Raw genomic sequence first — 115,343 nt, forward strand, 5'->3', positions numbered from 1 at the left:
GTGGGCTTNTGTCGCGACCCTGACCGGCGAGCCCAGCCACAGCCTGGTGGAGCGGGCGCTCACCGTGCTGCGCAACCTGGAGCACCGCGGGGCCACCGGCTCCGAGCCGGACTCCGGTGACGGCGCGGGCATCCTGCTCCAGATTCCGGACGCCTTCCTGCGTGAAAGCACCGGCTTTGCTCTGCCGGAGCCCGGTGCCTATGCGGTGGGCATCGCCTTCCTCCCGGTCACCGGCACCGAGGAGGCCGTCTCGGCCATCGAGACGATCGCCGCCGAGGAGGGCCTGACCGTCCTGGGCTGGCGGGACGTTCCGGTCGCCCCCGATCTGCTGGGCAGCGCCGCCCGCGCCACCATGCCGGTCTTCCGGCAGCTGTTCGTCGGTGACGGGGAGAGCAGCGGAATCGCCCTGGACCGCAAGGCGTTTGTGCTGCGCAAGCGGGCCGAGCGGGAGGCGGGGGTCTACTTCCCCTCGCTCTCCGCCCGCACCCTGGTCTACAAGGGCATGCTCACCACCGGGCAGTTGGAGCCCTTCTTCCCCGACCTCTCCGACCGCCGCTTCGCCACCGCCATCGCGCTGGTGCACTCCCGCTTCTCCACCAACACCTTCCCCAGCTGGCCGCTGGCCCACCCCTACCGCTTTGTCGCCCACAACGGTGAGATCAACACCGTTGGCGGCAACCGCAATTGGATGCGGGCCCGGGAATCCCAGCTGGCCTCCGGGCTGTTCGGACCGGCGGAGAAGCTGGAGCGGATCTTCCCGGTCTGCACCCCGGACGCCTCCGACTCCGCCTCCTTCGACGAGGTGCTGGAACTCCTCCACCTGGGCGGGCGTTCGCTGCCGCACAGCATCCTGATGATGATCCCCGAGGCCTGGGAGAACCACGCCTCCATGGACCCGGCCCGGCGTGCCTTCTACCAGTACCACTCCACTCTGATGGAGCCCTGGGACGGACCGGCCTGTGTCACCTTCACCGATGGCACCCTGGTCGGCGCCGTTCTCGACCGCAACGGCCTTCGTCCGGGCCGCTACTGGGTCACCGACGACGGCCTGGTGGTGCTCTCCTCCGAGGTCGGCGTGCTGGACATCGACCCGGCCAAGGTCGTCCGCAAGGGCCGGCTCCAGCCCGGCAGGATGTTCCTGGTGGACACCGCCGGGCACCGGATCATCGAGGACGACGAGATCAAGGCGGCCCTGGCCGCCGAACAGCCCTACCAGGAATGGCTGGAGGCCGGGCTGATCGACCTGGCCGACCTGCCCGAGCGCGAACACATCGTGCACACCCATGCCTCGGTCACCCGCCGCCAGCAGACCTTCGGCTACACCGAGGAGGAACTGCGGGTCATCCTGGCCCCGATGGCCAAGTCCGGTGCGGAGCCCATCGGTTCCATGGGCACCGACTCGCCCATCGCCGCCCTCTCCGAGCGCCCCCGGCTGCTCTTCGACTACTTCACCCAGCTCTTCGCCCAGGTCACCAACCCTCCGCTGGACGCCATCCGGGAGGAGCTGGTCACCTCCCTGGTCTCCTCGCTGGGCCCGCAGGGCAATCTGCTCCAGCCCACCGCGGCCTCCTGCCGCAGTGTGACCCTGCCCTTCCCGGTCATCGACAACGATGAACTCGCCAAGCTGATCCATATCAACGCCGACGGCGACCTGCCGGGGCTGAAGGCCGCCACCCTCTCCGGCCTCTACCGGGTCAGCGGCGGCGGCACCGCGCTGGCCGAGCGGCTGGCGGAGATGTGCGCCGAGGCGGACGCGGCCATCGAGGCCGGCGCCCGGCTGATTGTGCTCTCCGACCGGCACTCCGACGCCGAACACGCCCCCATTCCCTCGCTGTTGCTCACCTCCGCCATCCACCACCACCTCATCCGCACCAAGCAGCGCACCCAGGTGGGCCTGCTGGTGGAGGCCGGTGACGTCCGCGAGGTGCACCATGTGGCACTGCTGATCGGCTACGGGGCCGCGGCCGTCAACCCCTACCTGGCCATGGAGTCGGTGGAGGACCTGGTCCGGGCCGGCACCTTCCTGCCGGACATAGAGCCCGAGACCGCCATCCGCAACCTGATCAAGGCGCTGGGCAAGGGCGTGCTCAAGGTGATGTCCAAGATGGGCATCTCCACCGTGGCCTCCTACCGGGGCGCCCAGGTCTTCGAAGCGGTGGGCCTGGACGCCGAGTTCACCGACACCTACTTCCATGGCACCCCCACCAAGATCGGCGGAGTGGGCCTGGAGGTCATCGCCCAGGAGGTCGCCGCCCGGCACGCCAAGGCGTACCCGGCCACCGGCATCCCCGCCAGCCACCGCCGGCTGGAGATCGGCGGCGAGTACCAGTGGCGGCGCGAGGGCGAACCGCACCTGTTCGACCCGGAGACCGTCTTCCGCCTCCAGCACTCCACCCGTGAGCGCCGCTATGACATCTTCCAGCAGTACACGGCGCGGGTGAACGAGCAGTCCGAGCGGCTGATGACGCTGCGCGGCCTGTTCTCGCTGAAGAGCGACCGCACCCCGGTCCCGCTGGAGGAGGTGGAGCCGGTCAGCGAGATCGTCAAGCGGTTCTCCACCGGAGCCATGTCCTATGGCTCCATCTCCCAGGAGGCCCACGAGACCCTGGCCATCGCCATGAACCGGCTGGGCGCCAAGTCCAACACCGGTGAGGGCGGCGAGGATCCCGAGCGCCTCTACGACCCCGCCCGGCGCTCCAGCATCAAGCAGGTGGCCTCCGGACGCTTCGGCGTCACCAGCGAATACCTGGTCAACGCCGATGACATCCAGATCAAGATGGCCCAGGGCGCCAAGCCCGGCGAGGGCGGCCAGCTGCCCGGCCACAAGGTCTACCCCTGGGTGGCGAAGACCCGGCACTCCACCCCCGGCGTGGGCCTGATCTCCCCGCCCCCGCACCATGACATCTACTCCATCGAGGACCTCGCCCAGCTCATCCACGACCTCAAGAACGCCAACCCGGCCGCCCGTATCCATGTCAAGCTGGTCTCCGAGGCCGGTGTGGGCACCGTGGCCGCCGGCGTCTCCAAGGCCCATGCCGATGTGGTGCTGATCTCCGGCCATGACGGAGGCACCGGCGCCTCCCCGCTGACCAGCCTCAAGCACGCCGGTGGCCCCTGGGAGCTGGGCCTGGCCGAGACCCAGCAGACCCTGCTGCTCAACGGCCTGCGCGACCGCATCGTGGTGCAGACCGACGGCCAGCTCAAGACCGGCCGCGATGTGATCGTCGCCGCCCTGCTGGGTGCCGAGGAATTCGGCTTCGCCACCGCCCCCTTGGTGGTCTCCGGCTGTGTGATGATGCGCGTCTGCCATCTGGACACCTGCCCGGTGGGCATCGCCACCCAGAACCCGGTGCTGCGCGAGCGCTTCAGCGGCAAGGCCGAATTCGTGGTGAACTTCTTTGAGTTCATCGCCCAGGAGGTCCGCGAGCTGCTGGCCGAACTCGGCTTCCGCACCCTTGAGGAGGCCGTCGGACACGCCGAACTCCTGGATGTCTCCCGGGCCGTTGACCACTGGAAGGCCCAGGGCCTGGACCTGGCCCCGCTGCTGCACATCCCCGAGCTGCCCGCCGGGGCCGCCCGGCACCGCACCACCGCCCAGGACCACGGCCTGGAAAAGGCCCTGGACAACCAGCTGATCAAGCTGGCCGCCGACGCCCTCAACGCGGTGGGCGCCGAACAGGCCCGCCCGGTCCGCGCCCAGCTGGCCATCCGCAATATCAACCGCACCGTGGGCACCATGCTGGGCCATGAGGTGACCAAGCGGTTCGGTGGCGCCGGACTCCCGGACGACACCATCGACATCACCTTCACCGGCTCGGCCGGCCAGTCCTTCGGCGCCTTCCTGCCCCGCGGCATCACCCTGCGCCTGGAGGGCGACGCCAACGACTATGTGGGCAAGGGCCTTTCCGGCGGACGGATCGTGGTCCGCCCCGACCGGGGCGCCGACCACCTGGCCGAGTACTCCACCATCGCCGGCAACACCCTCGCCTATGGCGCCACCGGCGGCGAACTGTTCCTGCGCGGCAGCGTCGGTGAACGGTTCTGCGTCCGCAACTCCGGCGCCACCGTGGTCTGCGAGGGCGTGGGCGACCACGGCTGTGAGTACATGACCGGCGGCCGGGCGGTCGTCCTCGGCCCCACCGGCCGCAACTTCGCGGCCGGTATGTCCGGCGGCATCGCCTATGTCGCCGACCTCGACCCCCGCAATGTCAACAAGGAACTGGCCGGAGCCGTCGGGGAACTCGACGAGGCCGACCGGCGGTGGCTGCACGGCGTGGTGCGCCGCCACCACGAGGAGACCGCCTCCACCGTCGCGGCCGCCCTCCTCGCGGACTGGGACACCGCCGTGGCCCGCTTCAGCAAGGTCGTTCCCCCCACCTACCGGGCAGTGCTCGCCGCCAAGGACGCCGCCGAGCGAGCCGGTCTCTCCGAGGCCGAGACAGCAGAGAAGATGATGGAGGCGGCGAACCATGGCTGATCCCAAGGGCTTTCTGAGCACCGGGCGCGAGGTCGCCCGCACCCGTCCGGTCGCCGAGCGCGTCCGCGACTGGAACGAGGTCTATGTCCCCGGCTCCCTGCTGCCCATCATCGGCAAGCAGGCCGGCCGCTGTATGGACTGCGGCATCCCCTTCTGCCACAACGGCTGCCCGCTGGGGAACCTGATCCCCGAGTGGAACGACTACGCCTACCGCGACGACTGGCGGGCGGCCAGCGAGCGGCTGCACGCCACCAACAACTTCCCCGAGTTCACCGGGCGGCTGTGCCCCGCGCCCTGTGAGGCCGCCTGCGTCCTGGGCATCAACCAGCAGCCGGTGACCATCAAGAACGTCGAGGTCACCATCATCGACAAGGCCTGGGAGGCCGGCGACGTCACTCCCCAGCCGCCGGAGCGGCTGTCCGGCAAGACGGTGGCCGTCATCGGCTCCGGCCCCGCCGGACTGGCCGCCGCCCAGCAGCTCACCCGGGCCGGGCACACGGTCGCCGTCTATGAACGGGCCGACCGCATCGGCGGTCTGCTGCGCTATGGCATCCCCGAGTTCAAAATGGAGAAGCGCCATATCAACCGGCGTATCGAGCAGATGCGGGCGGAGGGCGTGAAGTTCCGTACCGAGGTGGAGATCGGCCGGGACATCGACGCGGCGAAGCTGCGCGGACGCTATGACGCGGTGGTGATCGCGGCCGGGGCGACCATGTCCCGTGATCTGCCGGTTCCCGGCCGGGAGTTGGCCGGCATCCACTTCGCCATGGAATACCTGCCACTGGCCAACAAGGTGCAGGAGGGCGACTTTGTGGCGCCGCCCCTCACCGCCGAGGGCAAGCATGTGGTGGTGATCGGCGGCGGTGACACCGGCGCGGACTGTGTGGGCACGGCACACCGGCAGGGCGCCGCGTCCGTCACCCAGCTGGAGATCATGCCGCGGCCGGGCGAGGAGCGGTCCGCCGCACAGCCATGGCCGACCTTCCCCATGCTGTACAAGGTCACCTCCGCCCATGAGGAGGGCGGGGAGCGGGTGTACTCCGTCTCCACCACCCGCTTCGAGGGCGACGAGAACGGCAATATCCAGTGGCTCGACCTGGTCGAGGTCGAGTTCCGCGACGGACGCCCCGAGCCGGTGCCGGGCACGGAGCGGCGGCTGCCCGCCCAACTGGTGCTGCTGGCCATGGGCTTCACCGGTACGGACCGTACCAACGGGCTGGTCGAGCAGCTGGGGCTGGAGCTGGACGCCCGCGGAAACATCGCCCGCGACGCGGAGTTCGCCACCAATGTGCCGGGCGTCTTTGTCGCCGGTGACGCGGGACGGGGCCAGTCCCTGATCGTCTGGGCCATCGCGGAGGGGCGCTCGGCGGCGCGTGCGGTTGACCACTATCTGATGGGTTCGAGTGCACTCCCCGCCCCGATCCGGCCGACCGATCGCGCGCTGACCGTCTAGGGACCGGGCGCCCTACAGGGGCGCGGGGAACTGCGCGACCAGCCACGCACGGCCCGCACCCGGCAACGAACGCGGCTTTCGTCGCCGGGTGCGGCCCGGTGGTTGGGCTGTGCCCACCCTCCCCCAGCTACCGCTGGGAGGTGCCCCCATCGCCCTGCGGAACGACTGCCCACAGCAGTGCGAGTGCGCCCCCTCAGGGGCGCGGGGAACTGCGCGACCAGCCACAACCGGCCCGCACCCGACAGGGAACCCCTCAGCCGCCCCCACCGGGGCGAACCGTCAACTGGTCGAAGACCACCCGGGCGTCCTCGGTATAGACGCCCACACTCCCCTCCACATACGGCCGCTCATGATCCTCATAGGCCACCAACCCCCGCCCACCCACACTCACTTCCATCCGCGCCCCCCGCTGCGCGACCCGCACATCGAACCACTGCCCCACCGGGAACGACCCCCCGCCCGTGGCGAGGAACCGCTGCCCGCCCGGGTAGGAAGGATCCCGCTTCCCCAGCTCCCACCCATTCGGCTTGAGCGTGAGGTAGTAGAAGTGCTCGGGATCCGAGTAGCTCCACACCAGCCACCCCACCTCCCAGGGATTGGGCCGGGGCGTGCGCAGTTGGGCGACCGTACGCATCCGGGCCTGGAAGTCCACCCCGGAGTAGCTCTCCGTGGAGACGATCAGGCCCGCATGGGTCTCACCCGGCTTGCGGGACGGCTTGGGGGAGAGGGCCAGCCCGTCCTCGTCCCCGATGTTTGTGCCATGGCCGTTGAACACCGAGCGCCAGGGGCCGTGGACCGATCCCTCGGCCCACGGCCGTTCCGGCCCCCGTTCCCAGAGTGCGCTCACCGCGAAACCGATGCCCACCAGCGCCGCAACGATCAACAGCCCCAGCCCGAGTCGCCGCCGCACTCTCGTCATGCCGTCGAGTATGACTCCGGCTCCTCCGGCAGGCGGGCGATCAGCGAATCATCAGCCATCGGAGCCCCCGCGGTCTCCACCGCACCCGTGACCCCCACCGCACCCGTGACCCCCGGCGCATCCGCCCCGAAGTCCTCCGCAAGCTGGGCGATGATCCGCTCGGTGGCCCGGCCATCGCCGAAGGGATTGCCCGCCGTTGCCATCCGCGCGTACTCACCCGGGTCGTCCAGCAGCCGCTCGGCCGCTTCCAGGATCGCCTCCGGCGCCGTACCCACCAGCCGGGCCGCGCCCGCCTCCACCGCCTCCGGGCGCTCGGTGGTGGTACGCAGCACCAGGGCCGGCTTGCCCAGGCTGGGGGCCTCCTCCTGGATGCCGCCGGAGTCGGTGAGCACCAGGTCACAGGCGGCCAGGGTGGCGGAGAAGTCCAGGTAGCCCAGGGGCTCCACGACCCGGATGGCGGGATGCCCGGTGAGCTCCGGCAGCAGCGCCTCCCGCACCGCCGGGCTCTTGTGCAGCGGCAGCAGCAGCTCCACATCGCCCCGGTCGGCCAGCCGCCGCAGCGCCCGGCCCATGCCGCGCATGGTGTCGCCCTGGTTCTCCCGGCGGTGCAGGGTGAGCAGCACCCGCCGCGCCCCGGTGGTGAAGTGATCGTGCCCGGCGCCCTTGGCCAGCACCCACAGCAGGTTGTCGATCACCGTGTTGCCGGTGACGAACACCTCGGATTCCGGCACTCCTTCGGCCGTCAGATGCCCGGCAGCCCGTGGGGTGGGGGCGAAGTGCCAGCGGGCGATGCGGCCGATGAGCCGGCGATTGAGCTCCTCGGGGAAGGGGTTGTCGGCCACCCCGGTGCGCAGCCCGGCCTCCACATGAGCCACCGGGATGTGCTCGTAGAACGCGGCCAGGGCGCCGGTGAGGGCGGTGGTGGTGTCGCCCTGCACTATGACCACATCCGGCCGCCCGGCGCGGACCACTTCGCCCAGCTGGTCCACCAACCGGGCGGTGAGCGTGGAGAGTTGCTGGCGTTCGCGCATCACATCCAGCTCGGTGTGGGCGGGCACCCGGAGCAGGTCCAGCATCTGGTGCAGCATCTCGCGGTGCTGGCCGGTGGTGACCACCAGTGGTTCGAAGAGCCGGGAGTCGGCCATGGCGCGGGCGACGGGCGCCAGCTTGATGGCCTCCGGGCGGGTGCCGAGTACGAGCATGGCCCGTACCGGCGCGTTGATGAGGTCGGTGGACATGGTTCCCCCTGGGTGTTTCGTCGTTGGGTGGAGCCGGCGGAAGGCCGGTGATGCGGCCGTCCCGCCAGGCCCGGCCGCCCTTGCCGCAGACGCCGGGACGCGAGCCGCGCGGTATTGAGCCCGGTGCGCGCGCCCGGCGCTTGGGCCCGGCGTACGCGCCCGGCCCAAGTCCCGTAAGCCGCACGGCGGAAGCGCTAGGTACGCGCCGTCTTCAGCCAGCCCCGCTGCCCGGTCACCATCCGCCACAGGCCGTACCAGCCGGCGACGAACCAGATGTAGCCGTAGATGACGAAGACATGGGACAGCGCGATGGCGCGCAGCAGGCCGAGGCCCTGTTCGCGGCGGGAGTACACCCAGCCATAGGCATAGGCCGCGGTGAAGGAGAGGACATAGGGCCCGATGAGCCACATCGGGGTGATCAGCGGATGCCCCGCCTCGATGGAGCCGGCCACCGTGCCGCCGACAGCGATCAGGAAGGACACCGGCAGCAGCGAGGTGAGCAGGATCAGCACCGGGCTGGAGAGGTGGTAGAGCAGATCGACCGCGGGCCGTACCGGTACCTCGCGGACGATCAGCGGCACCAGGTTGGCGGACTGCAAGTGCCCCTGGAACCAACGGGACCGCTGCCGCACCAGGCGTTTGACGTCCAGCACCGCCTGCTGGGAGACGGCGGCCGAGGTGCAGTGCTGATTGGTCCAGCCGCGGGCGATCAGCCGTACGCCCAGGTCCAGGTCCTCGGTGAGGGAGTCGCTCCAGGGCCCGCTGCCGTCCTCGCCCATCAGCGACTCCAGCGCGGCCAGCCGCATGAACTGGCCGTTGCCGCCCATGCCCACGCTGCCGATATAGCGGCGGGCGCTTTGGAAGATATCGCCGTAGATGACGAACTCCATGTCCTGGAGCCGGGCCAGCAGGCCCTGGTCGCGGTTGTACATCCGCACCCCGATCTGGGTGCCGCCGGTGCGCGGGTTGTCGAAGTACGGGTCCACGGCCTGCACCACATGGGCGTCCAGCCGGCCGTCCGCGTCCACCACACAGACGATGACGTCATGGGGGTCCCGTCCGTCCAGCAGCCCGGCCTCGCGCAGATAGCGGATGCCCGCGTTGAGCGCGGCGCCCTTGCCCTTGCGGGCGTTGGGCAGTTTGCGCTGCAACAGCCGGACCCGCTCCGGGTCGGCGGCGCGGGCGATTTCCGCCGTGCGGTCGTCGGAGGCGTCGTCGATGACCAGGGCCAGGAAGTTCCCGGCGGGCAGCGAGGTGATCCGGGCCAGGCTTTCGGCCAGCACCTTCTCCTCGTTGAGACAGGCGAGGAGGAAGACATACAGGCGCGGTTCACGCGGGGCACGGCCGCGGCGGAAGCGGCGCCGGGAGAGCAGGAACAGGGAGACGTTGTAGCACCCGGCCAGCACGATGATGGCGATGCTGGACCAGAGCAGGAGTTCGGTGTTCAACGGCTGCCACCGGAATTCCTGATCCGGTACCAGAATTTTGCCGTAATGAGTGCAACCGCCACCGCGCAGTAGAGCAGAAAGCCTGCCCCGGCGGCCTCCTGAAGCCCTCTGGCAAAGGGTATGCCGGGCAGTACCCGGGGTGCGGCCGTCAGTCCGGCCAAGGGCACAACGGTGCCCAGCGCGGGTTTTCCGTACATGGGTTCCCCCCCATTTTTCCGCCTCTCCTGAGGCATGCGGGGGGACCGTACCACCCACCCTGACCATTGACTCATTGGATGAAGGAAGTTGTTGAATCGGAAGCGTCAATTCTTTCTGACGTGAAAGGAAAGCCCCCTGCTGAGACGGATGTTGTGACGGGTGTGGCGTTTGGTCCGCACCAGATTTGACTGTCGGAATTTGCCTGGGCGGGACCGGAGTTGCCGACCCGCATTCCCTTGACAGTGATCCGGCGGGGCATAAGAATCAGCCAACTGCCGGGCCTGTCCCCGGCGTTCCGTCCGGGGGGACGGCAAAGAAATCTCAAGCAGGGGGGAAATGACAGTGAAAAACTCCAGGAGGAGACGACCACATATTTTCCGGATCCCGTTCGTCCTTGCGATAGTCGCCGCCCTGCTGGGCGGCGTCGCGCTTTCCACGGGGTACGGCGCCGAGGGGGCGGTGGCCCCGGGCGGACGGCCGGGCGCCAGGGGCCCCGGGAACACCAAGGCCGCGGACCTGGCCGCCCCGGGCATGTCCGCCTCCGCGCCCCGGGCCAAGGACCTGAAGGCACTGGCCTCGGCGGCCCTGCACAATGACCGGCTGCGCAAGTCCCGCAAGCTGGTCGTCCGGCCCGCCCCGAAGCCGCCGGCCCAGCAGTCCGCCAGGCAGTCCGCCCAGCGGACCGGGGCCGGCGGCCGGGTGACGCCCGCCGTCGCCACCCGCTCAACCCCCGGGCCCGCCAAGGCTGTTACGGTGCGGCCCGCGGCCGCCACGGCCGGGACCTCCGCGCTGGTGCTCTATGACAACACCGGCCCCTACGGGTATCTGGGCGAGCTCTACGCCATGGCCACCGCCAACCTCGCGGGCCACTTCGGCAGCGTCACCGCCAAGCCGGTCTCCCAGTACACCGCCGGAATGACCGAGCAGTACACCGCCACCGTCTATCTGGGCTCCACCTACTACGGCGGTTCCGTCCCCGACGCCATCCCCGCCGCGTTCTACCAGGACGCCCTGACCACCACCCACCCCGTCACCTGGGTCGGGGACAACATCTGGGGGATGGCCAACGCGGTCGGCGTCACCAAGTTCGAGCAGCAGTACGGCTGGGACCCCACCAGCTCCTTCTACGCCAATGCCTCGGGCAGCGTCGGGAACATCAACCAAGTCACCTATAGGGGACAGCAGTTGACCCGCACCATCCCGGCCGGCGCGGACGGCGGCATCCTGCACCCGGACATCCTCACCGGAACCGGCTTCCCGCAGGTAACCCAGCTCGCCCAGGCCACCGACGCCAGTACCGGGACCACCAGCCCCTGGGCCATCCGCTCCGGCAACCTCACCTATGTCGGAGAGATCCCCTTCGAGTATGTCTCCGAGCAGGACCGCATCATCTGCTTCGAGGACCTGCTCTTCGACGGGCTGGCCCCCGGCACCGCCCAGCGGCACCGGGCCTTTGTCCGCCTGGAGGACATCAGCCCCCAGTCGGACCCTGCGCAGCTGCGCACCATGGCCGACTATCTGTACTCCCAGAAGATCCCCTACGGGATCCTGGTCATCCCGGTCTACACCGACCCCAACGGCGTCTACAACAACGGGACTCCACAGACCACCACCCTGGCCCAGGCCCCCCAGGTGGTCTCCGCGATCCAGTACATGCTGTCGCACGGTGCCACCCTGATCAACCACGGGTTCACCCACCAGTACAGCAATGTGAACAACCCCTACAGCGGGGTCACCGGGGACGACTTCGAGTTCTTCCGGGCCCATATCGACTCGGCGAACAACGTGGTCATGGACGGGCCGCCCGCCGAGGACTCCACCGCCTGGGCACAGAGCCGGGTCACCTCGGCGCTGGCCGGTTTCGCCGCCGCCGGGCTGCCCCGGCCGGCGTTCTGGACGACTCCGCACTACGCGGCCTCCGCCGCGGACTATCGTGTCCTCGGCCAGAACTACACCGCGAGACTGGAGCGTTCGTTGTACTTCGCCGGCACGCTCAGTGGCGGAACCGTGGACAACAGCCGCTACATCGGTCAGTTCTTCCCGTACGCGGTCAAGGATGTCTACGGCACCACCGTCCTTCCCGAGGACCTGGGCAACTATGAGCCCCAGCCGTACAACAACCATCCGGCCCGGCTGCCCGCCGACCTGATCGCCGCCGCCAAGGCCAATCTGGCGGTCCGGGACGGGGTGGCCAGCTTCTTCTACCACCCGTACTACGACCTGGCACCGCTGCAGCAGACGATCGACGGCATCCGCGCCCTCGGTTACACCTTCGTCTCCCCAGCGGACCTGGCGCAGTGAACGCGATGAAGAGGGCGGCCGCCGTGCTGGCGGCAGCGGCCGCCCTCTTCCTCGCCGGGTGTTCCGCCGAAAAGTCCCCGCACCACGACGCCACGCCCCCCAGCTCACCGAGCCGGACGGGCACGCCGCGACCCGAGGAGAAGAAGGTGAGCGGAATGCGAGGTTTCACGCTGCCCGCGTGGAACCGGGACGACTACCAAAGCCCCCAGGCCGATACCTACTTGCGGCAGATCGCCGCCACCGGCGCCCGCTGGGTGACCTTCACCCCGACCTGGTACCAGGACAAGCTCACCGACTCCGCAATGCACACCACCGAGGAGACGGCGAGCGACGACAGCCTGCGGCACATCATCTCGCTGGCGCACTCCGCCGGACTGAAGGTGATGCTCAAGCCGCATGTGGACCTGGTCAAGGGCCAGGACCGCGCGGAGATCCGGCCGGACGACCCGGACGCCTGGTTCACCGCCTACGACCAGGTCATCACCCACTACGCCCAGCTGGCCGCGGCCAATGGCGTGGAACAGTTCTCGGTCGGCACCGAACTCGCCGGTCTCTCCGGCGACTTGGACCACTGGCGCCAGGTCATCGCCGATGTGCGCTCGCACTTCCGGGGAACGCTGACCTATGCCGCCAACTACGATGAATACCGCCGGATTCCCTTCTGGCAGGAGCTGGACCTGATCGGCATCGACGCCTACTGGCCGCTGGGTGAGAAGGCCACCACCGATGTGGGCCGGCTGCGCGAGGCCTGGCAGCCGATCGCCGCCCAACTGGCCGACTTCTCGGCCCGGCAGCAGCGCAAGATCCTCTTTACCGAGGCCGGCTATGTCAGCCAGCGCGGCGCCATCACCGAGCCGTACTCCTGGACGGTCAGCAAACGCAACGGCGACGCCGAACAGGCCGCGGCCTACGAGGCGTTGCTGGCGGCCTTCGACGGCAAGCCGTGGTGGGCCGGGGTGTGCTGGTGGATGTGGGACGACTGGCCCGACGCGGGCGAGACCCCCAAGAAGCTGGCCTACACCCCCCACGGCAAGCCGGCCGAACAGGTAGTCCGCCACTGGTGGGCCTCCCACTAGGCGGTGCCTGACGGCTCATGGACCGTGAACAGCGTCACGTGTCACGTGCGGGTCGTCTGTGGCTGGTCGCGCCCACGCGGCGGAGCCGCATATCGCTTGGGCCCCGCGCCCCTGGGCGGCGCCCCTTGCGGGGCTGCCCCCAGGGGCTGTCCTTGGCTGACCGCTGGGGCGCCCCGTCAGGGGCGCGGGGCAGCTACATGTGCGGCTCCGCCGCGTGGGCGCGACCAGCCCAAGACAGCCCGCACCCGAAGCGCAACGGCTAGGTCTCACACTCAAGCACGCTCCCGCACAATCCGCACCGCGCCCTCAGGCGCCCCCGCACCGGCACCCTGATCCGCTGAAAGCAAACCGGGCAGGCAAAGCTGACCCGCAAGGGATCACCCTCGAACGCATAACCCTCCGCCGCCGGGCCGCCCGGCACCCACGAGCCATGCCCGGCGGCGCGCCGGTCGCGCACATAGCGATGGCGCACCAGCCGCCCCGCCCCCACCAGCGGCGGCCTGCGCTCATCACGCCGGGCCAGCCCCGCCCCCTGGGCGTACGCGTCATACGCCCGGGGACTGGTGAACCATGGCGAGGGGTCCTCGCCGAACACCGCCGCCCGCTTGGCCAGCACATAGCCGAACTCCTCCGGCGTGAGATAGCCCAGCTTCTGCGTGGTGAGCGCGTCCTCCCGGTACGCGTCCAACAGCAGCCACCCCGCCCCCAGGTACGCCGCCACCGTATCCGTCAGGATCTCGTTGTCCCGGGTCCCGGGCATCTCCAGCCCCAGCCGGTGCAGATAGACATGCGTCACCTCATGCGCCAACGCGGCCCCGATATCCCGCCGATGGCTCTTGAACCGGGCGTTGAGCTCAATGAAGTACTCGGGCCCTGCGGCGAGTTCGACGCTCCCCGCATGCCGCATCTCCCGGAAGCTGACGATCATCCGCGCGTCCGGCAGCCGCAGATGCCGCACCATCGCCCCGGCCACCCGCTGCACCCCCAGATAGGGGTCCTCGTCCTCGGCGAAGGCCACATCCACCGGCAGCACGCTCAGCGGAAACGTCCGCACCGTGTCCTGCGACAGCCGCCGGTACAGCGCGGTGATGGAATTCCGCACGGTCTCCAGATGCGGAAACCCGTGCTGGACCTGGACGCCGGTCCCCATGCCGCCACCCCCGTCTGCCTGCCGCCGCCGCCTCGCCTCCACTCTACGAGCGGTGACCACGCCGCTACCCCGGCCCGCCCCCGGTAGGACCCGGCGAGCGGCCGTCATCCTTTCGGCGGACCCCGCAATGGTCGGACAGTCGAGGTGTGCGACACGTAAAGGCACGTAACGTGAATCACGTACCTGACCACAGCCACAGCCATAGCCGCACTCCCCGCCAGACCCGAAAGGCCCGCACGTGTCCGCCAAGCCCCGCCCCGCCGCCCTGGCGCTGCTCGCCGCAGTGGTCGCCGCGCTGCTGCCGGTGACCGGCGCCGCCGCGGCCGAGACGGCGGACGGAAACGGGCCGTACCGGCGCCCCTACGCCCACCCGGCCCCGCCCTCCCACCCGGCGCCCGCCGGCCGGGGCGCCCTGCCCGCGGTGCACTCCGCCCACCAGGACAAGGCCCACCGGCACCACTCGCGCCCCGCGCACCGGCCGGGCGCCCGTCCGGCGCCCCGGATCAAGCGCCACCGCGCGGCCAGCAACCCCGTCCAGCGCATCGTCCAGGCCGGGCAGACCATCAAGGGCCGGCCGGACCACGGCAAGGGCGGCCTCGCCCTGGCCGGTGCCCTGGTGGGCCTGGGCGCCGGCGCCTTCGGCGTATCCCGCCTGGTGCGCCGCCGGGCGGCCGGCCGGCCCAGGGGCTGATCACCCGGCCCGGCGGAAACGACTGCTAGCAGGGGAGAGAAGATGGCGGTCACCGTGGTCATCGCGGACGACCAGGAGATGGTCCGCACCGGCTTCCGGATGATCCTGGAGAGCCAGCCGGACATCGAGGTCCTGGCGGACGTGGTGGACGGCGAGGAGGCCCTGGCCGCCGTGGAGCGCTACCAGCCCGATGTCCTGCTGCTGGACATCCGGATGCCCAAGCTGGACGGTCTGGAGGTCACCCGCCGGCTGTCCGAGGAGTCCGCCGCCCACCCGGAACGGGCCGACCGCCCCCGGATCGTCATTGTCACCACCTTCGACCTGGACGAATACGTACACACCGCGCTGCGCAACGGCGCCTCCGGCTTCCTCCTCAAGGACGCCAGCCCCGCCATGCTGGTGGAGGCGGTGCACGCCGCCGCGGTCGGCGACTCCTTGATCTCCCCGGCCATCACCGTCCGGCTGCTGCGCGATATGGCACCCGTGGGCGCGGCCTCCGACGCCGCCCGGCGGCCCATCGAGCCGCTGACCGAGCGGGAGGCGGATGTGGTGCGCTGCCTGGCCCGCGGCGCCACCAACGCCGAGATCGCCGCCGAACTCTTTGTCTCCCTGTCCACGGTCAAGACCCACCTGGCCAATGTGCAGCTCAAGCTGGACGCCCGTAACCGGGTGGAGATCGCCGCCTGGGCCTGGGAGAGCGGGCTGGCCACGGGCGGTCCATGAGCAGATGGGCCGGGTGGAGCGCCCGGCACCCCCATCGGGCGACCGCGGCCAAGATCGTCTTCGCTCTGCTGCTGCTCGCCCTGGTGGTCTTCGAGAGCTCCGTACTGTCCCAGCGGCCCAGCCCCGCCCATGCCATGGTGCTGGCCTCCGGGGTGGCGGTCTGCCTGTGCGCCATCCCCTACCGCTGGATCCCGCTCGAGCTGCGGGCGGGCACCGCCGTCGCCGTCTCCGGGATCACCTCCCTGGTGCTGATGGCCGGTCCCCACCCGGGCGTGGTCTGGGGCATGGGCGAGGACATCGCCCTGCTTGTCCTGCTCACCGCCGTCATCCAGCACTCCCGCCCCCGCACCGCCGCCGTCCTGGGGCCGCTGCTGGCCCTGGCCGCGCTGGCCGCGCCCATGCGCGACCTCAACCCCGGCCGGTTCACCGCCCTGTTCGCCATCATGACCGTGGTGGTGGGCGCCTACTCCCTGCTGCTGCGCGGCCAGACCGCCCAGCGGGTCCGGGACCTGGCGGCCGTCCGCACCGCCGAACGCCTGGAACTCGCCCGCGAACTCCATGACTTGATCGCCCACCATGTCAGCGGCATCGCGGTCCAGGCCCAGGCGGCCCGCTTCACCGAGCTCCAGGGCGAGGCCGCCGCACGGGCCTTCGAACGCATCGAGGGCTCCGCGGGGGAGGCCCTGCGCGCCATGCGCCGCCTGGTGGGCATTCTGCGCGAGGGCAGCGAACCGGAGACCCACCCACTGGCCGGACTGCCCGAAGTCCGCGCTCTGACCGATGACTTCGCCCGCACCGGACCGCCGGTCGCCCTCTATATCGAGCAGGGCATGGAAACCTGGCTGCCCGGTGAGGTGGCCGCCGCGGTGCACCGCGTCATCCGCGAATCCCTCACCAACATCCGCAAACACGCCGCCGATGCCACCGCCGTACGCATCGGCGTCCGAGGCATCCCCGAAGGCGTCGAGGTACGTATCGCCGACGACGGCCGCCACCCCGCCGCCCTGCCCGCCGGAGCGCAAGGCGGCGGCTTCGGCCTGGTCGGCCTCACCGAACGCGCCAAGGCAATGGGCGGCACCCTGCACGCCGGCCCCGCGCCGGAGGGCGGCTGGCTGGTCAGAGCGGTCTTTCCGGTAAACCGGCGGTCCTGACCGGTGGCCTTGCGTTCCGGTGCGGGGTGGTGGCCTTGGGTTTCGGTGGGGACCAGCAGCCCTGAGCTGCGGTGCGGGACGGCGGGCCTGGGCTCCGCCCAGGAACAGCGCTCGCAATGCCCCGCCCCTCGCGCGAACGGTCACCGGCAACGGCCGGGCAGCCGACCACGTTCGCCTGCCGCGCAATCCGCCCACGGCGCAAACTCTTGGGAAGCGGCGCGTCCGATCATTAGCGTCCGTCCCATGGAAACCACCCAACTCACCGCCGATATCTGGATGTTCCGCTTCACCGCCGGGCAGGCATACGCCCTGCGCCTGCCGGAGGGCTGGGCCCTGATCGACACCGGCCTGCCCGGCCACGCCCCCGAAATCCTCGCCGCCCTCGCCGAACTCGGCGCCGCCCCCGCCGACCTCCGGCACATCTTCCTCACCCACTACCACTTCGACCACACCGGCTCCGCCGCCGAACTGGCCGCCGCCACCGGCGCCGAGATACTGGCGGGCGCGGCCGACGCCCCCGTCATCCGGGGCGAGGCCCCCGAGGTCCCGATCGCCTTCGCCGGCGACTGGGAGAGGGAACTCTTCGCCACCGTCCAGGCCCAGCTCACCGAGGTCCCGGCGCCCACCCCCTGCCGGGTGGACCGCGAACTGACCGACGGCGACCTGCTGGACTGGGGCCTGCCCGCCCTGGCCGTCCATGTCCCGGGCCACACCCCGGGCAGCATGGCGCTCCACCTTCCCGACTCCGGTGTGCTGTTCACCGGCGACACCATCGCCAACCACCCCCAGGTGATGCTCGGCGTCTTCAACACCGACCGCGACCAGGCGGTGGCCTCCTTCCACAAACAGGCCCGACTGGACGTCAGCACGGCCCTCTTCGGTCACGGTGAGCCCCTGGTAGGCGGAGCGGGCGAGAAACTCCGGGCAGCGGCAGCGGAGTTGCGCTGAAACCAGGCGAGCGTACGCTCGGCTCATGGGTACACCCTTCGGCCAACGGCTCCGGGACCTGCGCAAGCGCCGGGGCCTGAGCCAGCGCGAACTCGCCGAAGCCTCCGGCGTCTCACTGTCATTGATCCGCAAGCTGGAACAAGGGGACAGAAGCGCCACCCGGCTGGAGACCGCCCGGCGCCTCGCGGTGACGCTCCATGTCCCCACCACATGCCTGGTTACCGACTCACCGGACGAAGACCAGGCGCCCGGCGGCCAATGGGACGCCGTGGGTGACGCAGTGACGGGCGCGTCTCCGCCGCAGGGCGAACCCGACGAGCCGCCACCCACCGTCCCCGGCGCCCGCAATGCGCTGGAGGCTGCCGTTCCGTTGTTCTCCGGCGACCGATACGCCGAACTCACCACCGTCCTCCCGCCCTTGATCCGCGACATCGACACCGTGGCGGCAACCGGCCCCGACGGACGCGCCCTCCGCGCCCGCCTGATGCACCTCACCGGCTGGCTGCTGACTCAGAACCGCCAGTACCAGGCCGCCGAAGCCGCGCTGACCCGCTCCCTCAAGGAAGCCCCGGACCAGCTCCACGCGGCGGCCGTCATCAGCACCAGGTGCTGGCTGCTGCTCCGTCAGGGCAAGCTCGCCGCCGCCCGCCAACTCGCCGCCCACTGGGCCGACACCACCGAACCCCGCCTCTCCCGCGCACGCCCGGCGGAACTGAGCGCCTGGGGCTGGCTCCTGCTCCGCCTGTCCGCGGCCTCGGTACGCGACAACCGGCCCGATGAGGCGGACCAGGCGCTGCGCCTGGCCCAGAGCGCCGCCGTGGCGATGGGCGGCGAGTTCGCCCCCGGCAAGGACTTCCTGCGGGTCTTCGGCCCGGTGACCGTGGCACTCAAACGAGCGGAGAACGCCATGGTCGCCGACCGCCCCGACGCGGTACTCGCCCTGGCCCGGCGCATGCCGACCCATGGTCTGCGCCCCACCTCCAACAACCGCAACCGGCACCTGCTCGATGTGGCCGAGGCACATGTCCGCTCACGGCAGTACACCGAAGCGGTTGACGTTCTGCAGGGCATCCAAGCAGTGGCACCACAGTGGCTGGCCAACCAGCGGTACGCCCGCGACATCCTCGGCCACGTGATCGACAAGCGCCGCACGCTCACCCCGGACATGCGCGTCCTCGCCGACGCCATCGGCGTGCCGCTGTGAGCCCATGTGGCACTTGGCCAGGCCACCCCGGCAAAGTGCCATTGCCCGCGCGGAGCGGCCACACCTAACGTCCTGGCCCATGACCGACAGCATGACCCACGCCAAGCGCACCGCCCCCGTGGACCCTCCGCGCTGCCCAACCTGCGCCCAGATCAAGGCCGCCTACTACCGCTCCGTCCGCGAGGGCAATCGCGAGGCGGCCGTCTCCTGGACGGCGGAGATGGGGCGGCACCTGCGATCGGCGCACGGCTGACGGCCTGCGCCCGCGCAAGTGCCCCGACCCCACGGAAACACTGCTGAGCAACGCCCGAACCCCTGCGCCGCAGGCGAGTCAGCGGTCCCCGCGTCGCTGGAATCCCCGGACTCCACGAGGCGTGCCGAGCCCGGTGGGGCCGTTGTACCGGTGCCCGGGGAGGGCGGTGCACAGATAGCTTCCGCAGGAGCCGTTGGCACCACCGGTGATCTTGTGGAACTCCCGTTGGCGGGCGTACGGATAGGCGTTGGGGTAGTCATGCCGCCCCGGCGGCCGCGCCATCGCGTACATGGCGGCGATCAGCGGAGCCGACAGGCTGGTGCCACCGGCGACCATCCACCCCGGTCCGCCGCGCGAATAGGAGGTGTACACGGCCAGGCCGGTCATCGGGTCGGCCACCGCGGACACATCGGCCACCGTGCGCCGTGGACACAAGGGATCGTGCTGGAATGCAGGCTTCCGTTCAAAGGCGGAACAGCCGGAACCCGCCTCGCTCCAGGCCGTCTCGGCCCACTTGCCGTGCGCCCTGCGCAAGGAAGTGCCGCCGACGGCCGTGACATAGGGCGACGCCGCGGGCCACTGCACGCCATACCCCTCATCGCCGCTGGCGAAGGTGAAGGCCGTTCCGCGATGACCGCGGAAGTGACGGTCGTACCGCACAACCTCCGGACTCTCCGGGGTGGCCCAACTGCCGCTGACCACCCTGGCTCCCAGCCGGACGGCCCGGTCCACCCCGGCGAGCATGTCGGCCGACCGGTCCGAGTCGGCCTCCACGACCAGAATCCGGCAGCCGGGGCAGGCCGCGCTCACCGCCTCCACATCCATGGCCTCCTCGGCGGCCCAGCCCGCGTCGGAACGCGGATACGCCGTGCCGCCACGCTGGTCGGTCACCCGCAGACAGCCACTGGACGGCTTGCAGGGCGGCAGATGGAACTGTGCGCGGTACACGGCGAGGTCGGCCGCCAGCCGGGGGTGGTGATAGGCGACGACGACCGCCACGGTCCGGCCGCGCCGGTGCCCCCGGAGGCCGTACGCATCGCGGATGTCCCGCGGAGTGAGGCCCTGCGGCGAGGACTTGGGGCGGGCCTCGCTGAGCACCGTCAGGTCGGTGCGGATCAGAGCCCCGCAGGACATACGGTCCTGCCCAGCCTGCCGTGAGCAGGCCCGGGCATAGGGCGGAGCCTTTGGATCACCGGCCCTGGACGGCTGCGCGCTCGCCGCGCCGGGCAGCGCGCACAGACTGGACAAGAGCAGCACTCCGGCGACGAGGAGCGGACGATGGTGGAACGGACGCACGAACGGTCTCCTTTGGCAGCCCGGCGGGACGCTGGACCGGCGACCGGGCCGACCGCGCGGAGGAGCACCTCCACAGCGCCCTGAGGGCAGCCGGCGGCCGGCCGTTCCACCGGCGATTCGAAGATCACCATGAAATGGAGATCTCCGGACGGCCACCGGAACGCTGCCAGACGGCCTAACGAGGCGGCCGGTGCGCCCCGGGCACCTCCTTGACGGCAGGCCGCTAACCGGCGGACGCCCAGGTGGCGCACCCGGTTCGGACGTCCTCCGGCTCTGCGCCGTGATCAGCTGCCGGATGCCGCCCCGGTGCCGAAGTCCAGCGCCGTCCCGTAAAGCCGCCGCACCTTCAGGCGGATCACCAGCCGCCGCTCGGCGACGAGTTGCTCCAGGAACGCGTTCTCATCCGCCGGCCTGGCCGCCTCCGGCAGCAGGGCCAGCAGCTCACGCCCGACCGCGTCACCCGGCACCGTGGTGAGCTCCGAGACCTCCGCCTCGCCCTCGGCCACGGCGAAGGACCACACATCGCCGCCCTGGACATGCACCGCGGCCCGGGGGTCCCGGCGCAGGTGCCGGACCTTGACCCGGTCGGCCGTGGTGGCGAAGCGCACGATGCGTTCCTGCGGGTCCCAGTTGTAGACCATGGTGGTCAGACGGTACCGAAACCCTGTCGTCAGGGCGTCAGGACCAGGCGCCCCCGGATGCCGCCCCGGGACAGGCGGGTGTGGGCGAGCACGGCCTGTTCCAGAGGGAGGGTGTCGGCCACGCGCAGGGTCAACTGGCCCTGGGCGGCCAGCGAGGAGAGGTGCGCCAGGCCGGCGGGGTCGGCGGCGACCCATACCTCGGTCACCGTGCTGCCCCGCAGCGGCACGGGTGCGCCGCCGGCCACGACGGAGGCAAAGGAACCGCGGTTGCGGAGGGCACCCTGGACCGCGGTCCCGAGGACGGCCGCGTCCAGTACCGCGTCCACGCCGCCGGGAACCAACTCCCTTACCCGGTCCGCCAGGTCGTCGCCGCGCGGGACGAACCAGTGCGCACCGGCGGCCCGGACGAAGGGCTCGTCCGCCGCTCCGGCGGAGGCCGCTACCCGGATGCCGCGCCGGGCGGCCAGTTCCACCGCGAAGCCGCCCACCGCTCCGGCCGCGCCGGTGACCAGCAGGGTCGCCCCCGGTCCGAGGTCCAGGGCGTCGAGCGCCTGGAGTGCGGTCAGGCCGTTGAGCGGGATGGTGGCGGCCTCGGCGGCGGAGATCCCGGCGGGGGCGGGGGCGACGGCGGTGGCGTCGAGGGTCACATACTCGGCGTAGGTGCCCAGCGGGACATCCAGGCGGTCCCGCAGGCCGATCACCTGGTCCCCGGGGGCGAAGTGGGTCACGCCCGGACCGGCTTCATCGACCGTTCCGGCCACGTCCCAGCCGATGCCGGTCACTTCACGGGCGGGCATCAGCCCGCTTTCGATCAGCAGCCCGGAACGGGTGGCGATATCAACGGGGTTGACCGCAGCGGCCGCCACCCGGATGCGTATCTGCCCGGTGCCGGCCGGGGGGAGGGGGACCTCCACCATCTCCAGAACCTCCGGTCCGCCGGACTTCCGCACCACGATCGCGCGCATCACGCACTCCTTCCATGCCGGTCACTTGCCGATGACCGCCTGGGCGGCCTTTCGGACGACCGTATGGGGAGTTACTCTCCTTTGGGAAGTACGCACTTCGGGGTGCGTGCATCAGGGAGGGAAGAGCCATGAGCCGATCGCCGCGCACTGCGGAACAGGCCGCCTACGACGCCTATCTGGCCGAGTGCCCGGCCCGGCAGCTGCTCTGCCGGATCAGCGACAAATGGGTCAGCCTGACCGTCAACGCCCTTGCCGACGGGCCGCGGCGCTATGGCGACCTGTCCCGCACCCTGGTCGGCGTCAGCCAGAAGATGCTCACCCAGACGCTGCGCAACCTGGAGCGCGACGGCTTCCTCACCAGGACCGTGACGCCCACCGTGCCGGTCAGGGTCGATTACGCCCTCACCCCGCTCGGCGAGCGGCTGCTTCCGCTGATGCGGGCGATCAAAGGGTGGGCAGAGGAGAACATCGGGGAGGTGCTGGCCGCGCGGGCCGCATACGACGATGCCCAGGCCCTGGAGAGCGGACGATAGTCCAATGGCCTACTTCCGTTTGTCCATGGTCACTTGACGGATTCACCCCGCAGAGTGGCGCACACCGCGGAGGGGACCGGCGCCGTCGCGGGGGTACGGCGCCGGTCCGGCCGCCCCGCGGGACCGGAAAGGTTGCGACTTGGGCAGGGTCCGCTTCACGGCCCACGATCTCGGGAAAAGTCCCCCCACAGGACTCGTCCCGCTGGTCGCCGTCATCGGCCGGTGATCAGCGGGACGTGGGGGGAACGAGCCGTGGCGCGTCCTCGCCGGGGCGGTCGAGTTCCAGCAGGAGCAGGGTGTTCTCGCGCGGGGCCTCGCGCAGTACCGGACCGGGGACGTAGAGGGCGCGCTGGGGGCCCCGGTCCCAGTAGCGGCCCAGGCAGAAGCCGTTGACCCAGGCGAACCCCCGGCCCCAGCCGGGGAGTTCGAGCAGCGCGTCCCCGGCGCCCGAGGGGAGAGCGAAGGGCGCACGGTAGGCGCCGGAGGTGTGTGCGCCGGGTGCCGGGCGCCAGGGGAGGGAGTCGAGCGCCTGGGGGGACTCCAGGGCGTCCAGGCGCAGACCGCGCGCCCGCACTCCATGGATGTACTGCAGCTCATGCAGCAGGCCTCCGGTCAGACCCTTGGCCTCGGCCAGCCGGGGGCCGTAGTTGACCCGGCCCAGCGACTCCACCCACAGCTCCACCTCGGCCGGCCCCGGCACCTCGCCGATCAGCGGGGACTCCTCGTCCAGGGCGGCGGGCATCCGCACCCCGTCCACCCAGGCCACCGCCACATCCCGCACCCCGGCCGCGTACAGCGGCAACGCCGGGCGCGGGCCGGGGATATGGAAGCGGTAGCGGACCAGGCCCCGGTCGATGTCCAGGTCCTCGAAGGACGGCGGGTGCGGGGTACTGGTCTCCAGGCCGCCCAGGGCGTCCATGACGAGGGACAGTGGCAAGTGGTGGGAGGGGCGGACGGCCAGGGGCTCGGCCAATGGGGGAGGAGCGGGCGGCGGTTGGGGCGGCGGGGTGCCGGTGAACCGGGTGAGGATTTCCCGGAAGGCCCAGAACTTGGGGGTGGGGCGGCCGAGTTCGTCCACCGGGGCGTCGTAGTCGTAGGAGGTGAGGGTCGGGCGCAGTGGGCCCCGGTGGTCCTCGCCCGAGCGGTTGGCGCCCGCCCAGCCGCCGAAGCTGGTGCCGCCATGGGCCATATAGATGTTCACCGAGGCGCCCTGCTCCAGGATGTCCCGGAGGACGGCCGCGGCCTCGTCCGCCGCCCGCGCGGCGGCCTCGCCGCCCCAGTGGGTGAACCAGCCGCACCAGAACTCCATGCACATCAAAGGGCCCCGCGGCTGATGCCGGCGCAGAACGCCGAACGCTTCCCGGGCGCCCCGGCCGAAGTTGACGGTCGCCAGTGCCCCCGGCACCGTGCCGCCGGAGAGCATATGGTCCTCGGGTCCGTCCGAGGTCACCAGCGGCACCGTCACCCCCAACTCCCGCCAGCGCCGGACCAGATGGGACAGATAGCGGCGGTCGCTGCCGTAGGAGCCGTACTCGTTCTCCACCTGGAGCAGTACCACCGGACCGCCCCGGTCCGCCTGCCGGTCCACCACCTGTCCGGCCACCGCGGCCAGCCAGCCGTCCACCGCCGCCAGATAGGCGGGGTCCGAGGTACGCACCCGGCCCGGCAGCCAGTACGGCAGACCGCCGTTCTCCCACTCCGCGCAGATATACGGGCCGGGGCGGACAATCGCATACAGCCCCGCGTCCTGGGCCGCGTCCAGGAAACGGCCCAGCTCCGACAGCTCCGGGCGGCCCCGGTGCCGCTGGTGCCGGTTCCAGGGGGCGTAAGTCTCCACACAGTTGAGGCCCATTGCGCGCAGCATCCGCAGACGGTGCGCCCACAGCCCGTCATGCACCCGGAAGTAGTGCAGCGCCCCGGACAACAGCCGCACCGGCCGGCCGTCCAGCGCGAAACCGTGCTCGTCCGCCGTGAAGTCCGGCATGCCCGCTCCCTGGCCCGGTGAGTGCGTTCCCGGTTGGTGCGTCCCCGGCGAGTGCGCCCTCGCAAACGGCACCCCCGAGCGCATCCTCGCCCTCTGGCGGGGCAGCAGACCATGGACAAAGATCGGCGCTGCTTGGACGAAAACCGCACGGCGGGAGGCGGCGTGTATCACACCTGGATGCGGTACTTCACCCCTGGCCCGGTCCACCACCGGCTGGGCCTGGTCTGCCTTGGCGTCGGCCTTCAGCATGGCGCGCTGCCCCCGGTCGGGCCCCGCACCCTGGACCACCATGTCGCCGTGGTGATCAGCGCCGGCAGCGGCTGGTACCGCACCCCCGACGGGCGCAGACAGCAGCTCACCGCCCCCGCCCTGCTCTGGCTCACCCCCGGCGTCCCGCACCACTACGGCGCCGCCCCGGGCAATGGCTGGGACGAGAGCTTTGTCGACTTCACCGGCTCCGCCGTCGCCGCCTACACCGAACTCGGCTATATCGAGCCCGACCGGCCCGTGGTGCCGCTCACCGACACCACCGGGCCGCGCGGGATCATCACCCGTATCGCCCGCGCCGCCCGCTGCGGCAACCCCCTGCTGGAAGTGGAGACCTCCGCCGCCGTCCATGAACTGCTGGTCGCCCTGCGCCGCGCCCGGGCCGGCAGCGGCCCGGACACCGACCCGGTGCTCCAGGCGCTGGCCCGCGACGCCTTCCTGCCGCTGTCCGTCGCCCAGCACGCCGCCCGCCACGGCATGACCCCGGCCGCTCTGCGCACCATCGTGCGCCGGGGCGCCGGATGCAGCCCCAAGGACTATCTGCTGGGCATCCGGCTGGGCCGGGCCAAGGAACTGCTCGCCGCCACCGAACTGCCGGTCGCCGCCGTGGCCCGCCGGGTCGGATACGACGATCCGGCCTACTTCAGCCGCCTCTTCGCCCGCCGGGTGGGCACCGCGCCGGTAAGGTTCCGGGAACGGCAGGGGCGGACCGTACCGGGCGGATTCAGCGACCGCATCCCGGACCCCGGTCACCCGCCGGTCATCGGCCCCTGCTCCTCCGCTTAAGCTGGGCCAACATGGACAACCCCACCAGCCCCACCGCCGACGATTCCGCCGCGGTGCAGGCCGAGCTGAACCGGCTGCGCGACAGCATCGACAACATCGACGCGGCCGTCATCCATATGCTCGCCGAGCGCTTCAAGTGCACCCAGCAGGTCGGCCACCTCAAGGCCGCCCACAAGCTGCCCCCGGCCGACCCGGCGCGCGAGGCCCGGCAGATCGCCCGGCTGCGGGCACTGGCGGAGAACGCCAAGCTGGACCCGGCGTTCGCGGAGAAATTCCTCAACTTCATCATCGCCGAGGTCATCCGGCACCACGAGACGATCGCGCGGTCCTAGGACCTGTCCGGTGGCTCCTGGCCGGCCGCCGGGGTGCCCGCAAGGGGCGCGGGGCGGCTGGACCATGCGGCTCCGGCGCGTGGGTGCGACCAGCCACAGACGGCCCGCGCCTGACACATGACCAACGAGGAACGGCCCCCTACCCTCGGCCGCGCGTCAAGTGCAGGGCGTCGGTGGCTGGTCGCGCAGTTCCCCGCGCCCCTTACGGGGCGCGCCAGAGGCACCCCCACCCGCCGGCGGTCAGCCGAGAGAGGAAACGCCCACACCCCCTGGGCCCAGCCGCAGCGCCCCGGCAGGATGAGCCGCATGCCCGCACTCACACACACCGAAGCCGTCGAACGCGCCCAACTCCTGGACGTCCACGGCTATGACGTCCACCTCGACCTCACCACCGGCGAGGAAACCTTCCGCTCCAGCACCACCATCGACTTCACCGCCCGCACCACGGGCGACACCTTTGTCGAGCTCAAACCCCACACTCTCCACCACGCCGAACTCGATGGGCGCCCCCTCGACCCGGCCACCCTGGAGGACAACCGGCTGCCGCTCACCGGCCTCACCCCCGGCCGCCACCGGCTGCACATCGAAGCCGATATGCGCTACTCCCGCACCGGCGAGGGCATGCACCGCTTCACCGACCCCGCCGACGGCGAGAGCTATGTCTACACCCAGCTCTTCCTGGACGAGGTCGAGCGCGTCTTCCCCTCCTTCAACCAGCCCGACCTCAAGGCCGTCTTCAACGCCTCGGTCACCGCCCCCGCCGAATGGACCGTACTCGGCAACGGCATCGCCACCCGCGAGGGCAACCGCTGGACACTCGCCCCCACCCCACCGCTGAGCACCTACTTCGTTGCCTTCGCCGCCGGCCCCTGGCACTCCGTACACACCGAACACGCCGGACTCCCCTTCGGACTGCACTGCCGCCGCTCCCTCGCCCCCCACCTGGACAGCGACGCCGAAGAACTCTTCGGCATCACCCGCGCCTGCTTCGACCGCTTCCACCAGACCTTCGACGAGCCCTACCCCTTCGACTCCTACGACCAGGCATTCGTCCCGGAGTTCAACGCCGGGGCCATGGAAAACCCCGGACTGGTCACCTTCCGCGACGAGTTCCTCTACCGCTCCGCCGTAACCGACACCGAGCGCCAGACCCGCGGCGTGGTCATCGCCCATGAGATGGCCCATATGTGGTTCGGCGACCTGGTCACCCTCAAGTGGTGGGACGACATCTGGCTGAACGAGTCCTTCGCCGAGTACATGGGCTACCAAGTCCTCAGTGAGGCAACCCGGTTCACCGGACCCTGGACCGAATTCGCCATCTCCCGCAAAAGCTGGGGCTATGACGCCGACCAGCGCCCCACCACCCACCCCGTCGCCCCCGACCCCGAGGCCGTCCACGACACCGCCGCCGCCCTGCTCAACTTCGACGGCATCTCCTACTCCAAGGGCGCCGGCGCCCTGCGCCAACTCGTCGCCTGGCTGGGCGAGAAGGACTTCCTCGCCGGCATCAATGACCACTTCGCCCGCCACCGCTTCGGCAACGCCACCCTCGCCGACTTCATCGACTCCCTGGACCGGGTCAGCGACCGCGACGTCCATGACTGGGCCCGGCACTGGCTGCGCACCAGCGGCGTGGACACCCTCACGCCCGAAGTCAGCATGGTGAGCGAGGAGAACGGCGGCTGGCGGCTGGACCTCCACCACCATGGCAGCCGCCCCCACCAACTCCGCATCGCCTGCTACGACCACCAGGAAGACGGCCGGCTCACCGCCCGCGAACCCCTCACCCTCCAGCTCACCGCCGACGGCGGCACCCACACCCACCACTTCACCGGCACCCGCCCCGACCTGCTGCTGCTCAACGACCAGGACCTCACCTACGCCAAGATCCGCCTGGATCCGCACTCCTGGAACACCGCGCTCAACGCCCTCTCCGCCCTCCCCGACCCCCTCAACCGCGCCGTCACCTGGAACGCCGCCCGCGACATGGTGCGCGACGCCCAACTCGCCCCCGCCGCCTACCTTCAGGCCGCCCGCGCCCACCTGCCCCGGGAAACCGACAACGCCATCGCCCGCGGCGTCCTCACCTTCGCCCGCACCCAGCTCACCGACCACTACACCACCGCCCATGACCGGCCCGCCGCCCTGGCCACCCTGGCCGATACCGCCCGCGAACTCCTGGAGCACACCGGCCCCCACGACGCCCTCCGCCTGACCGCCGTACGCGCCCTCATCGACAGCACCACCGAACCCGGCATCCTGCACGACTGGCTGCGCACCGAAACCGTTCCGGGCGGACCCGCCCTCGACCCCGAACTGCGCTGGCGCACCCTGACCCGGCTGGCCGTCCTCGGCGCCCTCACCACCACCGAGATCGACGCCGAACTGCGGCGCGACCCCAGCGCCACCGGCCGCGAAGGCGCCGCCCGCTGCCGCGCAGCACTGCCCGACCCCGCGGCCAAGGAAGCGGCCTGGCAGGCCATGTACGGCGGCGACGAACTCTCCAACTACCTCTTCACCGCCACCGCCCAGGGCTTCTGGCAGGCCGAACAGCTCGACCTGCTACGGCCGTTCGCCGAGCGCTACTTCACCGACGCCGTGGCCCTCGCCGCCCGCCGGGGCCCCGCCCTCGCCATCACCGCCGGCCGGGAGGGCTTCCCCCGGATACTGGTCGAGGACGCCACCCTGCGGCTGACCGAGGACTGCCTCCGCGAAGCCGCCCCTGTCCCCGCCCTGCGCCGCCAGCTCACCGAGCGCCTGGACGACCTACGACGGGCGCTGCGGGTGCGCCGGGCCCCATAAGAGGCGCGGGGCGGCCACATCATGCGGCTCCGCCGCGTGGGCGCGACCAGCCACATACAATCCGCATCCGAAAACCAACGGCTGGACCAACGGCGTCCCGGAACGGCAAAGGGCGCCCAACCCCCAAAGGGTCGGGCGCCCAAAGGCTATTGGCGAGGTCAGCCGCGCTTGTCCTCAACCGCATCCGACGGCTCCGCCGCCTTCAGCTCGGCCATGAAACGGTCCACGATCCCGCTGCGGTCCACAAACTCCCCGACCGACTCACCCACGATCCGCCCGGCCAGCTCCGTGGCCAGCCGGCCGACCTGCTCCCGCAGCTCCGCCTCCGCGACCGCCCGCTCGGCGTCGATCACCGCATGGCCGGCGGAAATGATCTCCTCACGCTGCCGCAGCCCCTCGGCACGCAGCTCCGCGATGATCGCGTTGCCCTGCTCCAGCGACTCCTGGCGCAGCCGGGCCGCCTCATGACGGGCCTCGGCCAGCAGCTCCTGGTACTCGGCGTGCACCCGGGCGGCCTCCGCCCGAGTCTCGTCCGCTTCCTCGATCCGGCCCTCGGTGAGCTGCTCACGCTCGTTGAGCACCTTGTTGATCCTGGGCAGAACCATCTTCGCCATCAGCGCGAAGACAAGGAAGAACAGGACCAGACCCAGCACCAGCGGAGCGAGGTCCGGCTTCAGGGGTCCGATGTCAAGAGCAAGGTTCATCATGGCCATGGTGTGCAGGGTACCGTGACGGCCGCCCGGGCCCGGCATCCGGTGCCGGGCGCCCCCAAGGGGCGCCCACCCACCAACCGGAACCGCATAACCGGCTCGTCCCACCATCGAGCGAACCGATAGACACCACAAGTCACCGGCCATCCACAACGGGTAGCTTGCGCCGCGTCCCGCAAAGCCCCCCGCACCTCGTGGAAGGTCACACCACCGCATGACCACCCCCTCCGCCCCCGGCACCCCCAGCCAGCCCAACGCCCAAGAGCGCCCCCTGGACCTCGCCGGAATCGGGATCGGACCCAGCAACCTCTCGCTCGCCGCCCTCGCCCAGCCCCTCGACGAGCTCCACACCGCCTTCTACGACGAGAACCACACCTTTCACTGGCACCCCGGCATCCTCATCGAAGGCAGTGCCATCCAGGTCCCCTTCCTCGCCGACCTGGTCACCCTCGCCGACCCCGCCAGCCCCTGGACCTTCCTCAACTACCTCAAGAGCCGCGAGCGCCTCTACCCCTTCTACTTCGCCGAGCGCTTCCACATCCAGCGCGCCGAATACGACGCCTACTGCCGCTGGGTCAGCCAGCACCTCCCCGCCCTCCACTTCGGCCACCACATCGACGCCATCCGCTGGAACCCCGAACGCGTCCTGTTCGAGATCGACTACACCCAGCTCGACCCCGACGGCGAAGCCGAAGCCCTCGGCCGTGCCTACGCCCGCAATATCGTCCTCGGCGTCGGCACCACCCCCCATATCCCCGAGCCCCTGCGCCCGCTCGCCGAAGCACACGGCGTACCCGTCATCCACTCCGCCGACTACCTGCGGCACCGCGACCGGCTGCTGGCCGCCGAGCACATCACCGTGGTCGGCTCCGGACAATCCGGCGCCGAGATCTTCCTGGACCTGCTGCGCCACCGCCCGGCCGGCCGGGAACGCCTGCACTGGGTGGCCCGTACCCCCGCCTTCGCCCCCATGGAACGCAGCCGCCTCGGCCTGGAACACTTCACCCCCGACTACACCCACTACTTCCACGCCCTCCCCGAAGGCGTACGCGACCAACTCCTGCCCCGGCAATGGCAACTCCACAAGGGCATGGACCCCGCCACCATCACCGCCATCCATGACGAGCTCTACCGCCGCTCCCTGCACGGCGACTGGCCCGACACCACCCTCATCCCAGGAGTCTTCGTCCGCACCGCCGGACGCGTCGGCACCACCCGCGTGGAACTCCACCTGGAACACGCCGAGCAAGGCACCCGCTCCCGCCTCACCACCGACGCCGTGATCCTCGCCACCGGGTACCGCGAACGCCGGGTGGACACCCTCCTCGCCGCCCTCGACCCCTATATCCGCCGCGACTCCGCCGGCCGCCCCCGAGTGGACGCCCAACAGCGGCTGATCCTCGACCCCTTGGTCAAGGGCGCCATCCACGTCCAGAATGCCCAGACCCACACCCATGGCGTGGGCAGCACCGACCTCGGCCTCACCGCCTGGCGCAGCGCCACCATCCTCAACAGCATCACCGGCACCGAGCACTACCGCCTGCCCCAGCGCACCGCCTTCACCACCTTCGGCCTGGAGCCGCGGCCCACGCCACGGCCCCACGCCTCAACCGCCGCCGGATCAGAACAGCGGCACACCATCCCGCGTCAACTTCCAGTCCACTGAGGCAAACCGGGATACCTCGATCGTCCCCTTCGCCTTCACCCAGGAAATAATGGTGTTCCGGATCTCCTCCGAATTCGCCCACACCTCCGGCGCCTTGCCCACATGCGGGAAACCGCCCCCGCCACTGGCCCGGTAGTTGTTCACCGCGAGGACGAAACGCGCGGAATCATCCAGCGGCTTCCCGTTGAACGACAGCTTCGCGATCCGCGAACCAGGCGCCTTCGCGATGTCGATCTCATACGAGAGGCCGCTCACCGCGTCATAGTTGAAGTCCGGAATCCCCTCCGCATTCGTCAGCTTCGCCGGATCCACCGGCGCCCCGGCCGGCGTACGGACGTAGTAGCGCGCCGAGAACTCCAGATAGTCCCGCACCTGCTTGCCCGTCAGCACCCGTGCCGCCAGGGTGTTCTCAAACGGATACAGCCCCGCCACCTGCCGCACCGACACATTCCCGGCCGGAATCGCCGCACCCCGCGAGAAACACGAAGCCTGCGACAGGACCGGCAACGAGGCGTACTGCGTACCCGCCAGCGCGGCCCGCACCGTCTCGGTCTGCACATGGTTGATGAAATCGATGATGGGGGTGTCCTTGTACGGAGCCTCGGCCGCGCTCATCGCCGCCGTACAGGTACCGATCCGCTCATTGACATAGGCCACCACCTTCCGGTGCTGGCTCCGCACCAGACGGACGATCCGCTCGTCCTCGGGCACCGTATTGGAGTTCAGCACCTTCGCCGACACCGACTCCACCTGCCAGCTGCCCCGGCCCCACACCAGCTCGAAGTCGAACACGGTAAGCCGCTGGCCGAACTTCAGCGGCTCCGACAGCACCACCTGCTTGCCCGACTTCTTGTTGGTCACCCGGTACTCGGGAATCTCCACATGCGCATGACCCACCAGAATCGCGTCAATGCCCGGCACCTTCTCCGCCACCAGAGCCGCCGCGTTCTCCACATACGGCAGCGCGTCACCGTAGGAGGACGTACCACTCGCCCCCGAATGCGCCGCCACAATCACCACATCCGCACCCATCGAACGCAGCTTGGGCACCCACTTGGCGGCCTGCTCCTCCAGACCCGGGAAAACCATCTTCCCCTGGACATTCGCCTTGTCCCAGATCGCGATGCCCGGATTGGTCAACCCCAGGATCGCCACCCGTACATCACGGCCGTGCGGAGTGTGCACCCGCTTGATCACATAGGGCGGGAACGCCGGGCGCAGCGTCCTGGCATCCAGTGCGTTGGCCGCCAGCAACGGGAAGTCACACTGCTTCTCGAACTTCCGCAGCACCGGAATGCCGTAGTTGAACTCATGGTTGCCCACCGCCGCCGCCACATAGCCCATGGCGTTCATCGCCTTGGCCATCGGATGCACCGGACCATGCGCCCCCGTGATCGGCTCCACCCGGGCGTAGTAGTAGGCCAGTTGCGTGCCCTGAATCGTGTCACCGGCATCGATCAGCAGGGTGTTGTGCCGGCCCTTCTCCTTGCGCACCCGGTTCACCAGCGTCGATATCTTCGCCAGGCCCACATCGTTGTGGTCCTTGTCCTTGAACACCGCATCGGTGAAGTAGTCCCAGTTGAAGACATTGCCATGCAGATCCGTGGTCCCCATCACGGTCAGGGCGTAACGGCGCTTACGACGGCCCTGCGCACCGGGCTCGGCCGCCACGGCCGGAGCGGCCCCCACCGCACCGGACAGGGCGACCCCGGCGCCCGTCGCGGCCGTACGGCCCAGGAATTTCCTACGGTTGAACGGCATTTGTCTTCCCATCCCGATAACAACTCGGCCGGGGCCACCACGGCCCCGGCCTGACGCGCGTAGATTCTGGCCCCCACGGCCACCGCAGCAACACCCTCCCAAGGTTGCGATCCGGTGACTTGACGAAAACCCCCGGACCACCACCACGACTGAGACGCTTGCACCATGACCACAACCCAAGCCGGACAGCCCCAGCCCTACGGCACCCCCGACTCCCCGCATATCGCGGTACGCGGCCAGGCCCGCCTGGAAGTCGATCCCGAGATCGCCCGCCTCGGCGTCACCATAGGCACCCGCGGCACCGACCGCCGCAAAGCCCTCGACGACCTCACCCGGCGCAACAACCAGGTCCTCGACCTCATCAAGTCCCATGGCGAAGCAGTCGAACGACTGGAAACCGGCTCCTTCACCATCACCCCCCAACTCAACGAAAAGGGCCGCCACGAGCGCATCCGCTCCTACCGCGGCCATGTCCACCTCACCGCCACCGTCGCCGACTTCACCGTCCTCGGCGAACTCAGCAGCCGCCTCGCCGACCTGGAACTCACCCGCGTAGACGGACCCTGGTGGGCACTGCGCCCCGACTCACCCGCCCACCGCGAGGCCCGCCGCCAAGCCGTCCAGGACGCCGTCCAACGCGCCCGCGAATACGCCGGGGCCCTGGGCGCCGAACTCGTCGCCCTCCTGGAACTCACCGACACCGACACCGAAAGCGGCTACGGCGGCCCCCCGCCCCCGTCCGGGGGCATGATGCGCACCGCAGGCTACGGCGGAGCCGCCCCCGCGCCCGCACTGGACCTCGAACCCCAGCGCCAGACGGTATACGCCCACGTCAACGCCAAGCTCAGCATCACCCGGCCCGCACTCTGAACACCCGTACGAGGGCGCTCCGACCGCTCATCGGAGCGCCCCCATGCACGTTTCATAAGTTGTCAACAACGCTTAACCCAAAGGACGTTGGGCAGTCGTGGCCGTCCAAACCTCTACCCATCAGTAGGCCCTAAGGTCGTGCCATGCGCCGAGCAAAAATCGTCTGCACGCTTGGGCCCGCCACCGACTCGTACGAGCAGATCAAGGCACTCGTCGAAGCCGGCATGGACGTCGCCCGATTCAACCTCAGCCACGGCACCTACGCCGACCACGAGGCGCGCTACCAGCGAGTGCGGAAGGCCGCGGAGGAAACCGGCCGCAGCGTGGGAATCCTCATCGACCTTCAAGGCCCGAAGATCCGCCTGGGCCGCTTCCATGAAGGCCCGGTACTCCTTGAACGCGGCGACACCTTCACCATCACCGTCGAAGACGTCCTGGGCGACCGCCGCCACTGCGGCACCACCTATGGCGGCCTGGCCGCCGACGTCACCCAGGGCGAACGCATCCTGGTTGATGACGGCCGCGTCACCCTGGAAGTCACCGACGTCCAAGGCCCCCATGTCCGCACCAAGGTCATCGAAGGCGGCATGGTCTCCGACCACAAGGGCCTCAACCTGCCCGGCGTCGCCGTCTCCGTCCCCGCCCTCTCCACCAAAGACGTGGACGACCTGCGCTGGGCCATCCGCATCGGCGCCGACATCGTCGCCCTGTCCTTCGTCCGCACCGGCCGCGACATCGAGGACGTCCACCGGGTGATGGCCGAGGAAGGCCGCCGCCTCCCGGTCATCGCCAAAATCGAAAAGCCCCAGGCGGTGGAGAACCTCGACGCCATCGTCGCCGCCTTCGACGGCATCATGGTCGCCCGCGGCGACCTGGGCGTCGAAATGCCACTGGAAACCGTCCCCCTCGTCCAGAAACGGGCAATCAAACTGGCCCGGCGCAACGCCAAGCCGGTCATTGTCGCCACCCAGATGCTGGACTCCATGGTCGATGCCTCCCGCCCCACCCGGGCCGAGGTCTCCGACGTGGCCAATGCCGTGATCGACGGCACCGACGCGGTGATGCTCTCCGGCGAGACCAGCGTGGGCAAATACCCCGTCGAAACCGTCAAGACCATGAGCCGCATTGTCCGGGCCGCCGAGGAAGACGTCCTCGCCAAGGGCCTGCCCCCACTGAACGAACGCACCAAACCACGCACCCAGGGGGGCGCGGTGGCCCGCGCCGCCGCTGAGATGGGTGACTTCCTCGGCGCGAAGTTCCTGGTCGCCTTCACTCAATCCGGCGACACGGTACGGAGGTTGTCGCGCTACCGCTCACCGATCCCACTGCTGGCCTTCACCCCGGAGCCGGCGACCCGCTCACAGCTCAACCTCACCTGGGGAGTTGAGACCTTCCTGGGGCCAATGGTGCAGACGACCGATGAGATGGTCGAGCAGGTGGACGAGTATCTGCTGCGGATCGGCCGTTGCCGCAAGGGCGACATGGTGATCATCACGGCAGGCTCCCCGCCCGGGACACCGGGCTCCACAAATCTGGTGCGGGTGCACCACATTGGAGAGGACGACTCCCCGAAGTGAGGGCGTCCTGCCAGGGGCGCGGGGAACTGCGCGACCGGCCACGGACGGCCCGCAGATGAGACACCACTGGCAACACGCCTAATGCTTGGGGCCGATGTGCGCATCCATCAGCGCTACAGACGCTTTGCGGGCGACGGAGATGTTGAAGGGGTCGCGACCGCGCCGGGTCACCTTCCATTCGACGCCGACCTTGTCGAGCGTGTCGGAGTAGAGCTTGCGGATGTCGTCGGACTTGTTGGTGAAGAAGTAGCGCACATACTCGTAGCGTTTGCGCTCTCCAGCGACCAGGCGAGTGGTCCAGTTGATGATCCGGCAGCCGTCGGAGTGCACCAGTCCACGTATGAACTCCCAGGGGTGCGCGTCCACGATTCGTTGTTGCCAGGGCTCCAGGACGATCGGTCTCTCGTGTTTGTAGCCGGGGCCGTGCTGTGGGAACAGGCACCACAGGTGCTTGGAATAGACCTTCACATTCTGGCAGCCCGTGCTGCGGACCCTGCATACGGAGTTGTCGGGGAAGACGGCCTGCATGGCGGCCTGACAGGCATCCATGAGGCCGGGCCAGACATTGCCACAAGCGATCATGAGGCTGGGCACGCGGTGTTGGGAGTACTGGATGATGTGGCCGTCACCCAGGTACAGCCCCAGCAGGTAGGCGTACGCGGGTTCGTCCAGTGCCCGGCCGTCGCAGCGCGGGCACTTTGGGTTAGGACGGCCCGGGCACTCGCCCCGCTTGGAGCGGTCCACGTGGAGCCAGTAGCTGACCGTGCCCAGCGGGACCTTTAGCCGCCGTGCCACCTCAGCGTTGCTCACTCCGGAGCGCAACAGGTCGATGGCTTTGCGTCTTACTTCGGGGCCATGAAGCTGCATACCCCTACTCTGCGTAATGAAATGTGTTCGCAAAGTGGAGAATCGGAAGGTTCACGCGAAGGGAAAGTTCCGGTTCGCGGGTGATAAGTGCCGGGTGCGGGATTCGAACCCGCAAGCCCTCTCGGGCAGATGTGTTTGAGACATCCGTGTATGCCGTTCCACCAACCCGGCTGGGTACAGCGCCGTCAGCTTACCTTGTGGGGGCGTGCGCCGTCTCGCAGGTAGGCTCGCAAAGCAGCATCGCCCCGAACCAAGGAGCACCGTGACCGCCGCCGAGCCCGAGCCCCAGCAGCCCTTCGACGACGAGACGCAGCCGCACACCCCTCCGAATGTCACCCGTGTGGTCATCGCCGAGGATGAGGCCCTGATCCGTCTGGACCTCAAGGAGATGCTCGAAGAAGAGGGCTACTCCGTGGTCGGCGAGGCGGGCGATGGCGAGACGGCGGTGGCGCTCGCCCGTGAGCACCGGCCGGATCTGGTGATCATGGATGTGAAGATGCCCGTCCTGGACGGCATCTCCGCCGCCGAGCGGATCGCGGCCGAGTCGATCGCGCCTGTCCTGATGCTCACCGCCTTCTCGCAGCGCGACCTCGTGGAGCGGGCCCGGGACGCGGGGGCCATGGCGTATCTGGTGAAGCCCTTCAGCAAGAGCGATGTGGTGCCGGCCATCGAGATGGCCGTCTCCCGGTTCACCGAGCTGAGGGCGCTGGAGAAGGAGGTCGCGGATCTCTCCCAGCGGCTGGAGACGCGCAAGCTGGTGGACCGGGCGAAGAGCATTCTGCAGACGCAGTACGGGCTGACCGAGCCCGCCGCGTTCCGGTGGATCCAGAAGACCTCGATGGACCGGCGGCTGTCGATGCAGCAGGTGGCGGAGGCGGTCATCGAGGACGCGCAGGAGAAGAAGGCGGCGAGGGAGCAGAAGGAACAGTAGTCGGCCATCATCCGAGGGCCCGGTGCATATGCACCGGGCCCTTTTTGTGTTCAGTCCTCGCCGAGGTATGCCTTGCGTACGGACTCGTCGTGGAGCAGCTCGGCCCCCGTCCCGGAGAGGACGATGCGTCCGGTCTCCATGACGTGTCCCTGGTCGGCCAGGGTGAGTGCGGCCTGGGCGTTCTGTTCGACGAGCAGGATGGTGGTGCCGGTGGCCTTGAGTTCGGCGATGGTGGCCATGATCTTCTGCATCATGATCGGCGAGAGGCCCATGGAGGGTTCGTCGAGCATCAGCAGTTTGGGGCGGGACATCAACGCCCGTCCCATGGCGAGCATTTGCTGTTCGCCGCCGGAGAGGGTGCCGGCGGGCTGCTGGGCGCGTTCGCCGAGGATGGGGAAGAGTTCGTAGGCCCGTTCGGTGTCCCGGCGGATGCCGTCGCTGTCCTTGCGGAGGAAGGCGCCGAGTTGGAGGTTTTCGGCGATGGTGAGGCGGGGGAAGATGTGGCGGCCTTCGGGGGAGTGGGCCAGGCCGAGGGCGACGATGCGGTGGGCGGGGATGCCGCGCAGTGAGGTGCCGTTGAAGCGGATGGTGCCGGAGAGTGGGGGGTGGAGGCCGGAGAGGGTGCGCAGGGTGGTGGTTTTTCCGGCGCCGTTGGTGCCGATGAGGGTGACGACCTGGCCGGGGTGGACGGTGAAGGTGATGCCTTTGACGGCTTCGATTTTGCCGTAGGCGATACGGAGGTCGTGGACTTCGAGGAGGGGGGCGGTCATCGCGGCTCGTCCTCCTCGCCGGGCGCGTTATGGGCGTCGTCGGTGCCGTGGGTGCCGTGGGTGCCGTGGGTGCCGTGGGTGCCGTGGGTGCCGTCCGTGCCGGCGGCCGCTGCCGCTTCGGCTGCCGCGACTTCGGCGGCTTCCGCTTGGCCGGGGGCGCCTTCGAAGGGGGTGCCGAGGTAGGCGGCGATGACTCGGGGGTCGCTCTGGACGGTGCCGGAGTCGCCTTCGATGAGTTTTTCGCCTTGGACCAGGACGGCGACATGGTCGCAGAGGTTGAAGATAAAGCGCATGTCGTGCTCGATGACCAGGACGGCTATTCCTTGGTCGCGGATGGCGAAGACGAGTTGTTCGGTGGCGCGGGTTTCATGGGGGTTCATTCCGGCGGTGGGTTCGTCGAGGAGCAGCAGTCCGGGTTCGCTGGCGAGGGCGCGGGCGATTTCCAGTTTGCGTTGTTCGCCGTAGGGGAGGTTGCGGGCGAGGTGGTCGGCTTTGGGGGTGAGACCGGTGAACTCCAGTAGTTCGCGGGCTCGTTGGATGGAGGATGCTTCGGCGCGGTGGTAGGCGGGGGTGCGGAGGAGGGCGGAGAAGAGTCCTTCGTGGGTGCGGGTGTGGCGGCCGACGAGGACGTTTTCCAGGACGGTCATATTGGCGAAGAGGCGGATGTTCTGGAAGGTGCGGGCGATGCCTGCTTTGGTGACCAGGTGGGGTTTGGGGGGCAGGGTTGTGCCTTGGTAGGTGACGGTGCCTTCGGTGGGTACATAGAGGCCGGTGAGGCAGTTGAAGAAGGTGGTTTTTCCGGCTCCGTTGGGGCCGATGAGGCCGACGATCTGGCCGGGGCGGACGGTGAGGTCCATGGAGCGTACGGCGGTGAGTCCGCCGAAGCGCATGGTGACATTGGTGGCGGTGAGCAGGGGGGCGGTGGTCATGGGGTGGCCCCTTCCGCCGGGGCGGGTTCATGGAATTCCAGCTGGCGGCGGCGGTTGGGGATGATTCCTTCGGGGCGCAGGCGCATCAGAAGGATGAGGGCGGCGCCGAAGGCCAGGAGTTGGTAGTCCTGGAGGAATTGGAGTTTGGCGGGGATGAGGTAGAGCAGGGCGGCGCCGAGGAGGGGGCCGGTGATGGTGCCCATGCCGCCGAGGATGACGGCGGCGAGGAGGAAGGCGGAGTTGGGGGGTACGGGTCCGGCGAAGACATAGCTTTCGGGGACGGCGGTGTGGATGACGTGGGCCTGTACGGTGCCGGCGAGTCCGGCGAGGCAGGCGCCGAGGGCGAAGGCCAGGAGTTTGAGGCGGAAGCCGTTGATTCCCATGGCGGTTGCGGCGGTTTCGTCCTCGCGGATGGCGATCCAGGCGCGGCCGATGCGGGAGTTGCTGGCGCGGCTGAAGACCAGGACGACGATGACGGTGAACAGCAGCATCAGCAGGTAGTAGTTGGCGTAGGCGTTGAGGGTGAGGCCGCCGAGGGTGTGGCTGTCGCCGAAGTTGTAGCCGAAGAGGACCAGGTCGGGGATGTTGGGGATGCCGTTGGGTCCGTTGGTGAGTGAGGGTCCGGAGTGGCCGTCGAGATTGTTGACGGTGATGCGGAAGATTTCTCCGAAGCCCAGGGTGACGATGGCCAGGTAGTCGCCGCGTAGTCGCAGGGTGGGGGCGCCGATGATGACGCCGAAGATCAGGGAGGCGGCGGCTCCGGTGAGGGCGGCGGCCCAGAAGGGGAAGTGGATGTGGAAGACGGAGGCGGTGGAGCCGGAGACCAGGGCGGCGGTGTAGGCGCCTACGCCCAGGAAGGCGACATAGCCGAGGTCGAGGAGTCCGGCGAGGCCGACGACCACATTGAGGCCCAGGGCGACGGTGGCGAAGATCAGGATGTTGACGATGATCAGGGTGTATTCGTCGGTGTCCTGGGTGAAGGGGAAGACGGCAGCGGCGATAAAGGCGGTGGCAATGGTGATGTTGCGGTGTTTGGCGGTGAGTTGGGTGAGGCGGGCGGTGAGTCCGGCCTGGTGCAGGGCGGCGGCGGTGAAGCCGGTGAGCAGCAGGAAGCCGGTGAAGAGTTCGCCGTAGGAGGTGCCGATGCCATAGGTGGTGACGCCCAGGGCGAGGGCGAAGACGGCGGCGATGACCAGGATTTCGGCCCAGGGGGGCAGGGGCCGGGCGGGGGGTGGCGGGTGGGGTGTGGTGCCGGGGCGCAGGGTGCGCAGGAGGTTGTGCAGCAGGGTGGGGGTGGCCGGTGTGTCGGTGTCGGGGTGGGAGGTGAGGGTGCGTCGTTCGAGGGGGAGGGCGAGGGCGCTGAGGAGGGTGAGCAGGGAGGTGATGGCGGCGAGGTAGCCGCCGGGTTCCAGGTTGACGATGCCGCCGAGTTGTACGGCGATGGCGATAAGGGTGTACCAGGTGGTGGCCAGGGTGCCGGTGGCGAGCAGGAGGGTGGCCCGGTTTCCGCCGGCGGGGTTGAGCCAGCGCAGTCCGGGGGTGCCCCGGGCGGCCAGGGTGTGCAGCAGGGTGAGCAAGGCGCCGGTGAGGGTGAGGAGTTGGAGGCCGCCGGGGTAGCCGTTGATGGTGAGGTTGCCGGGGAAGGCGGTGGTCCAGGTCCAGGCGGTGAAGGTGCTGAGGGCGGTGAGGGCGGCACAGCCGGTGGTGAGGGCGCGGGCGGTGGTGAGGGGGAAGGGGATGAGGGGGGTGGTTTCGGTGGTGGCGGGCTGGTTGTTGGCCGGCTCTTGGGTCATGGGTTTCACGCCCGATCCGCGACGCGTTCGCCGAGCAGGCCTTGGGGCCTGATCAGGAGGACCAGGATCAGCAGGGCGAAGGCCCAGACGTCCTTCCAGCCGCCGCCGCCGAGTTGTTGCATTCCGGGGATGTCCTGGATGTAGGTGATGGAGGAGGTCTCGGCGATGCCAAGGACGACTCCGCCGAGCATGGCGCCGTAGATGTTGCCGATGCCGCCGAGGACGGCGGCGGTGAAGGCTTTGAGGCCGAGGATGAAGCCCATGTCAAAGCTGATCTGTCCGATGTGCAGTCCTTGGGCGACGGCGGCCACGGCGGCGAAGGCGCCGCCGATGGCGAAGGCCAGCACGATGATGCGGTCGGTGTTGATGCCCATGAGCCGTGCGGTGTCGGGGTCCTGGGCGGTGGCCTGCATGGCGCGGCCGGTGCGGCTTTTGGTGGTGAACAGGCCCAGGGCCAGCATGCACAGGGGGGCGGCCACGAGTATGAAGACGTCGTCGCGCTGGAGGTGGAGATTGTCGGCCAGTTGGAAGGCGTTTCCGTGGAACTGGGGGAAGTCGCGGTTCTTCTTGGCGTTGGGATAGAAGGCCCAGACCAGTTGCTGAAGGGCGATGGACAGGCCGATGGCGGTGATCAGCGGGGCCAGCCGGGGGGCGTTGCGCAGGGGCCGGTAGGCGAAGCGTTCGGCGGCGGTGGCCACGGCCACGGAGATGACCACTCCGCCGAGGATCATCAGGGGCAGGGCGGCGCCCAGGGGGACGCCGGGTAGCCAGAGATGGATGGTGAGGGCGCCGAAGGCGCCCACCATGACGATCTCGCCATGGGCGAAGTTGATGAGCTGGACGATGCCGTAGACCATGGTGTAGCCAATGGCGATCAGTCCGTAGAGGGCCCCGAGGGCGAGTCCGCTGACCAGTGTTTGCGGCAGTTGGTGCACTGCGGCTCAGTCCTTGAAGGTGGAGCTCTTGACGGCTTTCCACTGGTGGTTGACCACTTGGTAGACGGTCAGCTGCTTATTGGTGGTGTCGCCGTACTCGTCGAAGGAGACATGTCCGGTGACTCCGTCGAAGGAGACCTTGCTCATGGCGTCGAGGACTTTTTGCCGGGCGTCGCCGGGGAGTTTGCCGTTGTTGTCCTCGACGGCCTTTTTGACGGCCTGGATGATGGCCCAGGCGGCGTCATAGGAGTAGCCGCCGTAGGCGGCGTAGGGGTCTTTGTAGCCGGTGTCCTTGTAGTTCTGGACGAAGGTCTTGGCGGAGTCGAGCTGTTCGACGGGGTAGCCGACGGAGGTGGCCAGGTCGCCGTCGTCGTCCTTGCCGGCGCCGGAGATGAAGGCGGGGTCGTAGATGCCGTCGCCGCCCATTTCCGGGATGTGGGCGCCGGCTTTTTTGGTCTGGCCGGAGAGCAGGCCGCCTTCGGGGTACTGGCCGCCGAAGTAGACGGCGTCGGCGCCGGAGTTCTTGATTTTATTGGCGATGCCGGAGAAGTCGGTTTCCTTGACAGTGAGATGGTCGGTGCCGACCACCTGGCCGCCGAGGTGCTGGAATTCCTGGGAGAAGATCGCGGCGAGGCCGGCGCCATAGGTCTGTTTGTCGTCCACGACGAAGACCTTCCGCTTTTTGGCCTCGTTGTAGAGGTACTGGGCGGCGAACCGGCCCTGGATGACATCGGTGGTGGCGGTGCGGAAGTAGGTCTTGAAGGGGCGTTTCTTCTGGCCGCTGCTCCAGTTGTCGCCCTGGCTGAGTGCGGGGTTGGTGTTGGCGGGGGAGACCTGGGTGAGGTTGGCCTTGGCGAACACGCCCTGCATGGACTGGGAGACACCGGAGTTGAGCGGTCCGACGACGCCGAGGACGGATTTGTCGGCGACGAGTTTGGCGGCGTTCTGCTGGCCGGTGCCGGGGACGGCCTGGTCGTCGGTGGCCACCAGTTTGAAGGTGACCCCCTTGACTTCGTTGTTCTTGTTGGCGGTGCGGATGGCCAGATCAACGGAGTTCTTGATGCCCAGGCCCAGGGCGGAGAGGGAACCGGTGAAGGGGGAATCGACGCCGATGGCCACCGTGGTTTTGGTGCCGGAGTCGCCCTTGTCCGATCCCTTGTCATCGCGTGATCCGCAGGCGGTCAGTACCAGGGAGCCGGTGGTGAAGGCGGTGATGAGCAGGAGTGACGGACGGTGTCGCACGATGTGTCCTTTCCCCGGCGCGGCGGCCGTGGTTCAGGGTGCCGTATCGCTCGCCGGGCAAGGATGGGGAATTACGGCGGTGCTGATGTGCGAACCGCCCGGCGGGGTGGTGATTGGCCGTGACTCTAAGGGGTCTTCGAGGAGCTGGGGCAGAGGTGGCGGGCAGGCTGTGACTGTCTTGTTATGACGCGGATCACGTGCCCGGAGGGCGGGTCGCCTGCGCCGGGGTGGGGGAGGGGGCGTGTTCGGCGCAGCAGGTGGCGCCGTTCTCGGCGGCGCAGCGGGTCTCTGCCTGACGGACGATCAACTTCCGTGCGGCGTCGGTGCCGTGGCGTTGTTCCTCGTCCCGGGCGGCCCGGACGATGTCGTCGTGGATCTTGGCCTGGGCGGTGGACATGCCTTTCTGGGCCCAGTCCAGTCCGGCCCATTTGCCGTGCAGGAGGGCTTGCTCGGCCCAGTAGCCGACCAGCTTGGCGCAGGTCTGTGCGGGGGTGTCGGGGGTGGCCGCCTTGTGCTCATCGCCGGTGTGCCCGGCGCAGCCGGTGAGCGCGAGCAGCGCGGTGAGCAACAGCCCGGCGAGGAGGGGGCGTTGGGCCTTCATGCCCGAACGGTATGCCGGTGGCCGCCCTTCCGTAAGGGCCGCGCCCCGCAGGGGCGCGGGGCAGTTTTGTCATGCGGCTCCGCCGCGTGGGCGCCGACCAGCCCGCAGCAACCCGCAGTCGAAACGCAACCTCAGTCGCCTCGGCGCTCGTTCTCCCGGATCACACAGGTAAGCCGCGCCGTACAAACCCGCTTCTCCTGGTCATCGGTGATGACGATCTCGTACGTGGCCGTGGTGCGCCCCCGGTGCACCGGCGTCGCCGTGCCGGTGATGAAGCCGGACCGTACGCCGCGGTGGTGGGTGCAGTTGAGGTCCACGCCGACGGCGATCCGCTCGGGCCCGCCGTGCAGCATGGCTCCGATGGAGCCGAGGGTCTCGGCGAGCACGGCGGAGGCGCCGCCGTGCAGCAGCCCATAGGGCTGGGTATTGCCCTCGACCGGCATGGTGCCGGTGATCCGCTCCGGTGCGGCCTCGGTGATGCGCAGGCCCAGGCGCCGGCCGAGGTTTCCGGCGGAGAAGAGGGTGGGGAGGTCGAGGCCGCTGCCGGCCCAGAGGTCGATGACCTCCTGCGGGAAGATGGTGGTGCTCTGTTCGCCCATGGTCGCGCTCCCCTGTCTGGTGGACTCGTCGGCTGCTGCGGCTGGTTGGCCGGTCCGGCGAGGTGATCGTCGAATGGCGTACGTCCTATCAGGTCGCCGTGGCGGCGCCGGAGGCGGGGCGGGCCGCCGGTTCGAGCCGGATCACCAGGGATTTGCTGGCGGGGGTGTTGCTGGTGTCGGCGGTGTGGTCCAGCGGCACCAGGACGTTGGTCTCGGGGTAGTAGGCGGCGGCGCAGCCGGGGGCGGTGGGGTAGTGGACCACCCGGAAGCCGGGTGCGCGGCGTTCGCTGCCGTCGGTCCATTCGCTGACCAGGTCGGCATAGGCGCCGTCGGCGAGATCCAGCCGGCGGGCGTCGGCGGGGTTGACCAGGACGACGCGGCGGCCGTTCTTGATGCCGCGGTAGCGGTCGTCGAGGCCGTAGATGGTGGTGTTGTACTGGTCGTGGGAGCGCAGGGTCTGCAGCAGCAGGCGGCCTTCCGGGACTTCGGGCCAAGTGACCGTGGAGGCGGTGAAGTTGGCCTTGCCGGTGGTGGTGGGGAAGCGGCGGCTGTCGCGGGGGGCGTGGGGCAGGGTGAAGCCGCCGGGTGCGGCGACGCGGTTGTTGAAGTCCTCGAAGCCGGGGACGACGCGGGCGATGCGGTCGCGGATGGTGGCGTAGTCGGCCTCGAACTCCTCCCAGGGGGTGGTGCTTTGTTCGCCCAGTACGCGGCGGGCCAGGCGGCAGACGATGGCCGGTTCGGAGAGCAGGTGGGGGCTCGCCGGGGCGAGGCGGCCGCGGGAGGCGTGGACCATGCCCATGGAGTCCTCGACGGTGACGAACTGTTCGCCGCCGCGCTGCCGGTCGCGCTCGGTGCGGCCGAGGGTGGGCAGGATCAGGGCGTGGGCGCCGGTGATCACATGGGAGCGGTTGAGTTTGGTGGAGACATGGACGGTGAGCCGGGCGCGGCGGATGGCGGCCTCGGTGACGTCGGTGTCGGGGGTGGCGGAGACGAAGTTGCCGCCCATGGCGAAGAAGACCTTGGCCTGGCCGTCGCGCAGGGCGCGGATGGCGCGGACCACGTCCAGTCCGTGGTGGCGGGGCGGGGTGAAGCCGAACTCCTTTTCAAGGGCGTCCAGGAAGGCGGGGGCGGGGCGTTCGAAGATGCCCATGGTGCGGTCGCCCTGGACGTTGCTGTGGCCGCGGACGGGGCAGACGCCCGCTCCGGGGCGGCCGATGTTGCCGCGCAGCAGCAGGAAGTTGACGACTTCCTTGATGGTGTCCACGGCGTGTTTGTGCTGGGTGAGGCCCATGGCCCAGCAGACGATGACGCGTTTGGAGTCCAGGATCATGCGCAGGGCGCGGTGGATCTCGTCCCGGGTGAGGCCGGTGGCGCGCAGGGTCTGGTCCCAGTCGGCGGTGCGGGCGGCGCGTTCGAACTCGGCGAAGCCATGGGTGTGTTCTTCGATGAAGGCGGTGTCGGTGGCGCCTTCGGTTTCCAGGATGAGCCGGTTGAGGAGGCGGAAGAGGGCGTGGTCGCCGCCGAGGCGGATCTGCAGGAAGAGGTCGGTCAGCGGGGTGCCGCCGAGGGCCAGGCCGCGGGCGTTCTGCGGGTTCTTGAACCGCTCCAGGCCGGCTTCGGGCAGGGGGTTGACGGTGATGATGCGGGTGCCGCCGGCCTTGGCCTTTTCCAGGGCGCTGAGCATCCGGGGGTGGTTGGTGCCGGGGTTCTGCCCGGCGACGATGATCAGGTCGGCCCGGTAGAGGTCTTCCAGCAGGACGCTGCCCTTGCCGACGCCCAGGGTGTCGGTGAGGGCCGAACCCGAGGACTCATGGCACATGTTGGAGCAGTCGGGCAGGTTGTTGGTGCCGAATTCGCGGGCGAAGAGCTGGTAGAGGAAGGCCGCTTCGTTGCTGGTGCGGCCGGAGGTGTAGAAGACGGCCTCATCCGGGCTGTCCAGCGCCTTCAGTTCACCGGCGATGATGTCGAAGGCGCGGTCCCAGGAGACCGGCCGGTAGTGCTCCTCGCCCTCGGCCAGGTACATGGGCTGGGTGAGGCGGCCCTGCTGGCCGAGCCAGTAGCCGCTGCGGCCGGCCAGCGAGGGGACGGAGTGGGCGGCGAAGAACTCGGGGGTGACCCGGCGCAGGGTGGCCTCCTCGGCCACCGCCTTGGCGCCGTTCTCGCAGAATTCGGCGGCGTGCCGTTTATCGGGCTCGGGCCAGGCGCAGCCGGGGCAGTCGAAGCCGTCCTTCTGGTTGACCTTGAGGAGGGTGAGGGCGGTGCGCTTGACGCCCATCTGTGCCTGGGCGACGCGCAGGGAGTGGGCGACGGCCGGCAGCCCCGCGGCGGCGTGCGGGGGAGCGGTGACCTCGGGTGCGTCCTGTACCGGATCGCCGGTGGGCGGCTTGCCTGCCATCTCGCTCCCCCTTGAGCGGCTCGGTGGTACGGGCTGTGCGTACGGTGCTGATCCTGCCACGGGGCACTGACAACGGGCCGGGGAGGGTGACCGGGATCCGGGGCGGTCGGGATTGTCGGTGGGCCGTGGCAGGATCGAGGGCGTGGCAGCAAAGGCATCGCAGACAGCATCCGAAGCGAACGAGGCGAACGAGACGGCCGGCACCGGGGCCGTGGAGGGAGGACGCCCCCGTCTGCTCCTGATGGACGGGCATTCCATGGCGTACCGGGCGTTCTTCGCGCTGCCCGCGGAGAACTTCACCACCTCCGGCGGCCAGCCCACCAACGCGGTGTACGGCTTTGCGTCGATGCTGGCCAACACCCTGCGTGATGAGCGGCCCACCCATTTCGCGGTGGCCTTCGACGTCTCCCGCAAGACCTGGCGCTCCGAGGAGTACGCGGAGTACAAGGCGACCCGTTCGCAGACCCCGGACGAGTTCAAGGGCCAGGTGAAGCTGATCGGCGAGCTGCTGGACCATATGCGGGTGCCGCGGTTCGCGGTGGACGGCTATGAGGCCGACGATGTGATCGCCACGCTGGCCACCCAGGCCGAGGCGCAGGGCTTCGAGGTGTCCATCGTCACCGGTGACCGGGACGCCTTCCAGCTGGTCAGCGACGCGGTCACGGTGCTGTATCCGACCAAGGGAGTCTCCGAGCTGACCCGGTTCACCCCGGAGAAGGTCCAGGAGAAGTACGGGCTCTCCCCGGCCCAGTACCCGGACTTCGCCGCGCTGCGCGGCGACCCCTCGGACAATCTGCCGGGCATCCCGGGGGTGGGGGAGAAGACCGCTGCGAAGTGGATCAACCAGTTCGGTTCGTTCGCCGGGCTGGTGGAGCGGGTGGACGAGGTCAAGGGCAAGGCGGGGCAGAACCTGCGGGACCACCTGGAGGCGGTCAAGCTCAACCGCCGGCTGACCGAGATGGTGCGCGATGTGGAGCTCTCGGTGGGCCCGGAGGGCCTGGTCCGGGAGGGCTATGACCTGCCGGGGATGACCGAGCTGCTGGAGCGGCTGGAGATCCGCAACAAGAGCCTGAAGGACCGGCTGTTCGCCACCGACCCGGTGGCCGCGGTGGAGGAGGCCGCCGAGGAGGTGGAGATCGAGCTCGACGGCCGGATGCTCGGCACCGATGAGCTCGCCCCCTGGCTGGCGGAGATCCCGGCGGATGTGGAGACCGCCGTGGTGGCCGGTTACGACTGGAAGCTGGGCAGTGGGGACGTCCATGAGGTCGCCCTGGCGCTGCCGGACGGGCGGGCCTGCTGGTTTGTCCCCCAGGAGCTGTCCGAGGGGGACGACCGGGCGTTCGCCGGCTGGCTGGCCGACTCCGGCCGCCCCAAGGTGCTGCACATGGCCAAGCGGGTGGTGCGGGTCTTCGCCGAGCGCGGCTGGCAGGTGGCCGGAGTGGTGATGGACACCGCCGTGGCCGCCTATCTGGACGAGCCGGGCGCCCGCCCCTTCGAGACCGACCCGCTCAACCGCCACCGCCAGAAGCGCGCCGGAAAGGTGCGGTTCAACAAGAACAAGCGCCAGCTCACCGAGCTGGAGGTGCTGGTGGAGGACAAGCTGGGCCGGGTGCTGCCGCGCGTCGATCCGGACAAGGCCGAGGCCGGCCAGCAGGCCTTCGACTTCGACGGCACCGCCGACAAGGAGGCCGCCGAGAAGCTGATGCTGGAGGGCCGGGCCGTCCTGGACCTGGGCACCTTCTATGAGCGCCGGCTGGCCGGCACCGGCGCCCTGGGGCTGATGCGCGACCTGGAGCTTCCGGTCGGCGATCTGCTGGTGGGCATGGAGCGCGAGGGCATCGCGGTGGACCGGGAGCGGCTGGAGCGGCTCTCCGAGGAGTACCTGGGCGAGATCGAGCAGGCGGTCAAGGAGGCCCATGCGGCGGCCGGGCGGGAGTTCAACCTCTCCTCGCCCAAGCAGCTGCAGGAGGTGCTCTTCGAGGAGCTGGGCCTGCCCAGGACCAAGAAGATCAAGACCGGTTACACCACCGACGCCGACGCCCTGGCCTGGCTCGCCGCCCAGACGGAGAACGAGCTGCCGGTGATCCTGTTGCGCCACCGGGACCGCGCCAAGCTGCGCACCACGGTCGAGGGCCTGATCAACAACCTGGCGGCGGACGGCCGGATCCACACCACCTTCAACCAGATGGTGGCGGCCACCGGACGGCTGTCCTCCACCGACCCCAATCTGCAGAACATCCCGGTGCGCACCGCCGACGGCAGCCGCATCCGGCGCTGCTTTGTGGTGGGCGAGGGCTTTGAGTCGCTGATGACGGCCGACTACAGCCAGATCGAGCTGCGGGTGATGGCTCACCTCTCCAAGGACGAGGGCCTGATCGAGGCCTTCACCTCGGGCGAGGACCTGCACACCACGGTGGCCTCCCAGGTGTTCGGCGTGGCCAAGTCCGAGGTGGACGCCGAGATGCGCCGCAAGATCAAGGCGATGTCCTACGGACTGGCCTACGGTCTGTCGGCGTTCGGCCTGTCCCAGCAGCTGAGCATCTCGCCCGATGAGGCCCGGCGGCTGATGGACACCTACTTCGAGCGGTTCGGCGGCGTACGGGACTATCTGCGGCGGGTGGTGGAGGAGGCCCGGGCCACCGGCTACACCGAGACCATGCTCGGCCGCCGCCGCTATCTGCCCGACCTCAACAGCGACAACCGCCAGCGCCGGGAGATGGCCGAGCGGATGGCGCTCAACGCCCCCATCCAGGGCACCGCGGCGGACATCGTCAAGCTGGCGATGCTGCGGGTGGCCAAGGCGCTGGACGCCGAGGAGCTGTCCTCCCGGATGCTGCTGCAGGTGCACGACGAAGTGGTGCTGGAGATCGCTCCGGGCGAGCGGGAGCAGGTGGAGGAGCTGGTGCGCCGGGAGATGGCCGGGGCGGTCAACCTGCTTGCCCCGCTGGATGTTTCGGTGGGTGTCGGCGGGGACTGGGAGTCCGCCGCGCACTGAGCCGCCGCACGCTGTGCCGCCTTGGGCGGCACAGCGTGTTCTCTTCTGCGCCGGGCGTTGTTACCGTGCCCCCTTACCTTCAAGTCCTGTCGGACAACGGGAGGTTCGGCGTGCGCGCACTGGCCGCCGCGGCCATCGGACTGGCCGCCGCCCTCGCCCTGGTCCTGGCCCTCACCGCCATCGGCCCACCGGACAGCGGCACTTCGCCCAAGCCGCTGCTGTCCTCGATCCCCGCGCACCCCTAGCCGGGACCCGCGGTGCGCCGCCCGGCAAGCCTGGTACTGCTCGCCCTCGCCGTGTTCTGCGCCGCCCTGGCGCCGCTGCTGCGTTACTACGCCTATCCGCGCCTGGCCAAGGTGCCGCCCGGCCAGTACATGGCGACCGTGCTGGAGGCCAGGGACGCCACCCTGATCGACTACGCCACGCTCCAGCCCCGGCAGGTGGCCAAGGTGTCCATGGTCCAGACGGTCAAGGGCGACGCCCGCCAGGCCCGGAAGATCAAGGACGCCACCGGGCGCGATGTGGTGGTCTGGGACACCCTCACCTATGTCGCCGGGCCGGACGGGGCGATGGTCTCGCGCATCCCCGAGCGCTATGTCTTCGACGCCCACAGCCAGCAGCCGGTGCACACCGGCGGCGAACAGATCGACGGCACACCGGTGCGCCACGAGGGCATCGAGTACAAGTGGCCGTTCCAGGTGCGAAAGCACGACTACCAGTACTTCGACCTGATGACCCGGACCGCGGCGCCCATCCACTACGGAGGAACCCGGACCTTCCACGGGTTGCGGGTCTACTACTTCGAGCAGACCGTGCCCTGGACCCGGGTGCCGGTCCCCCGGACGCTGCCACTGGGCGTCACCCCCGAGACGGTCCGGCAGCTGGGGCTGGAGCGCTGGTACACCACCAAACGGATGTTCTGGGTCGATCCCACCACGGGCAGCCCGGTCAATGGCGAGGAGCTGCACCGGGAGGAGATGCGCTGGACCGGCCACCCGGAGAAGAAGCCGATCACCGCCTTCGCCGGGGATGTGAGGATGCGCCCCGACTATGTGGACTCCGTGGTCCACCTGGTGAAGACCCAGCGGCAGCTGTTGCTGCTGCTCACCGACTATGTGCCCGGGGGCTGCACCGGGCTGGGCGCGGCCCTGCTGGCCCTGGCCCTGGTGCTGGATGGCCGGGCCCGCCGAGATCGTTGTGCGTTCGGCCCGGGCGTGGCCCAGGATGGAGAGAACACCCGAATGGGCGACCCCCGGCCACGGGCGTCGCTGAGCGAAGGAGGCTCACCGTGAAGGAGAGTCCCGAGGACGCATCCACCACCTCCCGCCCCGCCCGGCTGTACACCGGCGCGGAGCGGCCCTTCGACCCGGAGGACCTGGTGCTGGCCTCCGGTCACGACCTCACTCCCGAACGGATCGAGGCCGCCCGACGGCACATCGAGGAAAAGGGCGCGGCAGCCCTGGAGCGCTACCTGCCGTAGGGGAGCGCCCCGCCAGGGGCGCGAGGCAGTTTCGTTCTGCGGCTCCGCCGCGCGGGCGCGACCAGCCACAGACGGCCCGCACCCGAATGGCAACGCCCCACTGGGCGGGCCGCCTCGGCACGCCCGTCCGCCCGCCCGACAGCGACCGCCCCGCCAGGGGCGCGGGACAGTTTCGTTGTGCGGCTCCGCCGCTCGGGCGCCCCCAGCCACAGCGCCCCGCACCCGAATGCGGCGTGCGAACGCCCAGCCTCACCGCCGGGCGTTCGTACGCCGAGTCGGCACGGCAGCCGTAGGGTCCTCCGGCCACGGATGCCGGGGATAGCGCCCGCGCAGTTCCGCCCGTACCGCCCGGTACCCGTCCCGCCAGAAGGAGGCCAGGTCGGCCGTGACCGCGGCCGGCCGGCCGGCCGGTGAGAGCAGGTGGACCAGCAGCGGAACCCGGCCGTCCGCGATGCGCGGGGTCTCGCCCAGCCCGAAGAGCTCCTGCAGTTTGACGGCCAGGACCGGCTGCTCACCGGAGTAGTCCAGCCGGATCCGCGACCCGCTGGGCACCTCCACCCGCTCCGGAGCCAGCTCGGCGAGCCGCGCCGCCTCCCCGGTCGCCCAGGGCAGCAGCCGCTCCAGCGCCTTCCCGGCGTCCAGCCGCTCCAGACCGGCCCGCCGCGAGACCCGCTCCGGCTCCCAGCCGAGCCACTCCTCGGCCCGCTCCAGCAGCGCCGCGTCGGTCACCTCCGGCCAGGGTTCGCCCAGTTCCCGGTGGAGAAAGGCCAGCCGCTGCCGCAGCGAGACCGCCTCCGGCGTCCAGCGCAGCAGCCCCAGACCCTCCTCGCGCAGCCCCGTCAGCAGCGCCGCCCGCACCAGGCGCGGATCCGGGGCGGGCAGCGCGCGGGCGGAGAGTTCCACCGCCCCCAGCCGCCGCACGCTCCGGGCCACCACATCGCGCCGCTCGGTGGACCAGTGCACCTCCTCGTCCTCGGCGAGGAACGCGCCGGCCGCCTCCAGGGCCGTCCGCTCGTCGATCACCGCCCCCAGCCGCACCCGCGCGGAGGCCGCCGACACCGGCCGGTCGGCGACGGCCACCGCCAGCCAGGGCGCGCTGCGCAGCCGGGAACCCTCGCCCAGGACGGCTCCGGTACCGGAGACCATCAGAAAGGCGCTCTCATTACGGGCCCGGGCCACCCGCTCCGGGAAGGCCAGGGCCGCGATCAGACCGGCCGCCGCGTCATCGGTGAGCGCGCCGGGGTCCGGTTCCTGGGGCACCGCCCCGGCCAGCCGCCGGACCTCCGCCCGCCAGCGCGCCGCATAGCCGTCCCCGCCGCGCCGGGCCCGGCGCCAGACCTCGGCCAGGTCGTCGCCGTACTCCCGGGGCGGCTCCTCGCTCAGCAGGGCCACCAGTTCGGCCGCCCGGCGGGTGCCCAGCTCCGGGGCGCCGTCCAGCAAGGCGCGGGCCAGGCGCGGATGCACCCCCAGCCGCGCCATGCGCCGGCCGCGCTCCGTGGGGCGCCCGTCCCGCTCCACCGCGCCCGTCGCCTCCAGCACGGCGCGCGCTGCGGCCAGCGCCCCCGCGGGCGGCGGGTCCAGCAGCGCCAGCGAGGCGGCACCGGGGTCGCCCCAGCAGGCGGCCTGCAGGGCGAAGGCGGTCAGATCGGCGACCGTGATCTCCGGGGCGGGGAAGCGCGGCAGCCGGGCGTCCTCGCCCTCGGCCCAGCAGCGGTAGACCGTGCCCGGCGCCTCCCGGCCGGCCCGTCCCGCGCGCTGCCGGGCGGCGGCCCGTGAGGCCCGTACCGTGGTCAGCGCGCTCAGCCCGCGCGCATGGTCCGTCCGCGGCTCCCGCGCCAGCCCCGCGTCCACCACCACCCGCACCCCGGGCACCGTCAGGCTGGACTCGGCCACCGAGGTGGCCAGCACCACCCGCCGCCCCGGGCCGCCGGCCAGCACCGCGTCCTGCACGGCCGCCGGCGCGCGGCCATGCACCTGCAAAACCTCGACCCCCGCCAGACCGCCCAGCAGCCCGGCCACCCGGGCGATCTCCCCGACCCCGGGCAGGAAGCACAGCACATCCCCGGACCGCTCGCCCAGCGCCCGCCGCACCACGGCCGCCACATGTTCCAGCAGTGCCGGGTCCACCCGCATCCCATGCGGCGGCCGCACCGGCCCGGCCGGCGGCGCCCACACCACCTCGACCGGGTGGGACACGCCCTCGGCCATGACCACCGGCGCCCCGCCCAGCAGCTTGGCCCAGCCCTCGGCGTCCGTGGTCGCCGAGGCCGCCAGCAGCCGCAGCCCGGGGCGGAGCGCGGCGCGTACGTCCAGCAGGAAGGCGGCGGCGGTGTCGGCGTCCAGATGCCGTTCATGGCACTCGTCCAGCACCACCAGATCGACCCCGGCCAGCTCCGGGTCCCGTTGCAGCCGTTGCAGCAGCACACCGGTGGTGACCACCTCGACCAGGGTGGACGGGCCCGCCCGCCGCTCCCCGCGCACCGTGAAGCCAACGCTCTCGCCGACCTGCTCGCCCAGCAGCCAGGCCATCCGCCGGGCGGCCGCCCGGGCCGCGATCCGCCGGGGCTCGGCGACCACCACCCGACGCCGTGCGGAGGCATCGTCGCCGGTCAGCCCGGCCAGGGCCAGCGGCACCAGGGTGGTCTTGCCGGTGCCGGGCGGGGCGCAGAGCACCGCCGCGCCATGCCCGTCCAGGGCGGCGGACAGGCCGGGCAGAACGGTGCGTACGGGCAGCGAGGCGAGGGCGTCGGCGTGGATCACGCCGCCCAGTGTCGCCGCAACCCCGGTCGCGGCGGAAAACGGGAGCCGAGCGCTCAGTCCCGGTCGCAGACGAAGATCGCGGTGCCCGGGATCAGATGCCCGCGCAGCGGCGACCAGCCGCCCCACTCCTGGGTGTTCCACTCGGGCCATTCCGGTTCCACGAGATCCACCAGGCGGAAGCCGGCCGCCGCCACCTCGCGTACCCGGTCGCCCAGGGTGCGGTGGTGCTCCACATAGACGGCACGCCCCGTCTCGTCCTGCTCCACATAGGGGGTGCGGTCGAAGTAGGAGGCGGCCACCGACAGGCCCTCGGGCCCCGGCTCGTCGGGGAAGGCCCAGCGGATGGGGTGGGTGACGGAGAAGACCCAGCGCCCGCCGGGCCGCAGCACCCGGTGCACCTCGCGCATCACCCGTACCGGATCGGCGACGAAGGGCAGCGCGCCATAGGCCGAGCAGGCCAGGTCGAAGGAACCGTCCGCGAAGGGCAGCGCGCCCGCGTCGGCCTCCACCAGGGGGAAGTCCGCGCCGATCCGCAGCGCGTGCTGGAGCTGCCGGTGGGAGAGGTCCAGGGCCACCGGACGCGCTCCCCGGGCCTTCAGCCAGCGCGCGCACTGGGCGGCGCCGGCGCCGATCTCCAGTACGTCCAGCCCCTCCGGGGAGCGGCCGAGCAGCCCGGCCTCCGCCTCGTCCAGCCCCTCCGGCCCCCAGATGAACCGGTCGTCGCCCAGGAACGCGCCATGCTCGGTCTGGTACTCATCCGCGTTGCGGTCCCACCAGCCCCGGCTGGCCCGGCTGCTCTCACCGGCACCGGCCTGCCGCCGGGTGGCCTGGGGCTCGTCGTCGTGGATCATCTCGGCGCTCGTGCCCCCGGCAATAGTCTTCAGTAGGCTTTATGGCCTCGCGGAACGCGAGTTGGGCCGGTTGCGGGGTGTTTTGTCCCGGGTGTGCGCCTTCGCGCATTGACCGTCTCCGGCTGCCCCCGTATGCTACAAGTTGCGCTGCGGGCCTGCGCGCCTCGGACCGAGCAGGCCGCTTTCGCACTTGTTGTATGTCCCCTCGGTTGTCGAGGCGCTTCCCAAGTGTCCCAGGACTCTTCGGAAACATCGCGTCTCCAAGGCTGTCCGGCTTCGGCGGTGCGATATACGGGCTCTCGGCGTAGCAGTACCTACGACTTCAATGTCCGTACCGGAGCCCTTTCCCACATGACGAGCAGCACCGAGACCACCGCCACCACCCCGCAGGTTGCGGTCAACGACATCGGTAACGAGGAAGCCTTCCTCGCCGCGATCGACGAGACGATCAAGTACTTCAACGACGGCGACATCGTCGACGGCGTCATCGTGAAGGTCGACCGGGACGAGGTCCTGCTCGACATCGGTTACAAGACCGAGGGTGTCATCCCCTCCCGCGAGCTCTCGATCAAGCACGACGTGGACCCCAATGAGGTCGTCTCCGTCGGTGACCAGGTCGAGGCCCTCGTTCTCCAGAAGGAGGACAAGGAAGGCCGCCTGATCCTGTCCAAGAAGCGCGCTCAGTACGAGCGGGCCTGGGGCACGATCGAGAAGATCAAGGAAGAGGACGGCATCGTCACCGGTACCGTCATCGAGGTCGTCAAGGGTGGTCTCATCCTCGACATCGGCCTCCGTGGCTTCCTGCCGGCCTCCCTGGTCGAGATGCGCCGCGTGCGCGACCTGCAGCCCTACGTGGGCAAGGAGCTCGAGGCCAAGATCATCGAGCTGGACAAGAACCGCAACAACGTGGTCCTGTCCCGCCGTGCCTGGCTGGAGCAGACCCAGAGCGAGGTCCGCCAGACCTTCCTCACCACCCTGCAGAAGGGCCAGGTGCGCTCCGGCGTCGTCTCCTCCATCGTCAACTTCGGTGCCTTTGTGGACCTGGGCGGCGTGGACGGTCTGGTGCACGTCTCCGAGCTGTCCTGGAAGCACATCGACCACCCCTCCGAGGTCGTCGAGGTCGGCCAGGAGGTCACGGTCGAGGTCCTGGACGTGGACATGGACCGCGAGCGCGTCTCCCTGTCGCTCAAGGCCACCCAGGAAGACCCGTGGCAGCAGTTCGCCCGGACCCACCAGATCGGTCAGGTCGTCCCGGGTAAGGTCACCAAGCTCGTTCCCTTCGGCGCGTTCGTCCGCGTTGACGAGGGCATCGAGGGCCTGGTCCACATCTCCGAGCTGGCCGAGCGCCACGTGGAGATCCCGGAGCAGGTCGTCCAGGTCAACGACGAGATCTTCGTCAAGGTCATCGACATCGACCTCGAGCGCCGCCGCATCAGCCTCTCGCTGAAGCAGGCCAACGAGTCCTTCGGTGCCGACCCGTCCGTGGTCGAGTTCGACCCGACCCTGTACGGCATGGCCGCGTCCTACGACGACCAGGGCAACTACATCTACCCCGAGGGCTTCGACCCCGAGGCCAACGACTGGCTGCCGGGTTACGAGAAGCAGCGCGAGGAGTGGGAGCGCCAGTACGCCGAGGCGCAGCAGCGCTTCGAGCAGCACCAGGCGCAGGTCATCAAGTCCCGCGAGGCGGACGCCGAGGCTGCCGCCGCCGGCGACCAGGCCGCCCAGCAGGCCGCTCCGGCCGGTGGCTCGTACTCCTCGGAGTCGGCCGACAACTCCGGCGCCCTGGCGTCGGACGAGGCGCTGGCCGCGCTCCGCGAGAAGCTGGCGGGTGGCCAGAGCTGAAGCTCTGACCGGTCGCTGTAGCTGACAGCAGGCTGAGGGCGAGGCCCGTTCCCCGAAAAGGGGGACGGGCCTCGCCGTCGTTGTGGGCCCCGTCGTTGCCGGACTGGTCGTTATGAGCCTCGTTTGTGGACCTCGCCGTTGTGGGAAGGCCGGCGTCCTCGGGAATGGCGGCGGAGCCCAAGAACGTTCCCCCTGACGGAACATGAGGAGGAACGGGGACCGTGTTGGATCCGCAGGGTTTGTACGAATGGGAGCCCAAGGGGCTCGCCGTGGCCGACCTGGCTCTGGCTCAGGACACCGCCGGCCTGGTCATGCTCTACCACTTCGACGGCTATATCGACGCGGGTGAGACGGGTGACCAGATCGTCCGGCGGCTGCTGGACGGCCAGCCGCACCAGGTCGTGGCACGCTTCGACCATGACCGTCTGATCGACTACCGGGCGCGCCGCCCGCTGCTGACCTTCCAGCGGGACCGCTGGACCGCCTATGAGACGCCGGCGATCGAGCTGCGCCTGGTGCAGGACGCCACCGGGGCGCCCTTCCTGCTGCTGTCCGGTCCGGAGCCGGATGTGGAGTGGGAGCGATTCGCCGTGGCGGTACGGCAGTTGGTGGAGCGGCTGGGGGTGCGGCTGTCGGTGAACTTCCATGGCATTCCCATGGGAGTGCCGCACACCCGCCCGGTGGGCATCACCCCGCATGGCAACCGGTCCGAGCTGGTACGCGGCCACCGGCCCCTGTTCGAGGAGGCCCAAGTGCCCGGCAGCGCCGAGTCGCTGGTGGAGTTCCGGCTGGCCGAGGCGGGGCACGACGTCCTGGGGATCGCCGCGCACGTTCCGCACTATGTGGCCCGTTCGCCCTATCCGGACGCGGCGTTGACCGCGCTGGAGGCGCTGACCTCCGCCACCGGGCTGGTGCTGCCGCACACCGCGCACGCCCTGCGCACCGCGGCGCTGCGCACCCAGGAGGAGATCGAGCGGCAGATCGCCGAGGGCGACGAGGAACTGGTCGGCCTGGTCAGGGGACTTGAGCACCAGTACGACGCGGTGGCCGGCGCGGAGACCCGCGGCAGTCTGGTGGCCGAGCCGGTGGACCTGCCGTCCGCGGATGAACTGGGCGCGGAGTTCGAGCGTTTCCTGGCCGACCGGGAGGGTGACGGCGGGCAGTGAGCGGCCTGCCGATAGCGTGGGGCCCATGGTGAAGGTGGGCCTCACAGGGGGCATCGGTTCGGGCAAGAGCGAAGTGTCGCGGCTGCTGGCCGCCCGGGGCGCGGTGATCGTGGACGCGGACCGGATCGCCCGGGAGGTGGTCGAGCCGGGAACGCCCGGGCTGGCGGCGGTGGTTGCCGAGTTCGGCCCCGAAGTGCTGGCCGCGGACGGCACCCTGGACCGCCCCCGGCTGGGCGCCATCGTCTTCGCCGACGAGGAACGGCTCAGGGCGCTGAACGCCATTGTGCATCCGCTGGTCCGGGCCCGTTCGCTGGAACTGGAGGCCGCGGCCGGCCCGGAGGCGGTGGTGGTGCACGATGTCCCGCTGCTCGCCGAGAACGGACTGGCGCCGCTGTACGACCTGGTGGTGGTCGTGGACGCCACCGAGCGCACCCGGCTGGAGCGGCTGGTGCGGCTGCGGGGGATGACCGAGGACGAGGCGCGGGCCCGGATGGCCGCCCAGGCCACCCGGGAGGAACGGCTGGCGGTGGCCGACCTGGTGATCGACAACAATGGTCCGCTGGCGGCGCTGGAGGACCGAGTCGCCGAGGTGTGGCGCGAGTTGCTGGCGCGCGCCGGGGAATAGGCGCGGGGAATAGACGGCCGCGCCGGGCCGTTACCGGCCGTACCCGGCGCCCTGGCGACGCACCGCAGGAGGAAGGACGATGGCCGTGCCCCAGCCCACACCGGAAACCCATGTCATCGCCTTCCGCACGGCGGAGCGGCTGCTGGACGCCCGGGATCCGCGTGGCGCCGTCCAGCTGCTGGACTCGGTGATCGCGGCCCATCCGGAGAACACCGCGGCCCGTCTGCTGCGGGCCCGCGCCTATTTCGCGGCCGCCCGGCTGGGCGCCGCCGAGCGGGAGTTCCAGGTGGTCATCGAGCGCGAGCCGGACAACGCCTACGCTCACTTCGCCCTGGCCCGCACGCTTCAGCGGGCGGGGCGCGGGGGAGAAGCGGTGCGCTACTTCCGGCTGGCGGCCGCCCTCGACCCGCGGCCGGACTTCCTGGCGGCGGCCCGGTTCGGGCAGTGAGGTGTACGGGCAGTGAGGTGCACGGGCGCGTACAGGGCCTTGTGAAGGCTTAGCGGGGCGCATGGGTGCGGGCAGGGGCGCGGAGGGGCGTGCGTCGAGCAGGATGGGGCGGGCGCTGAGTGCGGTGGGGCGGGACGAGCCCCGTCGTGAGCGTCAGGGTTCGTCCCGCCGCTTGTGGTCGCTGACCGGCTCATAGGGCGGTACGTCCCGGCCGGGCTGGTAGTGCGGGCCCTGCCGGATATGGCGGATGACCATGGAGAGATCGACGATGGTCACCGCCAGCAGCACCCCGAAGACGATCGCCCAGCCGGGATGTCCGGTCAGCGCGAACAGCACCGTACCGGCGACGGCGCAGACCAGTCCCCAGCTCGCCAGCGCGCAGCGCAGCCGCAGCGGGCTGCGCGCGGTCATCGGTTCATTGCCGGTGCGCATCGCCGGTCACCTCCCGCCGGGTGCCTTCCGCTTCCAGGATCCACCCGGTGGCGGGGGTGTGGAAAGCGGCGCCGGGAGCAGTGCCGGAGCGCGGTATTACAGGAGGCCGAAAAGGCCGCCGAGGAAGCCGGAGCGGTCCCGGGCGTCCTCGGCCAGGGCGGCGGCGACCAGGTGCGGGGCGTTGCTGATCACCCGGTCCACGCCCAGATGGGCGAGGGCCACCGCGCGCCGGGGGTCGTCCACCGTCCAGGCGGAGATCTCCAGCCGGCGGCCGTGCGGGCCCTTGACGGCGTGTACGGCCCGTACCCAGGACGCGTTGAGGCGGTTGTGGCCGGGGTTGATCTGGTCGGCGAAGCGGGCGTAGGAGCGCAGCTCGGCGGGGGCGGGAGCGCCCAGGAAGCCGGTGGTGACCTCGGGGCGCAGCCGGTGGAAGGTCTGCACAGAGGCGGCGCTGAAGCTCTGGACGACCAGCCGGCCCTCGGTGTGCCGGCGGTCCAGCCAGCCGCAGCGGCGCAGCTCGGCGGCGATCTGCCGTTCGATGCCGGGGTAGTGCTCGGGGGCCTTGATTTCCAGCAGCAGGCGCTGGTGGTTGTGGTCGAGCCGGTGCAGATAGCGGTCGAGGGTGGGGATGCGCTCGCCGCGGTAGCGGGGGGCGAACCAGCCGCCGGCGTCCAGTCGCTCGATCTCGGCGAGGCTGAAGTCGGCCACCTTCCAGGGGGCGCGGCCGGGGTAGCGCTGCCGGACGTCGGTGGTGCGGGCGAGGGTGGTGTCGTGGACGACCACCAGGGCGCCGTCCCTGGTGCGCTGGACGTCGTTCTCCACCCAGCCGATGCCCAGCCGGGCGGCCTGGTCGATGGAGGCCAGGTGTTCTCGGGGGCCTTCACCGGCACTCCGCGGTGGCCGATGGTGACCGGTGGGCGGGGTGCGGCGGCGTGGGCGGGCCAGGAGTGCAGGGCCAGGACGGCGGTGGCGGCGAGGCACAGGGCGAGCAGGAGGCGGAGGACGGTGCCGGGGGTGCTTCCGGGGCGTCTGGGCATCGGGTCTCCTGCGGGTGGGGCCGGGTGCGTTCTCCGCCGTGCTGCCTGGTCGTTGTGCCGGTGGCAGGCCGTGCCGGTTCTCGGCTGCTGATCCTTCTGATTCTTCGCCTCCCGGGTACCCGCCAATCCTCGCCGGACCCGGTTGTCAGTGGCAGGTCGTACCGTGGTTTCATGCGGCCCGTTACCCAGATCGAACGCAAGATGGCGCCCTTTGAGGTCGTCAGCCCCTACCAGCCCAGCGGCGACCAGCCGACGGCCATCGCCGACCTGGAGCGGCGCATTCGCGCGGGTGAGAAGGATGTCGTCCTGCTCGGTGCGACCGGCACCGGCAAGTCGGCGACCACCGCCTGGATGATCGAGAAGCTGCAGCGGCCGACCCTGGTGATGGCGCCCAACAAGACGCTGGCGGCCCAGCTCGCCAATGAGTTCCGCGAGCTGCTGCCCAATAGCGCCGTCGAATACTTTGTGTCGTACTACGACTACTATCAGCCAGAGGCCTATGTCCCGCAGTCGGACACCTATATCGAGAAGGACTCCTCGATCAACGAGGAGGTGGAGCGGCTGCGTCACTCGGCCACCAACTCGCTGCTCACCCGGCGCGATGTGGTGGTGGTCGCCTCGGTCTCCTGCATCTACGGTCTGGGTACGCCGCAGGAGTACGTGGACCGTATGGTTCCGCTGAAGGTCGGCGAGGAGATCGACCGGGACGAGCTGCTGCGGCGGTTTGTGGAGATCCAGTACACCCGCAATGACCTGGCCTTCACCCGGGGCACCTTCCGGGTGCGCGGGGACACCATCGAGATCTTCCCGGTCTATGAGGAACTGGCCGTCCGTATCGAGATGTTCGGGGATGAGATCGAGGCGCTGTCCACCCTGCACCCGCTCACCGGTGAGGTGATCTCCGACGACCAGGAGCTCTATGTCTTCCCGGCCAGCCACTATGTGGCCGGTCCGGAGCGGATGGAGAAGGCCATCGCGGGCATCGAGGCGGAGCTGGAGCAGCGGCTGGCCCAGTTGGAGAAGCAGGGCAAGCTGCTGGAGGCCCAGCGGCTGCGGATGCGCACCACCTATGACATCGAGATGATGCGGCAGATCGGTTCCTGCTCCGGCATCGAGAACTACTCGCTGCATATGGACGACCGTGAGCCGGGTTCCCCGCCCAACACCCTGCTGGACTTCTTCCCCGAGGACTTCCTGCTGGTCATCGATGAGTCGCATGTCACGGTGCCGCAGATCGGTGCCATGTACGAGGGGGATGCCTCGCGCAAGCGGACGCTGGTGGAGCACGGTTTCCGGCTGCCCTCGGCGCTGGACAACCGCCCGCTGAAATGGGAGGAGTTCACCGAGCGCATTGGGCAGACGGTCTATCTCTCGGCGACTCCCGGGCCCTATGAGCTCTCCCGTTCCGACGGTTTTGTGGAGCAGATCATCCGGCCCACCGGTCTGGTGGACCCGGAGGTGGTGGTCAAGCCGACCGAGGGCCAGATCGACGACCTGGTGCATGAGATCCGCAAGCGCACCGAGAAGGACGAGCGGGTCCTGGTCACCACGCTGACCAAGAAAATGGCCGAGGATCTCACCGACTACTTCCTGGAACTGGGCATCCAGGTGCGGTACTTGCACAGTGATGTGGACACCCTGCGCCGGGTGGAGCTGCTGCGCGAGCTGCGCGCGGGCGAGTACGACGTCCTGGTGGGCATCAACCTGCTGCGGGAGGGCCTGGATCTGCCCGAGGTCTCGCTGGTGGCCATTCTGGACGCCGACAAGGAGGGCTTCCTGCGCTCGGGCACCTCGCTGATCCAGACCATTGGCCGGGCGGCGCGCAATGTGTCCGGCCAGGTCCATATGTACGCGGACAAGATCACCCCGGCGATGGAGAAGGCCATCGATGAGACCAACCGCCGCCGGGAGAAGCAGATCGCCTACAACAAGGAACGGGGCATCGACCCCCAGCCGCTGCGGAAGAAGATCGGCGACATCGTGGCCACGCTGGCCCGCGAGGAGATCGATACCCAGGAGCTGCTGGGCACCGGCTACCGCCAGACCGACAAGGGCAAGGACAAGAGCAAGGCCAAGGCGCCGGTGCCGGCCGCGTCCGGCAAGAAGGGCAAGCGCAAGGAGCCGGTGGCCGCCACCGATCGTCCGGTGGCCGAACTGGCCCAGCAGATCGAGGAGATGACCGACCGGATGCGGGCCGCGGCGGCGGAGCTGCAGTTCGAGGTCGCCGCCCGGCTGCGGGACGAAGTGCATGAACTCAAGAAGGAGCTGCGGCAGATGAAGGAGGCCGGTCTGGCCTGACCTGCCGTCCGGGAGTCAATTGGCAGGTCTTTGCCGAAACTTGCCCCAGGTTATGTTGCAAGATCGCCACAAAAGTCTCCCGGATGGGCGGTCGCCGTACGTCGCTGCATAGGGTCGTACTCGGTTGGCCGTGCGAACCGCACGGCCACGGGGGAAGAGAACGACACCAGAAGGGGCTGTGCGGTGACAGTCAACTTGTCCAAGGGTCAGGGCGTCAGTCTGCAGAAGTCCGACGGGGCGGGACTGACCGCGGTGCGGATGGGACTGGGCTGGCAGGCGGCCGCCCGGCGGGGCCTGTTCAGGTCGCGCACCAAGGAGATCGACCTCGATGCCTCGGCGGTGCTCTTCGCCGGCGGGCAGCCGGTGGATGTGGTCTTCTTCCAGCACCTGGTCAGCGATGACGGCTCGGTGCGGCACACCGGCGACAATCTGGTGGGCGGCGCAGGCCAGGGCGGCGACGACGAGGCGATCCTGGTGGACCTGCAGCGGGTGCCGGCGCATGTCGATGCCATTGTGTTCACCGTCAACTCCTTTACCGGGCAGACCTTCGCCGAGGTGCAGAACGCCTTCTGCCGTCTGGTGGACGAGAACACCGGCCAGGAGCTGGCCCGTTACACCCTGGACGGCGGCGGCCCGTACACCGCGCAGATCATGGCCAAGGTGCACCGGGCGGGCAACGGCTGGCAGATGACAGCCATCGGCGCCCCGGCCAACGGCCGTACCTTCCAGGACCTGATGCCGGTGATCGCCCAGAGCCTGTAGCGCTGGCCTGTCGCGCCAGTCCTTGAGGCGGTTGATCGGCCGCTCGACGGTGTTGCGGTCACGGCAAAGATCGGCATCGACGGTGACGTGGCGTTTGCATGGGTGCGCGCGGTTCGGCGCGGGGTGAGTACGCCTTGTCCGCGGCGACCGCGCCGGGGCGGGTGCGGGGTCGGCCGACCGGCAGACGAGCGCGGATCTTCTTCAGCACGGGGACGAACCGGGGGCTGTCCGCAGCCTGCCCTGCGGTGAGAACGAACAGGGGGCGGGGCTTGCGTGCTGCTCGATTCCGCCTCGTCATCCCTTTTTGCCGGGCCTCTCCTGCTCGGCGGCGGCTCCCCAAGAGCCTGCATGATGCTGTTGCCGGCGATCACCCCGGTGGCGTCATGATGGGCCCGGACGGTTGTGGAGTCCACGCCGGCCAGGGACAAGCCTGTCTTGCCCCGATGGGCGGCTTCGGCGATCAGGCCCTGCGGTAGAGCGGTGAACACACCGGCGTTCCGCGAGACCCGGAAGTGCCTGTAGACGGCCGGGCGGGGCCCGAACTCGCCCGGCAGTGCACGCCACTGCGAGCCCGTCCTGAACCGCCGGATCACCCCTCGAACTGAGCCTGCAGCCGCTCGGGGCACGGATCGTGCTCGCCTGTCGGCAGGAATGGCTCTATCAACTTCCACTGTTCGTCGGTGAGTTGGCAAGTCCGTCGGAATCGAGTCCGAGCCGACGGCCCAGGAGGGCGAGCTGGTCGGCGAAGCGCTCGATGAACTCCGGGGACTGCGGGTCGTCCCCGCATACGCCCGCGATGACATGCGGAAGGGTGACAGGGGCCATCGCCGCCGCCATCAGCATGACCATCAGGCAGGCCGGGTCCATCTCCCGCGGCAGGGCCCCGGCCGCCTGCCGTTCCCGGATGTCGGCCACGGACTCCGCGAGACGCTCCGTGCGGGGCCCCTGGTCCGGGTCCGCTTCGGGGCCGGTGTACTCCAGGCCGCCCCAGGCCAGCAATCGCATGCCGTCCCGGTTCTCCAGCGCCTCCAGCACATAGCGGCGCAGTTGCTCGGACATCGGGGTGCCGGGTTCGACGAGCTTGCTCGCCCGCTCGCCCCAACTGTCCGACATCGCCCGGAACAGGCCCTCCTTGCCGTCGAAATAGTAGGAGATCAACTGCTGGTTGACGCCCGCCCGCTTGGCGATCGCCGCGATACGGGCGCCCGCGTAACCATGCGCGGCGAACTCCGTCATCGCTGCCTCAAGAATCAGCTTGCGCGTGCGCTCCGGATCGCGCTGCCGCTCCGACGGCTTCGGGGACCGGCGGGGCTTGGACACAGTCATGCCCGAACCATACACACAAGTGGCCGAATCAATCGACGATCGAGCTTAATCAAATGAATGGTTGACACAGTAGTGCGGATCATTGATTGTGGGCTGCGGGATTTCCTCTGCTCGACAGAAGGAGTACGTGATGCAAAAGCACCCGCTGCGGTGGTGGGCGCTGGTGGTATGTGTCCTGGCCGTCCTGGTGGACATGATCGACAACCAGATCGTGGCTGTGGCGCTGCCTACCATCCACCGCCACCTCGGCGCCGGAGAGGCTGCGATGCAGTGGATCTCCGCGGGCTACGCCCTAGGATTCGCCCTCACCCTGATCATCGGTGGCCGGCTGGGCGACCGGTACGGCGTCAAGAAGCTGTTCCTGGCCGGTATGGCGGTCTTCACCCTCGCCTCGCTGTCCGCCGGCCTGGCCCCGGAGCCCGGCCTGCTGATCGCCTCCCGGGTGGTGCAGGGCGTCGGTTCGGGGCTGATGGTGCCTCAGGTCCTGACGTTCATCCACACCGAGTTCGACGAGGCCGAGCGCCCCAAGGCCATGGGCCTGTACGCCGGGGCCTTCCCGCTCGGCGGACTCGCCGGGCCCTTGCTGGGCGGTGTGCTGACCGAGGCCGACCTGTTCGGCTCGGGCTGGCGCGCCATCTTCCTGGTCAACATCCCGATCGGCGTGGCGGGACTGGTCGGCGCCCTGGCGACCATCCCGAACCGCCCGGGCTCCCTGCGCCACCCGCTGGACCTCGGCGGTCTGGCACTGCTGACCGCCACCGGGTTCGCGGTGTTCTACCCGCTGGTGCAAGGCCGGGAGAGGGGGTGGCCGCTGTGGTCGATCCTGCTGATGGTCGCGGCGGTGCCGCTGGCCGGCCTCTTCGCGGTGCACCAGCGCCGTCAGGAAAGGCGGGGCGGCGAGCCATTGGTCCCGCCGGCCATGATGCGGGTGCGCAGCCTGTGGTCCAGCCTGACCGTGATGCTCTGCACCCAGATGGCGATCGGCGTGTTCTTTATGCTGACCCTCTACCTGCAGCTCGGGCTCGGATTCTCGCCGGTCCAGGCCTCGCTGACCTTCGCCCCGGGGGTGATCGGCATCGTCGCCGGCAACGCCCTGGCCATGAACCTGGCCACCAGGACCGGACGCTCCTTCCTCACGGTTATGACCGTGGTGCTGGCGGCGAGCCTGGCCTCCATAGCCCTGGTGATCCATGCCGCGGGAGACGAACTGAATGTGTGGGAGATGCTCGGCCCGGTCATCTTCTTCAGCTTTGGCATCGGTGGCCTGCTCAACGCACTGTTCGGCACGGCGATGGGGCAGATCCGGCCGCACCAGGCCGGCGCCGCCTCCGGACTGGTCAATACCACCGCCCAACTCGGCCAGGCCGTGGGGATCGCGCTGTTCGGCACGGTGTTCTTCTCCCTGCTGCCGGGCCACGGCTACCAGTCCGCCACCGTCAGGACGTTCATGGTGAGCATCGGGGTGACGCTCCTGGCCCTGGTGCTCACGGCGGCGCTGCCCAGCCGGCGGCGGGCCGGGGGCAAAACGCTCGCGCCCGATTGCGGGACGACGTCCGCACCGGCGTGACCGCAAGCCGTGGAACGCCGCGGAGGCGCGCCCCGATGCGGGGCAACCGCCTCTGCGGCCACACCGTTCGGCGAATAGCCCTCTGAGCTGGCAACTTGGAAATTACTTTACCATTTCTTGGTTCTTCCTGTACTGTTGGCGCTACGGAGGTGAAGGGCTCGACTGGAAGGCGCCTCCGGCAGCGGCGACGCTGGTAGATGCCGTACGACGTGCCGGAGGGGCCGTGGATGTCTCCCTGACCCTGTGGGTGCTGACCATCCTCGGTCTGTGCGCCCTGATCGCCGCCGATTTCTTCATCGGCGGCCGCAAACCCCATGAGGTCTCCCTCAAGGAGGCCGGGATCTGGACCGCCGTCTGGATGGTGCTGGCGGGGCTGTTCGGGCTGGGGCTGCTGCTCTTCGGCGGCGGGCAGCCGGCCGGTGAGTTCTTCGCCGGGTTCATCACCGAGAAGTCGCTGAGCGTCGACAACCTCTTCGTCTTTGTGCTGATCATGGGCAAGTTCGCGGTGCCGGCCATCTACCAGCAGCGGGTGCTGATGGTGGGGGTGCTGATAGCCCTGGTGCTGAGGGCCGCCTTTATCGCGGCGGGTGCGGCGATCATCGCCAACTTCTCCTGGGTCTTCTACCTCTTCGGCGCCTTCCTGGTGTGGACCGCCTGGAAGCTGATCCAGGAGGCCCGTGCGGGTGAGACGGAGGAGGAGTACGAGGAGAACCGCCTGCTGAAGAAGATCGAGCGGCGCTTCCCCTCCACCGACCGCTACTACGGCACCCGGCTGTTCGTGGTGGAGAACGGCAGACGGCTGATGACGCCGATGCTGGTAGTGATGCTGGCGATAGGCACCACCGATGTGCTGTTCGCCCTGGACTCAATACCGGCGATCTTCGGCCTCACCCAGGATCCGTACATCGTCTTCACCGCCAACGCCTTTGCCCTGATGGGGCTTAGGCAGCTGTACTTCCTGATAGGCGGCCTGCTGCGGAAGCTGGTCCACCTCTCCTACGGGCTGTCGGTGATCCTTGGCTTCATCGGGGTCAAGCTGGTGCTGCATGCCCTGCATGAGAGCGGGGTGGCCGTGCCCGAGATCAGCACCCCCCTCTCGCTGGGCGTCATCTGCGTGGTGCTCCTGGTCACCACCGTCACCAGCCTCAGGGCGGCCCGCAAACAGGAGTCGGCCGAGGCGGCGGGAGGCCGGCAGGACGCCCGGGTGTGACCTGGCGCCGACGGGCGCGGCGGTGGCGGCCATGGAGGCGGGCCGGGTCTCCGGGAGAAGTGCGAAACAGGCCAGGCTGAACAGGGCCACCGCGGTGAGATAGCCGGCGACGCCCCAGGGCGGTCCCTCGCCCCGGGCCAGGGCGGTGGCCACCAGCGGGGTGAGCGCCCCGCCCACCAGCCCGGCCAGGTTGTAGCCGACCGCCGCGCCGGTGCAGCGCACCCGGGGCTCATAGAGCTCGGGAAGATAGGCACCGGTCACGGCGAAGGCCAGGCTGAAGGCCAGCACGGCGCCCAGGAAGCCGGCCGTCATGGCCACCGGCCGCCCGGTGCCCAGCAGGCCCATCAGCGGAAACATCCACAGCGCCACCGCCGCGCAGCCGGCCAGGCACAGCGGGCGGCGGCCCAGGCGGTCGCCGAGCAGGGCGAAAGGGACGGTGACCGCGCCGGAGACGGCGACGGCCAGCATGATGCAGCCGAGCAGCACCGTGCGGTCCACGCCCAGGCGTTCGGTGCCATAGGAGAGGGACCAGGTGGTGATGGTGTAGAAGACGGCGTAGCCGATGGACAGTGCGCCGCCGGTGAGCAGGACCACCCGCCAGTCGCGGCCGGTGAGTTCGGCGATGGGCAGCCGGGCCCGGCGTTCGCCGCGGGCCAGTTCGCGGAAGTCGGGGGTCTCGGAGAGCCGGCTGCGCAGGCCCAGCCCGACGGCGACCAGCACCCCGGCGGCCCAGAAGGGCACCCGCCAACCCCAGGACAAGAACTGGGCGTTGGTGAGGGTGGCGGAGAGGATCAGGGTGATGCCATTGGCGAGGAGGAAGCCCAGCGAGGGGCCGATCTGCGGAAAGCTCGACCAGAGCGCCCGCCGGTGGGCCGGTGCGTGCTCGGCGGTCAGCAGCACCGCGCCTCCCCACTCCCCGCCCAGGCCGAGCCCCTGCAGAAAGCGCAGGACCAGCAGGAGCAGCGGGGCGGCCAGGCCGATCCGGGAGTAGTCGGGGCAGCAGCCGACGCCGACCGTGGCCAGGCCGGTGAGCAGCAGGGAGGCGATCAGTACCGGGCGCCTGCCATGGCGGTCGCCGATGTGTCCGAAGAGCACCGAGCCCAGCGGGCGGGCGATAAAGCCGATGCCAAAGGTGCCGAAGGCGGCCAGGGTGGCGGTCAGTGAGGAGACAAGGGGGAAGAACTGCCGGCCCAGGACCAGGGCGGCGGCGGTGCCATAGGCGAAGAAGTCATAGAACTCGATGGCGGTGCCGACCAGGGAAGCGGCTGCCAGACGGAACATGGCCGGAGAACGGTCACGGTGCATGTACCGTCCAACTTCCCGGGCGTGCCCGGGAAACGGGGCGTGCGGGCGTATGGGGAGGGGCGCGCGGTGACATCCCTCCCGCCCCGGAACGGGATCCGGATGCGCCTCCTCGGCGCGGCGTAGCGAGGGCCGGGGGCCGCCCAAGTGCCGGACGGCCCCGGGTTGTTCACCAGCCGCGCTCGCGCCACTCCGCGAGGTGCGGACGCTCGGTGCCGAGGGTGGTGTCGTTGCCGTGACCGGGATAGACCCAGGTCTCGTCGGGGAGTTGGGCGAAGAGCTTGTGCTCCACGTCGTCGATCAGGCTGGCGAAGGCCTTGGGATCGTTGTGGGTGTTGCCCACGCCCCCCGGGAACAGGCAGTCGCCGGTGAAGAGATGGGGGTGACCGTGCGGGTCGTCGTAGATCAGGGCGATGCTGCCGGGGGTGTGGCCCACCAGGTGGCGGGCGGTCAGCCGGACCCGGCCGACCTGGATGACATCGCCGTCCTCGACCGGTACATCGGTCGGCACCGGGATGCCCTCGGCGTCGTAGCGGCCCGCGTAGGTGCGGGCGCCGGTGGCGTCAACCACCTCGCGCAGGGCGCCCCAGTGGTCGGCGTGGCGGTGGGTGGTGACCACGGAGGCGATGCCGCTGTCGCCGATGAAGGAGAGCAGGGTCTGCGGCTCGGCGGCGGCGTCGATCAGCAGCTGTTCGTCGGTGGCGCGGCAGCGCAGCAGATAGGAGTTGTTGTCCATCGGGCCGACCGCCAGCTTGGAGATCATCAAGTCGGGCAGTTCATGCACGTCGGCAGGGCCGCCGACCTTCACCATTCCCGTGTATGCCATGGAATCAGCCTAGTTCTTCGGGCTAGAGCGGGGGCAGCGCGGGCAGCGGTCCGCCCTCGGTGCGCAGGGCCGAGCCGTCGCGGCGGCCGGCCAGCCAGCCCATCAGGTCCGCCGGAGCGCCGGTGACCCGGACCGGCTCTCCCTCGGTGTGGCCGGTGCGCCACTGGCGGCCGTCCGGTGCCGTCAACAGCGTGGCGGGGACATCGGGGTGGCCGGTAAAGCGGTCGGTGAGGAACTCGGTCTCCCGGGCGGTGAACTCCGCGGGCAGATCCTCCAGCTCATAGCCGATGCCCAGGTCCACATGGTGCAGCTCGACCTCGATCAGCCGCCGGAAGGGCACCCGCGAGGCGCTGTCGGTGACCCCGTTGCGCAGGGTGACGGTGCGCGACCAGTCCGCGGGTGCCGCGGTGGCGTCGGCGAAGCGCCGGCCGGAGGCGCGCAGGTCGGCCAGCTGGGCGGCCAGCGGGCGCGGCGCGTCCCGCTCGATGTCGGCGTCGCGGGCCTCGGCGCTGACATACATGGGGCGGCCGGCCAGCACGTTGACCAGAGCGTCGGCGTTGCGCGCGAGGTGGGCCAGGACATGGCCGCCGGTCCAGCCGGGCAGCCGGGAGGGGGCGGCGACGGCGGCGTCGTCCAGCTTCTCCAGCGCGGTCAGCAGCCGCTCGTCCGCCTGACGGAGCAGGGCCAGGTCATGCGCGTGATCAATCATGCGCCGACCCTAGCGGCGCCACTCGTTCGGGTGAAGGAGGCTGGTTCCTGCCGTAAATCGAATGTGCGTGCTATAGGCTCGGTGTGCGGCATCCTTGGGAGATGTCCGCAGTGCCCTCGTACCCTGGACGGTTCGGGGGCTGCGCTCCGCCGAGCGGAGCAAGGTGCACAGTCAGCACCCCCACCTCTCAAGAAAGGTGCCGACCGGCGTGGCAGACCGTCTCATCGTCCGTGGCGCGCGTGAGCACAACCTCAAGAACGTCTCGCTCGACCTCCCCCGCGACTCGCTCATCGTCTTCACGGGCCTGTCGGGATCGGGCAAGTCGTCGCTCGCCTTCGACACGATCTTCGCCGAGGGGCAGCGTCGCTACGTCGAGTCCCTCTCCTCCTATGCACGGCAGTTCCTCGGGCAGATGGACAAGCCCGATGTGGACTTCATAGAGGGCCTGTCCCCGGCCGTGTCCATCGACCAGAAGTCCACCTCGCGCAACCCGCGCTCGACGGTGGGCACCATCACCGAGGTCTATGACTACCTCCGGCTGCTCTTCGCCCGGATCGGCAAGCCGCACTGCCCCGAGTGCGCCCGGCCGATCTCCCGGCAGTCGCCGCAGGCCATCGTGGACAAGGTGCTGGAGCTGCCGGAGGGCAGCCGCTTCCAGGTGCTCTCGCCGCTGGTGCGGGAGCGCAAGGGCGAGTTCGTCGATCTCTTCTCCGACCTGCAGACCAAGGGCTACAGCCGGGCCCGGGTGGACGGCGAGACCATCCAGCTCTCCGACCCGCCCAAGCTCAAGAAGCAGGAGAAGCACACCATCGAGGTGGTCATCGACCGCCTCACCGTGAAGGGCAGCGCCAAGCGCCGGCTGACCGACTCGGTGGAGACCGCGCTGGGCCTCTCCGGCGGCATGGTGATCCTGGACTTCGTCGATCTGGACGCGGACGACCCCGAGCGTGAGCGGATGTACTCCGAGCACCTCTACTGCCCCTACGACGACCTCTCCTTCGAGGAGCTGGAGCCGCGCTCCTTCTCCTTCAACTCCCCCTTCGGCGCCTGCCCGGACTGCACCGGCATCGGCACCCGGATGGAGGTTGACCCGGAGCTGATCGTTCCGGATGAGGACAAGTCGCTGGACGAGGGCGCCATCAGCCCCTGGTCGCACGGCCACACCAAGGACTACTTCGGCCGCCTGGTCGGCGCGCTGGCCGACGCCCTGGGCTTCCGTACCGACATCCCCTGGGCCGGGCTGCCGCAGCGGGCCAAGAAGGCCCTGCTCAACGGGCACAAGACGCAGATCGAGGTGCGCTACCGCAACCGCTATGGGCGCGAGCGGGCGTACACCACGGCCTTCGAGGGCGCGGTGCCCTATGTCAAGCGGCGGCACTCCGAGGCCGAGAGCGACTCCAGCCGGGAGCGCTTCGAGGGCTATATGCGCGAGGTGCCCTGCCCCACCTGTGAGGGCACCCGGCTGAAGCCGATCGTGCTGGCGGTCACGGTGCAGGGGAAGTCCATCGCCGAGGTCTCCGCGATGTCCATCAGTGAGTGCGCGGACTTCCTGCGCGGAATGACGCTGACCGGCCGCGAGAAGAAGATCGCCGAGCGGGTGCTCAAGGAGGTCAACGAGCGGCTGAAGTTCCTGGTGGACGTCGGCCTGGACTACCTCTCGCTCAACCGCGCCGCCGGGACGCTCTCCGGCGGCGAGGCCCAGCGGATCCGGCTGGCCACCCAGATCGGCTCCGGGCTGGTGGGCGTGCTGTATGTGCTGGACGAGCCCTCCATCGGCCTGCACCAGCGCGACAACCACCGGCTGATCGAAACCCTGGTGCGGCTGCGGGACATGGGCAACACCCTGATCGTGGTGGAGCACGACGAGGACACCATCAAGGTCGCCGACTGGGTGGTGGACATCGGTCCGGGCGCCGGTGAGCACGGCGGCAAGGTGGTGCACAGCGGTCCGCTGGCCGATCTGCTGGCCACCGAGGGGTCGATGACCGGGCAGTATCTGTCCGGCAAGAAGGTCATCGCCATCCCGCCGGTGCGGCGTCCGGTGGACCCCTCGCGGCGGCTGACCGTGCGCGGGGCCCGGGAGAACAACCTGCGGGACATCGATGTGTCCTTCCCGCTGGGAGTGCTCACCGCGGTCACCGGAGTCTCCGGCTCCGGCAAGTCCACGCTGGTCAACGACATCCTCTACACCCACCTGGCGCGCGAGCTCAATGGTGCGCGGGCGGTGCCGGGGCGGCACACCCGGGTGGACGGCGACGATCTGGTGGACAAGGTCGTCCATGTCGATCAGTCGCCGATCGGCCGTACCCCGCGGTCCAACCCGGCCACCTACACCGGGGTCTTCGACCACATCCGCAAGCTGTTCGCGGAGACTATGGAGGCGAAGGTGCGCGGCTATCTGCCGGGCCGCTTCTCCTTCAACGTCAAGGGCGGCCGCTGTGAGAACTGCTCCGGTGACGGCACGATCAAGATCGAGATGAACTTCCTGCCGGACGTCTATGTTCCGTGCGAGGTGTGCCATGGCGCCCGGTACAACCGGGAGACGCTGGAGGTGCACTACAAGGGCAAGTCCATCGCCGAGGTGCTGGATATGCCGATCGAGGAGGCGCTGGAGTTCTTCGAGGCGGTGCCCACCATCGCCCGTCATCTGCGCACCCTGACCGAGGTGGGGCTGGGGTACGTACGGCTGGGGCAGTCCGCGCCCACGCTCTCCGGCGGTGAGGCGCAGCGGGTGAAGCTCGCCAGTGAGCTCCAGAAGCGGTCCACCGGGCGGACGGTGTATGTGCTGGACGAGCCCACCACCGGTCTGCACTTCGAGGACATCAACAAGCTGATCTCGGTGCTGTCGGGGCTGGTGGACAAGGGCAACACGGTGATCGTCATCGAGCACAACCTCGATGTGATCAAGACTGCGGACTGGGTCGTGGACATGGGTCCCGAGGGCGGCAGCGGCGGCGGCCTGGTGGTCGCCGAGGGCACGCCGGAGGAGGTCGCGGCGGTTCCCGCGAGCCACACGGGCAAGTTCTTGAGGGAACTGCTCGGGGAGCGGGTGAGTGATCTGGACTGTCCTGGAGCCAAGTCCTCTTCGCGGGGGGCGGGGAAGAAGGGTCCTGCCGCGAAGAAGACGGTTGCGGCCGGGCGGGCCACGGCGAAGAAGGTTGTTTCCGCGAAGGCGGGGGCTGCGAAGAAGACGGCTTCGCGGGCGCGGCGGGTCTGAGCCCCGCCAGGACCAAGGGTGCGGGTCGCCGGGGCTGAGCCCTGCGACCCGCACCCTTTGCGCTGTCCAGGGCCCGGGGCGAGGGCGCCGTTCTCTTTCCGTCGCGATGGCGGTCACTCGTTGCGGCGCGGCCCGGCGGTGTGGAACCGGGCGTATCGGCGGATGGGCGGCTCCGCGTCTCCGGTGGTGTTCCGGGTGCGGGCCGCCCCTGGCTGGTCGCGCAGTTCCCCGTGCCCCTGGTGGGCGCCGCCCCCTGGTGGGGCGCCCCTTAAAGGTCCGTGGGGAAGGGGGGTTCCGCGCCGGTGCGGGAGCAGGTGAGAGCCGCGGCGTGGGCGGCGAAGGTGAGGAGGGCGCGCCAGTCGTGGGCGTCCAGGGCCGCCAGGCCGGGGCGGGAGAGCGCGTCCGCCTGGGCGAGCCGGTGCAGCAGGGCCGCGTTCACCGTGTCCCCGGCCCCGATGGTGTCGGCCACCCGCACCCGCCCGGCGGGCACGGAGTGCACGGCCCCGCCCGGGGCGTAGACCGTCAGCCCGTCCGCGCCCCGGGTGAGCACCACCGCCTGGGGGCCCTCCTTGAGCCATTCCTCCGGAGTTCCGCCCAGCCACCGGGCGTCCTCCTCGGACAGTTTGAGCAGGCAGACATCGGGCAGCCAGGAGCGGAACCGCGCCCGGTAGCCGTCCGGGTCGGGGATGAGGCCGGGGCGGATATTGGGATCCAGGAGGGTGAAGACGCCCCGGGCCGCCTCCCGGCGCAGCAGGGCGGCATAGGCGTCGGCGCCCGGGTCCAGGACCAGGGAGCAGGTGCCCACGCTCAGGGCGCTGGTGGCGGCCGGCAGCGCGGGCGGGAGTTCGAAGAGCCGGTCGGCCGTGCCCTGCGCATAGAAGCGGTAGCCCGCGCCCCCGTCGGCCGCGAGGTCGGCCACCGCCAGGGTGGTCGGTTCGGGGCCCCGGGCGACCAGCGAGAGGTCCACGCCCGCGGCCCGCAGCCCCGCCAGCAGCGCCTCGCCGAAGCCGTCGGTGGAGACCCGGGAGCAGAAGGCGGTCGGTGTGCCCAGCCGGCCGAGCGCCAGGGCGGTGTTGTACGGGCCGCCGCCGCGCCGCGGCAGCAGCGGGGGCAGCCCGCCCTCCGGCGAGGGGGAGTTGGGCGCGGGCACAAGGTCGATCAGGGCTTCACCGGCTACGACGATCATCTGGCGTCCTTCCGCTGGGCAGGCGGACAGCCTCCCATGGGGCGGGTGGGGAAATCGATGCCGGTAGGGTCGGGACGAACCGTACATCGCACCCGTTGGAGCACTCCTATGACCAGCCAGCCGTCCGCTTCCCGCCGTACCGTGCTGCGCGGCGCCGCCCTGGCCGGTGTCGCCGGAGTGGGGGCGGTGGCCTGTGACGGCGGCGGCAAGCCCGGCGCCGTACCCACCGCGCCGGTGGACCTGGGGGCGCCCGGCGAGGTGCCGGTCGGCGGGGCGCGGCTGTTCCGGGAGCAGAAGCTGGTGGTCTCGCGGACCGCCGAGGGGGAGTACCGGGCCTTTGGCGCGGTGTGCACCCACCGTGGCTGTGTGGTGGACAAGGTGGAGGACGGGCAGATCAGCTGCCCCTGCCATGGCAGCCGCTTTGACGCCGCCACCGGCAAGGTGCTCCAGGGGCCGGCCAGTGAGCCGCTGCCCCCGGTGCCGGTCCGGGTCTCCGGCGGCCGGCTGATCGCGGGCCAGGAGTCCTGATCCGAGGGCCTGGACCCAAAGCTTCAGGACCAGTCCCAGCCGATCCCAAGGATCCCCGGGCGCTCCACCTGTTCCACCAGGTGCACCCCGCGATGGCGCCCGGCCAGGGTCAGTTCCTGCTGTCCGGTGCGCGGCGCGGCGGCCGAGGCCCGGGTGAAGCGCCGGCAGCGCACCGGGAGGGCGGCGGCGTCGAAACGTATCTCCAGGACATACTGGCCGCCCGCGAAGCTGAACCCCCGTACATACTCCCGGCTTTGGCCACCGGTCCCGTCGGTGAAGCCATAGCCCAGCACATAGGTCTCGCCCGCCCGCAGCCGGGTGTCGAAGAGCAGCTCGGCCACCACCACCCCCGAGCCGGCATGTGAACGCACCCTGCCCACCCGGCAGTTCTCCAGAGCCCGTACCGCGACGCGCGCCGGATCGCAGCCCGGGTCACCATGATGAATCGCTATATAGCGGTCAACTCCGTCCCGGTGGGCGCGTACCACATGCCGGGAGTCGCGCTCCCGCAGCCGCCGGTCCGGGCCGATGAAGACCCGTTCCAGATGACAGACGGTGTGCAGTCCGCAGTCCGGCGGGGACTCCAGCTCGCCCAGCAGCCGGTGCACCACATGCGACTCCTCCACCAGGGAGCGCAGCGGGCGGGTGGCGGGCCGGTCGCGGTCCGGGCCGGAGGGCGCCTCCAGCAGCCGGGTCAGGGCGTGTTGGGGCAGGCCGAGGATCTCCTCCAGCACGCCCACCGCCCGCAGCGACTCCGGCCGGCGCGGCCGGCGCGCGCCCTGCTGCCAGTAACTCAGGCTGGTCACCCCCACATTGACGCCGCGCTGGGCGAGCCGGTGCTGCACCCGGTGCAGCGGCAGTCCGCGTGCCTCCAGAGCGGCGCGCAGCGCCAGATGGAACGGTCCGGTGTGCAGTGCCCGGGCCAGCTCGGTCTCGATGCCGCCGGTGGTGGAATGAGCCATTCCGCTTGCCCCTCCTTGTGAATTTTCACGCCGGGTGCGAGGGAACCAAGTCCGCCTGCCACGTGGCATTCCTCCTGGCACGCGCACCGGCCGTTCACATCCGGTTCGCTCCATTCACACCGCCGCCCCATTGTGCATTGAATCCGGTTGACCAGTTCTCGACAACATCCGATGCTCCTCTCCAGCGTCCGGACGCGCTCATCTATGCAATCCCCCACCCGTCACGGGAGGACGCGAATGTCCCGTGCTTCGGCACAGCAGCAGAACACCCCCCGAATACGCGGCAGAGCCCTGTCGGCCGCCGCGGTAGCGGCCGCGGCGCTGGTGGCGATTCCCGCCGCCACCGCCAATGCCGCTCCTCAGGCGCGGACCGTCAACGCCAAGCAGCTGAAGATCAGCATGCAGGCCCAGCAGAAGGACCAGTGGTGCTGGGCGGCCTCCGGTAACACCATCGCCGCCTACTTCCACAAGAAGTACAGCCAGAACCAGTTCTGCAACGCCGCCTGGCATCGCAAGCAGGGCACCAACTGCCCCAACAACCCGGCGTCCCTGGAGAACGACCAGAACGCCTTCAAGTGGATGCACCTGAAGCCGGGCTCGGTGTTCTACGGGTACCTGTACGGCAAGACGATCATCAACGAGATCAATGCCAACCGCCCGATCGAGGCCCGCATCGGATGGAAGTCCGGCGGCGGCCACATGCACGTCATCTACGGCTACGACAGGTCCAAGGGCGCGGTGTACTTCGGCGACCCGTGGCCGTCCAGCAGGCGCTACAACCGGGCCAACTACAACTGGTACGTGAACAACAGCCAGTTCGCCTGGACCCACTCGCTCTACCAGATCGGAAGGTAAGGTCATGACCGAGCGGACCAACTTCCGTAAGAACGCCTCCCGCGCGGCCGCCGCCTCGGCGCTGACCGCCGCCCTGCTGGGCGTGGCCCCGATGGCGCACGCCGCCGACGCGATCCCGGCGCCGCCGAAGCCCACCGGCCTGTCCGCGGCCCATGACGCGGCCAGCGCACCGTCGACCATCAACGACCTGGCCGACTTCTTCGCCCACACTGCCGAGCAGAACGGCCAGGCCGGCGCGGCCGCCCCGGGCAAGCCGCACATCGAGGGCGCCTCGGTGCCGGTCTACACGCTGTCGCCCGACTTCGTGGCCGGCAAGAAGGACGTCCCGGTCGCCGGACTGGACTTCGTGGCGACCAAGGCGGTCTCCGGTGACGGCCAGGCAGCCTCGGTGTGGACCGCGAGCACCGGCGGCAAGTGGGAGGTCGTCAACATCGCCTCCGGCGACGACGAGACCCGCTACGCGGCCGCCGGCAACGGCGGCACCGTGTTCCACGAGCCGCAGGTCAACGCCTGGTACGTGCTGCGCGGCGACCATGTGCAGCCCCTGAACAAGGACGCCGAGAAGGCGATCGGCGCCAAGGGCATCACGGTCAAGGCCTACCAGGAGCGGGTGCACAAGGCCTACGCCGACAAGCTGCCCGGCTCCGACTACGCCAAGAAGGGCAAGGCCGGCGGTTACGCCGAGCCCACCGCCTCGGACAACGGCGGCTCCAGCAGCAGCCTGACGGCCCCCGCGGCCGCGACGGCCGGCGGCATCGCCGTCCTCGGCCTGGGCATGGTGGGCGTGCGCCGGCTCCGCCGCCGCTGATCACCCGCCTGCCGAACAGTACGTCCCCCATGGGACCCGGGGCCCCGGTGGCATTCGCCGCCGGGGCCCCGGCCGTGCGCCGCCTGCTGGACAATGGTGTTGTCAGTGCCCGCAAGTAGGGTGTGTGACATGGCCGACCCCAGCAGCTACCGACCCAAGCCGGGACAGATCCCCGACTCGCCGGGGGTCTACAAGTTCCGGGACGAACACCGCCGGGTGATCTACGTCGGGAAGGCGAAGAGCCTGCGCCAGCGGCTCTCCTCGTACTTCCAGGACCTCGCCGGACTGCACCCGCGCACCCGCACCATGGTCACCACCGCCGCCTCCGTGGAGTGGACCGTGGTCGCCACCGAGGTCGAGGCGCTGCAGCTGGAGTACTCCTGGATCAAGGAGTACGACCCCCGCTTCAACGTCAAGTACCGCGACGACAAGAGCTATCCCTACCTCGCGGTCACCCTGGGCGAGGAGTTCCCCCGGGTCCAGGTGATGCGCGGCGCCAAGAAGAAGGGCGTGCGCTACTTCGGCCCCTACGCCCACGCCTGGGCCATCCGCGAGACCGTCGATCTGATGCTGCGGGTCTTCCCGGTACGCACCTGCTCCGCCGGGGTGTTCAAGCGCTCCCACCAGATCGGCCGCCCCTGTCTGCTGGGCTATATCGGCAAGTGCTCCGCCCCCTGCGTCGGCCGGGTCAGCCCGGAGGAACACCGCGAACTCGCCGAGGAATTCTGCGACTTCATGGCCGGACGCACCGGTGCGTACATCCGCCGGCTGGAACGCGCCATGCAGGATGCCGCCGAGGAGATGGAGTACGAGAAGGCGGCCCGGCTGCGCGACGACATCACGGCGCTCAAGCGCGCCATGGAGAAGAACGCGGTCGTGCTGGCCGACGCCACCGACGCCGACCTGATCGCGGTCGCCGAGGACGAACTCGAAGCCGCCGTGCAGATCTTCCATGTCCGCGGCGGCCGGGTCCGCGGCCAGCGCGGCTGGGTCACCGACAAGGTGGAGGCGGTGGACACCGCCGGCCTGGTGGAACACGCCCTCCAGCAGCTCTATGGCGAGGAGACCGGCGACGCGGTGCCCAAGGAGGTCCTGGTCCCCGCCCTCCCCGACCCGCTGGAGCCGGTCGCCGACTGGCTGGCCGCCCGCCGCGGCTCCCGGGTGGACCTGCGCATCCCCCAGCGCGGCGACAAAAAGGACCTGATGGCCACCGTCCAGCGCAACGCCCAGCAGGCACTGGCGCTGCACAAGACCAAGCGGGCCTCCGACCTGACCACCCGCTCCCGCGCCCTGGAGGAGATCGCCGAGGCCCTGGGCCTGGACTCCGCCCCGCTGCGCATCGAGTGCTTCGACATCTCCCACCTCCAGGGGCAGGATGTGGTCGCCTCCATGGTGGTCTTCGAGGACGGCCTGCCCCGCAAGAGCGAGTACCGCCGCTTCCAGATCAAGACCTTCGAGGGGCAGGACGACGTCCGCTCCATGCACGAGGTGGTCGGCCGTCGCTTCCGCCGCTATCTGCTGGAGAAGCAGAAGACCGGCGAGTGGGACATCGAGGACACCCCGGCCGGGGAGGTCCGTGAGGACGACGCCCGCGACGACAACGGCCGTCCCAGACGCTTCGCCTACCCGCCCCAGCTGGTGGTGGTGGACGGCGGCAAGCCCCAGGTGGCCGCCGCCCGCCGGGCGCTGGACGAGCTGGGCGTGGCCGATGTGGCGGTCTGCGGGCTGGCCAAGCGGCTGGAGGAGGTCTGGCTGCCGGACGAGGACGACCCGGTGGTCCTGCCCCGCACCAGCGAGGGCCTCTATCTGCTCCAGCGGGTCCGCGACGAGGCCCACCGCTTCGCCATCACCTACCAGCGCAGCAAGCGCAGCAAAGCGATCAAGGCCGGCCCGCTGGACGAGGTGCCCGGCCTGGGCGGGGCCCGCAAACAGGCCCTGCTCAAGCACTTCGGCTCGGTCAAGCGGCTGCGGTCGGCCACCGTCGAGCAGATCTGCGAGATCCCCGGCATAGGCCGCAAGACCGCCGAGTCGATCATCGCGACACTTGCCCGGACCGCCCCGCCGGCACCGGCCGTCAACACCGCCACCGGCGAGATCATTGACGAGGGATGATGGTCAGGACCAGAGGAAGACCGCCCCGCCCCGGCGGCGCGGTCCGTGAAACGGGGGAAGACGGATGCACAGCGGCATGAATGACAACGACCGAGACGGAGCAGCGGTGAGTACGGGCACGACGGCGGACGCGACCGGCGAGGCAGTGGGCATCCCCGAGCTGGTGATCATCTCCGGGATGTCGGGCGCGGGCCGCAGCACCGCCGCCAAGTGCCTGGAGGACCTCGGCTGGTTCGTGGTGGACAACCTGCCGCCCGCCCTGATCCCCACCATGGTCGATCTGGGCGCCCGCTCCCAGGGCAATGTGGCCCGGATCGCCGTGGTGGTGGACGTCCGCGGCCGGCGCTTCTTCGACAACCTCCGCGAGTCGCTGGCCGACCTGGCCGCCAAGAAGGTCAAGCGCCGGGTGATCTTCCTGGAGGCGTCCGACGACGCCCTGGTGCGCCGCTTCGAGTCGGTCCGCCGCCCGCACCCCTTGCAGGGCTCCGGCCGGATCGTGGACGGCATCGCCGCCGAACGCGACCTGCTGCGCGAGCTGCGCGGCGACGCCGACCTGGTCATCGACACCTCCAGCCTCAATGTCCATGAGCTGCGCGCCAAGATGGACGCCCAGTTCGCCGGTGAGGAGGAGCCGGAGCTGCGTGCCACGGTGATGTCCTTCGGCTACAAGTACGGCCTGCCGGTGGACGCCGACCTGGTGGTGGACTGCCGCTTCCTGCCCAACCCGCACTGGGTCCCGGAGCTGCGCCCCTTCACCGGCCTCAACGAGGAGGTCTCGGGCTATGTCTTCAACCAGCCCGGCGCCAAGGAGTTCCTGGACCGCTACACCGAGCTGCTCCAGCTGATCGCCGCCGGCTACCGCCGCGAGGGCAAGCGCTATGTGACCATCGCGGTCGGCTGCACCGGCGGCAAGCACCGCTCGGTCGCCATGTCCGAGAAGCTCGCCCACCGTCTGGTCTCCGAGGGCGTGGAGACCGTAGTGGTCCACCGGGACATGGGGCGCGAGTGACCGCCCGCACCCCCCGGCTGCGCCGCGTCCGCCGCCTGGTCCCCGGCCGCGCCCGGGGCACCGAGCGGCGGGTGCGCACCGGCGCCCAGCCCAAGGTCGTCGCCCTGGGCGGCGGCCGCGGGCTGTCCGCCTCGCTGGCCGCGCTGCGCCGGATCACCGGCGACCTCACCGCCGTGGTCACCGTCGCGGACGACGGCGGCTCCAGCGGCCGGCTGCGCGATGAGCTCGGCGTGCTCCCGCCCGGCGATCTGCGCAAGGCGCTGGCCGCGCTGTGCGGCGACGACGACTGGGGCCAGACCTGGGCCCGGGTCATCCAGCACCGCTTCACCAGCGAGGGCGAGATGCATGGCCACGCGGTCGGCAATCTGCTGATCGTGGCCCTCTGGGAGCAGCTTGGCGACCCGGTCCAGGCCCTGGACCTGGTGGGCAAGCTGCTCGGCGCCCATGGCCGGGTGCTGCCCATGTCCGCCGTCCCGCTGGAGCTCCAGGCCCTGGTCCGTGGCCATGACCCGGCCCGGCCGGAGGAGGTCAGCACCGTCCGCGGCCAGGCCACCGTGGCGCTCACCCCCGGTGAGGTGCAGTCGGTGCATGTGGTGCCGGAGGACCCGCCGGCCGTCCCGGAGGCGGTGGAGGCGGTGCTGGACGCGGACTGGGTGGTGCTCGGCCCCGGCTCCTGGTTCTCCTCGGTGATCCCGCATCTGCTGGTGCCCGAGCTGCTGGAGGCCCTGCAGGTCACCAAGGCGCGGCGGGTGCTCTCGCTCAATCTCGCGCCGCAGCCCGGCGAAACCGCCGGGTTCTCCCCGCAGCGTCATTTGGAGGTTTTGGCCCGACACGCCCCTAAACTCGCCCTGGACGTGGTGCTGGCCGACGAGGCCGCCGTGCCCGACCGGGAAAGCCTGTGCGATGCCGCCAAGCGGCTCGGCGGCACGGTCGAGCTGGCGCCGGTCGCCGCGCAGGGGAGTTCCGCGACGCACGACCCGGAGCTGTTGGCCGCCGCGTACGACCGTATTTTTCGGATGCATGGAAGGATCGGCCCATGGCGATGACGGCAGCGGTGAAGGACGAAATCTCCCGGCTCCCCGTCACCCGGACCTGCTGCCGGAAAGCGGAGGTCTCGGCGATCCTGCGGTTCGCGGGCGGACTGCACCTGGTCAGCGGGCGCATTGTGATCGAGGCCGAGCTGGACACCGGGATCGCCGCCCGGCGGCTGCGCAAGGACATCCTGGAAATCTTCGGACACGCCTCCGACCTGGTCGTCATGGCCCCCGGCGGTCTGCGCCGGGGCAGCCGGTATGTGGTGCGGGTGGTGGCGGGCGGTGACCAGCTGGCCCGCCAGACCGGCCTGGTCGATGGCCGCGGCCGGCCGATCCGCGGGCTGCCTCCGCAGGTGGTCTCCGGGGCCACCTGTGATGCCGAGGCCGCCTGGCGGGGAGCGTTCCTCGCCCATGGTTCGCTGACCGAGCCGGGACGGTCCTCCTCGCTGGAGGTCACCTGCCCGGGCCCGGAGGCGGCGCTGGCCCTGGTGGGCGCGGCCCGGCGGCTGCAGATCGCGGCCAAGGCCCGGGAGGTGCGGGGCGTTGACCGGGTGGTGGTGCGGGACGGCGACGCCATCGGGGCGCTGCTGACCCGGCTGGGCGCGCATGAGTCCGTGCTGGCCTGGGAGGAGCGCCGGATGCGGCGCGAGGTAAGGGCCACGGCCAACCGGCTCGCCAACTTCGACGACGCCAATCTGCGCCGGTCGGCGCGGGCGGCGGTGGCGGCCGGCGCCCGGGTGCAGCGGGCGCTGGAGATCCTTGGCGAGGAGGTGCCGGAGCACCTGGCGGCGGCCGGGCGGCTGCGGATGGAGCACAAGCAGGCGTCCCTGGAGGAGCTGGGTGCGCTGGCGGATCCGCCGCTCACCAAGGACGCCGTCGCGGGGCGGATCCGGCGGCTGCTGGCGATGGCGGACAAGCGGGCGCAGGATCTGGGGATCCCGGGTACCGAGTCCAACCTGGCGGAGCTGGCGGATCTGCCGGATGACATGGTGGACGGGATGGTCAAGGGGATGGCGGGCTGAAGCCGCCGCCCTCCCGGGTTCCGGGCTTCGTTTTCGGCTGCGGGCCGGTTGCGGCTGGTCGCGCCCACGCGGCGGAGCTGCGTAAGGCAATCGCCTCAAGCCCCTGACCGGGCGCCCGCCAGGCGGCAGCGGCCTCATGACCCTCGGTCATGTGTCACGTGCGGGCCGTGTGTGGCTGGTCGCGCCCACGCGGCGGAGCCGCATATGAACCCGTCCCGCGCCCCTAATGGGCGCCCGGCTCTCCATAGGCGGTGTTGACATGGCCATGGGCCATCGCCAGCCTGGCGGGCGTCGTATGTCTGACGGGTCAGACAAGCCCAAGGGGGGCTCATGAGACGCAGAGCAAGGGCGGTACTCGCGACCGCGTCCCTGTTGGTCGGCGGCCTGGCGGCCGCACCCACGACGAATGCACAGCCGGCCGGGGACGGCGGTTCCCTCCTCGTCTGGCAGGCGAAAGTCACCCGCGCCCAGATCCCGGTCCTGCTCAAGGCAGGCGTGGACGGCGAGGAGCTGGGCCAACGGCCCGGCGGTGACAGGGCAGTTGACGTCGAGCTCTACCTCACCCAGGCACAGGCCCGGGCGCTGCGCGGCCAGGGTGTCCAGCTGGCCGAGAAGAAAACACCTCAGCGCACCCTGGACCGGCTCAAGGCCCAGGGCGATGGAGTCTTCCGCAAGTACGGCGGGCCGGGCGGGCTCAAGCAGGAGATCGCCGACACCGGCCGGGCGCACCCCTCGCTGACCAAGGTGGTCAGCATCGGCAAGACCCTCAAGGGCCAGGACATCCTCGCCCTCAAGCTCACCAAGAACGCCCGTCACAGCCGTGATGGGTCCAAGCCCTCGGTGCTCTATCTGTCCAACCAGCACGCCCGGGAGTGGATCACGCCGGAGATGACCCGCCGGCTGATGCACTACTACCTGGACCGCTATGGCAAGGACCGGCGGATCACCAGGATCGTGGACTCCACCGAGCTGTGGTTCGTCCTCTCCGCCAACCCCGACGGCTATGACTACACCTTCCAGGGTCCCGGCACCCGGCTGTGGCGCAAGAACCTGCGCGACAACGACGGCGACGGAAAGCTGGGGCCCAACGACGGCGTGGACCTCAACCGCAACTTCCCCTACAAATGGGGCTATGACGACGAGGGTTCGTCCCCGGACCCGTCCGCCGAGACCTACCGTGGCAAGAGCCCCGGCTCCGAGCCGGAGACCCGGGCCATGGACGCCTTTGAAAAGCGCGTCCACTTCACCTATGCCGTCAACTACCATTCCGCCGCCGAGCTGTTGCTCTATGGCGTCGGCTGGCAGGTGGGCACCAGCACCCCGGACGATGTGCTCTACCGGGCCCTGGCCGGCACCCCGCAGAAGTCCGCGATCCCGGGATACCACCCGGAGCTCTCCTCCGAGCTCTACACCACCAATGGCGAGGCGGACGGCCACGCGGCCAATGTCAATGGGACCTTGATGTTCACCCCGGAGATGTCCACCTGCCAGACGGCATCCCGCACCGACACCAGCGGCCACTGGAACCCCGCGGACTGCCCGTCGGTCTTCAGCTTCCCCGACGACGAGAAGCTGATCCAGGCGGAGTTCGCCAAGAACGTCCCCTTCGCTCTCTCGGTCGCCGAGACCGCGCCGCACGCCGACCGCCCGTCCTCCTCGGTCGGCCTGGACGCACCGGACTTCACCCCGGACACCTTCAAGGACTCCTTCGCCCGCGACGGCGATCAGCCGGTGGCCGTCACCGCCCGCAAGAGCCTGCGCGACAAACGCCTCAACTACCGCATAGACGGCGGACATCCGCGGAGCGTTCCGCTCAAACCCTGGAAGGGCGGCAAGCGTTACGGAGGGCGGGACAACCTCCGCTTCGACCAGTACCGCGCCACGGTCAAGGGCGGGCACCAGGGCTCCCGGGTACAGGTGTGGTTCACCGGCCGTACCGCGCAAGGCCGGGCCACCCGGAGCGAGCCCTTCACCTACACCGTCTGGCACCGGCCGCCGGCCGACACCCTGGTGATCGCCGACGAGGGCGGCCCGGCCCGGCAGCTCACCGCCTACACCGAGGCGCTGGCCGCCGCCGGCCGCCGGGCGGTGGTCTGGGACGTCGCCAAGCAGGGCGCCCCCTCCGCGCTGGGGGTGCTGAGCCACTTCCGCACGGCCGTGTGGTACTCCGGCGCCGCCAACCGGCCGGACGGCCAAACCGTGCTGGCGGTAAGGGACTTCCTCAACGAGGGCGGCAAACTGATCACGGCGGGCAAGCGGGCGGGCGGCGACGCCCAGGTGGGCCCGGCGCTCACCGATGACTTCAGCCAGTACTACCTGGGCGCCTACAGCCGGACGGCCCTGGAGCGGCCCCGGCGGTTCGCCGGCAGCGGCGGCCTCGCCGGGGTGACGGCCGACCTGGCCGACGCGCCCGGCAACCCGCTGGATGCGGCGGGCTCCTTCGTCCCCACCTCCGAGGTGCTCAAGCCCGGAGAATTCCCGCAGTTCCGGAGCGCGGCCGCCGGTAGCTACCCCGGGCTGCGCACCCCGCTGGAGCCCTACCGGGGCGAGTGGATGGCCGCCGCCAGACACCGGGACAGCGCCTGGATGCGGCTGTCCCGCACCATCGACCTGACCGGTGCCCGGCCCGGCGACAAGCCCTCCCTGGGATTCCAGCTCAGCTATGGCACCGAGCCGGACTACGACAATGTGGTGGTGGAGGCGCATACGGCGGGCCAGGACGACTGGACCACCCTGCCGGAGGCGGGCGGCGCCACCCGCACCGATGTCCCGGCCGACTGTCCCGCCTACCTCAAGTTGCACCCCTTCCTCAAGCACTATCTGACGGTCAGTGGCGACAAGTGCCTGCCCAAGGGCTCCTCGGGCAGCTGGAACCGGTTCACCGGGCAGTCGGGCGGCTGGCACCCGGTCTCCTTCGACCTCGGCGCCTTCGCGGGCAGGAAGGCCGAGGTCGTGGTCTCGTACATCACCGACCCCGCCGCGGGCGGCCCCGGAGTGCTGATCGACGAGGCGGCCCTGAGCTCGGGCGGCCGTACCGAACCGGCCGAGGGCTTCGAGAGTTCGCTGGGCGCCTGGACGGTGCCGGGAGCGCCGCCAGGCAGCCCCGGGAACACCGGTGACTGGGCCCGTTCCCAGGCGCTGAGCCACTCCTCGGCGGCCGTCACCACCAAGGACACGGTGCTGTTCGGCTTCGGTCTGGAGCAGATCCGCGACCTCCGGCAGCGCGCGGCGGTGCTCCATGCCGCGCTGCGCGCCCTGCACAGCTGATCGCCGCCCCGCTCACCGGTGCATACGCCCTGGTCCGTGCCCACGTCAAGAGGAAGCGGGCCAGAGCAGCCAATGTCACGTCCCCCTCCGGTTGGAGGTAGGGTCGGTGGTGGTCGGGGACATCCCATACAGCCGCCGGTGCGCAAGACCGGCACACCAACGAGGAGATCGGTTCGTGACGATCCGCGTAGGCATCAACGGCTTTGGCCGTATCGGTCGCAACTACTTCCGTGCGCTCCTGGAGCAGGGGGCGGACATCGAGATCGTCGGTGTCAACGACCTGACCGACAACGCCACCCTGGTCCACCTGCTCAAGTACGACACCATCCTGGGCCGGCTGAAGCACGAGGTCAGCCACACCGAGGACACCATCACCGTCGGCAGCCAGACCTTCAAGACCCTGGCCGAGCGTGACCCGGCGAACCTGCCGTGGGCCGAGCTGGGCGCGGACATCGTCATCGAGTCCACCGGCATCTTCACCAAGCGCGAGGACGCCGCCAAGCACCTGGCCGCCGGTGCCAAGAAGGTCCTGATCTCGGCGCCCGCCAAGGCCGAGGACATCACCATTGTGATGGGCGTCAACCAGGACAAGTACGACGCGGATAATCACCACGTCATCTCCAACGCCTCCTGCACCACCAACTGTGTGGCGCCGATGGCCAAGGTCCTCGACGAGAGCTTCGGCATCGTCAAGGGCATGATGACGACCGTCCACGCGTACACCAACGACCAGCGGATCCTGGACTTCCCGCACAGCGACCTGCGCCGGGCCCGCGCCGCCGCGCAGAACATCATCCCGACCTCCACCGGTGCCGCCAAGGCCACCGCCCTGGTGCTGCCGCAGCTCAAGGGCAAGCTGGACGGCATCGCCATGCGCGTCCCGGTCCCCACCGGCTCGGTCACCGACCTGGTCCTGGAGCTGGACCGCGAGGTCACCAAGGAAGAGATCAACGCCGCCTTCCAGAAGGCCGCCGAGGGCGAGCTCAAGGGCATCCTGGAGTACACCGAGGACCCGATCGTCTCCTCCGACATCGTCAACTGGCCGGCCTCCTGCACCTTCGACTCCAAGCTGACCATGGCTCAGGGCAAGCAGGTCAAGGTCGTGGGCTGGTACGACAACGAGTGGGGCTACTCCAACCGCCTGGTGGACCTGACCGTCTTCGTCGGCGGCCAGCTCTGATCTCCCGGCTGTGAAACACGGGGCTCGTGCGACGTCAGGGAACGTCGTCCGGGCCCCGTCGCATGACCCATCGCTACGGATGTCACGGAGTCACTGCATGAAGACGATCGACGAGCTCCTCCAGGAGGGCATCGAGGGCAAGCGGGTGTTCATCCGCGCCGACCTCAATGTGCCGCTGCAGGGCGACACCATCACCGACGACGGCCGCATCCGGGCCGTCGCGCCGACCATCGCCAGGCTCGCCGAGGCGGGCGCCAAGGTGATCGTCGCCTCCCACCTGGGCCGTCCCAAGGGCGCCCCCGACCCCCAGTTCTCGCTGGCCCCGGTCGCCAGGCGGCTCGGCGAGATCCTGGGCAAGAACGTCTCGTTCGCCACCGACACGGTCGGTGACAGCGCGAAGGCCACCGTCGCCGCTCTGGGCGACGGCGAGGTCACGCTGCTGGAGAACCTCCGTTTCAACGCGGGCGAGACCAGCAAGGACGACGCGGAGCGCGGCGCCTTCGCCGACGCGCTCGCGTCGCTGGCCGATGTGTATGTGGGCGACGGCTTCGGCGCCGTGCACCGCAAGCACGCCTCGGTCTTCGACCTCCCGGCCCGGCTGCCGCATGCCGCGGGCCAGCTGATCGCCGCGGAGGTCACGGTCCTGAAGAAGCTCACCGAGGACGTCAAGCGCCCCTATGTGGTGGTCCTCGGCGGTGCCAAGGTCTCCGACAAGCTGGGCGTCATCGACAACCTGCTGGAGAAGGCCGACCGGATCCTCATCGGCGGCGGCATGTCCTACACCTTCCTCAAGGCCAAGGGCCATGAGGTGGGCATCTCGCTGCTGCAGGAGGACCAGATCCCGGTCTGCCTGGAGTACCTGGCCCGGGCCGAGAAGCGCGGCGTGGAGTTCGTCCTCCCCGTGGACGTGCTGGTCTCCGCCGACTTCCCGGACCTGAAGACCAAGGCCCCGGCCAACCCGCAGACGGTCTCCTCGGACGCCATCCCGGCCGACCAGGAGGGCCTGGACATCGGCCCCAAGACCCGTGAGCTCTACGCGGCCAAGCTGGCCGACGCGGGCACCGTGTTCTGGAACGGCCCGATGGGCGTCTTCGAGCACCCCGACTACGCGGGCGGCACCCAGGCCGTCGCCCAGGGCCTGGTGGACAGCCCGGCCTTCACCGTGGTCGGCGGTGGCGACTCGGCCGCGGCCGTTCGCCTGCTGGGCTTCGACGAGAATGCCTTCGGCCATATCTCGACCGGCGGTGGCGCCAGCCTCGAATACCTTGAGGGCAAGACGCTCCCCGGCCTCGCCGCACTGGAGGACTGAACCACCGTGACCAACCGCACGCCCCTGATGGCGGGCAACTGGAAGATGAACCTCAACCACCTCGAGGCCATCGCCCATGTCCAGAAGCTCGCCTTCGCCCTCACGGACAAGGACTTCGACGCCGTCGAGGTCGCCGTGCTTCCCCCGTTCACCGATCTGCGCTCGGTGCAGACCCTGGTGGACGGCGACAAGCTCAAGATCAAGTACGGCGCCCAGGACCTCTCGGCGTACGACTCCGGCGCCTACACCGGCGAGATCTCCGGCGCCATGCTGGCCAAGCTCAACTGCTCCTATGTGGCGGTGGGCCACTCCGAGCGCCGTCAGTACCACAACGAGACGGACGAGCTCTGCAACGCCAAGGTCAAGGCCGCCTTCCGGCACGGCCTGACCCCCATCCTGTGTGTGGGCGAGGGCCTGGAGATCCGCAAGGCGGGCAACCAGGTCGCGCACACCCTGGCCCAGGTGGACGGCGGCCTCAAGGACATCCCGGCCGAGCAGGCCGAGACCATTGTGATCGCCTATGAGCCGGTGTGGGCCATCGGCACCGGCGAGGTTGCCACCCCCGAGGACGCCCAGGAGGTCTGCGGGGCGATCCGCGGCCGGCTGGCCGAGCTCTACGGCCAGGAACTGGCCGACAAGGTCCGCATCCAGTACGGCGGCTCGGTCAAGGCCGGCAATGTGGCGGCGATCATGGCCCAGCCCGATGTGGACGGCGCCCTGGTCGGCGGTGCGGCGCTGGACGCGGAGGAGTTCGTCAAGATCGTCCGGTTCCGCGACCAGTAGCGGTATGACGACGGGCACGGTCCGTCGTACCCTGTCGGGGCCGGGAACGGTGCTGTGCGCCGGACCGGCCCCGCAGCGTTTCACCTGCAGTCAGTCCGATTCAGTCAGTCCGAGAGAGTTGGTCCAGCCGTGGTCATCGGGTTCTCGATCGCCCTCATCATCTTCAGCGCGCTGCTGATGATGCTGGTGCTCATGCACAAGGGGAAGGGCGGCGGTCTGTCCGACATGTTCGGCGGCGGCATGCAGTCCTCCGTCGGCGGTTCCTCGGTCGCCGAGCGCAACCTGGACCGGATCACCGTGGTGGTCGGTCTGCTGTGGTTCGCCTGCATTGTGGTGCTCGGGCTGCTGATGAAGCTCAAGAGCTGACGTACCGTCGCGAACGCGGCCTATGATGGGGGTTCGCGTTCTGCGGCCGGGTGGTAACTCCCGCCACTGGACGCGCGTTGGGCCTTACACAGACTGAGGCGCCCGCAGCGGAGCGGACTGTCCCGCTCCGCGGCACTCATGCAGGGAGTTACGACCGTGGCAAGTGGCAACGCGATCCGAGGAAGCCGGGTCGGGGCGGGGCCGATGGGGGAGGCCGAGCGGGGCGAGTCCGCACCGCGCCTCCGCATCTCCTTCTGGTGCTCCAACGGGCACGAGACACAGCCCAGCTTCGCCAGCGACGCACAGGTGCCGGACACCTGGGACTGCCCGCGCTGCGGCTTCCCGGCCGGCCAGGACCGGGACAACCCCCCGGACCCGCCGCGCACCGAGCCCTACAAGACCCACCTAGCCTATGTGCGGGAGCGGCGCAGCGACGCGGACGGCGAGGCGATCCTCGCCGAGGCACTGGCCAAGCTGCGCGGCGAGATCTGAGCGGAGCCGTCCGGCCCGGCCGGAGGAAACCCTTCCTCCGGCCGGGCCGGACGCTTTTTCGGGCCGGCCGCGCCGGGACGGTCCGGAACCGCACCGGGCCGTCTTCCGCACGGGACCGCGTCCCCGGCCGGGCTCGGCGTTCGCGCGGGCCGCTGATCCTTTAGTTTGGTGGGTGGCGAGGGAGCTACGAGAAGAAGTGGGCTGATGTCCGAGATGAACGCAGAAGGCCGTGGCCGGCTCGACCGCCTGCCGGAGTGGAACGCACTGGCCAAGCACCGCGAGGAGCTGGGGGAGGTGCAGCTGCGGCAGCTGTTCGCCGAGGACCCCCGGCGGGCCGAGAAGTACACGCTCACCGTGGGCGATCTGCACCTGGACTACTCAAAGCATCTGGTCACCGATGAGACCCTGCGGCTGCTGCGCGAGCTCGCCGCGGCCACCGGGGTGGCCGAGCTGCGGGACGCCATGTTCCGCGGCGAGAAGATCAATACCACCGAGAACCGGTCGGTGCTGCACACCGCGCTGCGCGCCCCGGAGTCGGCGGTGGTGCGCAGTGACGGGGAGAATGTCATCCCCGCCGTGCACGCGGTGCTGATGAAGATGCAGGTGTTCACCGACCGGGTGCGCTCCGGCGACTGGCGCGGCCACACCGGCAAGCGGATCAGGAACGTCGTCAACATCGGCATCGGCGGCTCCGATCTGGGCCCCGCGATGGCCTATGAGGCGCTGCGCGCCTACACCGCCCGGGACATGACGTTCCGTTTTGTCTCCAATGTGGACGGGGCGGATCTGCATGAGGCAGTCCGGGACCTGGACCCGGCGGAGACGCTGTTCATCGTCGCCTCCAAGACCTTCACCACCATTGAGACCATCACCAACGCCACCTCGGCGCGGGAGTGGCTGCTGGCCGGGCTGGGCGCCGGTGACGAGGCGGTGGCCAAGCACTTTGTGGCGCTGTCCACAAATGAGCAGAAGGTCGCCGAATTCGGCATCGACACCAACAATATGTTTGAGTTCTGGGACTGGGTCGGCGGCCGCTACTCCTATGACTCGGCCATTGGGCTGTCGCTGATGCTGGCCATCGGGACGGACTGCTTCCGGGAGATGCTGGCCGGCTTCCATCTGATCGATGAGCACTTCCGCTGCGCGCCGCCGGAGGAGAACGCTCCGCTGCTGCTCGGTCTGCTGGGCATCTGGTACGGCAACTTCCATGACGCCCAGTCGCACGCGGTGCTGCCCTACAGCCACTATCTGTCCAAGTTCACCGCCTATCTCCAGCAGTTGGACATGGAGTCCAACGGCAAGTCGGTGGACCGTGACGGCAAGCCGGTCAACTGGCAGACCGGGCCGGTGGTCTGGGGCACCCCGGGCACCAACGGACAGCACGCGTACTACCAGTTGATCCACCAGGGCACCAAGCTGATCCCGGCGGATCTCATCGGCTTCGCCCGGCCGGTGGCCGATCTGGAGCCGGGGCTGGTGGCCCAGCACGACCTGCTGATGGCCAATCTGTTCGCCCAGGGGCAGGCGCTGGCCTTCGGCAAGACGCCGGAGGAGGTGGCGGCGGAGGGGGTGCCGGCGGAGCTGGTCCCGCACAAGACCTTCCGGGGCAACCGGCCCACCACAACGATCCTGGCGAGCGAGCTCACGCCTTCTGTGCTGGGGCAGTTGATCGCGCTGTATGAGCACAAGGTGTTTGTGCAGGGGGCGGTGTGGAACATCGACTCCTTCGACCAGTGGGGGGTCGAGCTGGGGAAGGTGCTGGCGAAGCGGGTCGAGCCGGCGCTGACGGAGGGTGCTGAGGTGCCGGGTCTGGATGCGTCCACGGCTGCGCTGGTCGCGCGGTACCGCGAGTTGCGCGGGCGCGCGTAATGCATGACTGAGCCCCCGGAGGCGCATTGCGCTTCCGGGGGCTCGCATTTCATCGCCGGGTGCGCCCCCTTAGGGGCGCGGGGAACTGCGCGACCGGCCACAGCCGGCCCGCACCCGGCGATGAAACCTTAGGCGCCGCCTGGGGCCCGGGTTTCATCACCAGGTGCGGCCCGGTGGGCGGTTGTGCCCACCCGTTCCGCCCTTGCGGAACGACTGCCCACAACCGCGGCCCCGTCAGGGGCGCGGGGAACTGCGCGACCGGCCACACTCGGCCCGCACCCGGCAGTAAGACCTCAGGGCGAAGCCGGAGGGTACAAATCCCTCGGCAACTGCGCCGCGGCGGCCCGGTCCAGGAGCCACAGGGTGCGGGAGCGGCCGTAGGCGCCCGCCGCCGGGGCCTGGATTTCGCCCGCGCCGCTCAGCGCGAGCGCGACCGCGCCCGCCTTGTCCTCGCCCGCCGCCAGGAGCCACACCTCACGGGCCGCCCGGATCGCGGGCAGGGTCAGCGAGATACGGGTCGGCGGCGGCTTGGGCGCGCCATGCACCCCGACGGCCGTACGCTCGGTCTCCCGTACCGCCGGCAGCTCCGGGAAGAGCGAGGCGATATGGGCGTCCGGGCCGACGCCCAGCAACAGCACGTCGAAGGACGGCACTTGGGCGTGGTCCTCGGGCCGCGCGGCCGCCGCCAGCTCGGCCGCGTACGCCGCGGCGGCGGCGTCCGCGTCATTGCCGTGGGCACCCTGCGCCGGGGGCATCGGGTGCACCCGGGCCGGGTCCAGGTCCACCGCGTCCAGCAGGGCCCGGCACGCCTGGGTGTGGTTGCGCTCCGGGTCGCCGTCCGGCAGGAACCGTTCGTCGCCCCACCACAGATCCAGCCGGGACCAGTCCACCGCGTCCCGGGCGGGCGACTCGGCGAGGGCCGCCAGCAGCCCATTGCCATTGCGGCCGCCCGTGAGGACCACCGAGGCGTGGCCCCGGGCGGCCTGGGCGTCCACGATCTTGGTGATCAGGCGGGCCGCCGCGGCCCGGGCCATCAGCTCCGTGTCCCGGTGCACCACCAGCTGGGGCGTGTTCACTGGGACGCCGCCTTCTTGGCCGACGGGGCCTTCTTCCGAGGCGGTGCCGGAGCCCCTTCGGGCGTGGGCTCGGCCTCCGGCTTGGGCACGTCCAGCGGCTCGTTGCCCAGCCGTTCCACGCCGTACTTCAGCGCGGACTCATAGATGGTGTCCGGGTCCAGCCGGCGCAGCTCCTCCGCCAGCAGCTCGGCGGTGTCGCGCCGCTTGAGCGCCACCGCGCGGTCCGGCTGGCCGCGCATGGCCAGGGTGGCCAGGGTGCCGTTGGGGCGGTCCAGGGTGATGACGCCGGTCTTGGTCTGCAGCCGCACCGAGGTCAGGCCCGGGCCCTCGGAGACGGTGCGCTTGGCGGTCACCCCCAGCCGGTCCGCCAGCCACATGGCCAGCAGTTCGGCGCTGGGGTTGTACGCCTCGCCCTCCACCTCGGCGGCGGTGACCTGGGCGGCGGGCTGCTGGTCCAGGGCGGCCGCCAGCATCGAGCGCCAGGGCGTGGTCCGGGTCCAGGCCAGATCGGTGTCGCCGGGGGTGTAGTTGGCGGCCCGCTCGCTGAGTTCGGCGATCGGGTCCTCGGCCGCGTAGGAGTCGGTGACCCGCCGCTGGCCCAGGGCGCCCAGCGGGTCCTTCTCCGGGTGGGCCGGGGAGCTGACCGGCCACCAGACGACCACCGGGGCGTCCGGCAGCAGCAGCGGCAGCACCACCGACTGGGCGTGGTCTATCACCTCGCCGTAGAGCCGGAGCATCACGGTTTCGCCGGTGCCCGCGTCGGCACCCACCCGGACATCGGCGTCCAGCCGGGCCTGGGCGCGCTCGCGGGGCGAGCGGCTGACCCGCTTGATGACCACCAGCTTGCGCGAGGGGTGCTCGCGGGACGCCTCGTCGGCCGCCTTGAGCGCGTCATAGGCGTGCTCTTCGTCGGTGACGATGACCAGGGTGAGCACCATGCCGATGGCGGGGGCGCCAATGGCCCGGCGCCCTTCCACCAGGGCCTGGTTGATCTTGCTGGCAGTGGTGTCGGTGAGATCGATCTTCATGGCCGGCGCCAGCTCCGTCCCTCTCGTGCGAGCATCTCGTCCGCCTCGACCGGCCCCCAGGTGCCGGCCGGGTACTGCGCGGGCTTGCCGTGCTTGTCCCAGAACTCCTCGATGGGGTCGAGGATCTCCCAGGACAGCTCGACCTCCTTCAGACGCGGGAAGAGGTTGGACTCGCCCAGCAGGACGTCCAGGATCAGCCGCTCGTACGCCTCCGGGCTGGACTCCGTGAAGGATTCGCCATAGGCGAAGTCCATCGAGACGTCCCGGACCTCCATCTGGGTGCCCGGCACCTTGGAGCCGAACCGCATGGTCACGCCCTCGTCCGGCTGCACCCGGATGACCAGGGCGTTCTGCCCCAGCTCCTCGGTGGCGGTGTGGTCGAAGGGGGAGTGCGGGGCCCGCTGGAAGACCACCGCGATCTCGGTGACCCGGCGGCCCAGCCGCTTGCCGGTGCGCAGATAGAAGGGGACGCCCGCCCAGCGGCGGTTGTCGATCTCCAGCTTGACGGCGGCATAGGTGTCGGTCTTGGACTTGGGGTCGATGCCCTCCTCCTGGAGGTAGCCGACCACCTTCTCGCCGCCCTGCCAGCCGGCCGCGTACTGGCCGCGCACCGTCTCCTTGGCCAGGTCCTTGGGCAGCCGGACGGCGCCCAGCACCTTGGTCTTCTCGGCGGCCACCGCGTCCGCGTCGAAGGAGGCGGGCTCCTCCATGGCGGTCAGCGCCATCAGCTGCAGCAGATGGTTCTGGATGACGTCCCGGGCCGCGCCGATGCCGTCGTAGTAGCCGGCCCGGCCGCCGATGCCGATGTCCTCGGCCATGGTGATCTGGACATGGTCCACATAGGACCGGTTCCAGATGGGCTCGAAGAGGGTGTTGGCGAAGCGCAGCGCCAGGATGTTCTGGACCGTCTCCTTGCCCAGGTAGTGGTCGATCCGGAAGACCTCGTTGGCCGGGAAGACCTCATGGACGATCCGGTTGAGCTCCTGGGCGCTCTTCAGGTCGTGGCCGAAGGGCTTCTCGATGACGGCGCGCCGCCAGGAGCCCTCCTTCTGGTCCGCCAGCCCGTGCTTCTTCAGCTGCTGGACCACGGTGGGGAAGAACTTGGGCGGCACCGAGAGGTAGAAGGCGAAGTTGCCGCCGGTGCCCTGGGCCTTGTCCAGCTCATTGATGGTGTTCTTCAGGGTCTCGAACGCGTTGTCGTCGTCGAAGTCACCCTGGACGAACCGGCAGCCCTGCACCAGCTGCTGCCAGACCTCCTCGCGGAAGGGCGTGCGCGCATGCTGCTTGACCGCTTCATAGACGATCTGGGCGAAGTCCTCGCTCTCCCAGTCCCGGCGGGCGAAGCCGATCAGGGAGAAGCCCGGCGGCAGCAGACCCCGGTTGGCGAGGTCATACACCGCCGGCATCAGCTTTTTTCGGGACAAATCGCCCGTAACGCCAAAGATGACCAGGCCGGACGGCCCCGCGATACGCGGGAGCCGCCGGTCCTGAGCGTCACGCAGCGGATTGCTGCTGGTGCTCAATTCACGCCTCCGGTGCGAGGCGCTTGAGCTCCGCCTCCGTCGACTTCAGCAGGTCGTTCCAGGACGCCTCGAACTTCTCGACGCCCTCGTCCTCCAGCAGCTGCACCACGTCGTCGTAGGAGATGCCGATCCGGGCCAGGGCGTCCAGGTCGGCCTTGGCCTGCTGGTAGGTGCCGCGCACGGTGTCACCGCTGATGCTGCCGTGGTCACCGGTGGCCTGGAGGGTGGCCTCCGGCATGGTGTTGACCGTGTTGGGCGCCACCAGCTCGTCCACATACAGGGTGTCCTTGTAGGCCGGGTCCTTGACACCGGTCGAGGCCCACAGCGGACGCTGCTTGTTGGCGCCGTGCTTCTCCAGGGCCAGCCAGCGGTCCGAGGAGAAGACCTCCTCGTACGCCTGGTACGCCAGCCGGGCGTTGGCCAGGGCGGCCTTGCCGCGCAGCGCCTTGGCCTCGTCGGTGCCCAGGGCGTCCAGCCGCTTGTCAATCTCGGTGTCCACCCGGGAGACAAAGAAGGACGCCACCGAGTGGATCAGCGACAGGTCCTGGCCGGCCGCCTTGGCCTTCTCCAGACCGGTCAGGTAGGCGTCCATGACCGCGCGGTAGCGCTCCAGGGAGAAGATCAGCGTGACATTGACGCTGATGCCCAGCCCGATGGTCTCGGCGATGGCCGGCAGACCCGCCTTGGTGGCCGGGATCTTGATCAGGGTGTTGGGCCGGTCCACCAGCCAGGCCAGCTGCTTGGCCTCGGCCACCGTGGCCCGGGTGTCATGGGCCAGCCGCGGGTCCACCTCGATGGAGACCCGGCCGTCCTGGCCGTCGGTGCGGTCGAAGACCGGGCGCAGGATGTCGGCGGCGTCGCGGACGTCCGCCGTGGTGATCATGCGGATGGCTTCCTCGACGGTGACCTTGCGGGCCGCGAGGTCGGCCAGCTGGGGCTGGTAGCCCTCGCCGCTGGAGATCGCCTTCTGGAAGATCGACGGGTTGGTGGTGACACCCACCACATGCATCTCGTCGATCAGCTCGGAGAGATTGCCGGAGGTGATGCGCTTGCGGGACAGGTCGTCCAGCCAGATCGCGACGCCTTCGTCGGACAGCCGCTTGAGTGCGTCAGTCATGGGTTCTGCATCTCCTATTGAGAAATAAGTACGGGCGTCAGCGGCGGCCGGCGTCGGCGATGGACTCGCGGGCGGCCTCGACCACGGCCTCGGTGGTGATGCCGAACTCCTGGTACAGCACCTTGTAGTCGGCGGAGGCGCCGAAGTGCTCCAGCGAGACCACCCGGCCGGCCTCGCCCACATAGCGGTGCCAGGTCAGGCCGATGCCCGCCTCGACCGCCACCCGGGCCTTGACGTCCGGCAGCAGCACGCCGTCGCGGTACGCCTGGTCCTGCTCCTGGAACCACTCCACACACGGCATGGAGACCACCCGGGTCGGGATGCCCTCCGCCTGCAGCCGCTCGCGGGCCTCCACGGCCAGCTCGACCTCGGAACCGGTGGCGATCAGGATCAGCTGCGCCCGGCCGCCCTCGGCCTCCAGCATCACGTAACCACCCTTGGCCGCGCCCTCGTTGGGCTCGTAGGTGGGCACGTTCTGCCGGGTCAGGGCCAGGCCGTGCGGGGCCGGCTTGGTGGCGTGGCGCTTGGTGATCTCGCGCCAGGCGATGGCGGTCTCATTGGCGTCCGCCGGGCGGACCATGTTCAGGCCGGGGATGGCGCGCAGCGCGGCCATGTGCTCCACCGGCTGGTGGGTGGGGCCGTCCTCGCCCAGACCGATGGAGTCATGCGTCCAGACATAGGTGACCGGCAGCTTCATCAGCGCGGCCAGGCGCACCGCCGGGCGCATGTAGTCGGAGAACACCAGGAAGGTGCCGCCGTAGATCCGGGTGTTGCCGTGCAGCGCGATGCCGTTCATGGTCGAGCCCATGGCGTGCTCGCGGATGCCCCAGTGCACGGTGCGGCCGTAGGGGCTCGCCTCCGGCAGCGGGTTGCCCTCCGGGAGGAAGGAGGAGGACGCGTCGATGGTGGTGTTGTTGGAGCCGGCCAGGTCGGCGGAGCCGCCCCACAGCTCGGGCAGCACACCGCCCAGGGCCTTGAGGACCTCACCGGACGCCTTGCGGGTGGCCACGGCCTTGCCGGCCGGGAAGACCGGGAGGACCTTCTCCCAGCCGTCGGGCAGCTCGCCCGCGTTGATGCGGTCGAAGTCGGCGGCCCGCTCCGGGTTGGCGGTGCGCCACTGCTGGATCCGCTTGTCCCACTCGGCGTGCGCCTCGCGGCCGCGGTCCACCACCTTGCGGGCATGCGCCAGCACCTCGTCCTCCACCTGGAAGTGCTGCTTCGGGTCGAAGCCCAGCACCTCCTTGGTGGCGGCGATCTCGGCCTCGCCCAGCGCCGAGCCGTGCGCGGCCTCGGTGTTCTGGGCGTTGGGGGCGGGCCAGGCGATGATGGTGCGCGCGGCGATGAGCGAGGGGCGCTCGGTCTCCTCCTGCGCCGCCTTCAGCGCCGCGAACAGCGCCTGGATGTCGAAGTCGCCGTTGGGGGCCTGCTCAATGCGCTGGACGTGCCAGCCATAGGCCTCGTAGCGCTTGAGGACGTCCTCGGAGAAGGCGGTCTCGGTGTCGCCCTCGATGGAGATGTGGTTGTCGTCGTACAGGGCGACGATGTTGCCCAGCTTCTGATGGCCGGCCAGCGAGGAGGCCTCGGCGGAGATGCCCTCCTCCAGGTCGCCGTCGGAGACGATCGCCCAGATGGTGTGGTCGAAGGGGGACTCGCCCTTGGGGGCCTCGGGGTCGAACAGACCGCGCTCGTAACGGGCGGCCATGGCCATGCCCACCGCGTTGGCGATGCCCTGGCCCAGCGGGCCGGTGGTGGTCTCCACACCTCGGGTGTGGCCGTGCTCCGGGTGGCCCGGGGTCTTGCTGCCCCAGGTGCGGAAGGCCTTCAGGTCCGACAGCTCAAGGCCGTAACCCGACAGGAAGAGCTGGGTGTAGAGGGTCAGGCTGGTGTGCCCGGGGGAGAGGACGAACCGGTCACGGCCGGTCCAGTCGGCGTCGCTGGGGTCATGCCGCATCAGCTTCTGGAAGAGCAGGTAGGCGGCGGGGGCGAGGCTCATGGCCGTGCCGGGGTGGCCGTTGCCGACCTTCTGCACGGCGTCCATGGCCAGAACCCGCGCGGTGTCAACGGCCCGCTGGTCCAGTTCGGTCCACTCGAGGTCTGTGGTGGTCGGCTTGGTGCTCACCCTAAGTCAGGGCTCCTCTCCACATGGTTCTCAGGCCGGGGGCGGTGTTCCGCCACGACTCGGCGAGGTCGAGCCTACCCTCGCCCTGGCGCGCATCTTTTCGACGTGCAGTCGGCTGCTCGGCTCAACGCTCCCGGAAACCGGGACCGGCCGGGAAAGATTCCCGGCCAGGAGCGACCGGCCTTGGCACCAGCGTGCAGTGCGCTCGGCGCGCTCGCCTCCCGGGTGGTCCCGCGGAGTCAGGTTTACCGGGGCGCCCGGGCCCTCAACACGACCCCACCCCGGCGGAGGGCGTGCCATGCCCTGCGTCTAGAGTGGCGTGGTACGCGCAAGTCTTTCCCGGCCGGGCCGGCCGGATGTGCTTGCTGGCCTTATCTCTGTCAGGGGTGTGCGTGACGGCCGTCGAATCCCGTCCTGCGGGGGTGCTCATCGAGCGCCCCAGCCACCGGCCGCTCGGGGCCCGGGTCAAGGCGTTCGTGGCCCTCACCAAGCCGCGCATCATCGAGCTGCTGCTGATGACGACCGTACCGGTGATGTTCCTGGCCGCACAGGGCGTCCCCGATATGTGGCTGGTGCTGGTCACCTGCGTCGGCGGATATCTGTCGGCGGGCGGTGCCAACGCGTTCAATATGCACTACGACCGCGACATCGACGCGCTGATGGACCGTACCTCGCAGCGCCCGCTGGTCACCGGCATGGTCTCGCCCCGGGAGTGCCTGGTCTTCGCCACCGCGCTGACCGTGGGCTCCACCGTGTGGTTCTGGTACCTCGTCAACCCGTTGTCGGCGGTGCTTTCGCTGGGCGCCTCGATGTTCTATGTCGTGGTCTACACGATGTGGCTCAAGCGGCGCACCGCGCAGAACATCGTCTGGGGCGGCATCGCCGGCTGTCTGCCGGTGCTGATCGGCTGGTCGGCGGTCCGCAATGAGGTCTCCTGGGCCGCGGTCATCCTCTTCCTGGTGATGTTCTTCTGGACGCCGCCGCACTACTGGCCGCTGTCGATGAAGGTCAAGGACGACTACGAGCGGGTCGGCGTGCCGATGCTGCCGGTGATCGCGGGCAACAAGGTCGTCGCCCGGCAGATCGTCATCTACAGCTGGGTGATGGTGGGCGTCTCGCTGCTGCTGTGGCCGCTGGGCTACACCGGCTGGTTCTACCCGGTGGCCGCGGTGCTGCTGGGCGCGATGTGGCTCAAGGAGGCGCACGCCCTCCAGGCGCGCGCCAAGGCGGGGGTCACCGGCGCCAAGCTCAAGGAGATGCGCCTGTTCCACTGGTCGATCACCTATGTGTCGCTGCTGTTCACGGCGGTGGCGATCGATCCCTTCCTGCGGTAGCGCGGGCTCTTCGCGACGGGCGGTGCTGGTGGCCAAGGCCACCGGTGCCGCCCGTCGCCATTTCCACTACCCGTCGGTAGCATCCTGGCCATGGCAGACACCAAGCAGGCCGAAGAGGCCGTCCTCGACGCCAGGGCCCAGCGTGAGGCGGCCCGGCTGGCCAAGCAGATCAGCGCGTTCGCGGGCAGCCACGGCGGCGGTGCGGAGGGGCAGCTGGCGCACATAGGGCGCGGCACCACCCGGATCGCGCTGGTGGGCGCGAACGGGGAGTGGGGCAACCTGGTGGCCCGCTCGCACGCGGCCGCCCGCAAGGCCGTGGAGCTCGCCGGGATCGAGCTGCGGGAGGAGTTCGACGGCGAGATGGCGGCCAAGGTGCGCACCGGGCGCTATGAGTGGTCCCGGATGGCCGGCATCCAGCTCGGCGGCCCGGCCAACGACTGAGCACATACGAAAGAGGGGCGCCCCCGGCTCGGGGGCGCCCCATCAGGGGCGCGGGGCTCTGCTGCGTCATGCGGCTCCGCCGCGTGGGCGCGACCAGCCGAAGACGGCCCGCACTCAGCCGACAGCCTCCGGCTCCACGACCTCCTGCTGCTCACCGGACGAAGCCGACCGCGCCGAAACGACCGGCAGCGCCCCACGCTCCCGCAGCGCGAGGAAAACCCGCAGCACGGCGATCCACACCAGGCACGAGCCGAACATATGGACGCCGACAATGACCTCCGGCGAGTCATTGAAGTACTGCACATACCCCACGACCCCCTGAAGCATCAGCACCGCGAACAGCTCCACCACCCGCCGGACCGGACCGGCCGGGGCCTGCACGGCCCGCAGGGTGAACCACAGTGCCACCGTCAGGCCCAGCACGATATAGACGAAGTCCACATGCAGCTGGGTGATCTCGTGCCAGTCCAGCGGGATCCGGCGCACGCCCTTGGAGGCGTCGCCCGCGTGCTTGCCCGCGCCGGTGACCACGGTGCCGATGACGATCAGCAGCAGGGTGGCGCCCACCAGCACCCGGTTCAGCTCACGGACCGGACGGGCCACCAGATCGCGCGGCGCGGCATCGCCCTCCAGGGAGCGGTGCCACATCAGCACGGCGACCGTCAGCAGCGCGGTGGACAGCAGGAAGTGCGCACTGACGATGTAGGGGTTGAGGCCGGTCAGCACGGTCACCCCGCCGACCACGGCGTTGCCCATGACCACCCAGAACTGGGCCCAGCCCAGCCGGGTGAGGTCCCGGCGCACCGGCTGGTGCGCCCGGGCGGCGATGATCGCCAGGCCCACCACGGCGCACAGCACATAGGTGAGCATCCGGTTGGTGAACTCGATGACGCCGTTGATGCCCATCGCGGGCGTCGGGGTCAGGCTGTGCTCGGTGCAGGTCGGCCAGGTCGGGCAGCCGAGCCCGGACTGGGTCAGCCGCACCGCGCCGCCGGTGACCACGATGACCACGGCCATCACGACACAGGCGAACGCGGCCCGCTGGACAAAGCGCGCCGAGGGCTGCCAGCGGTCGGCGATGAGCTGGAGGGGGTTCATCGTTCTGGGCACCCGCTCATCGTAGAACGCCGCTTGTGCACCGATTCACGAGGCCCCCGCCCCGGTGGGAGAACCACTCACTCCCAGCGGAAGAACCGGGCCGCCGCGCCCAGCCCCAGTACCGCCCAGCCGGTCAGGATGCCCAGGTCGCCCCAGGGCACCCCGGCTCCGTCCCGCAGCACCGCGCGCAGCCCGTCGGAGAGCGCCGAGATGGGCAGCAGCTCCAGCACCGAGCGGGCGGCGTCCGGGAACTTCGCCAGCGGCACGATCACCCCGCCGCCGACCAGCAGCAGCAGGAAGACCAGGTTGGCGGCGGCCAGGGTGGCCTCCGCCCTGAGGGTGCCGGCCATCAGCAGGCCCAGGCCGGAGAAAGCGGCGGTGCCCAGGATGATCAGCAGCACCACGGCCAGGGGGTTGCCATGTGGGGACCAGCCGAGCGCGAAGGCGATCACCGTCAGCAGCACGATCTGGAGCACCTCGGTGACCAGCACCGAGCAGGTCTTGGCGGTCATCAGCGCCCAGCGCGGCAGCGGGGAGGCGCCCAGCCGCTTGAGCACGCCATAGCGCCGCTCGAAGCCGGTGGCGATGGCCTGTCCGGTGAAGGCGGTGGACAGCACGGCCAGCGCCAGGACGCCGGGGGCCAGGAAGTCCACCGCCTTGCCCTTGCCGGTGTCCACGATGTCCACGCTGCTGAACAGGGTCAGCAGCAGGGTGGGGATCACCACGGTGAGCAGCAGCTGCTCGCCGTTGCGCAGCAGCATCCTGGTCTCCAGGGCGGCCTGCGCCCGGATCATCCGCGCCACCGGCGCGGCCCCCGGCCTGGGGGCGAAGGCGGCGCTCATGAGCGCAGCTCCCTACCTGTGAGTTCCAGAAAAACGTCCTCCAGCGTGTGCCGCTCGACCACTATCCGGTCCGGCATCACCCCGTGCTGGGCGCACCAGGTGGTGACGGTGGCCAGCAGCTGGGGGCCCACCGCGCCGCTGACCCGGTAGCTGCCCGGGGTCAGCTCGATCGCCGCGCAGTCCGCGGGCAGCGCCTTGACCAGGGCGGAGACATCCAGGCCGGGACGGCCGGAGAAGCGCAGGCTGTTCTCGGCGCCGCCCCGGCACAGCTCCTCGGGGCTGCCCTGGGCTATCACCTTGCCGCCGTCCACGATGGCGACGTCATCCGCGAGCTGCTCGGCCTCCTCCATGTGGTGGGTGGTGAGCACCACGGTGACGCCGTCGGCGCGCAGCTCGCCCACCAGCTCCCAGGTGGCCCGGCGGGCCTGGGGGTCCAGGCCGGCGGTCGGCTCGTCCAGGAAGACCAGTTCGGGGCGGCCCACCACGGCCATGGCCAGCGACAGCCGCTGCTGCTGGCCGCCGGAGAGCCGCCGGTAGGCGGTGCGTCCGCAGCCGCCCAGCCCCAGCCGCTCGATCAGCTGGTCCACATCCAGCGGGTGGGCGTGCAGCGCGGCCATGTGCCGCAGCATCTCCTCGGCGCGGGCGCCGGGGTAGACGCCGCCGCTCTGCAGCATCACACCCACCCGGGGGCGCAGCGCCATGGCGTCGGCCACCGGGTCCAGACCGAGCACGCGGACCGTGCCCGCGTCCGGTCGGCGGTAGCCCTCGCAGGTTTCGATGGTGGTGGTCTTGCCCGCCCCATTGGGGCCGAGCACGGCGGTGAGGGTGCCGGTGGCGACGGACAGGTCGAGCCCGTCCACCGCCGTCTTGTTTCCATACCGCTTGACGAGGCCGTGGACCTCGACCGCGGGGGCCCCGGAAAAGGCGCTGCACATGCGGGGAAGTCTACGAAGCCGCGAGCGCCGGCGGCCCCGCCGGGGGTGTGGCTTAGGTGACCCTAAGTGATCGATGCCACCACCCTCCGGCGCAACGAGGCTTGTCGGCCCTCAGCCAATTACGCAACAATGGCGTTGTGAAATACACGGGCAAGGCTCCGGAGAGCCCCCCGGCCCAGGCGGCCGACGGGGCGCGTACGCCCCTGCCCGATGAGCAGCGCGGCACCCGCAACCGGGTGGCCCGCTCCATCCTCGACCACGGCCCCTCCACCGCCGCCGAGCTGGCCATGCGGCTGAATCTGACCCAGGCCGCGGTCCGCCGCCACCTGGACACCCTGGTTGCCGAGGGCGTGGTGGAGCCCCGGGAGAAGCGGGTCTACGGGGCCCGTACCCGCGGCCGCCCCGCCAAGGTCTTCGCGCTCACCGACTGCGGCCGGGACGCCTTCGACCAGGCCTATGACCAGCTGGCCGGGGACGCCCTGCGCTGGATCGCCGAGAGCGCCGGCGGCGGCGAGGCCGGCGAGGCCGCCATCGCCGCCTTCGCCCGGGCCCGGATGACCGCCCAGGCCGAGGGCTACCGCGAGGCGCTGGACCGGGCCGCGCCCGAGGAGCGGGCGCACGCCCTGGCCAGGGCATTGACCGCGGACGGGTACGCTGCTACGGCGCGCAGCGCACCGGTCGGCGAACAGCTCTGCCAGCACCACTGCCCGGTCGCCCATGTCGCCGAGCAGTTCCCGCAGCTGTGCGAGGCGGAGACCGAGGTCTTCTCCCGCCTGCTCGGGACCCATGTGCAGCGTCTGGCCACCATCGCCCATGGCGACGGGGTGTGCACGACGTTCATTCCGCGCAGCGGAACACCCAAGACCACCACTACCGCATCCACCAGCACGGCCGGGAGGAACCCCGCATGACTCTCCCCACGGAGACTGCCCACCCTGAGCTCGAGGGCCTGGGCACGTACGAATACGGCTGGGCCGACCCCGACGCGGCCGGTGCCGCGGCCAAGCGCGGCCTCTCCGAGGAGGTCGTCCGCGACATCTCGGCGAAGAAGTCCGAGCCGGAGTGGATGCTCAAGCTGCGGCTGAAGGGCCTCAAGCTCTTCGAGAAGAAGCCCATGCCGACCTGGGGCTCGGACCTGAGCGGCATCGACTTCGACAACATCAAGTACTTTGTCCGCTCCACCGAGAAGCAGGCCGCCACCTGGGAGGACCTGCCCGAGGACATCAAGAACACCTACGACAAGCTGGGCATCCCCGAGGCGGAGAAGCAGCGCCTGGTCGCCGGTGTCGCCGCCCAGTACGAGTCCGAGGTCGTCTACCACCAGATCCGCGAGGACCTGGAGCAGCAGGGCGTCATCTTCCTGGACACCGACACCGCGCTCAAGGAGCACCCGGAGCTCTTCCAGGAGTACTTCGGCACCGTCATCCCGGCCGGTGACAACAAGTTCGCCTCGCTGAACACCGCCGTGTGGTCCGGTGGCTCCTTCATCTACGTCCCGCCGGGCGTCCATGTGGACATCCCGCTCCAGGCCTACTTCCGGATCAACACCGAGAACATGGGCCAGTTCGAGCGGACGCTGATCATCGTGGACGAGAACGCCTATGTGCACTACGTAGAGGGCTGCACCGCGCCCATCTACTCCTCGGACTCGCTGCACAGCGCGGTCGTGGAGATCATCGTCAAGAAGGGCGGCCGCTGCCGCTACACGACCATCCAGAACTGGTCGAACAACGTCTACAACCTGGTCACCAAGCGTGCCGTCGCCTACGAGGGCGCCACCATGGAGTGGATCGACGGCAACATCGGTTCCAAGGTGACCATGAAGTACCCGGCCGTCTACCTGATGGGCGAGCACGCCAAGGGCGAGACCCTCTCCATCGCCTTCTCCGGCGAGGGCCAGCACCAGGACGCCGGCGCCAAGATGGTGCACATGGCGCCCAACACCTCCTCCAACATCGTCTCCAAGTCGGTGGCCCGGGGCGGCGGCCGCACCTCCTACCGCGGTCTGATCGAGATCGGCGAGGGCGCCCACGGCTCCAAGTCCAATGTGCTCTGTGACGCGCTGCTGGTGGACACCATCTCCCGCTCGGACACCTACCCCTATGTGGACGTCCGCGAGGACGACGTCTCCATGGGCCATGAGGCGACCGTCTCCAAGGTCAGCGACGACCAGCTCTTCTACCTGATGAGCCGCGGCCTGTCCGAGGACGAGGCGATGGCCATGATCGTGCGTGGCTTTGTGGAGCCGATCGCCCGTGAGCTGCCCATGGAGTACGCCCTGGAGCTCAACCGGCTGATCGAGCTGCAGATGGAAGGCGCGGTCGGCTGACGCCGCCCCCCTCCCACCCCGCAGCGAACCCTTTGTGACAGGAAGAGAGCACAACGACAGCCATGGCTGACAACACCCCCGCCGGCAGCACGACCGACGGCGCCATCCAGGTGGGCGGCCCCCGGCAGCCCATCGACGCGCGGGTCTCCGCGCCCGCCTCGTACGACGTGGCGGACTTCCCCGTGCCGCACGGCCGCGAGGAGGAGTGGCGGTTCACCCCGCTGGCGCGCCTGCGCGGGCTGCACGACGGCACCGCGGTCGCCGACGGGGCCGGCATCAAGGTCGAGGTGAGCGTCCCCGAGGGCGTCACCGTCGAGACCGTCGGCCGCGACGACGCCCGGCTCGGCAAGGCGGGCAAGCCGGTGGACCGGGTCGCCGCCCAGGCGTACACCTCCTTCGAGAAGGCCTCCGTGGTCTCCGTCCCCAAGGAGACGGTGCTCACCGAGCCCATCCGCATCTCGGTGCGCGGCGAGGGCGGGGTCGCCTTCGGCCACCAGGTGGTGGAGGTCGGCGCCTTCGCCGAGGCGGTGGTGGTCCTGGACCACACCGGCGACGCCACCCTGGCCGCCAATGTGGAGTACCTGATCGGCGACGGTGCCAAGCTCACCGTGGTCTCCGTCCAGGACTGGGACCGCACCGCCGTGCACGCCGCCCAGCACACCGCCCTGGTCGGCCGGGACGCCTCCTTCAAGTCCGTGATCGTCACCTTCGGCGGCGACCTGGTCCGTCTGCACCCGCGGGTGGTCTATGGCGCCCCCGGCGGCGAGGCCGAGCTCTACGGTCTGTACTTCACCGACAACGGCCAGCACCAGGAGCACCGTCTCTTCGTCGATCACGACACCCCGCACTGCCGCAGCAATGTCGCCTACAAGGGCGCGCTGCAGGGCCAGGACGCGCATGCAGTGTGGATCGGCGACGTCCTGATCCGCGCCGCCGCCGAGGGCACCGACACCTATGAGCTCAACCGCAACCTCGTCCTCACCGACGGCGCGCGGGTGGACTCGGTCCCCAACCTGGAGATCGAGACCGGTGAGATCGTCGGCGCCGGCCACGCCTCCGCCACCGGCCGCTTCGACGACGAGCAGCTGTTCTACCTGATGGCCCGCGGCATCCCGGCCGACGAGGCCCGCCGCCTGGTGGTCCGCGGCTTCTTCGCCGAGCTGGTCCAGCAGATCGGCATCCCCGAGCTGGAGGAGCGCCTGATCGCCAAGATCGAGGCCGAGCTGGAGGCGTCCGTCGCATGAGCTATGTACGAGTGGCCGCGCTGAGCGAGCTGGCGGAGGACACCCCGAAGCGGGTCGAGATCGAGGGCACCCCGGTCTCGATAGTCCGCACCGAGGGCGAGGTCTTCGCGATCCACGACATCTGCTCGCACGCCAATGTCTCGCTCTCCGAGGGCGAGGTGGAGGACTGCGCCATCGAGTGCTGGCTGCACGGCTCCACCTTCGACCTGCGCACCGGAAAGCCCTCCGGCCTGCCCGCCACGCGCCCCGTCCCCGTTTACCCCGTCAAGATCGAAGGGGACGACGTGCTCGTCTCCCTCACCCAGGAGTCCTGAGTTCCCCATGGCAACGCTTGAGATCCACGACCTGCACGTCTCCGTCGAAGCCGAGAACGGCCCCCGGGAGATCCTGCGCGGCGTCGACCTGACCGTGAAGCAGGGCGAGACCCACGCCATCATGGGCCCCAACGGCTCCGGCAAGTCCACCCTGGCCTACTCGCTGGCCGGCCACCCCAAGTACACGATCACCGGCGGCACCGTCACCCTGGACGGGGAGAACGTCCTGGAGATGTCGGTGGACGAGCGCGCCCGCGCCGGCGTCTTCCTGGCCATGCAGTACCCGGTGGAGGTCCCCGGCGTCTCGGTCTCCAACTTCCTGCGCACCTCCGCCACCGCCGTCCGCGGCGAGGCCCCCAAGCTGCGCACCTGGGTCAAGGAGGTCAAGGAGGCCATGGAGCGCCTCCAGATGGACCCCGCCTTCGCCGAGCGCAATGTCAACGAGGGCTTCTCCGGCGGTGAGAAGAAGCGCCACGAGATCCTCCAGCTGGAGCTGCTCAAGCCGAAGATCGCGATCCTGGACGAGACCGACTCCGGCCTGGACGTGGACGCGCTGCGGATCGTCTCCGAGGGCGTCAACCGGGTCCGTGAGACCGGCGAGGTCGGCACCCTGCTGATCACCCACTACACGCGCATCCTGCGCTACATCAAGCCCGACTTTGTGCATGTCTTCGCCAATGGCCGCATCGCCGAGTCCGGCGGCGCCGAGCTCGCCGACAAGCTGGAGGAAGAGGGCTACGAGGCGTACGTGACGAAGGGCGGCGTAACGGCGTGACACACATCCCCGGCCTCCTCGACACCGACGCGATCCGCAAGGACTTCCCCATCCTGGACCGCGTGGTGCACGACGGGAAGAAGATCGTCTACCTGGACAACGCGGCCACCTCGCAGAAGCCGCGCCAGGTGCTCGAGGTGATCAACGAGTACTACGAGCGGCACAACGCCAATGTCCACCGCGGTGTGCATGTGCTCGCCGAGGAGGCCACGGCGCTGTACGAGGGCGCCCGCGACAAGGTCGCCGCCTTCATCAACGCGCCCAGCCGGGATGAGGTGATCTTCACCAAGAACGCCTCGGAATCCCTCAACCTCGTTGCCAATATGCTCGGTTGGGCCGAGGAGCCCTACCGGGTGGACCGGGACACCGAGATCGTCATCACGGAGATGGAGCACCACTCCAACATCGTTCCCTGGCAGCTGCTCTCGCAGCGCACCGGGGCGAAGCTGAAGTGGTTCGGCCTCACCGACGACGGCCGCCTGGACCTCTCCGCCATCGAAGAGGTCATCACCGAGAAGACCAAGGTCGTCTCCTTCGTTCTGGTCTCCAACATCCTGGGCACCGTCAACCCGGTCGAGGCGATCGTCCGCCGCGCCCAGCAGGTCGGCGCCCTGGTGGTGATCGACGCCTCCCAGGCCGCTCCGCATATGCCGCTGGACGTCCAGTCGCTCGGCGCCGACTTCGTTGCCTTCACCGGCCACAAGATGTGCGGCCCGGACGGCATCGGCGTGCTCTGGGGCCGCCAGGAGCTGCTGGAGGACCTGCCGCCGTTCCTCGGCGGCGGCGAGATGATCGAGACCGTCTCGATGCACTCCTCCACCTACGCCCCTGCCCCGCACAAGTTCGAGGCCGGTACGCCCCCGATCGCCCAGGCCGTCGGCCTCGGCGCCGCGGTGGACTACCTCACCTCGATCGGCATGGAGCGCATCGCCCAGCATGAGCACGCGCTCACCGAGTACGCCATCAAGCGCCTCCAGGAGGTGCCGGACCTCAAGCTGATCGGCCCCGTCACGGCCGAGGACCGCGGTGCGGCCATCTCCTTCACCCTCGGCGACATTCACCCGCACGATGTGGGCCAGGTCCTGGACGAGCAGGGCATAGCGGTCCGGGTCGGCCACCACTGTGCCCGCCCGGTCTGCCTGCGCTACGGAATTCCGGCGACCACCAGGGCGTCGTTCTATCTGTACTCCACGCCCGGCGAGGTGGACGCGCTGATCGAGGGCCTGGAGCACGTCCGGAACTTCTTCGGCTGATGGGCTGCCACTGTGAAGCTTGACTCCATGTACCAGGACGTCATCCTGGACCACTACAAGCACCCGCATGGCCGGGGCCTGCGGGACGGCGACGCCGAGGTACACCACACCAACCCCACCTGCGGTGACGAGATCACGCTGCGGGTGCGGCTGGACGGCGAGAGAATCGAAGACGTCTCCTACGAGGGCCAGGGCTGCTCCATCAGCCAGGCCAGCGCCTCGGTCCTCAATGAGCTGCTGGTGGGCAAGGAGGTCGCCGAGGCGCGGAAGATCCAGGAGACCTTCCTGGAACTGATGCAGTCCAAGGGCCAGATCGAGCCCGACGATGCGATGGAGGAGGTGCTGGAGGACGCGGTCGCGTTCGCCGGCGTCTCCAAGTACCCGGCCCGGGTGAAGTGCGCGCTGCTCAGCTGGATGGCGTGGAAGGACGCGACGGCGCAGGTGCTGTCGGAGAGGAAGACCGCATGAGTGACGAGGTACAGACCACCAAGCCGGCCACCGAGGAGGAGGTCCGCGAGGCCCTGTACGACGTGGTCGACCCCGAGCTGGGCATCGATGTCGTCAACCTCGGCCTGATCTACGGCATTCACATCGACGACGCCAATATCGCCACCCTCGATATGACGCTCACCTCGGCGGCCTGCCCGCTGACCGATGTCATCGAGGACCAGGCCAAGTCGGCCACCGAGGGCATCGTCAACGAGCTGCGGATCAACTGGGTCTGGATGCCGCCGTGGGGCCCCGACAAGATCACCGACGAGGGCCGCGAGCAGCTGCGCGCCCTGGGCTTCAACGTCTGAGCCCGCCCCGTCCGTTGGACGCCGCCGTACCCAACCGGGTACGGCGGCGTCTTTGTTAACGTCTCTTTTCCGGCGTCACGCCATCCAGAAGAAGACCGCCGTCATCCGCTTCTCCTCCAGTGTCCGCCCGTGGTAACCGGTGGCGCTGTGCATCATATTGGCGCTGTAGAGCAGCAGCCGGTTGTACTTGTGCGGCACCCGGACATCCTCGGTGAAGGAGTCCGGCGGGACGAAGCGGGTCCCCAGCGCGTCCACCAGATTGTTGTGCGGCGCGGTCACCATGTTCCCGCCCAGCCGCCCGCCGGGCATGCTCTGCCGGTAGAAGGCGGTGCCGCAGTCCTTGGGCACACCCGGGTTGAGATAGAGCACCGCCGCATAACGGCACAGCGCCCGGGAGTCGGTGTGCGGACGGGGCTCGCTCTCCCCCTCGCCCACCACCTGAACGCAGTTGTGGTTGAAGGTGCCGCCGCCGGTGGCTTCCTCCACCCAGAGCCGGCGGGCTCCCGTGGCCTTGCGCACCAGCCGCTCCACCAGGGCGAGTTCAGCCGGCTCCAGCCCCGGCATGGCACGCATCCCGGGCCAGGGTTCGGGCTTGTGCGGGTAGCCCTGCACCCAGTCCTCGCGCGCCAGATGCCGGGCACGCACCGCGTCCGGATCGGGCAGCACATCGTCCAGGATCCAGTAATCCCGGCCACGGGTGGGCTTGCGGTAGGGAAGGACGGGCAGTTCGGACATGCGGTGACCTTATCTCCGCCAACTCCCTTGGTTTCCCCCGAAATTGGTCAACGCATCGTCAAGGCGGCGCCTCCTGAGGGGCGCGGGGCGCTCGCATCATGCGGCTCCGCCGCGTGGGCGCGACCAGCCACATGCGGCCTGCAAGTACAGGAACGCCGCACCGGCAGTGGCGGCTCCCTCAGCGGCGAAGCCGCTGTCAGACCCCTACGGCACAGTGGAACCATGGCACACCGCACCGACCGCATTCTCGAACCCCGACTGCCCGGACTACGGCTGCCCCCGCTGCGGCCGTACCCCGGCGACCCGCTGGCCGCGGACGCCGAATACGACGAGCTGGAGTTCACCGCCCTGGACCTGACCGGGCAGAACGGCCGCGGTGCCCGCTTCCTGGAGTGCGCGCTCGATCGCTGCACCCTGGACGACACCTCGCTGCGCCGGGCGCGCCTGATCGACTGCGCCCTGACCGGGGTGCGCGGGGTCGGCACCGACCTGGCCGAGTCCTCCCTGCGCGAGGTGGAGCTGACCGACGCCCGGCTGGGCGGCGTCCAGTTGCACGGCTCCACGCTGGACCGGGTGCTGGTGCGCGGCGGCAAGATCGACTACCTCAATCTGCGCCGGGCCGTCCTCAAGGACGTGGTCTTCGAAGGCTGTGTCCTGGTGGAGCCGGACTTCGGCGGGGCCCGGCTGGAACGGGTCGCCTTCCGGGACTGCACAGTCCGCCGGGCCGAGTTCAGCGGGGCCCGGATGACCCAGGTGGACCTCCGGGCCGCCGCCGAGCTGGATATCGCCCGGGGCATCGACTGCCTCTCCGGAGCGATCATCAGCCCCGCCCAACTCCTGGACCTGGCCCCGGTGTTCGCCGCCCAGCTGGGCGTACGGGTGGAGGCCGTGCCCCAGGGCTGAACCGCTTCCGGGGGTTCAGGCGATGGTCAGCCGGATCGCCGCCAGGGTGGCCGACTCGTCCCAGGTCCAGTGACCGCCATTGGCGTCCACCACGGTCAGTTCATGGGTGTCGTCGCAGGGGATCGCGGCATAGAGCGTGGCCGGCTGGTCGGTGAAGTTGTCCACGCTCCTGGCTTCGCCGGGGATGTTGATGCAGGTGCCGCTGGGATCGGTGAGGGAGTCCGGCTGTCCGGTGTCCACCCGGGTGTATTTGAAGGTTCCGCTGGCCATGACGGCCACCCCCTTCGGGCTCTGGGCCGTGAGAACGGCCTGCTGACACGAGGGTGTTGCCGCTCGGCGCCCGCGCAGAAGGGGGGTGCCGCGTTTACCACTCGAATGGAGCAGCGGAAGGTTTTCCGGGTACTTCCGGTGACCTGGCGGTTGTGCTCCGGGTGCGGGCCGCTGTTGGCCGATCTCTTGGCGCGCCCCTGACGGGGTGCCCCCGTGCCCCTAACGGGCCGACCCGAACCAGTGGGTCAGGGCCTCTCGGAGGCCCGTGCCGTCGCCCGGGCCGGCCCAGCAGACATAGCCGTCGGGACGCAGCAGCACCGCTTCGGCGCCCGGGAGTTCCGCGGTGGTGCGGGCGATCCGGTCGGTCCAGGGCTCCGCGAGCGCGGCCGGTCGTCCCCCGGCGCGGGAGCTCAGCAGTACGCCCCGGCCGTCCGGCTGCGCCACCCCCGGCAGCCGGGCACCCAGCAGCGGATGGGCGGGCGCCCCCGGCATGGGATAGCGGATGTCCAGGCCGGAGATCATTCCGGCCAGCCGGCGGTTGGCCTCCGGGACGGCCAGGACCTCGGTGAGGATCTCCCGCAGGGCCCGTACGTCCCCATCGGGCACCAGCAGCACCCCCTGCGCCCGGGTGTTCTGCAGCACCCGGGCCCCCACCGGGTGCCGTTCGCTGTGGTACGTCTCCAGCAGCCCGGCGTCCAGCCGCCCCTGGACCACCGAGGCCAGCTTCCAGCCCAGGTTGAAGGCGTCCTGCAGGCCCAGATTGAGCCCCTGGCCCCCGGCCGGGAAGTGGATATGGGCGGCGTCCCCGGCCAGCAGCACCCGGCCGTCCAGATAGCGCTCGGCCTGCCGGGAGGCGTCGGTGAAGCGGGAGGAGGAGCGGATTTCCCGCAGCCGGGAGCCGTGCACCGGGCCGAGTGCCCGGCGCACCTCGTCCTCGGTGACCGGGGCGTTCCGGTCCATGCCCTCCTGGGCCGGCCCGCCGAAGAGGAAGCGGTGGATGCCATCACCGAGCGGCAGCAGGAAGGGTTCGCCCTCGCCCGGGTCGAAGGAGGGCAGCCGCCACTCCAGGCTCCGGCCCGGCGGCTCGTCCAGCCGGATGTCGGCGATGGCCGCGGCGATCCGCCCGTCCCGGCCGGGGAAGCCCACCCCCAGCAGCTTGCGCACCCGGCTGCGGCCGCCGTCCGCGCCCACCAGATAGCGGGCGCGCAGCCGGTAGGTGCCCTCCGGACCGGAGGCCGTCACCGTGACGCCCGCCGGGTCCTGGGTGAAGCCGGTCAGCTGGTGTCCGCGCCGTACCGCGGTGCCGTACTCGGCGAGGTGGTCCTCCAGGAACTCCTCCACCCGGGCCTGGGGGATGCCCACCTGGTAGGGGAACGGGCTGTCGAAACCCCGGTAGTCCAGCGGCAGTCCGGCGAAGTGGCCGCCGGGCAGAGTGGTCAGGGCCCGTTCCCTGATGGGGGCCAGCCAGCCGCGGGCGTCCAGCAGCTCGGCGCTGCGCGGCTGGAGGTTGAGCGCCCGGGACTGCCCGGTGCGCTCAACGTCCTTCTCCAGCACCAGGGTTGACACCCCGGCCAGCCCCAGTTCATTGGCCAGCAGCAGCCCGGTGGGACCGGCCCCCACCACGATCACATCGGCGTCCATGGGCTCGGTCACACCTCCAGACCGTGCCGCGCAATATAGCGCTTGTGGAAGGCGATCAGCCCGGTCAGCAGCACCACGTACTGGAGGGTGCTCACCAGCGGAACGGAGCCCACCGGCAGGGTGAGGGCCAGCACGACCCGGATGGCCGCGTCCCCGGTCAGCCCCACCGCCCATACCGCGCTGAGCACCCGGACCCGGCGGCGCATTCCGGGCTCGGTGTCCCAGCGGGCCTCGAAGGCGCGCCAGCCCGCCTCGCCCGCCTTGGCGATCACCGCCGGCCGGGCGATGACCATCACGAACGGCCGCCGGGTGGGCAGAGTGCCCAGGGCCCACAGGCCCACCATGCCGAACAGCCAGCTGTCCCGGATCAGCAGCACCCGGGGGCTGCCGGTGACCAGGGTCATCAGCGCGCCGACCACCATCAGGCAGAGGGTGAACAGCGGCATGGCCTCCACCCGGCGGCGCTTGACCATGCCGTGGACCAGCCAGGGCGCGGCCAGCAGGCTGCCCAGCAGCAGTGCGAGCCACTGGCCGACGCCCGCCGCCTGGAGCCCATAGAAACCGCCCAGCGGCAGCGCCAGCTCCAACAGCAGCTGTTTGACCACCAGTTTGCGTACCGCGGCCTGCTTCTCCCGCTTGCTGAGCGGGGGGTGGGCGGTGGTCAGGGTCTCGGTCACGGCGTCCTCCGGGTGGCGCGGTCGAAGAGGTCGGCCAGTTCCCGGCCGTAGGTGGTGGCGTCGAAGCCCGGCAGGCGGCTGGCCTGGGTGACCACGAAGTCGATGGCACCGCGGATGGCGGCCGTCATCACCATCGGATCGAACTCCCGGAAGGCGCCGTCCCGTTGCGCCAGGCGGATCCGCTCGGCCTGTTCGTTCATCGTCGCTTCCATGACGTGGACGAAGTCCTTCACGGTCGGGGTGTCACCGCGTTGGTTGGTCATCACCTCGGCCAGCGCCGGCAGGTGCTTGGGATGCACCTCCAGCAGCGCCACATTGGACTCGATATACGCCCGGAGCCGCCCGGAATAGCTGGATTCAGCCTGAATGCGGGGGAGCATATATGCCTCGGCGACCCGCAGCACCTCGGCCGCCACCTCCCGCATCAGGTCGTCCTTGCCGGAGAAGTGGTACGAGATCATTCCGGTGCTGCTCAGCCCGGCCTGTTTGGCGATCCTGGAGAACGTGGCTTTCGCATAGCCCGCGTCCGCGAGGACCTCGATGGCGGCGCCCACGATCTGCGCCCGCCGGGCCTCCTCGGTGAAGGTCCGCCCCCGGCCCCCCGCCTGCTTGGCTATGCCGTCTTTTGCTTCCATGAGCAAAACCGTACGTGGCTCTTGCTCGACCGAGCAAGAGTAAGTCCGGTCAAGCAATCGTCAAGAGCGGGAGCTCAAAGTCCCCCGGTGTAAAGCAACTTGTTGGGCGTCCCGGCGGCCGCCTTGGCCAACAT

Annotated in this window: 97 protein-coding genes, 1 tRNA gene and 3 pseudogenes (1 of these 101 running past the window's edge); 56 read left to right on the plus strand and 45 right to left on the minus strand. The window is 70.0% G+C overall.

Annotated elements, in window-relative coordinates; all coding sequences use genetic code 11:
* Positions 1-19 precede the first annotated feature (19 nt).
* Together gltB and CV755_RS00865 are read left to right on the plus strand one after the other, a co-directional pair.
* Positions 20-4,477 (plus strand): glutamate synthase large subunit, encoded by a 4,458-nt coding sequence (gene gltB, locus CV755_RS00860; protein ID WP_241560903.1) that lies wholly within the window; start codon positions 20-22, stop codon positions 4,475-4,477.
* Positions 4,470-5,930 (plus strand): glutamate synthase subunit beta, encoded by a 1,461-nt coding sequence (locus CV755_RS00865; protein ID WP_109278169.1) that lies wholly within the window; start codon positions 4,470-4,472, stop codon positions 5,928-5,930. Before gltB ends, CV755_RS00865 begins: the two co-directional genes overlap by 8 nt.
* Positions 5,931-6,183: 253 nt before the next feature.
* On the opposite strand, the gene CV755_RS00870 is transcribed toward CV755_RS00865, so the two are convergent.
* From CV755_RS00870 to CV755_RS00880, 3 genes are all read right to left on the minus strand, one after another.
* Complete coding sequence (locus CV755_RS00870) at positions 6,184-6,849, minus strand: LamG domain-containing protein (protein ID WP_109278170.1); 666 nt, start codon at positions 6,847-6,849, stop codon at positions 6,184-6,186.
* On the minus strand, positions 6,846-8,087 hold the full coding sequence (gene wecB, locus CV755_RS00875; RefSeq protein WP_241560891.1) for a non-hydrolyzing UDP-N-acetylglucosamine 2-epimerase: 1,242 nt from the start codon (positions 8,085-8,087) through the stop codon (positions 6,846-6,848). Before wecB ends, CV755_RS00870 begins: the two co-directional genes overlap by 4 nt.
* A gap of 194 nt (positions 8,088-8,281) precedes the next feature.
* Entirely contained in the window at positions 8,282-9,535 is a 1,254-nt protein-coding gene (locus tag CV755_RS00880) for a glycosyltransferase (protein WP_109278171.1), read from the minus strand.
* Positions 9,536-10,069: 534 nt separating this feature from the next.
* Between CV755_RS00880 and CV755_RS00885 the strand changes: the two genes are divergently transcribed.
* Both CV755_RS00885 and CV755_RS00890 read left to right on the plus strand, forming a co-directional pair.
* Positions 10,070-12,034, plus strand: coding sequence for a DUF2334 domain-containing protein (locus CV755_RS00885; RefSeq protein ID WP_109278172.1), 1,965 nt, complete (start codon positions 10,070-10,072; stop codon positions 12,032-12,034).
* A gap of 155 nt (positions 12,035-12,189) precedes the next feature.
* Positions 12,190-13,110: a glycoside hydrolase family 113 gene (locus CV755_RS00890; protein ID WP_241560892.1), complete on the plus strand. Its 921-nt coding sequence runs from the start codon at positions 12,190-12,192 to the stop codon at positions 13,108-13,110.
* A 259-nt stretch (positions 13,111-13,369) separates the two neighbouring features.
* On the opposite strand, the gene CV755_RS00895 is transcribed toward CV755_RS00890, so the two are convergent.
* Positions 13,370-14,260 (minus strand): hypothetical protein, encoded by an 891-nt coding sequence (locus CV755_RS00895; protein WP_109278174.1) that lies wholly within the window; start codon positions 14,258-14,260, stop codon positions 13,370-13,372.
* 238 nt (positions 14,261-14,498) lie between these two features.
* Between CV755_RS00895 and CV755_RS00900 the strand changes: the two genes are divergently transcribed.
* The 6 genes from CV755_RS00900 to CV755_RS34460 all read left to right on the plus strand — a co-directional run bounded on the left by CV755_RS00900 (position 14,499) and on the right by CV755_RS34460 (position 19,230).
* Positions 14,499-14,951, plus strand: a complete 453-nt coding sequence (locus CV755_RS00900; protein ID WP_109278175.1) for a hypothetical protein — start codon at positions 14,499-14,501, stop codon at positions 14,949-14,951.
* A gap of 42 nt (positions 14,952-14,993) precedes the next feature.
* Positions 14,994-15,674: a response regulator gene (locus tag CV755_RS00905; RefSeq protein WP_109278176.1), complete on the plus strand. Its 681-nt coding sequence runs from the start codon at positions 14,994-14,996 to the stop codon at positions 15,672-15,674.
* Positions 15,671-16,825 carry a sensor histidine kinase gene (locus tag CV755_RS00910; RefSeq protein ID WP_109278177.1) on the plus strand — a complete coding sequence of 385 codons (1,155 nt, stop codon included), beginning with the start codon at positions 15,671-15,673 and terminating at the stop codon, positions 16,823-16,825. Before CV755_RS00905 ends, CV755_RS00910 begins: the two co-directional genes overlap by 4 nt.
* A gap of 243 nt (positions 16,826-17,068) precedes the next feature.
* Positions 17,069-17,773 carry an MBL fold metallo-hydrolase gene (locus CV755_RS00915; protein ID WP_109278178.1) on the plus strand — a complete coding sequence of 235 codons (705 nt, stop codon included), beginning with the start codon at positions 17,069-17,071 and terminating at the stop codon, positions 17,771-17,773.
* 25 nt (positions 17,774-17,798) lie between these two features.
* Positions 17,799-18,977 carry a helix-turn-helix domain-containing protein gene (locus CV755_RS00920; protein WP_109278179.1) on the plus strand — a complete coding sequence of 393 codons (1,179 nt, stop codon included), beginning with the start codon at positions 17,799-17,801 and terminating at the stop codon, positions 18,975-18,977.
* Positions 18,978-19,056: 79 nt separating this feature from the next.
* Positions 19,057-19,230, plus strand: coding sequence for a hypothetical protein (locus CV755_RS34460; protein WP_161968567.1), 174 nt, complete (start codon positions 19,057-19,059; stop codon positions 19,228-19,230).
* A 78-nt stretch (positions 19,231-19,308) separates the two neighbouring features.
* Here the strand turns inward: CV755_RS34460 and CV755_RS00925 are convergent, their stop codons facing one another.
* The 3 genes and pseudogenes from CV755_RS00925 to CV755_RS00935 form a co-directional block, all read right to left on the minus strand.
* Positions 19,309-20,526 carry a S53 family peptidase gene (locus tag CV755_RS00925; protein ID WP_241560893.1) on the minus strand — a complete coding sequence of 406 codons (1,218 nt, stop codon included), beginning with the start codon at positions 20,524-20,526 and terminating at the stop codon, positions 19,309-19,311.
* A gap of 284 nt (positions 20,527-20,810) precedes the next feature.
* Positions 20,811-21,176: pseudogene (locus CV755_RS00930) on the minus strand (pyridoxamine 5'-phosphate oxidase family protein); the annotation flags it as partial.
* A 20-nt stretch (positions 21,177-21,196) separates the two neighbouring features.
* On the minus strand, positions 21,197-22,132 hold the full coding sequence (locus CV755_RS00935) for an NADP-dependent oxidoreductase (RefSeq protein ID WP_109278182.1): 936 nt from the start codon (positions 22,130-22,132) through the stop codon (positions 21,197-21,199).
* A gap of 128 nt (positions 22,133-22,260) precedes the next feature.
* Between CV755_RS00935 and CV755_RS00940 the strand changes: the two genes are divergently transcribed.
* Positions 22,261-22,665: a winged helix-turn-helix transcriptional regulator gene (locus tag CV755_RS00940; protein ID WP_109278183.1), complete on the plus strand. Its 405-nt coding sequence runs from the start codon at positions 22,261-22,263 to the stop codon at positions 22,663-22,665.
* A gap of 226 nt (positions 22,666-22,891) precedes the next feature.
* Here the strand turns inward: CV755_RS00940 and CV755_RS00945 are convergent, their stop codons facing one another.
* Complete coding sequence (locus CV755_RS00945; protein WP_109278184.1) at positions 22,892-24,649, minus strand: glycoside hydrolase family 35 protein; 1,758 nt, start codon at positions 24,647-24,649, stop codon at positions 22,892-22,894.
* Between the two features lie 162 nt (positions 24,650-24,811).
* Between CV755_RS00945 and CV755_RS00950 the strand changes: the two genes are divergently transcribed.
* The 3 genes from CV755_RS00950 to pepN all read left to right on the plus strand — a co-directional run bounded on the left by CV755_RS00950 (position 24,812) and on the right by pepN (position 28,836).
* Entirely contained in the window at positions 24,812-25,702 is an 891-nt protein-coding gene (locus CV755_RS00950; RefSeq protein WP_109278185.1) for a helix-turn-helix domain-containing protein, read from the plus strand.
* A gap of 11 nt (positions 25,703-25,713) precedes the next feature.
* On the plus strand, positions 25,714-26,034 hold the full coding sequence (locus CV755_RS00955) for a chorismate mutase (protein ID WP_109278186.1): 321 nt from the start codon (positions 25,714-25,716) through the stop codon (positions 26,032-26,034).
* A gap of 306 nt (positions 26,035-26,340) precedes the next feature.
* Positions 26,341-28,836, plus strand: coding sequence for an aminopeptidase N (pepN, locus tag CV755_RS00960; RefSeq protein WP_109278187.1), 2,496 nt, complete (start codon positions 26,341-26,343; stop codon positions 28,834-28,836).
* Positions 28,837-28,994: 158 nt separating this feature from the next.
* Here the strand turns inward: pepN and CV755_RS00965 are convergent, their stop codons facing one another.
* Positions 28,995-29,549, minus strand: a complete 555-nt coding sequence (locus CV755_RS00965) for a F0F1 ATP synthase subunit B (RefSeq protein ID WP_109278332.1) — start codon at positions 29,547-29,549, stop codon at positions 28,995-28,997.
* Positions 29,550-29,760: 211 nt separating this feature from the next.
* On the opposite strand from CV755_RS00965, the gene CV755_RS00970 reads away from it, so the two are divergent.
* Entirely contained in the window at positions 29,761-31,212 is a 1,452-nt protein-coding gene (locus CV755_RS00970; RefSeq protein ID WP_109278188.1) for a lysine N(6)-hydroxylase/L-ornithine N(5)-oxygenase family protein, read from the plus strand.
* Here the strand turns inward: CV755_RS00970 and CV755_RS00975 are convergent.
* Positions 31,168-32,973 (minus strand): bifunctional metallophosphatase/5'-nucleotidase, encoded by a 1,806-nt coding sequence (locus tag CV755_RS00975; RefSeq protein WP_109278189.1) that lies wholly within the window; start codon positions 32,971-32,973, stop codon positions 31,168-31,170. The genes CV755_RS00970 and CV755_RS00975 overlap by 45 nt on opposite strands.
* A 165-nt stretch (positions 32,974-33,138) precedes the next feature.
* Between CV755_RS00975 and CV755_RS00980 the strand changes: the two genes are divergently transcribed.
* Positions 33,139-33,843, plus strand: a complete 705-nt coding sequence (locus CV755_RS00980) for an SIMPL domain-containing protein (protein WP_109278190.1) — start codon at positions 33,139-33,141, stop codon at positions 33,841-33,843.
* Positions 33,844-33,986: 143 nt separating this feature from the next.
* Entirely contained in the window at positions 33,987-35,420 is a 1,434-nt protein-coding gene (pyk, locus tag CV755_RS00985; protein ID WP_109278191.1) for a pyruvate kinase, read from the plus strand.
* Between the two features lie 78 nt (positions 35,421-35,498).
* Here the strand turns inward: pyk and CV755_RS00990 are convergent, their stop codons facing one another.
* Positions 35,499-36,287, minus strand: coding sequence for a hypothetical protein (locus tag CV755_RS00990; protein ID WP_109278192.1), 789 nt, complete (start codon positions 36,285-36,287; stop codon positions 35,499-35,501).
* A gap of 88 nt (positions 36,288-36,375) precedes the next feature.
* Positions 36,376-36,458 (minus strand) — tRNA-Leu (locus tag CV755_RS00995).
* 91 nt (positions 36,459-36,549) lie between these two features.
* Between CV755_RS00995 and CV755_RS01000 the strand changes: the two genes are divergently transcribed.
* Positions 36,550-37,218 (plus strand): ANTAR domain-containing response regulator, encoded by a 669-nt coding sequence (locus CV755_RS01000; RefSeq protein WP_109278193.1) that lies wholly within the window; start codon positions 36,550-36,552, stop codon positions 37,216-37,218.
* A gap of 50 nt (positions 37,219-37,268) precedes the next feature.
* On the opposite strand, the gene CV755_RS01005 is transcribed toward CV755_RS01000, so the two are convergent.
* From CV755_RS01005 to CV755_RS01040, 8 genes are all read right to left on the minus strand, one after another.
* Complete coding sequence (locus tag CV755_RS01005) at positions 37,269-37,988, minus strand: ABC transporter ATP-binding protein (protein WP_109278194.1); 720 nt, start codon at positions 37,986-37,988, stop codon at positions 37,269-37,271.
* Positions 37,985-38,917 carry an ABC transporter ATP-binding protein gene (locus tag CV755_RS36590; protein ID WP_109278195.1) on the minus strand — a complete coding sequence of 311 codons (933 nt, stop codon included), beginning with the start codon at positions 38,915-38,917 and terminating at the stop codon, positions 37,985-37,987. Before CV755_RS36590 ends, CV755_RS01005 begins: the two co-directional genes overlap by 4 nt.
* Positions 38,914-40,710, minus strand: a complete 1,797-nt coding sequence (locus CV755_RS01015) for a branched-chain amino acid ABC transporter permease (RefSeq protein WP_109278196.1) — start codon at positions 40,708-40,710, stop codon at positions 38,914-38,916. Before CV755_RS01015 ends, CV755_RS36590 begins: the two co-directional genes overlap by 4 nt.
* Before the next feature lie 5 nt (positions 40,711-40,715).
* Complete coding sequence (locus tag CV755_RS01020) at positions 40,716-41,645, minus strand: branched-chain amino acid ABC transporter permease (RefSeq protein WP_109278197.1); 930 nt, start codon at positions 41,643-41,645, stop codon at positions 40,716-40,718.
* A 6-nt stretch (positions 41,646-41,651) separates the two neighbouring features.
* Positions 41,652-42,887, minus strand: a complete 1,236-nt coding sequence (locus CV755_RS01025; protein ID WP_109278198.1) for a branched-chain amino acid ABC transporter substrate-binding protein — start codon at positions 42,885-42,887, stop codon at positions 41,652-41,654.
* A gap of 193 nt (positions 42,888-43,080) precedes the next feature.
* Entirely contained in the window at positions 43,081-43,488 is a 408-nt protein-coding gene (locus tag CV755_RS01030; protein ID WP_109278199.1) for a hypothetical protein, read from the minus strand.
* Between the two features lie 131 nt (positions 43,489-43,619).
* Positions 43,620-44,087, minus strand: a complete 468-nt coding sequence (locus CV755_RS01035; protein WP_109278200.1) for a PaaI family thioesterase — start codon at positions 44,085-44,087, stop codon at positions 43,620-43,622.
* 88 nt (positions 44,088-44,175) lie between these two features.
* Positions 44,176-46,482, minus strand: coding sequence for an FdhF/YdeP family oxidoreductase (locus CV755_RS01040; RefSeq protein ID WP_109278201.1), 2,307 nt, complete (start codon positions 46,480-46,482; stop codon positions 44,176-44,178).
* A gap of 142 nt (positions 46,483-46,624) precedes the next feature.
* On the opposite strand from CV755_RS01040, the gene polA reads away from it, so the two are divergent.
* The 4 genes from polA to CV755_RS01060 all read left to right on the plus strand — a co-directional run bounded on the left by polA (position 46,625) and on the right by CV755_RS01060 (position 50,957).
* The gene (gene polA, locus CV755_RS01045; protein WP_109278202.1) at positions 46,625-49,477 is read left to right on the plus strand and encodes a DNA polymerase I; all 2,853 of its coding nucleotides are present in this window, start codon (positions 46,625-46,627) and stop codon (positions 49,475-49,477) included.
* 110 nt (positions 49,478-49,587) lie between these two features.
* Entirely contained in the window at positions 49,588-49,722 is a 135-nt protein-coding gene (locus CV755_RS01050; RefSeq protein ID WP_109278203.1) for an SPW_0924 family protein, read from the plus strand.
* Positions 49,723-49,734: 12 nt separating this feature from the next.
* Positions 49,735-50,769, plus strand: coding sequence for a cell envelope lipid trafficking protein PgfA (pgfA, locus tag CV755_RS01055; protein ID WP_109278204.1), 1,035 nt, complete (start codon positions 49,735-49,737; stop codon positions 50,767-50,769).
* Complete coding sequence (locus CV755_RS01060; RefSeq protein ID WP_109278205.1) at positions 50,766-50,957, plus strand: hypothetical protein; 192 nt, start codon at positions 50,766-50,768, stop codon at positions 50,955-50,957. Before pgfA ends, CV755_RS01060 begins: the two co-directional genes overlap by 4 nt.
* 249 nt (positions 50,958-51,206) lie before the next feature.
* Here CV755_RS01060 and hrpB read toward each other — a convergent pair whose 3' ends face one another.
* Complete coding sequence (gene hrpB / locus CV755_RS01065) at positions 51,207-53,717, minus strand: ATP-dependent helicase HrpB (RefSeq protein WP_241560894.1); 2,511 nt, start codon at positions 53,715-53,717, stop codon at positions 51,207-51,209.
* A 53-nt stretch (positions 53,718-53,770) separates the two neighbouring features.
* On the minus strand, positions 53,771-54,568 hold the full coding sequence (locus CV755_RS01070; RefSeq protein ID WP_109278207.1) for a class I SAM-dependent methyltransferase: 798 nt from the start codon (positions 54,566-54,568) through the stop codon (positions 53,771-53,773).
* 351 nt (positions 54,569-54,919) lie between these two features.
* On the opposite strand from CV755_RS01070, the gene rpsA reads away from it, so the two are divergent.
* The 4 genes from rpsA to CV755_RS01090 all read left to right on the plus strand — a co-directional run bounded on the left by rpsA (position 54,920) and on the right by CV755_RS01090 (position 58,652).
* Positions 54,920-56,413 carry a 30S ribosomal protein S1 gene (gene rpsA, locus CV755_RS01075; protein ID WP_109278208.1) on the plus strand — a complete coding sequence of 498 codons (1,494 nt, stop codon included), beginning with the start codon at positions 54,920-54,922 and terminating at the stop codon, positions 56,411-56,413.
* Between the two features lie 221 nt (positions 56,414-56,634).
* A complete protein-coding gene (locus CV755_RS01080) occupies positions 56,635-57,579 on the plus strand; it encodes a PAC2 family protein (RefSeq protein ID WP_109278209.1) in 945 nt (314 codons plus the stop codon).
* Between the two features lie 25 nt (positions 57,580-57,604).
* Positions 57,605-58,204 carry a dephospho-CoA kinase gene (gene coaE / locus CV755_RS01085; RefSeq protein WP_109278210.1) on the plus strand — a complete coding sequence of 200 codons (600 nt, stop codon included), beginning with the start codon at positions 57,605-57,607 and terminating at the stop codon, positions 58,202-58,204.
* Positions 58,205-58,289: 85 nt separating this feature from the next.
* On the plus strand, positions 58,290-58,652 hold the full coding sequence (locus CV755_RS01090) for a tetratricopeptide repeat protein (protein ID WP_109278333.1): 363 nt from the start codon (positions 58,290-58,292) through the stop codon (positions 58,650-58,652).
* 153 nt (positions 58,653-58,805) lie between these two features.
* On the opposite strand, the gene CV755_RS01095 is transcribed toward CV755_RS01090, so the two are convergent.
* Positions 58,806-59,084, minus strand: coding sequence for a DUF6343 family protein (locus CV755_RS01095; RefSeq protein ID WP_109278211.1), 279 nt, complete (start codon positions 59,082-59,084; stop codon positions 58,806-58,808).
* Between the two features lie 96 nt (positions 59,085-59,180).
* A complete protein-coding gene (locus CV755_RS01100) occupies positions 59,181-60,065 on the minus strand; it encodes a glycerophosphodiester phosphodiesterase (RefSeq protein ID WP_338323613.1) in 885 nt (294 codons plus the stop codon).
* Positions 60,066-60,292: 227 nt separating this feature from the next.
* On the opposite strand from CV755_RS01100, the gene uvrB reads away from it, so the two are divergent.
* Together uvrB and CV755_RS01110 are read left to right on the plus strand one after the other, a co-directional pair.
* The gene (gene uvrB, locus CV755_RS01105) at positions 60,293-62,419 is read left to right on the plus strand and encodes an excinuclease ABC subunit UvrB (RefSeq protein WP_109278212.1); all 2,127 of its coding nucleotides are present in this window, start codon (positions 60,293-60,295) and stop codon (positions 62,417-62,419) included.
* Between the two features lie 183 nt (positions 62,420-62,602).
* Positions 62,603-63,181 (plus strand): TerD family protein, encoded by a 579-nt coding sequence (locus CV755_RS01110; protein ID WP_109278213.1) that lies wholly within the window; start codon positions 62,603-62,605, stop codon positions 63,179-63,181.
* 12 nt (positions 63,182-63,193) lie between these two features.
* Here the strand turns inward: CV755_RS01110 and CV755_RS35690 are convergent.
* Positions 63,194-63,845 (minus strand): annotated as a pseudogene (locus tag CV755_RS35690) (transposase); the annotation flags it as partial.
* Positions 63,842-64,507 carry a TetR/AcrR family transcriptional regulator gene (locus tag CV755_RS01120; RefSeq protein WP_109278334.1) on the minus strand — a complete coding sequence of 222 codons (666 nt, stop codon included), beginning with the start codon at positions 64,505-64,507 and terminating at the stop codon, positions 63,842-63,844. The pseudogene CV755_RS35690 and the gene CV755_RS01120, both read right to left, overlap by 4 nt.
* Before the next feature lie 130 nt (positions 64,508-64,637).
* Here CV755_RS01120 and CV755_RS01125 point away from each other — a divergent pair, with 130 nt between their 5' ends.
* Together CV755_RS01125 and CV755_RS34030 are read left to right on the plus strand one after the other, a co-directional pair.
* Positions 64,638-66,074 carry an MFS transporter gene (locus CV755_RS01125; protein WP_109278215.1) on the plus strand — a complete coding sequence of 479 codons (1,437 nt, stop codon included), beginning with the start codon at positions 64,638-64,640 and terminating at the stop codon, positions 66,072-66,074.
* 223 nt (positions 66,075-66,297) lie between these two features.
* Positions 66,298-67,284 (plus strand): TerC family protein, encoded by a 987-nt coding sequence (locus tag CV755_RS34030; RefSeq protein WP_153068549.1) that lies wholly within the window; start codon positions 66,298-66,300, stop codon positions 67,282-67,284.
* Positions 67,285-67,299: 15 nt separating this feature from the next.
* Here the strand turns inward: CV755_RS34030 and CV755_RS01130 are convergent.
* The 3 genes and pseudogenes from CV755_RS01130 to CV755_RS01140 all read right to left on the minus strand — a co-directional run.
* Positions 67,300-68,565: pseudogene (locus tag CV755_RS01130) on the minus strand (MFS transporter); the annotation flags it as partial.
* Positions 68,566-68,755: 190 nt separating this feature from the next.
* Positions 68,756-69,412, minus strand: coding sequence for an MBL fold metallo-hydrolase (locus CV755_RS01135; protein WP_109278216.1), 657 nt, complete (start codon positions 69,410-69,412; stop codon positions 68,756-68,758).
* Positions 69,413-69,434: 22 nt separating this feature from the next.
* Positions 69,435-70,121: a maleylpyruvate isomerase family mycothiol-dependent enzyme gene (locus CV755_RS01140; RefSeq protein ID WP_109278217.1), complete on the minus strand. Its 687-nt coding sequence runs from the start codon at positions 70,119-70,121 to the stop codon at positions 69,435-69,437.
* 208 nt (positions 70,122-70,329) lie between these two features.
* Between CV755_RS01140 and uvrA the strand changes: the two genes are divergently transcribed.
* Positions 70,330-73,338 carry an excinuclease ABC subunit UvrA gene (gene uvrA, locus CV755_RS01145; protein ID WP_109278218.1) on the plus strand — a complete coding sequence of 1,003 codons (3,009 nt, stop codon included), beginning with the start codon at positions 70,330-70,332 and terminating at the stop codon, positions 73,336-73,338.
* Between the two features lie 268 nt (positions 73,339-73,606).
* On the opposite strand, the gene CV755_RS01150 is transcribed toward uvrA, so the two are convergent.
* Positions 73,607-74,524 carry a carbohydrate kinase family protein gene (locus CV755_RS01150; protein WP_109278219.1) on the minus strand — a complete coding sequence of 306 codons (918 nt, stop codon included), beginning with the start codon at positions 74,522-74,524 and terminating at the stop codon, positions 73,607-73,609.
* 108 nt (positions 74,525-74,632) lie between these two features.
* Here CV755_RS01150 and CV755_RS01155 point away from each other — a divergent pair, with 108 nt between their 5' ends.
* Positions 74,633-75,052 carry a QcrA and Rieske domain-containing protein gene (locus CV755_RS01155; RefSeq protein WP_109278220.1) on the plus strand — a complete coding sequence of 140 codons (420 nt, stop codon included), beginning with the start codon at positions 74,633-74,635 and terminating at the stop codon, positions 75,050-75,052.
* A 23-nt stretch (positions 75,053-75,075) separates the two neighbouring features.
* Here CV755_RS01155 and CV755_RS01160 read toward each other — a convergent pair whose 3' ends face one another.
* Positions 75,076-76,014, minus strand: a complete 939-nt coding sequence (locus CV755_RS01160; RefSeq protein ID WP_109278221.1) for a hypothetical protein — start codon at positions 76,012-76,014, stop codon at positions 75,076-75,078.
* A 237-nt stretch (positions 76,015-76,251) separates the two neighbouring features.
* On the opposite strand from CV755_RS01160, the gene CV755_RS01165 reads away from it, so the two are divergent.
* The 13 genes from CV755_RS01165 to pgi all read left to right on the plus strand — a co-directional run bounded on the left by CV755_RS01165 (position 76,252) and on the right by pgi (position 92,120).
* Entirely contained in the window at positions 76,252-76,869 is a 618-nt protein-coding gene (locus CV755_RS01165; RefSeq protein ID WP_241560895.1) for a papain-like cysteine protease family protein, read from the plus strand.
* Positions 76,870-76,873: 4 nt separating this feature from the next.
* Complete coding sequence (locus CV755_RS01170) at positions 76,874-77,677, plus strand: hypothetical protein (RefSeq protein ID WP_109278223.1); 804 nt, start codon at positions 76,874-76,876, stop codon at positions 77,675-77,677.
* Positions 77,678-77,806: 129 nt separating this feature from the next.
* On the plus strand, positions 77,807-79,789 hold the full coding sequence (uvrC, locus tag CV755_RS01175; RefSeq protein ID WP_109278224.1) for an excinuclease ABC subunit UvrC: 1,983 nt from the start codon (positions 77,807-77,809) through the stop codon (positions 79,787-79,789).
* Between the two features lie 76 nt (positions 79,790-79,865).
* The gene (gene rapZ / locus CV755_RS01180; RefSeq protein ID WP_109278336.1) at positions 79,866-80,798 is read left to right on the plus strand and encodes an RNase adapter RapZ; all 933 of its coding nucleotides are present in this window, start codon (positions 79,866-79,868) and stop codon (positions 80,796-80,798) included.
* The gene (locus tag CV755_RS01185; RefSeq protein ID WP_109278225.1) at positions 80,795-81,844 is read left to right on the plus strand and encodes a gluconeogenesis factor YvcK family protein; all 1,050 of its coding nucleotides are present in this window, start codon (positions 80,795-80,797) and stop codon (positions 81,842-81,844) included. The genes rapZ and CV755_RS01185 overlap by 4 nt, the downstream gene beginning before the upstream one ends.
* Positions 81,835-82,854, plus strand: a complete 1,020-nt coding sequence (gene whiA, locus CV755_RS01190) for a DNA-binding protein WhiA (RefSeq protein ID WP_109278226.1) — start codon at positions 81,835-81,837, stop codon at positions 82,852-82,854. The genes CV755_RS01185 and whiA overlap by 10 nt, the downstream gene beginning before the upstream one ends.
* Before the next feature lie 330 nt (positions 82,855-83,184).
* On the plus strand, positions 83,185-86,121 hold the full coding sequence (locus CV755_RS01195; RefSeq protein ID WP_109278227.1) for a M14 family metallopeptidase: 2,937 nt from the start codon (positions 83,185-83,187) through the stop codon (positions 86,119-86,121).
* 175 nt (positions 86,122-86,296) lie between these two features.
* Positions 86,297-87,301 (plus strand): type I glyceraldehyde-3-phosphate dehydrogenase, encoded by a 1,005-nt coding sequence (gene gap / locus CV755_RS01200; protein WP_109278228.1) that lies wholly within the window; start codon positions 86,297-86,299, stop codon positions 87,299-87,301.
* A gap of 97 nt (positions 87,302-87,398) precedes the next feature.
* Entirely contained in the window at positions 87,399-88,610 is a 1,212-nt protein-coding gene (locus tag CV755_RS01205; RefSeq protein WP_109278229.1) for a phosphoglycerate kinase, read from the plus strand.
* Between the two features lie 6 nt (positions 88,611-88,616).
* On the plus strand, positions 88,617-89,393 hold the full coding sequence (tpiA, locus tag CV755_RS01210; protein ID WP_109278230.1) for a triose-phosphate isomerase: 777 nt from the start codon (positions 88,617-88,619) through the stop codon (positions 89,391-89,393).
* Positions 89,394-89,522: 129 nt separating this feature from the next.
* The gene (secG, locus tag CV755_RS01215) at positions 89,523-89,759 is read left to right on the plus strand and encodes a preprotein translocase subunit SecG (protein ID WP_193553323.1); all 237 of its coding nucleotides are present in this window, start codon (positions 89,523-89,525) and stop codon (positions 89,757-89,759) included.
* A gap of 156 nt (positions 89,760-89,915) precedes the next feature.
* Positions 89,916-90,251, plus strand: coding sequence for an RNA polymerase-binding protein RbpA (locus CV755_RS01220; protein WP_003957010.1), 336 nt, complete (start codon positions 89,916-89,918; stop codon positions 90,249-90,251).
* A 213-nt stretch (positions 90,252-90,464) separates the two neighbouring features.
* Entirely contained in the window at positions 90,465-92,120 is a 1,656-nt protein-coding gene (pgi, locus tag CV755_RS01225; protein WP_109278338.1) for a glucose-6-phosphate isomerase, read from the plus strand.
* Positions 92,121-92,413: 293 nt separating this feature from the next.
* Here the strand turns inward: pgi and pgl are convergent, their stop codons facing one another.
* The 5 genes from pgl to tkt are packed head-to-tail and all read right to left on the minus strand — an operon-like array spanning position 92,414 to position 98,983.
* Positions 92,414-93,196: a 6-phosphogluconolactonase gene (gene pgl, locus CV755_RS01230; RefSeq protein WP_109278231.1), complete on the minus strand. Its 783-nt coding sequence runs from the start codon at positions 93,194-93,196 to the stop codon at positions 92,414-92,416.
* The gene (gene opcA / locus CV755_RS01235; RefSeq protein WP_109278232.1) at positions 93,193-94,224 is read right to left on the minus strand and encodes a glucose-6-phosphate dehydrogenase assembly protein OpcA; all 1,032 of its coding nucleotides are present in this window, start codon (positions 94,222-94,224) and stop codon (positions 93,193-93,195) included. Before opcA ends, pgl begins: the two co-directional genes overlap by 4 nt.
* Complete coding sequence (gene zwf / locus CV755_RS01240) at positions 94,221-95,747, minus strand: glucose-6-phosphate dehydrogenase (protein ID WP_109278233.1); 1,527 nt, start codon at positions 95,745-95,747, stop codon at positions 94,221-94,223. Before zwf ends, opcA begins: the two co-directional genes overlap by 4 nt.
* 1 nt (position 95,748) lies before the next feature.
* Positions 95,749-96,864: a transaldolase gene (gene tal, locus CV755_RS01245; RefSeq protein WP_109278234.1), complete on the minus strand. Its 1,116-nt coding sequence runs from the start codon at positions 96,862-96,864 to the stop codon at positions 95,749-95,751.
* A 37-nt stretch (positions 96,865-96,901) separates the two neighbouring features.
* Positions 96,902-98,983, minus strand: a complete 2,082-nt coding sequence (gene tkt / locus CV755_RS01250; RefSeq protein WP_109278235.1) for a transketolase — start codon at positions 98,981-98,983, stop codon at positions 96,902-96,904.
* Between the two features lie 392 nt (positions 98,984-99,375).
* Between tkt and CV755_RS01255 the strand changes: the two genes are divergently transcribed.
* Both CV755_RS01255 and CV755_RS01260 read left to right on the plus strand, forming a co-directional pair.
* Positions 99,376-100,317, plus strand: a complete 942-nt coding sequence (locus tag CV755_RS01255; protein ID WP_161968569.1) for a heme o synthase — start codon at positions 99,376-99,378, stop codon at positions 100,315-100,317.
* Positions 100,318-100,407: 90 nt separating this feature from the next.
* Positions 100,408-100,758, plus strand: coding sequence for a hypothetical protein (locus tag CV755_RS01260; protein ID WP_109278237.1), 351 nt, complete (start codon positions 100,408-100,410; stop codon positions 100,756-100,758).
* 114 nt (positions 100,759-100,872) lie between these two features.
* Here the strand turns inward: CV755_RS01260 and CV755_RS01265 are convergent, their stop codons facing one another.
* The 3 genes from CV755_RS01265 to CV755_RS01275 form a co-directional block, all read right to left on the minus strand.
* On the minus strand, positions 100,873-101,868 hold the full coding sequence (locus tag CV755_RS01265; protein WP_109278238.1) for a COX15/CtaA family protein: 996 nt from the start codon (positions 101,866-101,868) through the stop codon (positions 100,873-100,875).
* Positions 101,869-101,933: 65 nt separating this feature from the next.
* Positions 101,934-102,698, minus strand: a complete 765-nt coding sequence (locus CV755_RS01270) for an ABC transporter permease (protein ID WP_109278239.1) — start codon at positions 102,696-102,698, stop codon at positions 101,934-101,936.
* Positions 102,695-103,633 (minus strand): ABC transporter ATP-binding protein, encoded by a 939-nt coding sequence (locus CV755_RS01275; protein WP_109278240.1) that lies wholly within the window; start codon positions 103,631-103,633, stop codon positions 102,695-102,697. The genes CV755_RS01270 and CV755_RS01275 overlap by 4 nt, the downstream gene beginning before the upstream one ends.
* A gap of 137 nt (positions 103,634-103,770) precedes the next feature.
* On the opposite strand from CV755_RS01275, the gene CV755_RS01280 reads away from it, so the two are divergent.
* From CV755_RS01280 to CV755_RS01315, 8 genes are all read left to right on the plus strand, one after another.
* A complete protein-coding gene (locus CV755_RS01280) occupies positions 103,771-104,544 on the plus strand; it encodes a helix-turn-helix transcriptional regulator (RefSeq protein ID WP_422070494.1) in 774 nt (257 codons plus the stop codon).
* Entirely contained in the window at positions 104,541-105,962 is a 1,422-nt protein-coding gene (sufB, locus tag CV755_RS01285) for a Fe-S cluster assembly protein SufB (protein ID WP_109278242.1), read from the plus strand. The genes CV755_RS01280 and sufB overlap by 4 nt, the downstream gene beginning before the upstream one ends.
* 62 nt (positions 105,963-106,024) lie before the next feature.
* Entirely contained in the window at positions 106,025-107,206 is a 1,182-nt protein-coding gene (gene sufD / locus CV755_RS01290; RefSeq protein ID WP_109278243.1) for a Fe-S cluster assembly protein SufD, read from the plus strand.
* Entirely contained in the window at positions 107,203-107,520 is a 318-nt protein-coding gene (locus CV755_RS01295; protein WP_109278244.1) for a non-heme iron oxygenase ferredoxin subunit, read from the plus strand. The genes sufD and CV755_RS01295 overlap by 4 nt, the downstream gene beginning before the upstream one ends.
* Positions 107,521-107,527: 7 nt before the next feature.
* The gene (gene sufC, locus CV755_RS01300; RefSeq protein WP_109278245.1) at positions 107,528-108,295 is read left to right on the plus strand and encodes a Fe-S cluster assembly ATPase SufC; all 768 of its coding nucleotides are present in this window, start codon (positions 107,528-107,530) and stop codon (positions 108,293-108,295) included.
* Complete coding sequence (locus CV755_RS01305; RefSeq protein WP_109278246.1) at positions 108,292-109,548, plus strand: cysteine desulfurase; 1,257 nt, start codon at positions 108,292-108,294, stop codon at positions 109,546-109,548. Before sufC ends, CV755_RS01305 begins: the two co-directional genes overlap by 4 nt.
* A 12-nt stretch (positions 109,549-109,560) precedes the next feature.
* Positions 109,561-110,016 carry a Fe-S cluster assembly sulfur transfer protein SufU gene (gene sufU / locus CV755_RS01310; RefSeq protein ID WP_109278247.1) on the plus strand — a complete coding sequence of 152 codons (456 nt, stop codon included), beginning with the start codon at positions 109,561-109,563 and terminating at the stop codon, positions 110,014-110,016.
* The gene (locus tag CV755_RS01315; RefSeq protein ID WP_109278248.1) at positions 110,013-110,348 is read left to right on the plus strand and encodes a metal-sulfur cluster assembly factor; all 336 of its coding nucleotides are present in this window, start codon (positions 110,013-110,015) and stop codon (positions 110,346-110,348) included. Before sufU ends, CV755_RS01315 begins: the two co-directional genes overlap by 4 nt.
* Positions 110,349-110,423: 75 nt before the next feature.
* Here CV755_RS01315 and CV755_RS01320 read toward each other — a convergent pair whose 3' ends face one another.
* A complete protein-coding gene (locus CV755_RS01320; RefSeq protein ID WP_109278249.1) occupies positions 110,424-111,083 on the minus strand; it encodes a DUF6445 family protein in 660 nt (219 codons plus the stop codon).
* Positions 111,084-111,305: 222 nt separating this feature from the next.
* Here CV755_RS01320 and CV755_RS01325 point away from each other — a divergent pair, with 222 nt between their 5' ends.
* Positions 111,306-111,986 (plus strand): pentapeptide repeat-containing protein, encoded by a 681-nt coding sequence (locus CV755_RS01325; RefSeq protein WP_109278250.1) that lies wholly within the window; start codon positions 111,306-111,308, stop codon positions 111,984-111,986.
* 15 nt (positions 111,987-112,001) lie between these two features.
* Here CV755_RS01325 and CV755_RS01330 read toward each other — a convergent pair whose 3' ends face one another.
* The 5 genes from CV755_RS01330 to CV755_RS01350 all read right to left on the minus strand — a co-directional run.
* Positions 112,002-112,256, minus strand: a complete 255-nt coding sequence (locus CV755_RS01330; protein WP_109278251.1) for a cupin domain-containing protein — start codon at positions 112,254-112,256, stop codon at positions 112,002-112,004.
* A 219-nt stretch (positions 112,257-112,475) separates the two neighbouring features.
* Positions 112,476-113,909, minus strand: coding sequence for an FAD-dependent monooxygenase (locus CV755_RS01335; protein ID WP_241560896.1), 1,434 nt, complete (start codon positions 113,907-113,909; stop codon positions 112,476-112,478).
* Positions 113,906-114,574, minus strand: coding sequence for a VC0807 family protein (locus CV755_RS01340; protein ID WP_109278252.1), 669 nt, complete (start codon positions 114,572-114,574; stop codon positions 113,906-113,908). The genes CV755_RS01335 and CV755_RS01340 overlap by 4 nt, the downstream gene beginning before the upstream one ends.
* Complete coding sequence (locus tag CV755_RS01345) at positions 114,571-115,209, minus strand: TetR/AcrR family transcriptional regulator (RefSeq protein WP_109278253.1); 639 nt, start codon at positions 115,207-115,209, stop codon at positions 114,571-114,573. Before CV755_RS01345 ends, CV755_RS01340 begins: the two co-directional genes overlap by 4 nt.
* A gap of 74 nt (positions 115,210-115,283) precedes the next feature.
* Positions 115,284-115,343, minus strand: partial view of a S8 family peptidase gene (locus tag CV755_RS01350; RefSeq protein WP_109278254.1) — the 3' end only. It continues 1,173 nt past the right edge of the window; the window shows 60 of its 1,233 coding nt (coding positions 1,174-1,233); its start codon lies beyond the right edge, outside the window; its stop codon occupies positions 115,284-115,286.

It is taken from the genome of Streptomyces orinoci (genome assembly GCF_003121295.1).
GTDB classification, from domain to species: Bacteria; Actinomycetota; Actinomycetes; order Streptomycetales; family Streptomycetaceae; genus Streptomyces; species Streptomyces orinoci.

Bases quoted from the DNA above. Each gene is read 5' to 3' on its own strand.
- CV755_RS00865 (WP_109278169.1), top strand. From the start codon at position 4,470: ATGGCTGATCCCAAGGGCTTTCTGAGCACCGGGCGCGAGGTCGCCCGC.
- CV755_RS00870 (WP_109278170.1), bottom strand. From the start codon at position 6,849: ATGACGAGAGTGCGGCGGCGACTCGGGCTGGGGCTGTTGATCGTTGCG.
- wecB (WP_241560891.1), bottom strand. From the start codon at position 8,087: ATGTCCACCGACCTCATCAACGCGCCGGTACGGGCCATGCTCGTACTC.
- CV755_RS00885 (WP_109278172.1), top strand. From the start codon at position 10,070: ATGACAGTGAAAAACTCCAGGAGGAGACGACCACATATTTTCCGGATC.
- CV755_RS00890 (WP_241560892.1), top strand. From the start codon at position 12,190: ATGCGAGGTTTCACGCTGCCCGCGTGGAACCGGGACGACTACCAAAGC.
- CV755_RS00895 (WP_109278174.1), bottom strand. From the start codon at position 14,260: ATGGGGACCGGCGTCCAGGTCCAGCACGGGTTTCCGCATCTGGAGACC.
- CV755_RS00905 (WP_109278176.1), top strand. From the start codon at position 14,994: ATGGCGGTCACCGTGGTCATCGCGGACGACCAGGAGATGGTCCGCACC.
- CV755_RS00910 (WP_109278177.1), top strand. From the start codon at position 15,671: ATGAGCAGATGGGCCGGGTGGAGCGCCCGGCACCCCCATCGGGCGACC.
- CV755_RS00915 (WP_109278178.1), top strand. From the start codon at position 17,069: ATGGAAACCACCCAACTCACCGCCGATATCTGGATGTTCCGCTTCACC.
- CV755_RS00920 (WP_109278179.1), top strand. From the start codon at position 17,799: ATGGGTACACCCTTCGGCCAACGGCTCCGGGACCTGCGCAAGCGCCGG.
- CV755_RS34460 (WP_161968567.1), top strand. From the start codon at position 19,057: ATGACCGACAGCATGACCCACGCCAAGCGCACCGCCCCCGTGGACCCT.
- CV755_RS00935 (WP_109278182.1), bottom strand. From the start codon at position 22,132: ATGCGCGCGATCGTGGTGCGGAAGTCCGGCGGACCGGAGGTTCTGGAG.
- CV755_RS00940 (WP_109278183.1), top strand. From the start codon at position 22,261: ATGAGCCGATCGCCGCGCACTGCGGAACAGGCCGCCTACGACGCCTAT.
- CV755_RS00945 (WP_109278184.1), bottom strand. From the start codon at position 24,649: ATGCCGGACTTCACGGCGGACGAGCACGGTTTCGCGCTGGACGGCCGG.
- CV755_RS00955 (WP_109278186.1), top strand. From the start codon at position 25,714: ATGGACAACCCCACCAGCCCCACCGCCGACGATTCCGCCGCGGTGCAG.
- pepN (WP_109278187.1), top strand. From the start codon at position 26,341: ATGCCCGCACTCACACACACCGAAGCCGTCGAACGCGCCCAACTCCTG.
- CV755_RS00965 (WP_109278332.1), bottom strand. From the start codon at position 29,549: ATGGCCATGATGAACCTTGCTCTTGACATCGGACCCCTGAAGCCGGAC.
- CV755_RS00970 (WP_109278188.1), top strand. From the start codon at position 29,761: ATGACCACCCCCTCCGCCCCCGGCACCCCCAGCCAGCCCAACGCCCAA.
- CV755_RS00975 (WP_109278189.1), bottom strand. From the start codon at position 32,973: ATGCCGTTCAACCGTAGGAAATTCCTGGGCCGTACGGCCGCGACGGGC.
- CV755_RS00980 (WP_109278190.1), top strand. From the start codon at position 33,139: ATGACCACAACCCAAGCCGGACAGCCCCAGCCCTACGGCACCCCCGAC.
- pyk (WP_109278191.1), top strand. From the start codon at position 33,987: ATGCGCCGAGCAAAAATCGTCTGCACGCTTGGGCCCGCCACCGACTCG.
- CV755_RS00990 (WP_109278192.1), bottom strand. From the start codon at position 36,287: ATGCAGCTTCATGGCCCCGAAGTAAGACGCAAAGCCATCGACCTGTTG.
- CV755_RS01005 (WP_109278194.1), bottom strand. From the start codon at position 37,988: ATGACCGCCCCCCTCCTCGAAGTCCACGACCTCCGTATCGCCTACGGC.
- CV755_RS36590 (WP_109278195.1), bottom strand. From the start codon at position 38,917: ATGACCACCGCCCCCCTGCTCACCGCCACCAATGTCACCATGCGCTTC.
- CV755_RS01015 (WP_109278196.1), bottom strand. From the start codon at position 40,710: ATGACCCAAGAGCCGGCCAACAACCAGCCCGCCACCACCGAAACCACC.
- CV755_RS01030 (WP_109278199.1), bottom strand. From the start codon at position 43,488: ATGAAGGCCCAACGCCCCCTCCTCGCCGGGCTGTTGCTCACCGCGCTG.
- CV755_RS01035 (WP_109278200.1), bottom strand. From the start codon at position 44,087: ATGGGCGAACAGAGCACCACCATCTTCCCGCAGGAGGTCATCGACCTC.
- CV755_RS01040 (WP_109278201.1), bottom strand. From the start codon at position 46,482: ATGGCAGGCAAGCCGCCCACCGGCGATCCGGTACAGGACGCACCCGAG.
- CV755_RS01070 (WP_109278207.1), bottom strand. From the start codon at position 54,568: ATGATCCACGACGACGAGCCCCAGGCCACCCGGCGGCAGGCCGGTGCC.
- rpsA (WP_109278208.1), top strand. From the start codon at position 54,920: ATGACGAGCAGCACCGAGACCACCGCCACCACCCCGCAGGTTGCGGTC.
- coaE (WP_109278210.1), top strand. From the start codon at position 57,605: ATGGTGAAGGTGGGCCTCACAGGGGGCATCGGTTCGGGCAAGAGCGAA.
- CV755_RS01095 (WP_109278211.1), bottom strand. From the start codon at position 59,084: ATGCGCACCGGCAATGAACCGATGACCGCGCGCAGCCCGCTGCGGCTG.
- uvrB (WP_109278212.1), top strand. From the start codon at position 60,293: ATGCGGCCCGTTACCCAGATCGAACGCAAGATGGCGCCCTTTGAGGTC.
- CV755_RS01120 (WP_109278334.1), bottom strand. From the start codon at position 64,507: ATGACTGTGTCCAAGCCCCGCCGGTCCCCGAAGCCGTCGGAGCGGCAG.
- CV755_RS01125 (WP_109278215.1), top strand. From the start codon at position 64,638: ATGCAAAAGCACCCGCTGCGGTGGTGGGCGCTGGTGGTATGTGTCCTG.
- CV755_RS01135 (WP_109278216.1), bottom strand. From the start codon at position 69,412: ATGGCATACACGGGAATGGTGAAGGTCGGCGGCCCTGCCGACGTGCAT.
- CV755_RS01140 (WP_109278217.1), bottom strand. From the start codon at position 70,121: ATGATTGATCACGCGCATGACCTGGCCCTGCTCCGTCAGGCGGACGAG.
- CV755_RS01150 (WP_109278219.1), bottom strand. From the start codon at position 74,524: ATGATCGTCGTAGCCGGTGAAGCCCTGATCGACCTTGTGCCCGCGCCC.
- CV755_RS01155 (WP_109278220.1), top strand. From the start codon at position 74,633: ATGACCAGCCAGCCGTCCGCTTCCCGCCGTACCGTGCTGCGCGGCGCC.
- CV755_RS01160 (WP_109278221.1), bottom strand. From the start codon at position 76,014: ATGGCTCATTCCACCACCGGCGGCATCGAGACCGAGCTGGCCCGGGCA.
- CV755_RS01165 (WP_241560895.1), top strand. From the start codon at position 76,252: ATGTCCCGTGCTTCGGCACAGCAGCAGAACACCCCCCGAATACGCGGC.
- CV755_RS01170 (WP_109278223.1), top strand. From the start codon at position 76,874: ATGACCGAGCGGACCAACTTCCGTAAGAACGCCTCCCGCGCGGCCGCC.
- uvrC (WP_109278224.1), top strand. From the start codon at position 77,807: ATGGCCGACCCCAGCAGCTACCGACCCAAGCCGGGACAGATCCCCGAC.
- rapZ (WP_109278336.1), top strand. From the start codon at position 79,866: ATGAATGACAACGACCGAGACGGAGCAGCGGTGAGTACGGGCACGACG.
- whiA (WP_109278226.1), top strand. From the start codon at position 81,835: ATGGCGATGACGGCAGCGGTGAAGGACGAAATCTCCCGGCTCCCCGTC.
- CV755_RS01195 (WP_109278227.1), top strand. From the start codon at position 83,185: ATGAGACGCAGAGCAAGGGCGGTACTCGCGACCGCGTCCCTGTTGGTC.
- CV755_RS01205 (WP_109278229.1), top strand. From the start codon at position 87,399: ATGAAGACGATCGACGAGCTCCTCCAGGAGGGCATCGAGGGCAAGCGG.
- pgi (WP_109278338.1), top strand. From the start codon at position 90,465: ATGAACGCAGAAGGCCGTGGCCGGCTCGACCGCCTGCCGGAGTGGAAC.
- opcA (WP_109278232.1), bottom strand. From the start codon at position 94,224: ATGAAGATCGATCTCACCGACACCACTGCCAGCAAGATCAACCAGGCC.
- tal (WP_109278234.1), bottom strand. From the start codon at position 96,864: ATGACTGACGCACTCAAGCGGCTGTCCGACGAAGGCGTCGCGATCTGG.
- CV755_RS01260 (WP_109278237.1), top strand. From the start codon at position 100,408: ATGGCAGACACCAAGCAGGCCGAAGAGGCCGTCCTCGACGCCAGGGCC.
- CV755_RS01270 (WP_109278239.1), bottom strand. From the start codon at position 102,698: ATGAGCGCCGCCTTCGCCCCCAGGCCGGGGGCCGCGCCGGTGGCGCGG.
- CV755_RS01275 (WP_109278240.1), bottom strand. From the start codon at position 103,633: ATGTGCAGCGCCTTTTCCGGGGCCCCCGCGGTCGAGGTCCACGGCCTC.
- sufB (WP_109278242.1), top strand. From the start codon at position 104,541: ATGACTCTCCCCACGGAGACTGCCCACCCTGAGCTCGAGGGCCTGGGC.
- sufD (WP_109278243.1), top strand. From the start codon at position 106,025: ATGGCTGACAACACCCCCGCCGGCAGCACGACCGACGGCGCCATCCAG.
- CV755_RS01295 (WP_109278244.1), top strand. From the start codon at position 107,203: ATGAGCTATGTACGAGTGGCCGCGCTGAGCGAGCTGGCGGAGGACACC.
- sufC (WP_109278245.1), top strand. From the start codon at position 107,528: ATGGCAACGCTTGAGATCCACGACCTGCACGTCTCCGTCGAAGCCGAG.
- CV755_RS01315 (WP_109278248.1), top strand. From the start codon at position 110,013: ATGAGTGACGAGGTACAGACCACCAAGCCGGCCACCGAGGAGGAGGTC.
- CV755_RS01320 (WP_109278249.1), bottom strand. From the start codon at position 111,083: ATGTCCGAACTGCCCGTCCTTCCCTACCGCAAGCCCACCCGTGGCCGG.
- CV755_RS01325 (WP_109278250.1), top strand. From the start codon at position 111,306: ATGGCACACCGCACCGACCGCATTCTCGAACCCCGACTGCCCGGACTA.
- CV755_RS01330 (WP_109278251.1), bottom strand. From the start codon at position 112,256: ATGGCCAGCGGAACCTTCAAATACACCCGGGTGGACACCGGACAGCCG.
- CV755_RS01345 (WP_109278253.1), bottom strand. From the start codon at position 115,209: ATGGAAGCAAAAGACGGCATAGCCAAGCAGGCGGGGGGCCGGGGGCGG.